The organism is Lactococcus sp. FSL K6-0773, from assembly GCF_038006485.1.
GTDB classification, from domain to species: Bacteria; Bacillota; Bacilli; order Lactobacillales; family Streptococcaceae; genus Lactococcus; species Lactococcus lactis.
Genome location: NZ_JBBOVF010000001.1, coordinates 1728871 through 1844213, shown reverse-complemented (window position 1 = coordinate 1844213; position 115343 = coordinate 1728871). Strand labels below are relative to the sequence as shown.

General features: G+C 35.3%; 122 protein-coding genes, 10 tRNA genes, 1 rRNA gene and 1 other annotated feature (2 of these 134 only partly in view). Of the genes, 86 read left to right on the top strand and 47 right to left on the bottom strand.

The window, feature by feature from the left end:
• On the top strand, positions 1-2412 hold the 3' portion of the coding sequence (addA, locus tag MHB61_RS09115; RefSeq protein WP_014570317.1) for a helicase-exonuclease AddAB subunit AddA. Its footprint begins 1200 nt before the window's first position; 2412 of the gene's 3612 nt are visible here — the last part of the coding sequence; the start codon falls outside the window, past its left edge; it ends in the stop codon at positions 2410-2412.
• A gap of 36 nt (positions 2413-2448) precedes the next feature.
• A complete protein-coding gene (locus MHB61_RS09110; RefSeq protein WP_003132155.1) occupies positions 2449-2649 on the top strand; it encodes a DUF951 domain-containing protein in 201 nt (66 codons plus the stop codon).
• A gap of 9 nt (positions 2650-2658) precedes the next feature.
• Here the strand turns inward: MHB61_RS09110 and MHB61_RS09105 are convergent, their stop codons facing one another.
• Positions 2659-3216 (bottom strand): helix-turn-helix domain-containing protein, encoded by a 558-nt coding sequence (locus MHB61_RS09105; protein WP_058221768.1) that lies wholly within the window; start codon positions 3214-3216, stop codon positions 2659-2661.
• Positions 3217-3497: 281 nt separating this feature from the next.
• On the opposite strand from MHB61_RS09105, the gene ychF reads away from it, so the two are divergent.
• The 28 genes from ychF to MHB61_RS08965 all read left to right on the top strand — a co-directional run bounded on the left by ychF (position 3498) and on the right by MHB61_RS08965 (position 27008).
• On the top strand, positions 3498-4613 hold the full coding sequence (ychF, locus tag MHB61_RS09100) for a redox-regulated ATPase YchF (RefSeq protein ID WP_003132158.1): 1116 nt from the start codon (positions 3498-3500) through the stop codon (positions 4611-4613).
• A 111-nt stretch (positions 4614-4724) separates the two neighbouring features.
• Positions 4725-5048: a helix-turn-helix domain-containing protein gene (locus MHB61_RS09095; protein ID WP_003132160.1), complete on the top strand. Its 324-nt coding sequence runs from the start codon at positions 4725-4727 to the stop codon at positions 5046-5048.
• Positions 5049-5302: 254 nt separating this feature from the next.
• Positions 5303-5647 carry a hypothetical protein gene (locus MHB61_RS09090; RefSeq protein WP_003132161.1) on the top strand — a complete coding sequence of 115 codons (345 nt, stop codon included), beginning with the start codon at positions 5303-5305 and terminating at the stop codon, positions 5645-5647.
• A gap of 12 nt (positions 5648-5659) precedes the next feature.
• Positions 5660-7651, top strand: a complete 1992-nt coding sequence (locus MHB61_RS09085; RefSeq protein WP_003132163.1) for a bacteriocin-associated integral membrane family protein — start codon at positions 5660-5662, stop codon at positions 7649-7651.
• Position 7652: 1 nt separating this feature from the next.
• Complete coding sequence (locus tag MHB61_RS09080) at positions 7653-8288, top strand: ABC transporter ATP-binding protein (RefSeq protein ID WP_003132164.1); 636 nt, start codon at positions 7653-7655, stop codon at positions 8286-8288.
• Between the two features lie 194 nt (positions 8289-8482).
• On the top strand, positions 8483-8953 hold the full coding sequence (locus MHB61_RS09075) for an AAA family ATPase (RefSeq protein ID WP_003132165.1): 471 nt from the start codon (positions 8483-8485) through the stop codon (positions 8951-8953).
• Between the two features lie 17 nt (positions 8954-8970).
• Entirely contained in the window at positions 8971-9537 is a 567-nt protein-coding gene (gene pth / locus MHB61_RS09070) for an aminoacyl-tRNA hydrolase (protein WP_003132167.1), read from the top strand.
• Positions 9538-13023, top strand: a complete 3486-nt coding sequence (gene mfd / locus MHB61_RS09065; RefSeq protein WP_003132168.1) for a transcription-repair coupling factor — start codon at positions 9538-9540, stop codon at positions 13021-13023.
• Positions 13024-13181: 158 nt separating this feature from the next.
• Positions 13182-13652, top strand: a complete 471-nt coding sequence (locus MHB61_RS09060) for a hypothetical protein (protein WP_003132169.1) — start codon at positions 13182-13184, stop codon at positions 13650-13652.
• Between the two features lie 118 nt (positions 13653-13770).
• Entirely contained in the window at positions 13771-14040 is a 270-nt protein-coding gene (locus MHB61_RS09055; RefSeq protein ID WP_003132170.1) for an RNA-binding S4 domain-containing protein, read from the top strand.
• Between the two features lie 28 nt (positions 14041-14068).
• Complete coding sequence (locus tag MHB61_RS09050) at positions 14069-14443, top strand: FtsB family cell division protein (RefSeq protein WP_003132171.1); 375 nt, start codon at positions 14069-14071, stop codon at positions 14441-14443.
• Positions 14443-14766, top strand: coding sequence for a hypothetical protein (locus MHB61_RS09045; RefSeq protein WP_003132172.1), 324 nt, complete (start codon positions 14443-14445; stop codon positions 14764-14766). The genes MHB61_RS09050 and MHB61_RS09045 overlap by 1 nt, the downstream gene beginning before the upstream one ends.
• Before the next feature lie 137 nt (positions 14767-14903).
• Positions 14904-16253 carry a serine hydrolase gene (locus tag MHB61_RS09040; protein ID WP_080585170.1) on the top strand — a complete coding sequence of 450 codons (1350 nt, stop codon included), beginning with the start codon at positions 14904-14906 and terminating at the stop codon, positions 16251-16253.
• A complete protein-coding gene (tilS, locus tag MHB61_RS09035; RefSeq protein ID WP_003132174.1) occupies positions 16250-17521 on the top strand; it encodes a tRNA lysidine(34) synthetase TilS in 1272 nt (423 codons plus the stop codon). The genes MHB61_RS09040 and tilS overlap by 4 nt, the downstream gene beginning before the upstream one ends.
• On the top strand, positions 17502-18053 hold the full coding sequence (gene hpt, locus MHB61_RS09030; protein WP_003132175.1) for a hypoxanthine phosphoribosyltransferase: 552 nt from the start codon (positions 17502-17504) through the stop codon (positions 18051-18053). The genes tilS and hpt overlap by 20 nt, the downstream gene beginning before the upstream one ends.
• A 205-nt stretch (positions 18054-18258) precedes the next feature.
• Positions 18259-20346: an ATP-dependent zinc metalloprotease FtsH gene (gene ftsH / locus MHB61_RS09025; RefSeq protein ID WP_003132177.1), complete on the top strand. Its 2088-nt coding sequence runs from the start codon at positions 18259-18261 to the stop codon at positions 20344-20346.
• A 221-nt stretch (positions 20347-20567) separates the two neighbouring features.
• Positions 20568-20639 (top strand) — tRNA-Glu (locus tag MHB61_RS09020).
• A 5-nt stretch (positions 20640-20644) separates the two neighbouring features.
• Positions 20645-20734 (top strand) — tRNA-Ser (locus MHB61_RS09015).
• Positions 20735-20744: 10 nt separating this feature from the next.
• A tRNA-Met gene (locus MHB61_RS09010) sits at positions 20745-20818 on the top strand.
• A 4-nt stretch (positions 20819-20822) separates the two neighbouring features.
• Positions 20823-20895: transfer RNA gene (locus MHB61_RS09005), tRNA-Phe, on the top strand.
• 11 nt (positions 20896-20906) lie between these two features.
• Positions 20907-20977: transfer RNA gene (locus MHB61_RS09000), tRNA-Gly, on the top strand.
• A 14-nt stretch (positions 20978-20991) separates the two neighbouring features.
• Positions 20992-21065 (top strand) — tRNA-Ile (locus tag MHB61_RS08995).
• 2 nt (positions 21066-21067) lie between these two features.
• Positions 21068-21183, top strand: a 5S ribosomal RNA gene (gene rrf / locus MHB61_RS08990).
• A 6-nt stretch (positions 21184-21189) separates the two neighbouring features.
• Positions 21190-21263 (top strand) — tRNA-Asn (locus MHB61_RS08985).
• Between the two features lie 149 nt (positions 21264-21412).
• Entirely contained in the window at positions 21413-23236 is a 1824-nt protein-coding gene (locus tag MHB61_RS08980) for a PTS transporter subunit EIIC (protein WP_014570320.1), read from the top strand.
• 59 nt (positions 23237-23295) lie between these two features.
• Positions 23296-25233, top strand: coding sequence for a BglG family transcription antiterminator (locus MHB61_RS08975; RefSeq protein WP_003132180.1), 1938 nt, complete (start codon positions 23296-23298; stop codon positions 25231-25233).
• Positions 25234-25281: 48 nt separating this feature from the next.
• Positions 25282-25713: a PTS sugar transporter subunit IIA gene (locus MHB61_RS08970; protein WP_003132182.1), complete on the top strand. Its 432-nt coding sequence runs from the start codon at positions 25282-25284 to the stop codon at positions 25711-25713.
• Positions 25714-25850: 137 nt separating this feature from the next.
• Positions 25851-27008, top strand: coding sequence for a mannitol-1-phosphate 5-dehydrogenase (locus MHB61_RS08965; RefSeq protein WP_003132184.1), 1158 nt, complete (start codon positions 25851-25853; stop codon positions 27006-27008).
• 882 nt (positions 27009-27890) lie between these two features.
• On the opposite strand, the gene MHB61_RS08955 is transcribed toward MHB61_RS08965, so the two are convergent.
• The 16 genes from MHB61_RS08955 to MHB61_RS08880 form a co-directional block, all read right to left on the bottom strand.
• Complete coding sequence (locus MHB61_RS08955; RefSeq protein ID WP_137016589.1) at positions 27891-28214, bottom strand: sigma factor-like helix-turn-helix DNA-binding protein; 324 nt, start codon at positions 28212-28214, stop codon at positions 27891-27893.
• Positions 28215-28238: 24 nt separating this feature from the next.
• Positions 28239-28649: a RinA family protein gene (locus tag MHB61_RS08950; protein ID WP_010905042.1), complete on the bottom strand. Its 411-nt coding sequence runs from the start codon at positions 28647-28649 to the stop codon at positions 28239-28241.
• Complete coding sequence (locus MHB61_RS08945) at positions 28646-29089, bottom strand: terminase small subunit (RefSeq protein ID WP_010905043.1); 444 nt, start codon at positions 29087-29089, stop codon at positions 28646-28648. The genes MHB61_RS08950 and MHB61_RS08945 overlap by 4 nt, the downstream gene beginning before the upstream one ends.
• Positions 29090-29221: 132 nt before the next feature.
• Positions 29222-29803, bottom strand: coding sequence for a hypothetical protein (locus MHB61_RS08940; protein WP_014570322.1), 582 nt, complete (start codon positions 29801-29803; stop codon positions 29222-29224).
• A gap of 235 nt (positions 29804-30038) precedes the next feature.
• Positions 30039-31667 carry a DNA primase family protein gene (locus MHB61_RS08935; RefSeq protein WP_010905045.1) on the bottom strand — a complete coding sequence of 543 codons (1629 nt, stop codon included), beginning with the start codon at positions 31665-31667 and terminating at the stop codon, positions 30039-30041.
• A gap of 10 nt (positions 31668-31677) precedes the next feature.
• The gene (locus MHB61_RS08930; RefSeq protein WP_137016280.1) at positions 31678-32472 is read right to left on the bottom strand and encodes a bifunctional DNA primase/polymerase; all 795 of its coding nucleotides are present in this window, start codon (positions 32470-32472) and stop codon (positions 31678-31680) included.
• Between the two features lie 3 nt (positions 32473-32475).
• Positions 32476-32805 carry a hypothetical protein gene (locus MHB61_RS08925; protein WP_010905047.1) on the bottom strand — a complete coding sequence of 110 codons (330 nt, stop codon included), beginning with the start codon at positions 32803-32805 and terminating at the stop codon, positions 32476-32478.
• Entirely contained in the window at positions 32792-32986 is a 195-nt protein-coding gene (locus tag MHB61_RS08920) for a hypothetical protein (protein ID WP_010905048.1), read from the bottom strand. The genes MHB61_RS08925 and MHB61_RS08920 overlap by 14 nt, the downstream gene beginning before the upstream one ends.
• A gap of 3 nt (positions 32987-32989) precedes the next feature.
• Positions 32990-33238, bottom strand: a complete 249-nt coding sequence (locus tag MHB61_RS08915) for a hypothetical protein (protein WP_249351755.1) — start codon at positions 33236-33238, stop codon at positions 32990-32992.
• Positions 33235-33474, bottom strand: coding sequence for a hypothetical protein (locus tag MHB61_RS08910; protein ID WP_137016278.1), 240 nt, complete (start codon positions 33472-33474; stop codon positions 33235-33237). Before MHB61_RS08910 ends, MHB61_RS08915 begins: the two co-directional genes overlap by 4 nt.
• A gap of 42 nt (positions 33475-33516) precedes the next feature.
• Complete coding sequence (locus MHB61_RS08905; RefSeq protein WP_010905051.1) at positions 33517-33798, bottom strand: hypothetical protein; 282 nt, start codon at positions 33796-33798, stop codon at positions 33517-33519.
• Positions 33795-34046 (bottom strand): helix-turn-helix transcriptional regulator, encoded by a 252-nt coding sequence (locus MHB61_RS08900; protein WP_010905052.1) that lies wholly within the window; start codon positions 34044-34046, stop codon positions 33795-33797. The genes MHB61_RS08905 and MHB61_RS08900 overlap by 4 nt, the downstream gene beginning before the upstream one ends.
• On the bottom strand, positions 34043-34564 hold the full coding sequence (locus MHB61_RS08895) for a hypothetical protein (protein WP_010905053.1): 522 nt from the start codon (positions 34562-34564) through the stop codon (positions 34043-34045). Before MHB61_RS08895 ends, MHB61_RS08900 begins: the two co-directional genes overlap by 4 nt.
• A 3-nt stretch (positions 34565-34567) precedes the next feature.
• Positions 34568-34762, bottom strand: coding sequence for a DUF1655 domain-containing protein (locus tag MHB61_RS08890; RefSeq protein WP_010905054.1), 195 nt, complete (start codon positions 34760-34762; stop codon positions 34568-34570).
• A gap of 75 nt (positions 34763-34837) precedes the next feature.
• Entirely contained in the window at positions 34838-35578 is a 741-nt protein-coding gene (locus MHB61_RS08885; RefSeq protein WP_014570324.1) for a Rha family transcriptional regulator, read from the bottom strand.
• Between the two features lie 28 nt (positions 35579-35606).
• A complete protein-coding gene (locus tag MHB61_RS08880; protein ID WP_015966790.1) occupies positions 35607-35804 on the bottom strand; it encodes a hypothetical protein in 198 nt (65 codons plus the stop codon).
• Positions 35805-36064: 260 nt separating this feature from the next.
• Here MHB61_RS08880 and MHB61_RS08875 point away from each other — a divergent pair, with 260 nt between their 5' ends.
• From MHB61_RS08875 to MHB61_RS08820, 12 genes are all read left to right on the top strand, one after another.
• Positions 36065-36451, top strand: coding sequence for a helix-turn-helix domain-containing protein (locus tag MHB61_RS08875; protein WP_003132198.1), 387 nt, complete (start codon positions 36065-36067; stop codon positions 36449-36451).
• 9 nt (positions 36452-36460) lie between these two features.
• Positions 36461-37015 (top strand): hypothetical protein, encoded by a 555-nt coding sequence (locus MHB61_RS08870; protein ID WP_003132200.1) that lies wholly within the window; start codon positions 36461-36463, stop codon positions 37013-37015.
• 110 nt (positions 37016-37125) lie between these two features.
• Entirely contained in the window at positions 37126-37356 is a 231-nt protein-coding gene (locus tag MHB61_RS08865) for a hypothetical protein (protein ID WP_003132204.1), read from the top strand.
• 72 nt (positions 37357-37428) lie between these two features.
• Positions 37429-37623 (top strand): hypothetical protein, encoded by a 195-nt coding sequence (locus MHB61_RS08860; RefSeq protein ID WP_003132205.1) that lies wholly within the window; start codon positions 37429-37431, stop codon positions 37621-37623.
• A gap of 151 nt (positions 37624-37774) precedes the next feature.
• The gene (locus MHB61_RS08855; protein WP_010905057.1) at positions 37775-38017 is read left to right on the top strand and encodes a hypothetical protein; all 243 of its coding nucleotides are present in this window, start codon (positions 37775-37777) and stop codon (positions 38015-38017) included.
• A 135-nt stretch (positions 38018-38152) separates the two neighbouring features.
• Positions 38153-38377: a DUF6440 family protein gene (locus tag MHB61_RS08850; protein WP_010905058.1), complete on the top strand. Its 225-nt coding sequence runs from the start codon at positions 38153-38155 to the stop codon at positions 38375-38377.
• Between the two features lie 466 nt (positions 38378-38843).
• The gene (locus MHB61_RS08845; protein WP_011834160.1) at positions 38844-39170 is read left to right on the top strand and encodes a hypothetical protein; all 327 of its coding nucleotides are present in this window, start codon (positions 38844-38846) and stop codon (positions 39168-39170) included.
• Positions 39171-40077: 907 nt separating this feature from the next.
• Positions 40078-40242: a bacteriocin gene (locus MHB61_RS08840; protein WP_010905061.1), complete on the top strand. Its 165-nt coding sequence runs from the start codon at positions 40078-40080 to the stop codon at positions 40240-40242.
• Positions 40243-40363: 121 nt separating this feature from the next.
• Entirely contained in the window at positions 40364-40669 is a 306-nt protein-coding gene (locus MHB61_RS08835) for a bacteriocin immunity protein (protein WP_010905062.1), read from the top strand.
• A gap of 249 nt (positions 40670-40918) precedes the next feature.
• Positions 40919-42103: a tyrosine-type recombinase/integrase gene (locus MHB61_RS08830; protein WP_014570326.1), complete on the top strand. Its 1185-nt coding sequence runs from the start codon at positions 40919-40921 to the stop codon at positions 42101-42103.
• A gap of 452 nt (positions 42104-42555) precedes the next feature.
• A complete protein-coding gene (locus MHB61_RS08825; protein ID WP_003132211.1) occupies positions 42556-43005 on the top strand; it encodes a GNAT family N-acetyltransferase in 450 nt (149 codons plus the stop codon).
• A gap of 76 nt (positions 43006-43081) precedes the next feature.
• The gene (locus MHB61_RS08820; RefSeq protein WP_003132213.1) at positions 43082-43324 is read left to right on the top strand and encodes a TM2 domain-containing protein; all 243 of its coding nucleotides are present in this window, start codon (positions 43082-43084) and stop codon (positions 43322-43324) included.
• 80 nt (positions 43325-43404) lie between these two features.
• On the opposite strand, the gene MHB61_RS08815 is transcribed toward MHB61_RS08820, so the two are convergent.
• On the bottom strand, positions 43405-45027 hold the full coding sequence (locus MHB61_RS08815) for a SulP family inorganic anion transporter (protein ID WP_137016276.1): 1623 nt from the start codon (positions 45025-45027) through the stop codon (positions 43405-43407).
• 209 nt (positions 45028-45236) lie between these two features.
• On the opposite strand from MHB61_RS08815, the gene MHB61_RS08810 reads away from it, so the two are divergent.
• The 7 genes from MHB61_RS08810 to MHB61_RS08780 all read left to right on the top strand — a co-directional run bounded on the left by MHB61_RS08810 (position 45237) and on the right by MHB61_RS08780 (position 51970).
• Positions 45237-45758 (top strand): GNAT family N-acetyltransferase, encoded by a 522-nt coding sequence (locus tag MHB61_RS08810; protein WP_003132215.1) that lies wholly within the window; start codon positions 45237-45239, stop codon positions 45756-45758.
• 241 nt (positions 45759-45999) lie between these two features.
• Positions 46000-46072 (top strand) — tRNA-Lys (locus MHB61_RS08805).
• A gap of 150 nt (positions 46073-46222) precedes the next feature.
• On the top strand, positions 46223-47398 hold the full coding sequence (locus MHB61_RS08800) for a pyridoxal phosphate-dependent aminotransferase (RefSeq protein WP_012896922.1): 1176 nt from the start codon (positions 46223-46225) through the stop codon (positions 47396-47398).
• Positions 47399-47496: 98 nt separating this feature from the next.
• Positions 47497-48252: a DNA repair protein RecO gene (gene recO, locus MHB61_RS08795; RefSeq protein WP_003132217.1), complete on the top strand. Its 756-nt coding sequence runs from the start codon at positions 47497-47499 to the stop codon at positions 48250-48252.
• A 113-nt stretch (positions 48253-48365) separates the two neighbouring features.
• A complete protein-coding gene (locus tag MHB61_RS08790) occupies positions 48366-49247 on the top strand; it encodes an Rgg/GadR/MutR family transcriptional regulator (protein ID WP_058221495.1) in 882 nt (293 codons plus the stop codon).
• A gap of 231 nt (positions 49248-49478) precedes the next feature.
• The gene (locus MHB61_RS08785) at positions 49479-50729 is read left to right on the top strand and encodes a radical SAM/SPASM domain-containing protein (RefSeq protein WP_003132219.1); all 1251 of its coding nucleotides are present in this window, start codon (positions 49479-49481) and stop codon (positions 50727-50729) included.
• 5 nt (positions 50730-50734) lie between these two features.
• Positions 50735-51970 (top strand): MFS transporter, encoded by a 1236-nt coding sequence (locus MHB61_RS08780; RefSeq protein WP_003132221.1) that lies wholly within the window; start codon positions 50735-50737, stop codon positions 51968-51970.
• A gap of 30 nt (positions 51971-52000) precedes the next feature.
• On the opposite strand, the gene lpdA is transcribed toward MHB61_RS08780, so the two are convergent.
• The 8 genes from lpdA to trpS all read right to left on the bottom strand — a co-directional run bounded on the left by lpdA (position 52001) and on the right by trpS (position 61319).
• Positions 52001-53419, bottom strand: a complete 1419-nt coding sequence (gene lpdA, locus MHB61_RS08775) for a dihydrolipoyl dehydrogenase (RefSeq protein ID WP_010905074.1) — start codon at positions 53417-53419, stop codon at positions 52001-52003.
• A gap of 193 nt (positions 53420-53612) precedes the next feature.
• Positions 53613-55211, bottom strand: coding sequence for a 2-oxo acid dehydrogenase subunit E2 (locus tag MHB61_RS08770; protein ID WP_137016273.1), 1599 nt, complete (start codon positions 55209-55211; stop codon positions 53613-53615).
• Complete coding sequence (locus tag MHB61_RS08765; protein WP_003132227.1) at positions 55204-56184, bottom strand: alpha-ketoacid dehydrogenase subunit beta; 981 nt, start codon at positions 56182-56184, stop codon at positions 55204-55206. The genes MHB61_RS08770 and MHB61_RS08765 overlap by 8 nt, the downstream gene beginning before the upstream one ends.
• Positions 56185-56186: 2 nt before the next feature.
• Positions 56187-57311 carry a thiamine pyrophosphate-dependent dehydrogenase E1 component subunit alpha gene (locus MHB61_RS08760; RefSeq protein ID WP_014570329.1) on the bottom strand — a complete coding sequence of 375 codons (1125 nt, stop codon included), beginning with the start codon at positions 57309-57311 and terminating at the stop codon, positions 56187-56189.
• A gap of 88 nt (positions 57312-57399) precedes the next feature.
• Positions 57400-58401 (bottom strand): lipoate--protein ligase, encoded by a 1002-nt coding sequence (locus MHB61_RS08755; protein WP_010905078.1) that lies wholly within the window; start codon positions 58399-58401, stop codon positions 57400-57402.
• Positions 58402-58600: 199 nt separating this feature from the next.
• The gene (locus MHB61_RS08750) at positions 58601-59446 is read right to left on the bottom strand and encodes a glycerophosphodiester phosphodiesterase (protein ID WP_003132231.1); all 846 of its coding nucleotides are present in this window, start codon (positions 59444-59446) and stop codon (positions 58601-58603) included.
• An 80-nt stretch (positions 59447-59526) separates the two neighbouring features.
• Complete coding sequence (locus MHB61_RS08745) at positions 59527-60177, bottom strand: HD domain-containing protein (RefSeq protein ID WP_014570331.1); 651 nt, start codon at positions 60175-60177, stop codon at positions 59527-59529.
• A gap of 116 nt (positions 60178-60293) precedes the next feature.
• Positions 60294-61319: a tryptophan--tRNA ligase gene (gene trpS / locus MHB61_RS08740; RefSeq protein ID WP_003132233.1), complete on the bottom strand. Its 1026-nt coding sequence runs from the start codon at positions 61317-61319 to the stop codon at positions 60294-60296.
• A gap of 104 nt (positions 61320-61423) precedes the next feature.
• Positions 61424-61658: a binding site (T-box leader), on the bottom strand.
• Positions 61659-61820: 162 nt separating this feature from the next.
• Here trpS and MHB61_RS08735 point away from each other — a divergent pair.
• Positions 61821-62258 carry an OsmC family protein gene (locus MHB61_RS08735; protein ID WP_003132235.1) on the top strand — a complete coding sequence of 146 codons (438 nt, stop codon included), beginning with the start codon at positions 61821-61823 and terminating at the stop codon, positions 62256-62258.
• A 161-nt stretch (positions 62259-62419) separates the two neighbouring features.
• Positions 62420-63733, top strand: a complete 1314-nt coding sequence (locus MHB61_RS08730; protein WP_058221493.1) for an APC family permease — start codon at positions 62420-62422, stop codon at positions 63731-63733.
• Positions 63734-64198: 465 nt separating this feature from the next.
• Here MHB61_RS08730 and plsX read toward each other — a convergent pair whose 3' ends face one another.
• The 6 genes from plsX to MHB61_RS08700 all read right to left on the bottom strand — a co-directional run bounded on the left by plsX (position 64199) and on the right by MHB61_RS08700 (position 71073).
• Positions 64199-65194 (bottom strand): phosphate acyltransferase PlsX, encoded by a 996-nt coding sequence (gene plsX, locus MHB61_RS08725; protein ID WP_003132240.1) that lies wholly within the window; start codon positions 65192-65194, stop codon positions 64199-64201.
• A gap of 102 nt (positions 65195-65296) precedes the next feature.
• Positions 65297-66109: a Cof-type HAD-IIB family hydrolase gene (locus MHB61_RS08720; protein ID WP_003132241.1), complete on the bottom strand. Its 813-nt coding sequence runs from the start codon at positions 66107-66109 to the stop codon at positions 65297-65299.
• Between the two features lie 125 nt (positions 66110-66234).
• Positions 66235-67872, bottom strand: coding sequence for an ABC-F family ATP-binding cassette domain-containing protein (locus MHB61_RS08715; RefSeq protein WP_014570333.1), 1638 nt, complete (start codon positions 67870-67872; stop codon positions 66235-66237).
• Between the two features lie 314 nt (positions 67873-68186).
• The gene (locus tag MHB61_RS08710; RefSeq protein ID WP_257788772.1) at positions 68187-68312 is read right to left on the bottom strand and encodes a hypothetical protein; all 126 of its coding nucleotides are present in this window, start codon (positions 68310-68312) and stop codon (positions 68187-68189) included.
• A gap of 422 nt (positions 68313-68734) precedes the next feature.
• Positions 68735-70015 carry an O-acetylhomoserine aminocarboxypropyltransferase/cysteine synthase family protein gene (locus MHB61_RS08705; RefSeq protein WP_014570334.1) on the bottom strand — a complete coding sequence of 427 codons (1281 nt, stop codon included), beginning with the start codon at positions 70013-70015 and terminating at the stop codon, positions 68735-68737.
• Between the two features lie 224 nt (positions 70016-70239).
• Positions 70240-71073 carry an SDR family NAD(P)-dependent oxidoreductase gene (locus MHB61_RS08700; RefSeq protein WP_003132248.1) on the bottom strand — a complete coding sequence of 278 codons (834 nt, stop codon included), beginning with the start codon at positions 71071-71073 and terminating at the stop codon, positions 70240-70242.
• Between the two features lie 400 nt (positions 71074-71473).
• Between MHB61_RS08700 and MHB61_RS08695 the strand changes: the two genes are divergently transcribed.
• From MHB61_RS08695 to MHB61_RS08675, 5 genes are all read left to right on the top strand, one after another.
• On the top strand, positions 71474-71941 hold the full coding sequence (locus MHB61_RS08695; RefSeq protein ID WP_003132250.1) for a universal stress protein: 468 nt from the start codon (positions 71474-71476) through the stop codon (positions 71939-71941).
• 127 nt (positions 71942-72068) lie between these two features.
• Positions 72069-72266: a DUF4649 domain-containing protein gene (locus tag MHB61_RS08690; protein ID WP_012896939.1), complete on the top strand. Its 198-nt coding sequence runs from the start codon at positions 72069-72071 to the stop codon at positions 72264-72266.
• Positions 72267-72296: 30 nt separating this feature from the next.
• Entirely contained in the window at positions 72297-72917 is a 621-nt protein-coding gene (locus MHB61_RS08685) for an alpha/beta hydrolase (protein WP_014570335.1), read from the top strand.
• Between the two features lie 50 nt (positions 72918-72967).
• Positions 72968-74137 (top strand): ring-cleaving dioxygenase, encoded by a 1170-nt coding sequence (locus MHB61_RS08680; protein ID WP_003132254.1) that lies wholly within the window; start codon positions 72968-72970, stop codon positions 74135-74137.
• Between the two features lie 10 nt (positions 74138-74147).
• The gene (locus tag MHB61_RS08675; protein ID WP_003132255.1) at positions 74148-74738 is read left to right on the top strand and encodes a flavin reductase family protein; all 591 of its coding nucleotides are present in this window, start codon (positions 74148-74150) and stop codon (positions 74736-74738) included.
• A 35-nt stretch (positions 74739-74773) separates the two neighbouring features.
• On the opposite strand, the gene MHB61_RS08670 is transcribed toward MHB61_RS08675, so the two are convergent.
• The 4 genes from MHB61_RS08670 to rpmF all read right to left on the bottom strand — a co-directional run bounded on the left by MHB61_RS08670 (position 74774) and on the right by rpmF (position 76161).
• Positions 74774-75076, bottom strand: a complete 303-nt coding sequence (locus MHB61_RS08670; protein WP_003132256.1) for a hypothetical protein — start codon at positions 75074-75076, stop codon at positions 74774-74776.
• Position 75077: 1 nt separating this feature from the next.
• Positions 75078-75245, bottom strand: a complete 168-nt coding sequence (locus tag MHB61_RS08665) for a lactococcin family bacteriocin (RefSeq protein ID WP_003132257.1) — start codon at positions 75243-75245, stop codon at positions 75078-75080.
• A 563-nt stretch (positions 75246-75808) separates the two neighbouring features.
• Positions 75809-75958 carry a 50S ribosomal protein L33 gene (gene rpmG, locus MHB61_RS08660; protein WP_003132258.1) on the bottom strand — a complete coding sequence of 50 codons (150 nt, stop codon included), beginning with the start codon at positions 75956-75958 and terminating at the stop codon, positions 75809-75811.
• Positions 75959-75987: 29 nt separating this feature from the next.
• A complete protein-coding gene (gene rpmF, locus MHB61_RS08655) occupies positions 75988-76161 on the bottom strand; it encodes a 50S ribosomal protein L32 (protein ID WP_010905107.1) in 174 nt (57 codons plus the stop codon).
• A 363-nt stretch (positions 76162-76524) separates the two neighbouring features.
• Between rpmF and MHB61_RS08650 the strand changes: the two genes are divergently transcribed.
• Complete coding sequence (locus tag MHB61_RS08650) at positions 76525-78306, top strand: heavy metal translocating P-type ATPase (RefSeq protein WP_014570336.1); 1782 nt, start codon at positions 76525-76527, stop codon at positions 78304-78306.
• A 49-nt stretch (positions 78307-78355) separates the two neighbouring features.
• Here the strand turns inward: MHB61_RS08650 and MHB61_RS08645 are convergent, their stop codons facing one another.
• From MHB61_RS08645 to MHB61_RS08635, 3 genes are read right to left on the bottom strand one after another with little or no spacing between them, the layout of a single operon-like run.
• Positions 78356-79141, bottom strand: coding sequence for a ParB/RepB/Spo0J family partition protein (locus MHB61_RS08645; protein WP_014570337.1), 786 nt, complete (start codon positions 79139-79141; stop codon positions 78356-78358).
• A 54-nt stretch (positions 79142-79195) separates the two neighbouring features.
• A complete protein-coding gene (locus MHB61_RS08640; RefSeq protein ID WP_003132263.1) occupies positions 79196-80455 on the bottom strand; it encodes a replication-associated recombination protein A in 1260 nt (419 codons plus the stop codon).
• A 43-nt stretch (positions 80456-80498) separates the two neighbouring features.
• Positions 80499-80987 (bottom strand): GNAT family N-acetyltransferase, encoded by a 489-nt coding sequence (locus tag MHB61_RS08635; protein WP_012896945.1) that lies wholly within the window; start codon positions 80985-80987, stop codon positions 80499-80501.
• Between the two features lie 151 nt (positions 80988-81138).
• Between MHB61_RS08635 and MHB61_RS08630 the strand changes: the two genes are divergently transcribed.
• From MHB61_RS08630 to MHB61_RS08595, 8 genes are all read left to right on the top strand, one after another.
• Positions 81139-81606: a DUF3013 family protein gene (locus MHB61_RS08630; protein WP_003132265.1), complete on the top strand. Its 468-nt coding sequence runs from the start codon at positions 81139-81141 to the stop codon at positions 81604-81606.
• Positions 81607-81635: 29 nt separating this feature from the next.
• Complete coding sequence (locus MHB61_RS08625; protein ID WP_003132266.1) at positions 81636-83189, top strand: ABC-F family ATP-binding cassette domain-containing protein; 1554 nt, start codon at positions 81636-81638, stop codon at positions 83187-83189.
• A 130-nt stretch (positions 83190-83319) separates the two neighbouring features.
• Positions 83320-83604, top strand: coding sequence for a hypothetical protein (locus MHB61_RS08620; RefSeq protein ID WP_010905114.1), 285 nt, complete (start codon positions 83320-83322; stop codon positions 83602-83604).
• 36 nt (positions 83605-83640) lie between these two features.
• Positions 83641-84129, top strand: coding sequence for a YdeI/OmpD-associated family protein (locus MHB61_RS08615; RefSeq protein WP_137016271.1), 489 nt, complete (start codon positions 83641-83643; stop codon positions 84127-84129).
• A gap of 17 nt (positions 84130-84146) precedes the next feature.
• Positions 84147-85100 carry a 50S ribosomal protein L11 methyltransferase gene (gene prmA / locus MHB61_RS08610; RefSeq protein ID WP_003132270.1) on the top strand — a complete coding sequence of 318 codons (954 nt, stop codon included), beginning with the start codon at positions 84147-84149 and terminating at the stop codon, positions 85098-85100.
• A gap of 99 nt (positions 85101-85199) precedes the next feature.
• Entirely contained in the window at positions 85200-85952 is a 753-nt protein-coding gene (locus MHB61_RS08605; protein WP_014570338.1) for a 16S rRNA (uracil(1498)-N(3))-methyltransferase, read from the top strand.
• 28 nt (positions 85953-85980) lie between these two features.
• Positions 85981-86937 (top strand): polysaccharide deacetylase family protein, encoded by a 957-nt coding sequence (locus MHB61_RS08600; protein WP_003132275.1) that lies wholly within the window; start codon positions 85981-85983, stop codon positions 86935-86937.
• Between the two features lie 200 nt (positions 86938-87137).
• Positions 87138-89360 (top strand): RelA/SpoT family protein, encoded by a 2223-nt coding sequence (locus MHB61_RS08595; protein WP_003132277.1) that lies wholly within the window; start codon positions 87138-87140, stop codon positions 89358-89360.
• A 14-nt stretch (positions 89361-89374) separates the two neighbouring features.
• Here MHB61_RS08595 and MHB61_RS08590 read toward each other — a convergent pair whose 3' ends face one another.
• Positions 89375-90310: a glycosyltransferase family 2 protein gene (locus MHB61_RS08590; RefSeq protein ID WP_003132278.1), complete on the bottom strand. Its 936-nt coding sequence runs from the start codon at positions 90308-90310 to the stop codon at positions 89375-89377.
• Between the two features lie 190 nt (positions 90311-90500).
• On the opposite strand from MHB61_RS08590, the gene dtd reads away from it, so the two are divergent.
• The 5 genes from dtd (at position 90501) to MHB61_RS08565 (ending at position 94909) form a co-directional block, all read left to right on the top strand.
• Positions 90501-90956 carry a D-aminoacyl-tRNA deacylase gene (dtd, locus tag MHB61_RS08585; RefSeq protein ID WP_003132279.1) on the top strand — a complete coding sequence of 152 codons (456 nt, stop codon included), beginning with the start codon at positions 90501-90503 and terminating at the stop codon, positions 90954-90956.
• The gene (locus MHB61_RS08580; RefSeq protein ID WP_003132280.1) at positions 90949-91944 is read left to right on the top strand and encodes a TMEM175 family protein; all 996 of its coding nucleotides are present in this window, start codon (positions 90949-90951) and stop codon (positions 91942-91944) included. Before dtd ends, MHB61_RS08580 begins: the two co-directional genes overlap by 8 nt.
• Before the next feature lie 2 nt (positions 91945-91946).
• Positions 91947-92570: an HAD family hydrolase gene (locus MHB61_RS08575; protein ID WP_003132281.1), complete on the top strand. Its 624-nt coding sequence runs from the start codon at positions 91947-91949 to the stop codon at positions 92568-92570.
• Positions 92571-92709: 139 nt separating this feature from the next.
• Positions 92710-94119 carry an APC family permease gene (locus tag MHB61_RS08570; protein ID WP_003132282.1) on the top strand — a complete coding sequence of 470 codons (1410 nt, stop codon included), beginning with the start codon at positions 92710-92712 and terminating at the stop codon, positions 94117-94119.
• 148 nt (positions 94120-94267) lie between these two features.
• Complete coding sequence (locus MHB61_RS08565; RefSeq protein ID WP_003132283.1) at positions 94268-94909, top strand: lysophospholipid acyltransferase family protein; 642 nt, start codon at positions 94268-94270, stop codon at positions 94907-94909.
• 39 nt (positions 94910-94948) lie between these two features.
• Here MHB61_RS08565 and MHB61_RS08560 read toward each other — a convergent pair whose 3' ends face one another.
• Together MHB61_RS08560 and MHB61_RS08555 are read right to left on the bottom strand one after the other, a co-directional pair.
• Positions 94949-95440 carry a MarR family transcriptional regulator gene (locus MHB61_RS08560; protein WP_014570339.1) on the bottom strand — a complete coding sequence of 164 codons (492 nt, stop codon included), beginning with the start codon at positions 95438-95440 and terminating at the stop codon, positions 94949-94951.
• A 34-nt stretch (positions 95441-95474) separates the two neighbouring features.
• The gene (locus MHB61_RS08555) at positions 95475-96119 is read right to left on the bottom strand and encodes an NAD(P)H-dependent oxidoreductase (protein ID WP_003132286.1); all 645 of its coding nucleotides are present in this window, start codon (positions 96117-96119) and stop codon (positions 95475-95477) included.
• 173 nt (positions 96120-96292) lie between these two features.
• On the opposite strand from MHB61_RS08555, the gene secA reads away from it, so the two are divergent.
• The 5 genes from secA to MHB61_RS08530 all read left to right on the top strand — a co-directional run bounded on the left by secA (position 96293) and on the right by MHB61_RS08530 (position 102684).
• The gene (gene secA, locus MHB61_RS08550) at positions 96293-98890 is read left to right on the top strand and encodes a preprotein translocase subunit SecA (protein ID WP_003132288.1); all 2598 of its coding nucleotides are present in this window, start codon (positions 96293-96295) and stop codon (positions 98888-98890) included.
• 128 nt (positions 98891-99018) lie between these two features.
• On the top strand, positions 99019-100056 hold the full coding sequence (locus MHB61_RS08545) for a 3-deoxy-7-phosphoheptulonate synthase (protein WP_003132289.1): 1038 nt from the start codon (positions 99019-99021) through the stop codon (positions 100054-100056).
• Positions 100057-100306: 250 nt separating this feature from the next.
• Complete coding sequence (locus MHB61_RS08540; RefSeq protein ID WP_003132292.1) at positions 100307-100573, top strand: phosphocarrier protein HPr; 267 nt, start codon at positions 100307-100309, stop codon at positions 100571-100573.
• Positions 100574-100575: 2 nt separating this feature from the next.
• A complete protein-coding gene (gene ptsP, locus MHB61_RS08535; protein ID WP_003132294.1) occupies positions 100576-102303 on the top strand; it encodes a phosphoenolpyruvate--protein phosphotransferase in 1728 nt (575 codons plus the stop codon).
• A 162-nt stretch (positions 102304-102465) separates the two neighbouring features.
• The gene (locus MHB61_RS08530) at positions 102466-102684 is read left to right on the top strand and encodes a hypothetical protein (protein WP_003132296.1); all 219 of its coding nucleotides are present in this window, start codon (positions 102466-102468) and stop codon (positions 102682-102684) included.
• Between the two features lie 131 nt (positions 102685-102815).
• Here the strand turns inward: MHB61_RS08530 and MHB61_RS08525 are convergent, their stop codons facing one another.
• The 3 genes from MHB61_RS08525 to MHB61_RS08515 form a co-directional block, all read right to left on the bottom strand.
• Positions 102816-103115: a YbaB/EbfC family nucleoid-associated protein gene (locus MHB61_RS08525; RefSeq protein WP_010905131.1), complete on the bottom strand. Its 300-nt coding sequence runs from the start codon at positions 103113-103115 to the stop codon at positions 102816-102818.
• Between the two features lie 218 nt (positions 103116-103333).
• Positions 103334-103419: transfer RNA gene (locus MHB61_RS08520), tRNA-Leu, on the bottom strand.
• 84 nt (positions 103420-103503) lie between these two features.
• Positions 103504-104439: an alpha/beta hydrolase gene (locus MHB61_RS08515; protein ID WP_003132316.1), complete on the bottom strand. Its 936-nt coding sequence runs from the start codon at positions 104437-104439 to the stop codon at positions 103504-103506.
• A gap of 241 nt (positions 104440-104680) precedes the next feature.
• Between MHB61_RS08515 and MHB61_RS08510 the strand changes: the two genes are divergently transcribed.
• Together MHB61_RS08510 and MHB61_RS08505 are read left to right on the top strand one after the other, a co-directional pair.
• Complete coding sequence (locus MHB61_RS08510; RefSeq protein ID WP_021723289.1) at positions 104681-105001, top strand: SugE family quaternary ammonium compound efflux SMR transporter; 321 nt, start codon at positions 104681-104683, stop codon at positions 104999-105001.
• A gap of 121 nt (positions 105002-105122) precedes the next feature.
• On the top strand, positions 105123-106286 hold the full coding sequence (locus MHB61_RS08505) for an MFS transporter (RefSeq protein WP_014570341.1): 1164 nt from the start codon (positions 105123-105125) through the stop codon (positions 106284-106286).
• Positions 106287-106480: 194 nt separating this feature from the next.
• On the opposite strand, the gene MHB61_RS08500 is transcribed toward MHB61_RS08505, so the two are convergent.
• A tRNA-Ser gene (locus MHB61_RS08500) sits at positions 106481-106567 on the bottom strand.
• Positions 106568-106726: 159 nt separating this feature from the next.
• Here MHB61_RS08500 and MHB61_RS08495 point away from each other — a divergent pair.
• A complete protein-coding gene (locus tag MHB61_RS08495; RefSeq protein WP_032398793.1) occupies positions 106727-107920 on the top strand; it encodes an argininosuccinate synthase in 1194 nt (397 codons plus the stop codon).
• Positions 107921-107950: 30 nt separating this feature from the next.
• Positions 107951-109330: an argininosuccinate lyase gene (argH, locus tag MHB61_RS08490; protein ID WP_003131811.1), complete on the top strand. Its 1380-nt coding sequence runs from the start codon at positions 107951-107953 to the stop codon at positions 109328-109330.
• Positions 109331-109345: 15 nt separating this feature from the next.
• On the opposite strand, the gene MHB61_RS08485 is transcribed toward argH, so the two are convergent.
• Entirely contained in the window at positions 109346-110542 is a 1197-nt protein-coding gene (locus tag MHB61_RS08485) for a multidrug efflux MFS transporter (protein ID WP_012896978.1), read from the bottom strand.
• A gap of 195 nt (positions 110543-110737) precedes the next feature.
• Between MHB61_RS08485 and MHB61_RS08480 the strand changes: the two genes are divergently transcribed.
• The 7 genes from MHB61_RS08480 to MHB61_RS08450 all read left to right on the top strand — a co-directional run.
• Positions 110738-111313, top strand: a complete 576-nt coding sequence (locus tag MHB61_RS08480) for a TetR/AcrR family transcriptional regulator (RefSeq protein WP_003131814.1) — start codon at positions 110738-110740, stop codon at positions 111311-111313.
• A gap of 151 nt (positions 111314-111464) precedes the next feature.
• The gene (gene rnpA / locus MHB61_RS08475; RefSeq protein ID WP_137016269.1) at positions 111465-111818 is read left to right on the top strand and encodes a ribonuclease P protein component; all 354 of its coding nucleotides are present in this window, start codon (positions 111465-111467) and stop codon (positions 111816-111818) included.
• Complete coding sequence (locus MHB61_RS08470) at positions 111815-112624, top strand: YidC/Oxa1 family membrane protein insertase (RefSeq protein ID WP_010905140.1); 810 nt, start codon at positions 111815-111817, stop codon at positions 112622-112624. The genes rnpA and MHB61_RS08470 overlap by 4 nt, the downstream gene beginning before the upstream one ends.
• 88 nt (positions 112625-112712) lie before the next feature.
• The gene (jag, locus tag MHB61_RS08465) at positions 112713-113627 is read left to right on the top strand and encodes an RNA-binding cell elongation regulator Jag/EloR (protein ID WP_003131817.1); all 915 of its coding nucleotides are present in this window, start codon (positions 112713-112715) and stop codon (positions 113625-113627) included.
• A gap of 131 nt (positions 113628-113758) precedes the next feature.
• Positions 113759-113893, top strand: coding sequence for a 50S ribosomal protein L34 (gene rpmH, locus MHB61_RS08460; RefSeq protein WP_003131818.1), 135 nt, complete (start codon positions 113759-113761; stop codon positions 113891-113893).
• 207 nt (positions 113894-114100) lie between these two features.
• Positions 114101-115012 (top strand): aldo/keto reductase, encoded by a 912-nt coding sequence (locus MHB61_RS08455; protein ID WP_003131819.1) that lies wholly within the window; start codon positions 114101-114103, stop codon positions 115010-115012.
• A gap of 319 nt (positions 115013-115331) precedes the next feature.
• On the top strand, positions 115332-115343 hold the 5' portion of the coding sequence (locus MHB61_RS08450) for an IreB family regulatory phosphoprotein (RefSeq protein WP_003131820.1). 255 nt of this gene lie beyond the right edge of the window; 12 of the gene's 267 nt are visible here — the first part of the coding sequence; it begins with the start codon at positions 115332-115334; the stop codon falls past the right edge of the window.

The following is a 115343-nucleotide window of genomic DNA, read 5'->3' as shown; positions in this document are numbered from 1 at the left end:
ATGATTGATGAGTATCAGGATACCAGCCACACTCAGGAGCGAATGCTGGAACTTTTATCGAATGGACATAATCTCTTCATGGTTGGTGATATTAAGCAATCAATTTACGGCTTTCGTTTAGCTGACCCTGGCCTCTTTTTAGAAAAATATAAAGACTATGCCAAGACAGAAAATCCAAATCAACTAATTCGCTTAAAAGAAAACTTTCGTTCACGTGGTGAGGTTTTAACATTTACAAATGATATCTTTAAACACCTGATGGATGAAAAATTAGGTGAGATGACTTATGGCAAAGAAGAAGCATTAGTTCAAGGAAATATTACTGATTATCCAGTTGAATCTGAGAAAGATTTTTATCCAGAACTTCTTTTATACAAAGAAAATACAAGTGATGAAGAAACAGATGAATCCGAAGTAAGAATTTCGGATGGAGAGATTAAAGGAGCAGCTCAAGAAATAAAAAAATTGATTGAAGCTGGAGTTGAACCAAAAGATATAGCAATCTTGGTTCGTTCTAAATCAAATAATAATAAAATTGAGGATATTCTGCTTAGTTACGATATTCCGGTTGTTCTTGATGAAGGTCGAGTTGATTTTTTGAAATCAATGGAAGTCTTAATTATGTTAGATGTTTTACGAGCAATTGATAATCCACTCTATGATTTATCATTGGTTGCGATGTTAAGGTCTCCGTTATTTGGATTTAATGAAGATGAATTAACTAGAATCAGTACTCAAGGAAGCCATGACCTTCGATTTTGGGATAAAATTCTTTTGTCACTTAATAAAGAAGGACAAAATCCAGAACTTATCAATCCTTCCTTAGAGAACAAGCTTAAAGCATTTTATAAGAAGTTTACAGAATGGCGTAAACTTGTAAACCAAGTTGCAATTCATGATTTACTTTGGAAAATATATACTGAAACCTACTATTTCGACTATGTTGGTGCCTTAAAAAATGGTGAAATGCGTCAAGCGAACTTACAAGCCTTAGCAGTTCGAGCAGAATCATATGAAAGTTCTGGTTATAAAGGATTATTTAAATTTGTAAGATTAATCAACAAATTTATGGAACAAAATAATGATTTAGCTTCTGTTAATATAAAACTTCCTCAAAATGCTGTTCGAGTGATGACCTTCCATAAATCAAAAGGATTAGAATTTGATTATGTCTTTTTAATGAATTTACAATCTCGTTTCAACGATCGTGATTTGAAAGAAGATGTTATCCTAAGTCGTGAAAATGGTTTAGGAATGAAGCTTATTGCCGATTTAAAGGATGAAGCAGATGTTATAACTGATTTCCCTTATGCTTTAGTGAAAATGGAAACATTCCCTTACATGGTGAATAAAGACTTAAAACAAAGAGCAGCTCTTTCAGAAGAAATGCGTGTTTTATATGTTGCATTTACACGAGCAAAGAAAAAACTTTATCTTGTCGGAAAAATAAAAGAAACAGATAAAAAATCAGGACTTGACCTTTATGATAATGCAAGTTTAGAAGGAAAGATTTTAGAAGATAAATTTCGTAATTCAAGTCGCGGTTTTCAACACTGGATATTGGCGCTTCAAAATGCCACAAAACTTCCGATGAAACTCAATGTCTACACAAAAGAAGGGTTGGAAGCAGAAAAAATTGAATTTACAAGTCAACCTGATTTCAAAAAATTGGTCGAAGAATCGGAAAAATTTGATAATATCATGGCCTATTCTGATGAAATACAAAAAGCTCAAAAAATTATGAATTATGAATATCCACATCAAGCAGCAACAGAGCTTTCAAGTATTCAAACACCAAGTCAGGTTAAAAAACGAAGCTATGAAAAACAATTACAAGTGGGTGAAATTCAACCGAAAAGTGAATTTACTCGGGTCAAAAAGCTAGATTTTTCTGATTTTGGTCCTAAGAAAGTTACTGCTGCAGAAATCGGTTCGGCAACTCATAGTTTTATGCAGTATGCAGATTTTTCTCAAGCAGATTTATTTAGTTTTCAAGTGACACTTGATGAAATGGGATTTGATGAAAAAATAAAAAATCAAATTGATATTGCTAAAATTTTGACTTTGTTTGATACAGATTTCGGTCAGTTTTTATCGGAAAATGTTGATAAAACAGTTAAAGAAGCACCATTTTCAATGTTGAGAACAGATGAATTTGCTAAAGAGCAGTATATTGTTCGGGGAATTTGTGATGGATTTGTTAAACTTACTGATAAAATCGTTCTATTTGATTATAAGACGGATAGATTTACAAGTTCTTCAGCTATTTCTGAAATAAAAGAGCGTTATAGAGATCAGATGAATCTTTATAGTGAGGCTTTGAAAAAAGCCTACGATGTCAACCAAGTTGACAAGTATCTCATTTTATTAGGAGGCCCTCAGCAAGTTTTTGTTGAAAAACTAGATGATTAGATTATAATGACAGGAATTGTATAGAAAGGATAGATAATGCTGGAATATGAATTAGGTTCGATTGTCGAGATGAAGAAACCTCATGCCTGCACTGTTAAGGCGACTGGTAAAAAAGCAAATGCTTGGGAAATCACTAGATTGGGTGCAGATATCAAGATAAGATGTACAAACTGCAATCATGAAGTGATGATGAGTCGTTTTGACTTTAATAAAAAAATAAAAAAGGTGCTCAAGTGAGCCCTTTTTTTAATTATAAACCGATTTGAGATTAAATTTGAGGTATTTAATAAGCCAAAAGTAAAGTAACTTTGTAAATCGCCAAATCAAAGGGCTAACAAGAACCATCAGCGAACAAGCGATAATCGCAACTAACCAGTACCACCAGTCAAAACCTGTTGCTCCATTCGCATTCCCAAAAGTAATATGTGGGTTATGAGTAGCAACAGCGAAAATCATAATAAATGGAGCAAGGAATAAGGCTAATATAATAGCATAGAGAGCCAAAAGAATCAAAGCAGTAGTAATTATCAACCAGAAACCAAGAACGAAGTTAAAAAAGACTAAGCCAAAACCAGCAAATAGGTTGATATGTTTCTTTCTTTTTTGTGGTTCAATTCCTTGAGCAAAAGCTGATAAATCTGATTCATATAATTCGGCTAGGGCAATCAATGTTTCAAAATTTGGTTCAGCTTTATTGGATTCCCAACGTGAAATGGCTTGTCTACTAAAATAAAGTTCTTTTGCAACTTCTTCTTGTGTGAGCTTCTGGGCAAGACGAGCTTTTTGTAAATTTTCTCCGAGCATTTTTTCTCCTTAAATTTAAATGGGTGATTTAGTGATTTATTTCTGATTTCATTATCAACTAAAGCGAAGTTAAAAGCAAGAACATAGGTGGTATTTTAGGGTAACATTTTGTGGCAAGCCTTTAAAATAAAGGCTAGTGATGACATGCTCTATTGTTTACGAGCCTTGTGTAAACTTGTAAACTTAGAGATTTTCTATGATTTTCCTTGCCTTTATTGTGTTTTTAGGCGATTTACAGTATAATTAGAACTAATTAATCTTAATTTTGGAGAATATAAAACATGGCTTTAACAGCAGGTATCGTTGGTTTACCAAACGTTGGTAAATCAACTCTTTTTAATGCAATTACAAAAGCAGGCGCAGAAGCTGCAAACTATCCTTTTGCAACAATTGACCCAAATGTTGGGATGGTAGAAGTACCGGATGAACGTTTAAACAAGTTAACAGAGTTGATTAAACCTAAGAAAACTGTTCCGACAACTTTTGAATTTACAGATATTGCTGGGATTGTTAAAGGGGCTTCACGCGGAGAAGGTCTAGGAAATAAATTTCTTGCCAATATTCGTGAAGTAGATGCCATCATTCACGTTGTTCGAGCTTTTGATGATGAAAATGTAATGCGTGAAAATAATCGTGAAGATGCTTTTATTGATCCAATGGCAGACATTGAAACAATTAATCTTGAATTAATTTTGGCCGATTTAGAATCAGTCAATAAACGTTATGCGCGTGTTGAAAAAGTTGCTCGTACGGCAAAAGATAAAGATGCGGTCGCAGAATTTAATGTTTTGAAAAAGCTCAAACCGGTACTTGAAGATGGTAAAACAGCACGAACAATTGACTTTGACGAAGATGAAACAAAGGTTCTTAAAAGCTTGTTCTTATTGACAAGTAAACCAGTTCTTTATGTAGCTAATGTTTCAGAAGATGAAGTAGGCGAACCTGATAATATCGAATACGTGAAACAAATTCGTGAGTTTGCGGCGACTGAAAATGCTGAAGTTGCTGTGATTTCTGCTCGTGTTGAAGAAGAAATCTCAGAGTTGGAAGATGATGAAAAAGCAGAATTTTTGGAAGCAATTGGCTTAAAAGAATCTGGTGTTGATATGTTGACTCGTGCAGCTTACCACCTTCTTGGACTTGCCACTTACTTTACTGCTGGTGAAAAAGAAGTCCGTGCTTGGACCTTCAAGCGTGGAATGAAAGCTCCACAAATGGCAGGAATTATCCATACAGACTTTGAAAAAGGCTTTATCCGCGCAGTAACTATGTCTTATGATGATTTGCTTAAATACGGTTCAGAAAAAGCTGTTCGTGAAGCCGGTCGCTTGCGTGAAGAAGGAAAAGAATATGTTGGTCAAGATGGCGACATTATGGAATTCCGTTTCAACGTGTAAACCTTGTAAATGAAATGAAGAAATGCACCGAATCGGTGCATTTTTGCAACCTAAAAATGCTTGAGTTGAAGAATAAAAAACGATACTCTTAAAGCATGAAAGGAAGGCAACATGGAAATCTCTCAGATAATCAAAGAAAATCGTAAAATGAAAAATCTCAGTCAGGAAGAATTGGCGAAAAAAATGCATATTTCTCGTCAATCAATTTCAAAATGGGAGACAGGAAAATCACTACCAACAACAGGCCAAATTATCTTACTTAGTGAAATTTTCGATTGTTCTTTGGACACGTTGCTCAAAGGTGACAAAAAGATGGAAGAAAAAGCAAAACATGAGATTGATGACAAACGGACTTTGAAGTTAATCTATAAGGTGGGTTGGGGATTTATTATTCCTTTACTTTTTATTTTGAAATTTGTTTTACATTTGTTTTGATGATAATGAAAGACCATTTTGGTCTTTTTTTGTTTGGTAAAAACATTCAAAAGAGTACGATGTAAATCTTAAAGTTACGTTTTATTAAATTAAGTTTTTTTAAAGTTAAAATTTTGACAAATAAATTAAAACCGAGTATAATCACTTCAAGAAAGCGTTAACAAAATAGTATTACTCTATCATATCAGAAGAAAAGTACTAGCACTCTGATAGATATTTTAGCTAGCTTATAAACAATTTGAAGGAGGAACACAATGGAACTTACAATGACACGCGCTCTGATTAGACGCAGAAATATAAAGAGAAAAGTATCGGTTTTAGTACTGGGGACTGCACTTATCTCAGGAACAGCTTTTGCTTCGGCACAGGTTTTTGTTTCTGGTGGTTGGAATACGAATTATATCGAACGATTTAATCCGACGATTACTAAAGCTACTGCGCATGATAATGCCCAAATAAATCAAAGACATTATAGCTGGGCAAAAGTCGGAAAAAGTGCAACAGCTTTTAGTAATACCGTATCAGCTAACAAGATTGCACAGGCGAAAGCTATTGGGGCATGGAATGCTGGTTATAGTGGTTGGTTTGTCAAATTATAATAGGGAGTTAATATGAATAAGGTTATTAAGTTTGTTCTTCTTGTTCTATTTATTGTTATTTCAATATCTTCTGCCAATATAGTAAAAAATAATTTTGTAGATAAGCAAATTGAAAAAAATTATGATGTTCAAGATTTTACACAAATTTATCTTCCTTCATCCATTAGTAGCGACAAGAATTTAATTTCCCTTGTAGAAGGTGTGTCAGCTAAAACTGGGGCATCTTTTATTTTTAGGAGTACGTATGGTGGAGTAAAGAACGATGGGAAAGGTCATGCGGATTTGCTTAAAATGGATAGTAAAGCGGTGTTTTACAAGACAAACTATCAAACATCTGATAAAAAAACTTTTGTATCTCACGGTTTTAGCTGTCAATTATGGAGTGAGCCTCTTAAGAATATTACGACTGTAGAACAGGAAAATAGTGATGTTTATATAAAAAATAAAAATATCCAAACTTCTCTCCAAGACTTTTTAATAGCTCTTAATCAAAAATATGGGACTCATATTACTTCTAAAAAATTAATGACTCGTCCTAGTGATTTTTATCCTAATAATTATACTAGTTTCATTGGTTTAACTAATGATAATTTATCTTTATTTATAGGAATTTCGATAGTTTTCTTTGCTATCTTTTTATTTGTTTGGTTAGTTGGAAATAATAAAAAAATTGCTACTTATCGTTTGAATGGCGTCAGCGCTCATAGGATAGGCTTGCGTTTATTTTTGAAAGAATTTTTTATAGTGACATTGCTGGCTTATATATTTTCAAGTTTTTTAGTTTTCAGAGGATTTAATCTTCAATTTAGTTTGCAAATGTTTATTATGCTGTTACTTGTTATCATAGTTTCCTATATCTCCATAGTACTTGTATCTAGCTTTTCACTTGCCAATCAGATTAACTCTAAGTCATTTTTTAAGTATAGTCACTATGTTCTCTATGCGGTCAAAGCATTTGTATTTTTGATTACAGTTTTTACAACAGCAACTCTACTCTATTTTGTAAATGCTAAGCTAGAAATAACTTCCAAAATTGGGCAAGAATATGCCGTACTTTACCCAGAATTTTCAGGCTATGACGGAGGTCAGCCCCTAAATCTATCATTCATTGATTTATTTGTTTATGCTGAGGAACATGATGGACTTTATATTTCTGATTCAAGCATTGATATTGTAGAAAATGATAGTCTGAATGACTTACAAATTAATGATAACTATCTTTCAAAATTTGCTATATACTCTCAGGACAATCAAAGAGTAGAAATAAATCCTGATACAAATTCGGGGATTATTTTGGTTTCGGAAAAATATAAATCTCAACTTTCTAAGATAAAAAAATATTATGCTTCTTCTGATTCATTGGCATTTTTTAAAGGTTCAACTATAAAATACTACTTCATAAAAGATGCTCAAAAGTTAGACTTACTAGACGAAAATAGTACCAAAATATCTCCAGATTTAGTAGAAGTTTATACGAGAAAAAATTTTACTGATAAGGGAAATATTACTTTTCAACACAATACTGTTTTGAAATTTAAAATTAGGGGAACAATAGAAAAAACATATCAACCTCTTATTCCTATTTTGAAGAAAAATAGTGCTCTTGAAACTCACCCTTCCATGATTAAGATAGACGATATAAGTAAAACGGATAATTTGAGTACGGTTGGAAATCCCTATAATTATGCTGTTACTAATGGTTTAGTGATTCTTATATTTTTATCAATGATTCTGACAACTACGGTTTTTTATTTTGAAACATACAAAAAGAAAATTGCGGTCAAAAGATTATATGGAATTTCTTTCTTTGTAACTTATAAAACTCTTTTTGCAATAGTCTTAGTGCAGGGAAGTTTATATTTTGCTTTTGCTTTAAGTCAAAGAGATGTTAACATCACACTGGAGGGACTGGGAATTTATTTTGTCTTAGAAATTTTGATTATTATTTTGATATTGCTAAAACTACAAAAAGGACTATTTTTGAATGTCTTGAAAGGAGAATAGAATGATTGAGATTGAAGAACTGACAAAAAGTTACAAAGGGCATATTATTTTTGATAAATTAAATTTAAAAATTCCGGAAGGAAAAATGACCGCAATTTATGGGACAAGTGGTGCGGGAAAGTCAACACTTTTGAATATTATCGGTTTAATTGAGGATTATGATGATGGGAAATATTATTTTAACGGTCAGTTTGCACCACCTTTTAATAGTTCCTTAGCTTTAAAGATGAGGAGAAATAAAATTTCCTATCTTTTTCAAAACTTTGCTTTATTGGAAGATGAAACAATCGAAAAAAAATTAGAGATAGCACTGATTTATTATAGAATTTCCAAAAAAGAAAAACGAAAAAAGATGAAGAATTTGTTACTCCAAGTAGGCATAAATCATCGATTAAATACAAAAGTTTATAGTCTTTCTGGTGGAGAGAAACAAAGAGTAGCAATTGCACGGGCTTTATTAAAAGAAAGTCAGCTGATTTTGGCAGATGAACCAACAGGTTCGCTTGATACAGAAAATAGAAATGAAGTGATTGCTCTTTTGCGTCAAGAAGTTGATAAGGGAAAGACGGTTGTCATTGTGACATATGATTCTTATCTGAAAGAAATTAGTGATTTGGTTATTGAGATTGGGGAATGATCTGTGATGAAAATTAAAAAGGCTCAATAAAAATATTGGGTCTTTTTTTTTCTCCTCTAGGTAAATAAACATGTTATAATAATCTCAGAAGCTGATTTTTATGAATCGGCCTTTTGGCTTTTATTGAAATATTTACTGACAGATAAAAATAGGACAGCTGAAAAGTCTGTCAGTAAATTTGGTAGGTTAAACTAATGAAAATCTATATTGTCGGAACAGTTGGTTCTGGAAAATCAACGTTGGCTAGGAAATTAAGTGAAAAAAACTCAATGCGCGTGTTTCACTTGGATAATATCGTTCATGAAGGTGAAAGAAATCGAACAGATAAAGAAGTTTTCGAGTCAATTGAGTGTATTTTTAAGAATGAGTGTTTTATCATTGAAGATACATTACGCGAACGATTTATTCCATTGTTAGACAAAGTTGACAAGATTATTTATTTAGATTTACCTAAAAACTTACTGAAATATCGGATAATTAAGCGCTATGTAAAACAAAAATTGAGACTTGAAAAATCAACTTATCGACCAAGTTTACAGATGTTAAAACAGATGTTTATCTGGCAAAAAATTGGCCGGAGTGAACTGATAAATGCTCAAAAAAATAAAATTGTTTTACACAATAAAAGAGAAATTCGGCAATTTATAAAAAATTTTCAAAAATAGAGAAGAAAGAATAGAAAATGACAAAAATGATTGTTGGCTTGGGAAACCCAGGCGATAAATATGAAAAAACAAAACATAATATGGGCTTTATGGCACTTGATTTACTGGCAAAAGAACTGAATGTTGATTTTAAAGAAGAAAAACCTTTTATGTCGCTTGTCGCGTCAACATTTGTGAATGGTGAAAAATTGTTTCTCGTGAAACCTTTGACTTTTATGAATGAATCTGGGCGTGCGGTGGCGCCACTTTTGAAATATTATAATATAGACGAGGCAGATTTAACGGTCATGCATGATGACTTGGACTCACCAGTCGGGCGCGTGCGTCTAAGACAAAAAGGGTCATCAGGTGGACAAAATGGAATAAAATCAGTCATTACACATGTGGGAAGTCAAACCTTTAACCGTGTAAAAATTGGGATTGGCCGTCCAAAACATGGGATGACAGTTGTGAATCATGTACTATCTGGTTTTGACAATGAAGATAAGGAAATTGCTCAAGATGGAATTTTCAAAGCTGTTGATGCAATGAAATTCTATCTTGAAAATGGTGATTTTCAAAAGACAATGAATAAATTTAACTAAATGAATATTATTGAATTTTTTGACCAAAATTGGCAACTACAAAAATGGCAACAAGGTTTTTCAAAGCGTGAGCGAACTTTACTGACAGGATTGTCAGGAACAGCAAAGAGCTTAGTGATGGCAAATGCTTATGAAAATGTTGCTGACAAATATATTATTGTTACTGACAGCCAGTTTCATGCGAATGAACTTTATGATGAACTGTCAACTTTGCTTGGTGAAGAAAAAGTTTTTCAATTTTTTTCTGACGATAACATCTACGCAGAGTTCGCACTTGCATCTAAAGATCGAGTTGCTTATCGACTTGAGGCACTTAATTTCCTACTTGACGAAAAGTCAACAGGATTTTTGGTCATACCTTTTTTGGCATTACGGAGCTATTTACCAAGTCCCGAAAATTTTTTAGAAAATTATCTTTTACTGACCTCTGGGGATGAGTATGATTTATCAAATTTAGTTAATTTATTATCAAAAGCTGGTTATGAAAAGACACAGCGCGTGATGACGCCAGGTGAATTTTCAATGCGAGGAGATATCGTTGATATTTATCCTTTAGATGCGGAAAATCCGGTACGTTTAGAGTTTTTTGGTGATGAAGTAGATACGATTCGCTCATTTGATGTGGAGAGTCAACGTTCACTGACAAGCCTTGAACGTTTGGAAATATATCCGGCAAGTGATTTTATTTTGACTGACAAAGAATTTGACAAGGGTGCAAAATCACTGACAGAAATGACAAATTTACTGACAGACCCGTCAGCAAAATCATATATGGAAGAAGTGATTTCAGCAGCTCAAAATCACTACTATCACAAAGATTTACGAAAATTTGCGGAGTATTTTTATGATAAAAAAACTTCACTTTTAAATTATTTTCCAAAAAATGTTCAAATATTCATTGATGATTTTCAAAAAGTAAATGAAATGAATAATAAGTTAGAAATGGAATTAGCAGATTTCATTTTATCTGAAAAAGCAATGGAAAGAGGATTTGAAGGGCAGACTTATTTGCTAGATACAATGGCAAAAGTTAGAAATTATAAGCCTGCTACCTTCTTTTCAAATTTCCAAAAAGGGCTCGGAAATCTCAGATTTGAACAACTTTATAATTTCAAACAACATTCAATGCAACAATTTTTCGGTCAATTAGAACTTTTTTACACTGAAGTTGAACGATTTATTAAGCAAGAGTTTACAGTTGTTTTAGCTGTATCATCAGAAAAACTCCGTAAATCACTCCATGAATTAGATTTAAGTTTACAAGAGGTTGACAGAGAATCTATTCAAGTGGGTAAAGTCAATCTGATTGATTTGCAATTATCCAATGGTTTTAATTTCCTCGATGAAAAATTAGTCGTCATGACTGAGCATGAAATATTTGGTAAAATGCGTAAGAAAAAGGCACGCAAACTGAATATTACAAATGCAGAAAGGCTAAAAGATTACAATGAACTCGCTGTTGGTGATTTTGTTGTCCATAAGAATCATGGGATTGGGAAATATTTAGGTTTACAAACGCTTGAAGTCGGCGGAATGCATCGTGATTATCTGACCATTCAATATCAAAATGGGGATACAATTTCTGTTCCAGTTGATCACCTAGATTTACTCAGTAAATATACAGCTGGTGAAGGAAAAAGTCCTAAAATCAATAAACTGAACGATGGGCGTTGGCGTAAAACCATGTCTTATGTCAGTAAACAAGTTGAAGATATTTCAGATGATTTGATTAAACTTTATGCTGAACGTCAGGCGAAAAAAGGATTTGCATTCTCGCCGGATGACACCAGTCAAGAAGAATTTGATTCTGGTTTTTCATATGTTGAAACTGAAGACCAGATGCGTTCAATCAATGAAATTAAGCATGATATGGAACTTGAACGGCCAATGGACCGCTTGTTAGTTGGTGATGTTGGTTTTGGTAAAACCGAAGTTGCAATGCGAGCAGCCTTCAAAGCCATAAATGACGGGAAACAAGTCGCAGTTCTTGTGCCAACGACTGTTCTTGCTGAGCAGCATTTTAATAATTTTACTGAACGTTTTATCAACTTTGGTGTAAATGTCGAAGTTCTCAGCCGTTTTCAAACGAAAACACAGCAAACTGAAATTCTAGCCAAATTGAAAAAAGGACGAGTTGATTTAATTATTGGAACTCACCGTTTACTTTCAAAAGATGTTGAATTTTTTGATTTAGGTTTGATGATTATTGATGAAGAACAACGTTTTGGGGTTAAGCATAAAGAACGTTTGAAAGAATTAAAAACCCAGGTTGATGTTTTGACATTGACAGCCACACCTATTCCTAGGACTCTACATATGTCAATGCTTGGAATTCGTGATTTGTCAGTTATTGAAACACCACCAACAAACCGTTATCCAGTTCAAACCTATGTCATGGAAACAAACTACGGTGTGGTTCGTGATGCAGTGTTGAGAGAAATCTCTCGTGGTGGACAAGTTTACTATGTTTACAACAGAGTTGACACGATTGAGCAAAAAGTTTCTCAATTAGAAGAATTAATTCCTGAAGCAAGAATTGGTTTTATACACGGCCAAATGACTGAAGTACAACTTGAAAATACTTTACTTGCCTTTATCGCAGGTGATTATGATGTGCTTGTTGCAACGACAATCATTGAAACTGGGGTTGATATTCCAAATGCGAATACGCTTTTTATTGAAAATGCGGATATGATGGGCTTGTCACAACTTTATCAATTAAGAGGGCGAGTGGGGCGTTCAAATCGGGTGGCTTACGCCTATTTAATGTATCGACCTGAAAAAATATTGTCTGAAGTTTCGGAAAAACGTTTGGAAGCTATTAAAGGCTTTACAGAATTAGGCTCAGGTTTCAAGATTGCCATGCGTGATTTGTCTATCCGTGGTGCTGGTAATTTACTGGGAAGTGAGCAATCAGGATTTATTGATTCTGTTGGTTTCGATTTGTACTCACAACTGTTGGAAGAAGCCATTCACGCTAAACTTGGGACAAGTAAGCAAAAACGGACTTCAAATGTGGAAATTTTTTTGGAATTGGATGCCTTTATTCCTGCTTATTATATTTCTGATGAACGTCAAAAAATTGAAATTTACAAACGAATTCGTCAAATTGATAGTCGGGAGATTTATGAAGAACTACAAGAAGAATTGGTTGACCGTTTTGGAGAATATCCAGATGAAGTCGCTTATCTTCTGGAAATTGGTCTCTTAAAACACTTTGCAGATAATGCCTTAGTTGAAAAAATTGAAAAATCGAGATTTGAAGCAACTGTTACTTTGGAAAAAGTGGCTAATACCACCTATGACCCACAAGATTATTTCAAAGCCTTGGCTAAAACAAGCATGAAAGCTTCTGTGGGGGAAAAATATGGTAAAATGACTTTCCGCTTTAAAATTGAAAATCGAAACTCCGTTGTTCTTTTGAGCGAAATAATGAATTTTATTGAAGAATTATCAAAAATACGAGACAGTTACGAAAACAAGTAATTATTTTGTAAAAAAAGATAAATATGATACAATGCTTTTATATAAAACTATAAAAAATAGAGTTTAATAATTTTATGGAAATAAAAAACATAAAGAGAAAAAATTCTCAAGATGTAATTTATAAAATTAAACTCATATTTTAAAGGAGATTTATAAAAGTGGATTTAAAAGCAGCAAAAGCGGAGTTGAGAGAAAAAAGCCGACCCTATCAAACTTATTCTTACTATCTTATTATTCCAATCTTTATTATTCTTGTTTTTCTATTATCTTTAGTGGGGTACAATAAAGGAACTTTTGGAACAATCGTTTTTGTTTTTGTGATTTTTGCTCATGTTTGGGCAAGTAAACTGGATTTAGTAAGAAAAAGAAAACATGTGGCACCAATTTTAATGTATGTAACTCAAGGATTAGGAGTTGTTCTTATGGTTTTATTAGTTACCGAAGTTTCAGCGGGAGGGACAGGAAATATTGCTTTAGGACTTTCAAGTCTTATTCTACTTCCAATTGAAATTATTGCGATTGTTTTCTTCTTTATTTCAGCTAATGATATAAAAAAAGCTTATCCAACAATGAAAGAAGACGCCAAAGCAGCAAGGCTAGAATATCAAGAACTTAGACGTTCAAAATAATAAAAAAATTACTGACAGGTCTGTCAGTAAATTAATAAGGTTCTGTCACTAATGATGGAGCCTTATTATTATAAATAAAGGCATTTTCAAACAAAATGAAATATGTTATAATCAAACCATGAGATTAGATAAGTTTTTAAAAGTTTCGCGCTTGATTAAACGTCGTCCAGTTGCGAAAGAAGTTGCCGACAAAGGTCGGATTAAAATTAACGGAAAATTAGCGAAATCTTCATCTGATGTAAAATTTAATGACACAATTGAAATTCGTTTCGGAAATAAAATTGTTGAAGTTCGGGTTGCTGAATTAAAAGAGTTTACACGTAAAGAAGATGCTGATAAAATGTATGAAATGATTAGCGAAACTCGTATTACAGAAGAAGTTGAGTAATTATCATCAAAATAGATTGGAGGTTGTCATGGCAAAGCAAGTGATTCAACTAAATAATAAGTACACTCAGAAGCATAAAAAAAGAAATTTAAACCCAGTACCAAAAAGAAAACATTTAGGGCTTATTTTGATCGTAGCAATTTTACTTTTTAGTTTAGCAAGTATGAGTTTGATAAAATCATATGAAACTTTGCACAGTCAAGTAGCTTTAGAACAAAGTGCAAAGAAACAATATGAGAGTCTTTCTAAAGAAGTAACGATTAAAAAAGAAGAAATATCAAAACTTCAGGATCCTAACTATCTCCAAAAATTTGCTCGGAGTGACGGTCAAGAATATTCACAAAGTGATGAAAAAGTTTTTACTACTGACAGTCCCTTGATTGGAAGTAACGGGTCAAAATAATGATTGGACAAGTTGAAAACATTACAAGATTTGGACTTTTTGTAAAAATTTCTACTGACAAACTTGACGAAAGTACAGAAAAACTTGCTGACAAAGCTGTCAGTAAAAATAGAGGACTTTTGCGTTGGTCACAAATCCCTAAAAATGTACCCAAAGTACAAATTGGAGATTTGATTGGTGTTGAAATTTCAAATATACATGAAGATGGTAAGGTTGATTTAAATTATCAAGAAAAAATTTTTAAAAATGTCTATGCCGAATTTTTAGAAACAAGTCACCAAAGACTTACAGAACTTGAGCAAAAAAATCGTGAATTGAACTAAATAATTAAAAAGAAAAAATATTATTTAGTTTTTTCTTTGACTATTCTATTGACTAAAAATAGCACCTATTTTATGAAAAATTCTAGGAATTAAAAAGATAAAGATTACAACAGAAATTATTCTATGGAATGGATAAGATGTTGGGCAAGGTTTTAATCATGCAAAAACAGAGAACAAAAATTAATAGTGGAGTAGCCTTGGTGATGCTTTTAATGATTATCACAGGCTTTTTTGCTTTTTCACAAACAAGATATTTTGCTGACAAAAATGTCAGTAAATCAAAAAATATTGTTGCAGCTGACAAAGTTACAGACAAAGAAAAAGAAACTGAAACTTGGACTTCAATCCCCCAAAGAGCAGTGGCTTATCAAGAATTAACAACTTATGAGGACTCAAACCTTACTAAATCAGTTGGTAAAATTCCAGCTAAGACACAATTAGATATTGCCGAAATCGTTGGGAAATCCTTTAAGTTAAAGACAGGAAAGTATATTTCTACTGACAAAAAAGCTGTGATATCAGATCTTACAATTTCTAGAGAGTCAACAAATACAACAATATATACTGATAAAAGTGACAATGTATTTTACAACCCCGTAACCACTTATGATAATCAAATAATGACAAATTTAAGTGGTACACATCAACTTTCTGCTGATAAAATGGCTAAGACTAACTGGGGAACTTACTACGAAGTATCTTTGGATAATGGCCAAACGGGTTGGGTTTCAGAAAATGATATTTCTTTGGAAAATCCCAAAATCAAACAAGTTCAGACATTATTGAATCAGAAATACAATGACAAAAAGTATTCGATCTATGTCAAAGAACTTGACGATAAGTTTACAGCTGGTGTAAACCAAGAACAGAAAATGTATTCAGCGAGTCTTTCTAAAATTCCAATTCTTTATTGGACTCAAAAACGACTTAATGAAGGTTTGGCTTCACTTGATGACAAACTATTGTACACCCCAGCCATTAATACTTTTTATGGAAGTTATAAACCAGAAGGAACTGGAAATTTACCAAAAACAGCAGATAATAAATATTACAGTCTTCAGGATGTTATCAATAGAACAGCCAAACTCTCAGACAATGTCGGAAGTAATATGCTCGCCTATTATGAAACCCAGGAGTTTAATCCAAACTATCAAAAAGAAATAAATAGGATTGCTGGACAAGAGTGGAATCCAAAAGAGCGAAATGCCTCAGCTCAAATGGTAGGTAGAATGCTAGAAGCTCTTTACAATGAAGGAGGGGCTTCCTTTAACGCTTTATTTGATACCTCTTTTGATGATGTTAAAATTAGAGCAGGCGTTCCTAAAAATATATCGGTTGCTCACAAAATTGGTGGTGCAGATACAGATAATCATGATGCAGCCATTGTATTTGCAAGTAAACCATATCTTTTGGTAATTGAAACTGATGGGGCAACAGATGATGAAATAAAAGCAATTTCTCAAGATGTTTATGGAGTTATGAAATGACACCAGCTCAACGTAAATTTTTAAAAATAGTCAAAGATGAACACTATTTTGATAAAGATTCAAAAATATTATTGGCTTTATCAGGTGGTAAAGACTCAATGACTCTTTTTAACTGGCTCTATGATTTAAAAGAAGTTCTCGGTATTGAACTGGGACTGGCTCACATTAATCATGGCTTACGAGAAGAGTCAAAGTTTGAAGAAATTGCTCTTCGAGAAATGGCAACAAAACTTAAAGTACCAATTTATGTTGACAAGTTTACAGGAGAGTTTACAGAAAAAAATGCACGTGATTTCCGTTATCAGTTTTTTGAAAAGCTAATGATAGGAGAAAATTACAATATTTTGCTGACAGCTCATCATCAAGGAGACCTTGTTGAAACGGTATTAATGCGTCAAATTACAGGACGTCCTTTGAGAAGTCTTCAGGGCATTGCTGACCGTCAACCTTTTGCAAGTGGGCAATTAATCAGACCATTATTGAAATTTACAAAAGAAGAACTTGATGCACAAATCTATTATGAAGATTCAACAAATCAAGGACTAGATTATTTTAGAAATAGAATACGTAATCAACTAATTCCAGAATTAACAAAAGAAAATCCTCAATTTTCACAATCAATCAGTGATTTGAGCTCGGAAATTAAAAAGGCGTTGGCAGTAATTAATCAAAAAATTTCGGAACTTGAAATTGTTGATGAAAAAATATCATCTAAAAAATTCATCTCCCAAACAAAAGAATTACAACATTTTATCTTACAAGCATTTTTTGCTCAATATCCAGAAATAGAAGTAAGTAAGAAAAAATTTGCGGAAGTACTTCATATTATCAATCGCCCTCAACAATATTTCGCAAAATTGAATAAGGAATTTTATTTTGTGAAGACTAAAGATTTCTTTTATCTTGAAAAAATTCAACTTGAAAGGGAGAATTCAGTAGAGATTGTAAGTGAAAATCCGCAAGATGAATCATTTATGGAAGTTTATTTGCCTCTTGAAGGGGAAATTGAAATTCGTAAACGCCAGCCTGGGGATCAAATTCTAATCAATGGTCATCATAAAAAATTACGCAAGTTTTTTATTGATAACAAAGTTCCATTAAAGGCCCGAGAGAATCCACTTATCTTCGTTGATAAAAAACTCTATGCCATTGTCGGTCTTGCGTGTTCTGATTTGAGTAAAATGCTCAAAAATGATAAAATTAGAAGAATATTATGGGTCAAACCCAGTATAGGAGAGGAAATCAACGATGCTCGAAAAAAATCTTGATAAGGCCATTGAAAAAGTATTAGTTTCAGAAGAAGAAATTATAGAAAAATCCAAAGAACTTGGAGAAATATTAACAAAAGAATACGAAGGAAAAAATCCATTAGTCTTAGGAATTCTTCGCGGTTCAGTTCCTTTCTTAGCTGAATTAATCAAACATATTGATTGTCACTTAGAAACTGACTTTATGACTGTATCAAGTTATCACGGCGGAACAAAATCTTCTGGTGAAGTAAAATTAATCCTAGATGTTGATACAGCAGTCAAAGGTCGTGATATTTTAATTGTTGAAGATATTATCGATACTGGTCGTACTTTAAAATATCTAAAAGAACTTTTGGAACATCGTGGAGCAAACGTAAAAATTGTAACACTTCTTGACAAAACAGAAGGACGAATTGTTGAAATTAAACCAGATTATTCAGGTTTTACAATTCCTAATGAATTTGTTGTTGGATTTGGTTTGGACTACGAAGAAAACTATCGTAATCTTCCATATGTCGGAGTTTTAAAACCAGAAGTTTATAACAAATAATTCGTTGATTTTAGTCATCTAAAGTTTTTCTCAGACTAAAGTATGAAAAAATCTCTGACCAATACTTACTATTAGCATTCCAAAAGGAAATATGCTATAACTAGGTATAGCTGTTATTGACTAGCCTGTATCCTTTATTACCAGTGATACTAAGAAGTAAATTCTTGGCTTTTCTAATAATAAATAAACAAAAGATAAGGAAAATATGAATAACAACAAACAACCAAAACAAGGAAATTTTGTAAAAAATATCTTGATGTGGGTAATCTTGGCTATTGTTGTTGTTGTCGGTTTCAATTTCTTCTTCAGTAGTAATCAATCAAGCGTGGATAAAATTAGCTATTCACAATTGATGACGAAACTTGACGGTAACAAGATTGAAAACGTCACAATGCAACCTTCTGATAGCTTAATTACTGTAACAGGTGAATATAAAGAACCTGTAAAAGTAAAAGGAACAAATAATTTCCCACTTTTAGGCAATTCTAGTAGTGAAGTTAAAAACTTCCAAGCTTATATTATTCCAACTGACAGTGTTGTCAAGGATATCCAAAATGCAGCTAAAAGTAATGATGTAAAACTTAGTGTTGTTCAAGCTTCATCAAGTGGTATGTGGGTTCAAATTCTCTCATACATCATTCCAATGCTTCTATTTGTTGGTATCTTCTGGCTCATGATGGGCGGAATGGGCGCTCGTGGCGGAGGCGGCGGTGGAAATCCGATGTCCTTCGGTAAATCTCGTGCTAAACAACAAGATGGTAAAACATCTAAAGTTCGTTTTGCTGACGTTGCCGGTTCTGAAGAGGAAAAACAAGAGCTTGTAGAAGTTGTTGATTTCCTTAAAAATCCGAAAAAATATCATGATTTAGGAGCTCGTATCCCAGCAGGTGTTCTTCTTGAAGGCCCTCCAGGTACAGGTAAAACATTGCTTGCTAAGGCTGTTGCCGGTGAAGCAGGAGTTCCTTTCTATAGTATCTCAGGTTCTGATTTCGTTGAAATGTTTGTCGGTGTTGGTGCCTCACGTGTCCGTGACTTATTTGAAAATGCTAAGAAAACTGCACCATCAATTATCTTTATTGATGAAATTGATGCTGTTGGTCGTCAACGTGGTGCAGGTCTTGGTGGTGGTAACGATGAACGTGAACAAACCCTTAACCAATTGCTCGTTGAAATGGATGGTTTCCAAGATGATGGCAACTCAGTAATCGTTATTGCTGCAACTAACCGTTCAGATGTGCTTGACCCAGCGCTTTTACGTCCAGGTCGTTTTGACCGTAAAGTCTTGGTCGGAGCTCCAGATGTTAAAGGTCGTGAAGCCGTTCTTAAAGTTCATGCTAAAAACAAACCTTTAGCAAGTGATGTTGATTTGCACAATGTTGCTACACAAACTCCAGGCTATGTCGGAGCTGATTTGGAAAATGTTTTGAATGAAGCTGCACTTGTTGCTGCACGTCAAAATAAAAAAGAAATCAATGCTGCTGACATTGATGAAGGAATGGACCGTGCAATGGCTGGTCCAGCTAAGAAAGATCGTATTCAATCAATGCGCGAACGTGAGATCGTGGCTTACCACGAAGCAGGTCACGCTATTGTTGGACTCGTTCTTGAAAATGGATCTACTGTTCGTAAAGTTACCGTTGTTCCACGTGGACGCATCGGTGGTTACATGCTTGCTCTTCCAGATGAAGAAATCATGCAACCAACTAATTTCCATCTTCAAGACCAACTTGCCAGCCTTATGGGTGGACGACTTGGTGAAGAAATTGTCTTTGGTGTAGCTACTCCAGGGGCATCAAATGATATCGAAAAAGCAACACACATTGCTCGTTCAATGGTAACTGAATATGGGATGTCTAAGAAACTTGGTATGGTATCTTATGAAGGAGACCATCAAGTATTTATTGGTCGCGACTATGGTCAAACTAAGACTTACTCAGAAGCAACTGCTGTTATGATTGATGATGAAGTGCGTCGTATTCTCGGTGAAGCTTATGACCGTGCTAAAGAAGCAATTGAAACACACCGTGAGCAACATAAAGCAATTGCGGAAGCTCTGCTTAAATATGAAACACTTGATGCGAAACAAATCATGTCACTCTTCAAAACAGGAAAAATGCCTGATGAAGCAGCGGCAGCAGAAGTACCAGAACCAAAAACATTTGAAGAATCTCTCAAAGATGCAAATGCGAATGTTGATGATTTTTCAAACATTAATATCTATAATGGTGATGAAAAAACAGATTCTAAACCAGAAGAAAATAAGGAAAAATCAGAAGATGAAACAGCCGAATAAGGCTGTTTTTCTTTTTTTTTATGTTTTAGAATAAGTGGTCTAGTTTATTCTTGACAAAAAATAATATTTTGATATAATTAAATAGTTGTCGTTTGAGACGACTGACTTTCTTATTATTCATCTAAAATATTATTTTGAAAAGATAACACAGTTTATTCTTGACAAAAAAATATAAAAGTGTATAATAGAAAAGTACTGTTTGAGACAGCACAACAATATATGGTCCGTTGGTCAAGGGGTTAAGACACCGCCTTTTCACGGCGGTAACACGGGTTCGAATCCCGTACGGACTATATCTGGAGGATTACCCAAGTCCGGCTGAAGGGAACGGTCTTGAAAACCGTCAGGCGTGTAAAAGCGTGCGTGGGTTCGAATCCCACATCCTCCTTTTTAATTATCGCGGGATGGAGCAGCTAGGTAGCTCGTCGGGCTCATAACCCGAAGGTCATAGGTTCAAATCCTATTCCCGCAATTTTGGCTCGGTAGCTCAGTTGGTAGAGCAATGGATTGAAGCTCCATGTGTCGGCGGTTCGATTCCGTCTCGCGCCATTCCTTATTTAGCGGATGTAGTTTAATGGTAGAACCCCAGCCTTCCAAGCTGGCTACGCGAGTTCGATTCTCGTCATCCGCTTAACTTAATATTTTGGGAGTTTAGCTCAGTTGGTTAGAGCACTGTGTTGATAACGCAGGGGTCCCAGGTTCGAATCCTGGAATTCCCATATTTGGTATTTATTGCATAGGAGATATACCTGTTCCCATGTCGAACACAGAAGTCAAGTCCTTTTGCGCTGGAAGTACTTGGGGGTTGCCCCCTGGGAGATAAAGACGATGCCAAGTTTACATTGCGGATTAGCTCAGTTGGTAGTAGCGCATGACTGTTAATCATGATGTCGTCAGTTCGAGTCTGACATCCGCAGTAACTAAGTCACCTAAGGGTGACTTTTTTTATTTTATAAATATTATCAATAAATCTTGGCACGCCTTTTTGTGTCAAGATTTTTATTTACAGCTTTATTGGTAGCGGTTACAATATAATTATACTAGTTACTATGTAAAGGAGTCTGAAATGACTGATACTGTAAACTTAAAAGTACGAGTGCAAAAACTTGGTACCGCATTATCAAATATGGTAATGCCAAATATTCCTATTTTGATTGCCTGGGGGGTGTTGACGATGTTCTTCATTCCTGATGGTTTTACCCCTAATAAAACATTTGCAGCAATGGTTAGTCCGATGCTTGCTTTTCTTATTCCCCTAATGATTGGTTACACTGGTGGAAAAAATATTTATGAACATCGTGGAGGAGTGGTTGGTGCAATTGCGACTTTCGGTTCAATTATTGCCACAGCTAGTCTTTCTCTAGGAGGTCTAAACACTAAAGGAAACGTTCCTATGATTTTAGGTGCAATGATTTTGGGTCCTTTTGGTGCTTGGGTAATAAAAAAATTTGATGACTATGTTCAACCGCATATTAAAGCAGGTCTAGAAATGTTGATTAATAATTTCTCAGCTGGTTTAGTTGGATTTGGACTCGCACTTTTTGCTGTAAAAGTGGTTGGTCCACTTGTAGCTTGGTTAACCGACGTGATGGGACATGGGGTCGACTTTTTAATTGCTAATCATTTGATTCCCCTTGCTAATCTTTTTATTGAGCCAGCAAAAATATTATTTTTAAATAATGCAATCAATCAAGGGATTTTATCGCCATTGGGAATTCAGCAAGTTTCTGAAAATGGAAAATCACTTCTATTTTTACTAGAAGCAAATCCTGGACCAGGACTTGGAATTCTGATTGCTTTTATGCTTTTTGGTAAGGGTTCAGCTAAAGCGACGGCACCTGGTGCGATTTTGATTCAATTTGTCGGTGGTATACACGAAATCTATTTTCCTTATGTCATGATGAAACCTGCGCTCTTTTTTGCTGTGATGGCAGGTGGGGTATCAGGAACCTTGACAAATAATTTACTAGGCTCGGGTCTTGCGGCTCCTGCTTCTCCTGGTTCAATTATTGCAATCACAGGAATGGCATCAGCTAAATCAGCGGGTGGTTTTGTAAATGTCTTATGTGTCTGGTCAGGAATAGCTGTGGCAGCAATTGTTTCATTTCTAGTTGCATCTTTTATTTTAAAGCGAGATAAATCAATGATTGATGATTCTGCTTTTGAGAATGCAAAAGTAGGTGTAGCTGCAGATAAAGCTGTCAGTAAAGGACAAGTTTCTGTCAGCAATAATATTACTGACCAAGTCGATTTCTCTACGATTAATCATATTATCTTTGCTTGTGATGCAGGAATGGGTTCATCAGCAATGGGAGGCTCTATTTTGAGGAATAAAGCTAAGAAAGCAGGTTTGCTACAAGATGTTACTAATGTCGCTATAGCTAACTTAAAAGCAGGTTCTGACACAATTGTTGTGACACAAGATGAACTTGCTCCACGAGCTGCGATAATGGCTCCTGAAGCAATCAGATACTCAGTGGCTAATTTCCTCAATTCACCTCGCTATGATGAAATTATCAGTAGTTTATTGACTACTGATAATGATACAAATCAAACAATAATTACTGACAGACCTGTCAGTAAAAATGAGATAGACTTGAACCAAATTGATGAAGTTGTCTTTGCTCATGATGATTTACATATTGGTTCAAATACAATGGGCAAAGAAACATTAAAAGCAATATTCCAGATGCATGGTGTTAAAATTCCTATTTCTGATGTTGAATTTATTGGTTTAGGAGCATTTAATGCCAAAAATATCATGATTGTTTCAACAAAAGAATTTACGACAAGTGTAAAAAACGAAGCTCCAAATGCTCAACATCTTTTTGTTGAGTCATTAATTACTACTCCTGAATACATCAATATGGTGAAACGGATGAACAAATAAAAATACTAGCTGTTAATTGGCAGTCTAGTTATGAGTAGAATTTTAAAAAAGGAATTTTTATGTTTTTAACAAGTCGTGAGCAAAAATTAATCCAGACATTTTTGAAACGTGGAAAGCTTACGATAGCAGAAATGATGGAAATTACAGATACAAGTCGCAGAACGCTTTATCGCGATTTGAACAATTTACAAAAGTCTTTACCAGAAAATATCAGTTTGGAAAATACTGATGAAGGCTATTTTTTGAAAGGGGATATCAATCAACTTACTCAAGCTCATGAATTAATAGACTATTCAATAAGTGAACGTTTGTATGGTGAGTTGCTTTTATTAATTGAAAATAAAGCATCTATCGCTTCTCTAACAGATTATTTTGGAATTAGTCAACCGACAGTAACTAGTGATTTGAAGCAAATTGAGCAAGCTCTGTTTAAAAATGAACTAGTACTAATCCGAGATCGTGGCTTAAAACTTAAAGGGGCAGAAGAAAATATTCGTCCAGTATTTGTGGCAGTGATTTATAATTCAGCAAGCATTCAGGAACTACTTCTTAATCAACTTTCTAACAATAAAATTTTAAGAATAATAGATTTAAATAAATTTAAGCAAGTTAATGAGGCTTTTAAACGTATAGATTTACCTGAAAAAATGACTGACAAAGTCAAAGTTTTAATGCAACTTTTTTGCTTAGTTGTTTTGCTGCATTTGGATGAGGGGTATTCTGTCAGTAGTGAAACTCTGGGCAGACCAAGTAAGCAAGCCTTAAACTTTGTCAATAAGTTACTGACAGAGTTGCCAGTAACAAAATTTGTTGTTTCTGAGATCACTTATCTTGCATCAGTTTATGATATTTTATATTTTGGCTTTGGAAGAGAGCTGCTATTTATGGAAAAATTTGATACCGATTTTTCTTATAAAATTCGCCAACTCATTGATAAAGTTTCAACAATTCTTGAGATAGAATTTGGGAAAGATGACCGTTTATATGGTTTACTATATGCTCATCTCAAAGAATCAGAGATGTTACCAGTCCTCTTTCCTAAAAAAGAAAATGATTTTATCAAAAAGATAAATAAAGATAATCCTGAAATTTATAAAACAGTCAAAGAATCATTAAGGGAGGTCTTTGATAAGAATTTTTCAGAAATGGAAATTGCTTTTATAAGTCTTCACTTTGTGGCGACTCTTGAACGCAGTGACCTAGTTTTACCTTTAAGTGCCGCACTTGTCAGCAGTCGTGGAAGAATTTCTTGCGAATTTATCATGAGTAATTTAAGAAAGAATTTTCCCTTCTTAAAAAAGATAGAACTTATTCAAAGTTCAATCCATATCACTCAGGAAAAATATGACGTCATTTTTACAACAGAGAAAGAGTTAGATTACCTCTACATCAATCCAATGCTAGATCAAAAGAATTTGGAAAATATTCGTCACCAGCTGAGGTTGATTCAACAAAAATCACGAGCACTTACCTCTGATTCAGAAAAAGAAAAGAATTTTTTAAATCTCAATGACTTATTTTCAATAGGCAATGAAATATTAAAATCTTTTGAAATCCTATCTCTTGAAAATAAGGCAGAATTACATGATACTGTAAAACAAATTATTCAGCGAGTAAACCCAGAGGATAGTGGAGAACTCGTTCATTTGGTGGAAGAAAGATTTAAAGAAACACATCTAGCAATTCCAGAAACAAAAATTGCTCTCTTTCACGCAGTTCATTCATCAATCTCAAGCCCAATTTTTAAAATCTTTGACTTAAGTCAGCCAATTGAAGGAATAGCAATGGATCATCAGGCTATTCAAATTGGACGAGTTCTATTGTTATTAGCGCCTCCAGAAGTTCCAGAGTATGTTTCCTTTTTATTAGGTAAAATCTCAAGTTCAATTATTGAAAACAAGCTTTATACTAGGATATACGATTCCGGAAATTATGAAATTGTAAGTGAGTTACTAAGAGAGATAATTATCGAAGCTGTTAAACATTATGATGACTAGGTTTACATAAGTTGTAAACCTAGTAAACCAAGAAAGGTAATTTTTAAAATGGAAATTCAAAAAAGTCTGATTAAAATTAATCAAAACTTTTCAAATAAAGAAGAGGCCATAAAATATTGTGGAAGTTTGTTGGTTGATGGAGGTTATGTCAAACCTAACTATATCTCAGCAATGATTGAACGAGATAGAGAATTGTCAGTCTATATGGGAAACTTTATTGCAATTCCTCATGGAACTGATGAATCAAAAAAAGAAGTTTTAAAAACAGGAGTAGCCATTGTTCAAGTTCCTCGTGGTGTAAACTTTGGAACAGTAGAAAATCCTAAGATAGCCACAATGCTATTTGGAATTGCGGGGATTAAAGAGGAGCATCTTGAGCTGATTCAAAAGATTTCAATTTTTTGCGCGGACGTTGACAATGTTGTAAAACTTGCTGATGCTCAAACAATCGAAGAAATTGCAAAATACTTTGAAAATTAATTAAAAAATGGCACAGCTTTTAGTGCAATTTTTTATATTTACCAGCATAATGTAAAAGCTTACAATTGCTTATATAGAGGGATTTTAGAGGATTCTATTTGAACTTTTACTTTCTAAATAAAGGAGCAGTAAGTAAGATGAAAAAAGCAGTACATTTTGGTGCAGGAAATATTGGACGTGGTTTCATAGGTGAAATTTTGAGTAAAAATGGATTTGATATTCACTTTGTTGACACAAATAAATCTATAATTGACGAACTTAATAATCGGCATTCCTATGAAATTGGGATTGCAAGTAGTGAACATGAAAAAATTTCTGTAAAAGCTGTCTCTGGTATTAACAATAGTGAGAATCCTGAGGCAGTCATTGAAGCAATTGCAAAAGCTGATATTCTAACAACAGCGATTGGTCCTAATGTCTTGCCTTATATTGCTGAGCTTATTGCAAAAGGACTTCAGAAACGTAAGGAAGAAAAGGTTCAGAGCCCGTTAGATATTATTGCCTGTGAGAATATGATAGGGGGCTCTGAATTTTTGGAAGAAAAAGTGTCCGATTATCTGTCGGAATCTGATAAACTTTATCTTTCTAAATTTATTGGTTTTCCTAATGCTGCAGTTGACCGTATTGTTCCTGCTCAAAAACATAAAGATGTTCTCTATGTTGAGGTAGAGCCTTTTAGTGAGTGGGTAATAGATGCAAGTCATTTAAAAAATAAAGAAATCAAACTTGAAGGAGTTCATTATACAACTGACCTCGAACCATTTATTGAGCGTAAACTTTTTTCTGTAAACTCAGGACATGCTGCAGTTGCCTATTCTAGCGCATATAAAGGTTATAAAACAATATTAGAAGGTTTACAGGATGAAGAAATTTTGAATATCCTAAAAGCAGTTCAAAAAGAAACACGCGCTTTACTTTTAGCAAAATGGGCTCAATATTTTAAGCAAGATGAGTTAATTAAATATCATGAACTAATCATCTCTCGCTTTTCTAATCCAGAAATTATTGATGAAGTGTCACGCGTGGCAAGAACACCTATCCGGAAATTAGGATATGATGAACGTTTTATTCGTCCAATAAGAGAATTAAACGATCGTAAGCTTTCTTATCAAAATCATCTAGATATTGTTGGAAAAATTTTTGCTTACCATGATGAAAATGATGCTCAAGCCATTCAACTCCAAGAAAAACTAAAAATAACAGAACTCCCAATGCTCATTGAAGAAGTGACTGGTCTAAGCAATCAAAAGTTGATTTTGGAAATCGAAAAGGTTATTAATCACTATAAAAAATAAAATTTGGGAGAGATGATGATTTTTTATTAATACAATTTATGATTCAAAATTTAACCGCTTTCTATTGAAAAAAAAGATAAAAAGTGTTATTATAGAATCATAGAAAAAGCACTGGAATGTGCGAGCTCTTTCATTTTTTTGACCGACTATATTTGTATTGCATAGGGGTTCATGAGACATTCGGTAGCGTAATACCTCGAACGAAAGTAGGGGAAGCTGATGCGAAGCGAGAACACCCACCTGGCGTTTTAGCGGGTTCAATACACGGAAGAGCATACGGCATTCAATCAGTGTTTTTTTGCTATCCAGCAGACCTTAATAGAGGGTAAGAAGTGCGGTTTTAAGCGATTCTTTAAAAATTGATACCCACCAGAACCCATTAGAACCAAACGAACTCGTAATAAATCTCGTAATAAAAAAATAGTAAATTTTTGTCAGGCAAGGGGCTGTATATCTCGGATATACGGCTTTTTTATTTTGTCTCTTTTTTAGGAACTCGTAATAAAATGATTTTTCTATTCCCACGGTTGAGCGATTCATATTTTTGGAAATATGTCTAATATATTTTTTTATATATATCAGTCTAAAAAAAGGCAAGAAAGGGAAGCAATTCCCCCCTTTTTTTGCCTATAAACTTGATTATATCAATGTTTTAGATTTTTGACCCCCCTATATAAAAATTTTCAAAAATGGACTTTCACGCAAGATGATACCTATGTGTGTGGTTTCCCTGTGAAAAGATACGGGCGGGGGTGTTTAAAAAATAATCTAATCATTCGAGCTTATCGCAAAAATATTATAGATTAATAATGTAAATCAATCACAGAAGCTCACGGTTTAATCGCTGTGAGTTTTTTTATTGTCTAATAATAATTTTTATATTCAATCAACCTCACGCGCGTGCTGTGCTTGTTCTGTGGCTTTCTTTATAATCTCTTTCACTTGTTTAATAGCTGGGTTCGTGTGGTTTCTAACAGTACGTTCGTTTAACAGATAACGACTTGCAACTTCTGAGAGTGTTAAGCGTTCCGTGTATCGCAAACGTATCAACTCTATGTCATCATCACTCAATGATTCAAACAGCTCTGTCATTGCGTTTAGTATAAAGCGTTGTGGCGTTTCTTCCCCTGTGCTGTCTATCCTGTTAGTCCATGACTCCATAACTCCCGAAAGATATAACCTGATATTAAACTCTGTTTTATTCATAGTATCACCCTCCAAACAAAAACACTACAAAACACGCGATACATCTTCTTTGAAAGCAAAGTATATTTTTTTCGCTCTCTTGATAGGTATGTCTATGCCTGCGCTCTCTAACTCCATAGCGACACGATACCACGTATAACCGTTATACCCTTTATACCTTAACTCTATGATTCTTTTTTCTGATACTGTTAAAGTATTGTATAAAGCTCCTAAAAGTTCAAGTGTTCGCCTTAATCCTATCAGCTCTTTATCCTCTTCCATGCGTTCCTTGTCTAATGTGTTCCCCTCTGGCTCCGCTGTGCCTTTGTAAGCTGTTCTAATCCCTAGGTTGTCCTGTTTTACCCTGTATATATAACGGCTCTCAATTGCTTTTATTTTGGCTTGTGTGCGTCCGTTAATATAATCGCTTATGATTCTATCTGTTTTATCTTTCACGCTTCCCCCTCTCTGCTTGCTAAGGTTCTAAGTTCTTCCTCTGTTAGATTCTCAAAAGGGTTACTAACTTTTAAATTCCCTTTGATATTAATGTCTTGGGTAAGCGGGTAACGTTTTAAGATTTCAGCACTCGCCCTAATGACTTGATTAGTGTCAGGGTGTTTGTCTATGACATCACCCTCTGCTGTTATCACTTGCTCTGTATGCTCTCCGCGTACTATCTGTGTTAATATGGTTAAAGTCTCCTCTGCGGTTGCTATGGCATTGTTTGAAATGTCTTTTAACTTGCTATCAATGTATTTTTTTAAGTCAGGTTTAGTCAGGTTTTCGGCTCCTATCGACTTCGCTGTTTTTTGGCTATACCCTGCATTAATAGCCGACTGCGTGGCGTTTCCTGTTTTTATATATTCGTCGCAAAATTTACGCTGTTTAGGTGTCATTGTTTCCCCTCGTTTCTGTTTATATGTCCTTTTGATTATAACAAAGTAAAAAGACAAGTTTTATAAGTTTTATAAGTTTTTTATTTCCACATAACGTTAAAAAAGCCCAGTCATTGACTAGGCTCTTTTTGTTTATTCTTCTAACTCAAAGCCGATTAATTCAGCGATATTATCCAGCGCGTTGATATTCATATCTGCTAAATCTTTCGCTGTGATGATTGTACCGTCTGTGAACCGTGGCACTTCGTGGATATCTTCTTTAAACATGGAATGATTGAGCGCGTGCAAGTCTTGTAACTGTGTTTTGAGTGCCAATTCATGCGGTTTGTTTTTACTCTCTGCTGAAAGGCTCATTTCATTCAATCCTAACGCCTTAATCAAACGCTCAATACTATCCGTCAGTAAGTCCGCAAAGACTTGCGTGTCATTGCCTGATATTTCATGAGGCGCAAAGGTCAGCTCTTGCATTTCCTTAATGATTGATTTTACTGTTTCTTGTGGCTCGTCTTCCTGTGTTTCTGTCAGTTCGTCCACAGATAAGCCCAAAACTTCTGTAAGGTTGACTAGGTTCTCGCGCAATCCTTCCAATAAGTCTTTTTGAGTCGCTGGCGTTTCGTTTGCTCCCTCAATATTAATCAATTTTGAAGTGGGTTCTGAAAGTTCACTTGTAAGTGTAAAAAGGTTAGATAAGATTGTTTTTGTATTTTGGCTCATTTTATTTTCTCCGATTTTTCTATGTAGTAATTTGTAGTATTTTTTATGACAACATTTGTCAACACTTCAATTTGTCGGACAGCGTGCTTTTTTCATGTTTTTATTTCCTCTGATAAATTCCTAGCGAGTAGGTGTTTTTGCGGTAACAGAGTAACAGATACCTATAAATGGCTTAACCATAGGGTTAAAGCTGTTACTTCTAATAGTAACGTGTTACCGATTTTCAGTAACACTTTTATTTTTTCTTGCGGGAATAACCTTTAGTGACTTTTTTATGTTTCTCATCGTCCCAATAAAACAACCGTCTAAACAATTCCATTTCATTGGCTCGATGTAAATCGACAGCTCTATTAAAGCCTGCGCTATTTGGTCTTTGCACGGTCTTTTTCCATTGGTCTTTGACATAATCAGGTAGTTTATTCTCAAACTCTCGCTTAGTAAAGGGCTTCACTCCCTCATCTTCACACCATGCACGATATAAGGCGCTTATAAAGGCGGTCGGTAGAAAATCACTGACGAACTCCTCAAACATATCATTTACAAAAGCCAATACATTGTCATTGCTGATTTTAAAGTCATCTAACAGCCCTTGTGTGGCTTTCGGTTCGTCAAACTTCTCAAAGTTAAGCGATAAAGCGATTTTAAGGACATACTCTAAAACGTCTTTGCGTTTAATATAATCATCCTTTATTTTCCAATCGTCATTATCTGCGGTAAAAGACTTTTCAAAAGGCACGATAAGCAAACGTCTGTATGTTCCATTTGACTTATTTCTAAACTTTGGCAAGAAGTTAGTGGATTGTATAACCAGCTTATTAAATACTGCTAAGGTGGGTTGCTTTCCTTTCGCTTCAATCGGTACTGGGTCGCCAGTCACTACTGAAAAGTAATTTCCTGCGTTGTCTAAGTAACTGACTTGGCTGTCATCTCCAATAATACAAGTTTTGCCAACGACTTGGGAAAGGGCGAACCGTTCCGCAAATTGTTCAGCTTTGACACTTGCCACGTTCTCACGTCCGATTAAGTTCATGATGAGGCTCTGAAATGTACCTTTGCCGTCATTTCCTTTACCGACGAGCCAAACGCCTTTACGATAGGAGTAATTGCCGTTGGTACTTGCGGAAATAATCTGCCATAAAAGGCTAACAAGCTCCTTATCTCCACTCATGAGGTCTAACAGCCAGCCGTCTACGTTCCAACCGTTGATATTGGGTACTTTTGCTTTGTCGTTGTACTTGGTCGCAATGGTTGAGGTAAAGACATACTTGGGACTAAACGGCTCTAATTGCTGGGTTTTCTTATTGAAAATACCGTTCGCAACTGGGATAAGATGAGCTTCTGTGGTTTGTTGCTTAACCTCTGCTAAAGTTTCAAGTTTAAAGAGGACCTCTTTAGACCGTGCCTGACTGTATGACGGTTCTAGCCAATAAATGAGCCGATGAAAGAAGTTTTCGTTTGTTTCATATATGCCTAGTTCAGGGTTGTAAACGCCTAACAGTCCGCTTTGGTGGTCTAATTTGATGACTTTTAGCGTTTTATAGATGATTCTAGCCGTATCTAAGGGACTTAGTGACTTGGGTGCGTTGCCGTCTTCCTTAGGTGTGCTTAAAAATAAGTTACGGTGTTCAAAGAATAGTTTTTTAACCGCTCTAAGCGTTTGAGTATGTGCTTTGACATAGTCAGGGCTATTGATGATTTCTTTTTCTTGTTCCAGCCAGTCTTTTAAGCATTCCTGATAACCTGCGACATTAACGACTTTTTTGCCGTCTTCGCCATAATCTGTGAAGTCCTCTATTTTAGGTTTTGGACTTCTTACGTTTTCCTGTGGTGTTTCTGCCACAAGTTTTTCTAATTGGTCTGTCATGACTTCCTTTCTATTTCATCTTGAATACACTTTTCCAAATAGTTGCCAGCTCGTCATCAGGTAAGGGCGGACTGGTTCGATTGTTAAAGGTTCGCAATAAGTCCATACAGCTATTATTATCAATACCAATCTTTCTCCAATAGTGGAGAATACGATTTGTATCGTTGTTTCGGTTGCCTTTTCTTGCGCCTTGGTTGAATAGCTCCCACATTTCAGCGCCATAAGTTCGGCTACTTGTGCCAGTTGTTGCGCGTGCCTGTGGTCGTTGTATCATTTCAAGTAACCAATCAGGACAATCGCAAAGACTATCGAAAGTTAAAGGCTCGTTAGTTTCTGTATCATTCAAAGGGATATAATCGCCGTCTGTACGTTTGCTTGGGTAGATTGGGGTAAAGTGTGTCTTTATCTCCACGCCGTCCGCTAGTTCGCTGACAATTGGCTGACTGAATAGCTCTTTGGGAACTTTGAAGAAAACATGCAAGCCGTTGCCTGTGGGAGTTTTCTCAACATAGGTACTTAATATTTCGCCCTCGCTGTGTTCATTCCACAATCGACTGAAAACACTCCGACCATTCTGTCCGTTTTGGTGCTGGTCTAAGTCAATACAAATCAAACCGCTATTTCTAAGATTAATCATGATGTTACGGTTCGGTATTTCATCGAACCACGCGCTTACTGTGATTTCATCAAGGCTTCCTGAGGAACTCCCCTTTATAATTGCCCTTTCGCTTTTTCCTACAGGATAACCAGCGATAACAGAAAAGCCACGACTAATACAGTTTAGGGCTTGTTCTTTGGGTGTCAATAGTCATTCCTCCTTAAAAAGTTGGTCAATCCAATCAAGTTCTGCAAGGGTATAGCCATTGACCGCATTATTAATCGCTATGCCTGTGCGTTGTTTCTTGATAATTCCGGCTCTGCGCTCGTCTTCGTTAGTTGGAATAAAATAGCCGTTATCAATCGAACCAATGGCGCAACCCTGCTTATGGAGGTACTCAATTCTGCTCTGAAGCGTTCTAAAATCAATATCAAGGGCTTGTGCTAAAATCTTGCCTTTGACAGCTCGGTCAATTCCTCTGTGTTCGGCAAGAAATTTAATAATATTTTGGTCTAACGTCTGTAAGTCAGTTATCTTCATTGAGATACCCCCAAATTCTAGTAATCGTTTCTAAAAATTGCTCATAGCTTGCTCTCTGTCTAGCTTCGCCAATCAAGGTAAACATTAAAACAGTCATAGCTTCGTTGCTTGTATCGCTGATAAGATACTCTAAATTGTCCTTATTGCTTTCATTTTCAAGGACATCAATAGTAATTTTCATGGTTTAGTTTCCTTTATCTGTAATTTCATGATAGCCAGTTGCTTGCCCAAAACTGGGCTTACTTGAGTGCATAAGTTGCCTTTTCACTCCACTAGGTAAGTTTATGCTTGTGCTAGCTTCAAACTGCTGTATTAAGTCATATTTAACCGCTCTTGCATTGTGAATCATCTTATAGGGGTGTTTTCCTATCGTCCTGAAACTATTCCGCCCTAGCCGTTTCCTTGCCGTGTAGCCTTGGTGGTGTTCTATCATTTCGCTACCTCATCAAATAAGCTGATTTCTCCGCCCTCTTTCTCACCCTTAAATCGGACACCGTGCTTATATTTACGAACTTTAAAGCTATAATCAACTGTGCCTGTATTTGCGTTCAATGGGTCTATTTTTTCAATCTGCTTGTCTGTCAGCTCTGTGTGATAGCCTTTTAAACTTCTCATACCTACGCTATCAATACCAGCCACATAAGGGCAAGCTCTAGTAATATTTGTCATTTTCTCAATCCTCTAATAAAATTTGCCTTGCCTGACAAGTTGCTAAGTATCTATGACGATGAACTTGCATATATCATCAATCAAATAGTAAATAAGTGAAGTTTTGTATCTTGGTTTATAGCGATTCAATCCGTGCTTTTCCCAATTATCAAGAGTGCCGTCTGATATATCTAAGTCTTCCATAACACGCTTTTTAGAGATATAAGGTAATACCCGCTTTTCATTTCTGATTTTGAGCTGTGTACCAAGATACTTATTAAATAAATGAATGACTTCATCAACTAAGCCACGCGCCACAAGGTTCGTTAAGGTGTCGTCATTCACGGAGTACCTCCTAAATATTCGTTTAGTTTTCTATCAAAATCAACTTGTTCCCCTATAAAAATATATTTTATTGAAAGACCATAAAATTTTGAAAATCGAAACATCTCATCAATTGTGATAAAACTACTATCTTGTTCTAGTTCAGCTATACGTTCCCTGTTCAGTTTTACTTTTCTAGCAACTTGTTTTAATGTTAAGTGGTTGAGTTCTCGTAGATCTTTTAAAGTATATCTCGAAGTAAACTTCATGCCATGCCTCCATTCTTGCGTTTAGAGATAACTTCCATAACTGCGTACGTTAGTTTATCTTCACTAATTCCTAGCTCATTAGAAAGCTCTGAAACATCTTCGGAACTGATAATATCAAATGCCGTCAATGCTTTGTGCTGGGTTTTTCTACGTTGTCTTTCCTGACGAACACCTCGGTTAAAAGCTACATCATAAAGATATTCGTAAGCAAAAACGCGTTTCCATCCCTCCCAATCGTCCTTATCTTGTTTATTTAACAATTGAGATACATCTTTTTCAATGGCTTCAATTAATGGATACAACCCGTTAGGGCTGTCTGTTTTCTTTCGCGTTTGCTTAATTTCTTGTTTAATACGGTACTTTTCAGCAATTTCGTGCGTGATTTTCATCTTAAAAGGGTTGCCTTTTTTAATATAAAGGATTCTGCTTGTTGGTATCCGTCCACCTTTGAGAACAAATGAAAGTATAGTTTCGTCTTTGCGATGGTAAGCTCTTAAATTAAATGTTTTAAATTTCATACCCTACCCCTTAACCATTTCTACTTGTATGTTATTTTCCAACGTTGTGAAAGTCACTACTGATTGACCATCAAACAAGCGGTAGACATACTCATTAAGCTGGATAAAATGGCGTGCCTTGGCTTTTAATAAGTCCATGAGTTCAAAAGCGATTGAATCATCAAGGATATAAGTTTCTTTGTTTATTGGTGTGTTCATGTTGAAAATTCCTCTCATTATGGTAAAATAAGAGCATGAAATCACGTTAGCGCGTGAATCATGCTAAGTTTTGAATTAGCCCTTTTTCGTTGGTAGCGGTTGGGCTTTTTCTTTTGTCAAAAATGCTTTGATTTCTCGAAAACTGTAGTCAATTTCTAGCCATGCAATAATACTATTTTCTAATTTCTGCAATCTTTTTAAATCTTCCTCTGAATCAAGCAACGATTTCAGGGGAATTTTGCTAAATTGTTTACCATAATAGCCTTTATCTTCTCTCAATTTTTTAACAGTTTTATATTTGTTGTGTGTAATCAGTTGGCAAAGGAAATCAGAAAATCTTGAGTAATAAAATGGCTTGAAATGTGGGCTTTCTTTAATAGCTTGATTCAAGTTTTTACGATTTTCTGTTTCTTTAGCTTGTTCTAGGGTGATATGCTCTAACTCATCAAACCGTTCAATGAAAGCCAGTTTAATTGGTAAGATACGTTTACCGTTGAATGAGTTAGCCAATAACATAAAGCCGTTACGGTTCATTTCAAAGAATTTAACTAAACGTCCATTCTCCGCGATATATTCACTTTCCTTAAAATAGTCAGTAAAAATCACTTGTTTATTGCCCTGACTTTTCAGGGGGATTATATTTCTATTCAATCCATTTTTGGACTGAATTAAACTATCCCAATCTCGTTTAATATCTTCGATACTTCTTAAAATATGACTATGTTGTCTGTCAAATGCTTTAGCGACACTTAGACTACTGACAATCACATTTTTATTTTTGATGATGACATCAAGGCTTACTGTAATTTCGTTCATTTGTCCTCTTTCTAGTACTCACACGCAGTTAGTAGTTTTCAGCAATGACAGATACTACCGCATTGAAAACCTTGTTTTTCACTTCTTGCGGTTCGTTATCTCGTGTTAGACTTTGAGCAGTCTTTTCGGTTACTCCTAAGACTTTCGCAAGGTCTTTCTTTGTCATGAGCTTGTCAGCCTGAACTCGTCGCAAGGCTTTTTTCATTTCTGGGGTTAGTAGTGGCACTTTTTACCTTCTTTCTTTTTTTTGTTTTACTTCTTTAGATATTTTCCTTTGACATTTATTATCTAAAAAGGTAAAATATAAGCATAATTAAAAGAGCAATCAACGAACTTATAAACCTGCTGGGGAGCTAGTTAAAAGAAGTCTTTGCTTTTTTGTTGAATAACTTAACTGAAAACTATTTTACTCTACAAGATAATAAAAGTCAAGTGTTTTTATCTAGAAAAGTAAAATAATTTTCGTGTTATGCTTGAAAGGCTGACATGACTATATTTGAAAGAGTACAAGAACTATCTAGAAAACAGGGGAAAACATTACAAAAAGTAGCTAATGACCTAGGGTTTGGCGACAACTATTTGTATACGTTAAAAAAACAAAAACCGAAAGCTGACAACCTTGAAAAACTAGCCGACTACTTCCATGTATCGGTTGACTATTTACTAGGACGTGCTGAAGCTAAACCAGTCAACGAACCGATAGACTTGGCGGAAGTCGCAAACTCTGATGATGACGCTATTTTTGACAGTATTCTAAGTGCTGGTGGTCGCCCTTTGACCGAAAAAGACAAAGCTATGATTAAATTAGTTTTTGCTGACCGTTGGGAAGAATTGCAACAAAAAGCTAAAGACTTGAAAGATAGTGAAAAATGAGGGCGTTAAATGAATCAAGAAGAATTGACCGCTCTTATAGTAATCAAGATTGAAAACTTAGGCATAGATTACAGAACATTTGAATATGATAATCAAAGAGCTTGGATAGATACAAGGCTTTGTATTGGCGGTTATAACCCAAATTTAGCTACGCCTTTTGACCATGCTCACGAGTATATGCACGCTTACTACAAAGATGATAGACGGCTAGGCGAATGTGATACGTTAAGCCCTACGGAAAAAAGAGCCAACAAAGAAGCTATTTTAATGCTTTGGGATTGGTTCATACAAAATGGCGGTAACTTTGATGATATAACACAGTTTTGTGAGATAACTGGTTGCCACTATGACGCCACTAAAAGACTGATAACATCAATGTGTTGCGATACAACTACAAAGAACTTTCGTGAGTGCGCCATTGATTACGTTAGCCATTTTGACATTATCACGCGCGACACGTTAAATATATACAACTTCTTAGACTTTTACGGCTATCATCACAACGCTTATGACGAGGCGCGTGCGTTGCTGTATGAGCTGTGCTGGTTTGAGTTGGTGGGGTAAAGTAATGAGAAGAAAAAAGAAAAAACCAGTTAAAAAGTTTGTTGTATTACAAGCTATAGGAGATATTCTTTTAAGTCTAATAGGTTTTTGAAAAACCAAGGAGATAAAATATGAAAAATATTGTGGATGAATTAAAAAAAGAACAAAAAATAAATCTACTTCTATTTGTTGTTCTTAATCTATTGTTTATTTTTATAGTGAAAACAAATTTTGTATATATGATAGCTTTAAATATTGCTTTAATCACTAATATTTTTATAAAACATATTAATAAATTTGCGAAAATAGCACTATATACCATAAGTTTTATATTATTCGTTTTGAGTATTGTTGCCTTTTGATTGATAATGAACATTAACTTGTTGATGAAAGACGCACACACAAGCTATTACTAATATTGTAAAGGAGGAAACATGAAACTATCGGACTACTTAAAGAGTATTGATAACTTAGATGAAAAAATGGAAAAGGCTGTAATTATAGCTGGGTATGAGAAAATGTTTGGAGAACACTACAGACTACCACAAGAACAGTTTGCTGACCTGATGGAATTACCTTTGCCAAAATTAAGAAGAGTTATTCATGAAATGAAAAAAGCAATAGATTAGAACTTTAATAGTGCTAAAGTCTATATAGCTGTGAACCTTAACATTTTTTAACATGCTAACAAATGCTAAGGTTCAAATCTATAAAACAAATCCTAAATTTTAGGAATGCAAAATAAAAAGCGCTTGTGCGCACGCGAAAGAGGAAAATAAAGTGGATAATATTACGAACGAATCAGATAACCTTATTCAAATTTTTAGTCATAACCCATTAGCACTTATCTCATGTATTATATTGGGTATTGGCCTTCTATTTACTTTTGCTAGTAGACAGTTTATTTTAGTTAGAGTGCTTTTAGGAAATGTAAGTTTTATTAAACAACGAATTCTTGGAGTTATTTTTGGAATAGTTGGTGCCTTATTACTTCTTTTTGCAACAGGTAACTTGAATCTTTAATAAAACAAATCACTTGCTCAGCTAATTTTATATAAATATATATCGGCAAAGAGACTTTGATTTGAGAAAAAGAGGTGTGAATATAGTACAACACTTTTTCATCTCGTGTTGTGTCTTGGAACGAAGCGGAAAGGAATGATTATAACAATGATAACAAAAAAAGAGATAAAAGATCGCTTTGAAAGAACTTCTGGAGGTATTTTAAGCGGTGTAGAAATAATTACTGATAAAAATACTGGCGTACAATATATGGTGGTTAATAAAGATTCTGACGGTTGTGGAATAACACCGTTGATAGACAAGAATGGCAAACCACTGTTAGCTAAACCAGATTCTGAATCGCATTTTGATTTATATTAGTATATAAACTCTAGATAAATTTTGGGATTATAACCTGATAAGTCAATTTCGTGCCAACATTTGCCAACAATTAGCAAGTGTACTTTCAGGTACGGTTGTTCAGTATGATACTGACAGTATGTAAATTTTGTATGTTGCTAGAATTTGCTGTGTATTTGTAACTACGGAGCTATAACATTTTTGTTTTGAATGGGTACACCTCAAAGTTACCCCTGACCGACGTGATGTCGGTATAGACTTTGTCTAGTGTTGATAACCTCCACAATTTTGAGGGCGTTAAAATCTTTACACCCTTAACAGTATTTTAGTGGTATAGCTTTCTGCCACAAGTGGCAAAAACGAAAATTTCGTTGTTGTTATTAAGGGGTCGTGATTCGCGACTTGCTAGGTAGGAACGAATCGGTCCCCCCTTTTTTAGGGTCTCCAAAATCTCACTATATTATACAGAAAGAAGTTATATTATTTTATGGAAGTAAAATATAAAAACAAATCAGTCGAAGTATGGGAAATTAGTAAAACAAATGAACAACCTGATTGGGTTAAGCAAGCGTTTAAAGAGAATTATCTTTCTTGGTATGATGATAGATTAAAAATCCTTTTAACTGGTATAAATCCAACAGCTAAAAGAAATATTAAATTGGGAATAATGAACGGTATTTTGAGCGTTGGACAAGGCTTTGGTGGAACTTATGCAATGGGAAATATAGGCGATTTTTTAGATATAACAAACGGTAGGGTAATTTCTAAAAAATATTTTATTAAACACTACTACATTAAAATAGATGATGAGTAAAGTTTATTGGTTTCACTTTTTTCGGAAACCAATAATAGGATATGAACATTTTTGTACAAATCTCTATAGGTTCACTCTAAACGCATAACAGCCAATTTTGCCGACGTTAGCAATAATGAACAAGTAAATATTTCTTACTAGTTGGATCTAATTCGGAAAATAAAATAAGCATATTTTCACGCGAAAAAAATGGCTTAATAAAGCTGTTTATCAGATATTTTCTATCAAATCACTCGTATTTTCTAGCGTAAATGGTTTAATTTGGAAAATAAAAAAAGCGCCCTAGTTTGAAATAGGACGCTCAGTGCAAAACTTTAGAAAAAGTTTATGTTTGGAATAAATAGATTATACAACATATTCTATAATTTGTACATTAAAAAGCCACTCCAAAGAGTAACTTTATACTTGAAAGTAATGACATCTCAAAATCATTATACTTTCATCTTACACTTTTTCGTATTCGGTTTCAAATTAAGAAATAGAGACATGGTTGTTACAAGTTTTATATGCAACTACCTGAGATCGCATTTTACGACTTTAGCCAATCGGTCGAAAATTCCGCCGATTAAATTGTTATGGGTTTGAGCCATAACAAAATGATAAAATCTAAGGTCGGTTTGACCGACTTTACTACAGACTATGGACTTACTCAAAAACGGGTGGCTCTGACCCACTTGTTTTTAATATCAATGGTTTCAGAGGACAGCGCACTTTTGCGCTCTCCTAAATCTGAGGAGTCCACACTTTTGTGTTCTCGACTTTCGGAAAAAAGAGAAAGTTCATATCTGTGAAAATGAAAGGTATGAATATATTTTTTAATTCATATCATCCGTGAAGGAGTATTTCAAACTCCCCAATATAATCAAAGTGGTTTATATCCACTATAAACTTAGAAAGAATTTACACCATGAAAAAAGATGACGTTATCAAACTATCAGACGGACAAATAGCCACAATTGTTACTGGCGACGAATCTACAACTTTGCAAAATTGTTATATTGTTCGGCTCGAAAATGAAGATATAAGAGTGGTTGATAGAAAAACTCTAACGCTTGCGGAATCATTGAAATAATAGTCGTTTATAACAAATTCCCCCTTTTTCCACCAATTCCATAAGTAAATTATTGAATCTTTTTTACTTAACCCCAATACGTGCAAACCTGAACCACGTTAAAAGCTGATAGGAGGTATTTATGGCAGACAATGATAAAACATCTCAAATAAAATTAGATTTTTTAAATACACTTTATAATCTTATCCTTAGTGAGGATATAAAAGAAGAAGAACGTAGAGTGCTGACTAAAGCAAAGAATCTAGTAGAAAAAGGAGAGTATATTCCCAATGTCATCAGACGTATGCAGACAAATTTTACGTTGGATGCCATAAATAGTAACTTATCTCCAAGTGTGAGTGAGTTTTATAGTACATTGCCTAAAATACTTGCAGAGATTCTACCAGCATTTCCAGGTACTGGCTCTAGTTTAGGGATTCCTCTCTAATTATCTTGTTACCCTTGATACCTTACTGTTACTCTTCTTTTAGAGAAAGGTAACAGTATAAACCCTTGATATAACTACCTTTATAATACTTTGTTACTCTTGTTACCGTAAATAATACTATATCAGTTGAGAATTTAATAACTCTATAAACTAATAAACCAGTTAACTAAATATCTCTAATAAAAATATTTCTCAATCCTCGTACATGCCTTGCCTGACATTAGTACAAAATGGAAAGGAAGAAATAATATGAATATTAAAGAATATACAAAAAAAGACGGTACAAAGGTGTACCGCGCTAATGTTTATCTGGGGGTTGATTCTCTAACTGGTAAGCAAGTGAGAAAAGTTATAACGGCTAAATCTGAAAAGATGTGTAATACAAAAATAAGTAGAGCTATTAATGAGTTTGAAAAGAACGGCCAAACAGTCAGAAAAGTAAGTGTAGATGATTTTAAAGATATTGCCATGCTGTGGTTTGATAGTTATAAGCTAGGGGTAAAACCTCGAACAGTTCAAATCATGCAGACACGCTTAAATAATTATGTTTTGCCAGCTCTTGGAGAGTATAGAATAGATAAAGTAAATTCTATTATTCTTCAGCAAATTGTTAATCAATGGATGATTAATGCTAGTCAACCATTAAATGGGGCTTACCACAGACCAAAAGGAAAAGGCAAAGACTTCAAAATATACTTTAATATCGTTGAGCGTATTTTTAAGCATGCCTTATCTCTTGGGCTAGTTAAAGATAACCCTTGTGTTAATGTTATTGTACCAAAAGTAAGACTTGAAAGCACCGAAAAGAAAGTAAAACATCTTACAGCGGAGCAACTGAAAATATTTTTTGAGTATATTGGAGCACTACCCAAAGAGAAATATACTAATGAGCTGATGACTGGACTTTGTCGTTTGCTTGTTGCCTCCGGTTTGCGTATTGGGGAAGCTGTGGCCTTGTCATGGTCTGATATTGACTTTAAGACAGGTTCTGTGTCTGTCAGTAAAACAACGCTTAGAGCGGTCATACAATCAACCCCAAAGACTGACAAAAGTAATAGGATTGTTTTAATAGACAGCAAAGCAGTAGAAGTTTTAAAGCATTGGGAACTATTTCAAGCGAAATACTTCATGAGTATTGGAAAGGGAAAGCAAGAACTGGTATTTCCCAACCGAACAGGAGGGGTGTTGGACTATCAGACAATGAGGCCATTCTTAATAAAATGGTTGAGAGCCTGCCAGCTACCACAAGTTGGCTTTCATGGTTTTAGACATTCTCATGCTAGCCTTCTACTTAATGCTGATGTTCCCTATAAAGAGATACAAGAACGCTTAGGACACGCAAGCATAAAAATGACTATGGACACATACAGCCACCTTGAATCTGACAATAAAATAAAAGCAGTTGAACGCTTTGAATCAATTGCAAATTTCTAGTAAAAAAATGCTACTCGTAATAAATCTCGTAATAAATTTAGCTTTTTAAAAAAACAAAATCTCTACAACGTAGATATACCAGTATTTAACGAGGTTTTTCTTATTACACATACGGCATTCAATCAGTGTTTTTTTGTGTATCAAAAATTAGACAAATCAATAATAAATCTGGGGCTACGGGACTATATATTTAAATAGAACGGCTTTAGAGCTTTAGATTTGTTTTTGCATTCATTTGTTAACAATTTTTGTTAATTTATTTGTTGGATAATTTTTGTAGAATAAAGATACCTCAAATGTGTAGACCTTACACGAATAATAAAAGGTCAGTCTAACTTTGTTTGTACCTAGATATGTACTTCAAACTATCTTTCGATTTTGAAAGCCCATAGTTTAACTTCTATGAGTTTTTTGTTTGTAAAAGGATATGAATCTAAAAGGAGTAAAGATTTATGCTGATTAGAAATTATGAATCAAAAGATTTAGATGAAGTTATTAATCTGTTTAAAAACACTATTTTTGAAATAAATATTTCTGATTATACTTTGGAACAGGTTAAAGCTTGGGTTGACGTTGACACAGAGTTATTTGATGATAATCTTGGCAAAACCTACGCCAGAGTCATTTCTAATCATGAGCAGTTAGTAGGATTTGGTAACATTGATGATAAAGGATATATTGATTTATTTTATGTTAGTGTAGACTATCAAAGGCAGGGAGTAGGGCAAAAACTTCTAAATGATTTAGAAAAAAGTTCGAATTATACTAGCTTTATGGTTAATTCATCTATTACTGCTAAGCCCTTCTTTGAAAAAATGGGCTATAAAGAAATAAAAAAGAACTGTGTACACTTGCGAGGGCAAAATTTTGTTAACTTTACTTTAAAAAAAGTTGTTGAATAAAGTTGATTTTATTTAACAACTTAAAATAACGTGCAGGCACTGAGCCACGTAAAAAGCTGATAGGAGTATTGTTATTATGACAACGAAAACAGTTAACAAACATTTGTTTGTATGGTTAGGAAGTTTTCTATTTGGGGGATTTGGGGTTGACCGTTTTATGCGAGGACAAATTGGAATGGGAATTTGTAAATTGTTATTCAACTGGGCTACTTTTGGAATTTGGTCTTTTGTTGATTGGATTGTAGCCTTGGTCAAGGCTTATAGTACTTACAACGATACTGAAGATATTACATTTATTAATGGTGGATATTCTAGATAAAAGCTCATCTATTTGAGTTCTTTCTCAAATTTCTTTTAGGAGTTTATAAATAAAAAATAGACCAATTATTGGCCTATTTTTTATTTATTTTTATCAACTAAATCTAAAAGGAATTCATTGACACTTGGGTAAATGGCTTCTTCACCAACCATGCTAATAAGTCCAGTTCTCTTAAATGATTCTTTTAATTTAGGATTCATTGAGGCAAAGACGATTTGGCGTTCTTCCTTATGAAAAATACTGTAAATATCAATCAATAGTTTTATAGAAGTGACGTCAATCATTGGTACACCTCTTAGAGAAAGAACAACATTAGTATTTGCTGGAAGTTCATCAATTGCTTGTTTTAACTTGCTACTATTTAAAAAGAAGAGCGGGCCAGAAATATAAATAACTGTCCAATCAGTAAATACTTCATGATGACTTTGACTGATTCGTTCGGGTTCAATTTGTGAACTATTAATCTCAATTTGGGAAATTTTTACGATAAAGAGTAAGAAACCAACAATGATTCCTGCTAATATTGCAGTACTTAAATCGAAAATAACAGTGATAATCATCGTTAAAAAAAATTCGATGATTCCACTTTTTAATTTATTTTTGAATAAGAAACGAATGGCTTCCCACTCGTTCATTCTTACGGCGGTCATGATAAGAACACCAGCAAGGACACTTAGTGGAATATGAGTCATAAATGGTGCAAATAGAAACATTGATAGAAGAAGAATAAGGGCGTGAATAATACCAGTTAAGCGAGTTTGAGCACCTGATTTTATAGCTACACTTGTTCGAGCAATTGCGGCTGTTGCTGGAATTCCTCCGAAAAAGGGAATGAAAATATTTCCGATTCCTTGAGCAACAAGTTCTTGGTTATTGTCCATTGGGTGATTGGTTGCACGGCCTGCTGAGGCACCACAAAGGAGACTTTCGGTCATTCCAAGTACGGTAATGCTTATGGCTGGGATAAGTAGAGTTTTCATATCTTGAAGATTCAATTCAGTCAAACGTAGATGAGCTTGGGGAATAAGGGTGGTTGGAATTTTTCCTACTAAAGGAATATCTAGTTTTAGGGCAAGGACTGCTAAAGTTGACAGAAGGATAGCCAACAATGAAGCTGGGAATTTTTTACCCCATGATTTAGGATAGAAAATCATTAATAAGATTGTTAAAAGTCCAATAATTGTTGAAGGATAATCAATGTGTAAGCCAGAGATAAATTTCATTAAATCAAAAAAAGAACCTGTAAAATGTTCTATTCCGAAAAAGTTTTTAATTTGTCCGCTGGCAATGATGATGGCAATACCAGAAGTAAAACCTGTTATTACTGGTGAGGGAATAAGTGAAATTAAATTTCCTAAACGGAAAATACCAGCGAGTAATAGAAAGATTCCTGCCATAAAAGTAGCAATAAATATTCCATTCATTCCGTATTTACCAATGAGTGAAATTAAAATAGCCGCCATTGCTCCTGTTGGACCAGAAATTTGATAGAAAGCTCCAGAAAGTGAGCTAATAATTATACCTGCAACAATGGCTGTTATAAGTCCGGCTGCGGCTGTTGTACCACTTGATACACCGAAGGCAAGGGCTAGAGGGAGGGCAACGGCGGCTACAGTAATTCCTGCCATCAAATCTTGTAAGAATTTTCGTCGGTTGTAGTCTTTGAATTCTGAGTTAATAATACCTAAAAATTGTTTAATCATAATAATTCCTTTAATTTTTTATCACAATATTCTATGATAACAGAGATGAGTAATCATATCAAATAATTATCGGAATCGAAATGAAATCAAGATTAGGTAAATTTCTTGTAATTAAAAAACCAGAAAATAAATTTTTTACTAATATCTAATGAAAAATAGAAGAATAACTGCTAAAATGATGATAGAGATTTTATTAGGAGAGGAAGATAATGATAATTAAAACAATAAATTTGGAAAACTATAAAGAAGTTACTGAACTTATTCGTGAATCTTTTAGTCAGTCAGAACATGGTTATGGTAATGAGGCTGAACTTGTTGATAAAATTCGTAATGAAGAAGGTTATATCAAAGATTTGGAAATTGTTGCTTTTGAAGATGGTAAAATCGTTGGTCACGGTCTTTTGAGTGAGGTAGAGATAGTAAGTGACTCACAAAAATTCAAAGGTTTGGTCTTAGCTCCTCTTGATGTTTTAACTACTTACCAAGGTAAAGGAATTGGGGCAGCAGTATTATTGGAACTTGAAAAAAGAGCAAAAATTTTGGATTATCCGTTTATTAGTATTTTAGGTCATGAAACTTATTATCCTAAGTTTGGTTATGTACCAGCAAGTCAATATCAAATCAAAGCACCTTTTGAAGTTCCTGATGAGAACTTCATGATTAAAGAATTAACTGACGGTGGCTTAGAAGGAAAATCAGGAGTAATTCACTACTCAGAAGCCTTTAACTAAGTAACAATTTTGTTTAAAACTCTTTGTTAGTAACTCTATATTTAAGACTTAAATAATAAAAATTCTTGCATTTTGGTCTATAAATCGGTATAATAAGCTAGTAAGTTGACCCGGTAGCTCAGTTGGCTTGAAGCACTGCTTCAAGGTTGGTGATAGAAAAATTGCGAAGCAATTTATCATTACTACCACAGAATTTTAGAATTCTAGAAGTGGTCACAAAATATTCAACTTTTTATAAGTTGGCCCGGTAGCTCAGTTGGTAGAGCAGTAGACTCTTAATCTATGGGTCCAGGGTTCGAGCCCCTGCCGAGCCATAAATAGTAAAAGCACTCTAAATTTTTAAAAGTTTAGAGTGCTTTTTTTACTGACAGAAATCTGTCAGTAAAGTAAATAGTCTGAAAATAGTGTATAATATTGTCAAAAGATTTCTGTCAGTAGAACAGGATGTAAGTAGAGGATGTTTTATGGATTTATTAAAAAAATTTAACCCTAATTTAGATAAAATTGAAATTTCATTGATTCGTCAGTTTGACCAACAGGTTTCATCTATTCCTGATATTATTAAGTTGACTTTGGGAGAACCTGATTTTTATACGCCTGAGCATGTTAAACAAGCAGGGATTGCGGCGATTGAAAATAATCAAAGTCATTATACTGGAATGGCTGGTTTACTAGAACTACGTCAGGCAGCTAGTGAATTTATGAATAAAAAATATGGTTTATCTTATGCAGCAGAAGATGAAATTTTAGTTACTGTTGGAGTAACGGAAGCCATTTCTAGTGTTTTGTTATCAATTTTGGTTGCTGGTGATGAAGTTTTGATTCCCGCGCCTGCATATCCTGGTTATGAGCCATTAATTACGCTTGCTGGCGGTTCTTTGGTTGAAATTGATACAAGAGCTAATGATTTTGTTCTTACGCCTGAGATGCTTGAACAAGCGATTGTCGAGCGTGAGGGAAAAGTTAAGGCCGTTATTTTGAATTATCCAGCAAATCCTACAGGGGTAACTTATAATCGGGGGCAAATTAAGGCTTTAGCTGAAGTTTTGAAAAAGCATGAAGTATTTGTGATTGCTGATGAAGTTTATTCTGAACTAAATTATACTGACCAACCGCATGTGTCAATTGCTGAATATGCACCTGAGCAAACAATCGTACTTAATGGTTTATCAAAATCGCATGCGATGACTGGTTGGCGGATTGGATTAATCTTTGCAGCGCGTGAATTAGTGGCACAGATTATTAAGACTCACCAATATTTGGTGACTTCGGCTTCAACTCAGTCACAGTTTGCAGCGATTGAAGCTTTGAAAAATGGCGCTGATGATGCTCTTCCGATGAAAAAAGAATATCTTAAACGTCGTGATTATATTATTGAAAAGATGTCAGACCTTGGTTTCAAAATTATTGAACCAGATGGAGCTTTCTACATTTTTGCAAAAATTCCAGCTGATTTAGAACAAGATTCATTCAAATTTGCTGTGGATTTTGCAAAAGAAAATGCAGTTGCCATTATTCCTGGTATCGCTTTTGGTCAGTACGGTGAGGGATTTGTCCGCTTATCTTATGCGGCTTCAATGGATATGATTGAGCAAGCAATGGCAAGATTGACGGATTATGTGACTAAAAAACGTGGCTGAGCAATCGGTCAGTAAAATTAAAAATCATTGATAACAGTTAGAAGAGTTGTCAGTGATTTTTTTGATATAATTAAATAAAATATCGAAAGGAGAAAATCATGCGTGATGCCGAAACTCAAGGTCTAGTGCTTTACAGTCGTAATTACAAAGAAAAAGATAAATTGGTCAAGATTTTTACAGAGTCTTTTGGTAAACGGATGTTTTTTGTCAAAAATTTTGGAAAATCCCCTTATGCTAGTTCCTTACAAGCTTTTACTGATGGAAAATTGACGGCAACGATTAATGACGGGGGATTTTCTTTTATCGAGGATGTCAGTGAAGTGGTCGTATATAAAAATATTAGTTCAGATATTTTCATCAATGCTCATGCTTCTTATATCATAAGTTTGGCTGATGCGGCCATTTCTGATAATCAATACGACCCAGGGCTTTATGGATTTCTAAAGCGAAGTTTAGAGCTTTTAGATCAAGGATTTGATATGGAAGTCGTGACTAACATTTTTGAATTACAAGTTCTTCATCGTTTTGGGATTTCTTTGAACTTCTCAGAATGTGCATTTTGTCATAAAACCGTTGGACCCTTTGATTTTTCTTATAAATTTAGTGGCTGCCTTTGTCCCCAACATTTTGATGAAGATTTACGACGGAGTCATCTTGACCCAAATGTGATTTATTTGGTCAATCTTTTTCAAGAAATATCTTTAGATGAACTCAAAAAAATCTCGATAAAAGCAGATATGAAACTAAAAATTCGTCAATTTATTGATGGGCTTTATGATGAATATGTCGGAATTCATCTCAAATCCAAAAAATTCTTGGACGGAATGTCTGGTTGGGCAGATATTATGAAATAAATCTGTGGATAAGTCGCTAGAAGTTCTGTCAGTAAATTTATCCACAGTGGAAAACTTAAAATTACTGACAGAAACCTCTAAATATTTCTGTCAGTAAAAAATGAGGATAATTTATGGACTCAAAATCATGGGGAAGAGTTTTTCGTGAAATTCGCGAAATGAAAAATTTGTCATTAGCCAAAGTTGCAGGAGATTATGAGAATTCACCAAATTTTATTACTTCAAAGCAACAAGTTTCACGTTTTGAACTTAGTAAATCTGATATCACACTTACAAAAATTTATGAGTTAGTTGAAAATATGGGACTTTCTTTTGAAGAATATCTTTATCATGTCAGAAATTATGAGCTTCCGAGTGGACGAGCACTTTTTGAAGAACTTGGACGATTACAAGAGCTTGGTAATTTCTCTGAAATTGAAAATGTTTATCAGAAATTACAGATGAGATTTATAGAGAGTCAAAATAGAATAGATTATTGGAATGCTTTAGAATACAAGTCATTTTTGGCACAAAAAAACTATAAATCTTATCAGATAAGTGAAGAGGAAATTCAAGAAATTAGTGATGAGCTATTTTCCATATTGGAATGGGGCGAGGCTGAACTCTTTTTATTTAGCGAATTTATTTATTTTTTACCTGAAACTCTTGTTTTTGAGTTTTCAAAGGAGCTGATTAAACGGACAAAGTTTTATCGAAAAATACCAGAAAATAAAGCTCAAGTCATCCTCGTTATTCGAGATTGTACCAATTATTTCATTGAAAAATCTCAGGTGGAGCAAGCTGAAGTACTTCTAGATAGTTATGAAAAATTGATTGAAAGTCCGATTGTTGACGTTTATTCTCGTAAAAAGTATCTATTTGTTGAAGGAAATTATCAATTTTTGATTGGTAACATAGAAAAAGGAAATCAGATTTTTGAAAATTTAGCCATTATGTATGAAAAATTAGGTTATGACAAAGCGGCAAGTTATATGAAAGAAAAACGTCACAAATAAGTGACGTTTTTTGATTTTGAAAATGGAGTGGTAGAATGGATTTGTGATTAGAAATAGAATTTTAATTTCAACTCATAATAGAATATTTGGAGGATTTTCATCATGAAAATTACAATCAAAAGGAACAAAAAAGTCAAAGAAACTCGTCAACATGTTATCAATATTTGCAGTTGATATGCTTAGAAGCTACTGTAAAGTAGCTTCTATTTTTATTTGAGAAAGGTTTATTTTATGACACTATTTAATAATTATATCGAACAAATAGAAAGCTCAGATAACACAATTTTATATAATTTTTATAATGGTGTGTCTATTAAATACCCACATAGTCTATTTAAAAATATTAAAGAATTTTCAAATAATAGAGAGATTTATGACCTTTTATCCTCTGAACAATTTTTATCTGATAATTTTTGCCTTGAAATTGTTGATAGAACCCTTCAACTTATCCTCCTTGTCCATGAAGATTGTAATTTTCGCTGTACTTATTGTTATGAAAAATTTGAAAAGGGTGCAATGAGTAAAGAAATTGCAGAAAGTATTATTAGATTTATTGAAAAAGACGTGACTGAAAATCGAGAAAAATACGATAAAATCCAACTTTTCTGGTTTGGTGGAGAACCATTATTAAATTTGAAGATAATTGAGTTTTTGAGTAATAAAATTTTGCAAATTGCAGAAGAAAATGACTTAGAATATAGTTCTGATATTACAACAAACGGTTATTTGCTTAATTCAAGAGTATTTCAGAGGCTTGTATCCTTAAAGATAAACAGTTTTCAGATTACTATTGATGGAACGCAAGAATATCATGATAAGCAACGTGTCTTAAAAAATGGACAAGGAACATATACAAGAATAATTAAAAATTTGATAGATATAAAAAAAGATATACCTGAGGATACATTTGTCATTCTTAGAACAAACGTAGGAAAAGATAATTATGAGATGATGGATGAAAATATTTTAAATCTTATTTCTTTGTTTGGAGATACTGAGAATATTTTGCTTTCTTTTCACAATATTGGAAATTGGGGAGAAAAAGAAGTAGAAACTATTGAAAGAGATGTTCGCCTTGAACTGACAGAAAAAGTAGTTGAGCTTGGAGGTCACGCAGTACCTTTTGTTTGGAGCATGATACCAGACAATATATGTTACGCAGCAAAAGAGAATCATTATGTTATTGGCTCGACAGGTTTGGTCTATAAATGTACGGTAGCTCTTTATGACCAGAGAAATATTTTAGGAAGACTTGGCAGAAATGGTCAATTATTAATAGATAGACAAAAAGAAAGATTGTGGACAAAGATTGCACTCGATGAAGAATGTCATTCTTGTTCATTATTACCTAGTTGTATGAACAATAGATGCCCTTTAAAAAGAATGGATTCTAAGCAAAGTCATTATTGTCTTCCAACAAAAAATCAAGTCAGAGACATGATTTTAATGTTGGAAAAGCAATATGAGATTGGTTTGGAGTGAACGTTATGCAACTTATTACCAAAAATTCAGCCTTTCGCTCGCTTTTTCTGTGCAGTATATTTAATACGACAGGGAGTAATTTATTTGCTCTCGCTTTTCTTATTTATGCTTCTACTTATCCTAATAGTAAGTTTTATATTTCTCTTGTGGCATTATTTATGGTAATTCCCTCGTTTTTTAATGCTTATATGGGTTATTTGGCAGACCGCACTAAGGATAAAAAGCGTGCGCTATTTATGACGTCTTGGATTCAGACAATTTTGTTTATCGGCGTCGCTTTTACCATTGAACAGCATTCATTTTTTGTTTTTTTGTTCTGTATTCTGGTCAATTTGGTAGATGAGCTCCTTGCTATGTATAAAGACGGCTTGGAATTACCGATTATGCAAATACGGGTATCATCTGATGATATTCAACCTGCTTATGGATTAATACAGGGCGCAAGTTCTTTGATTGGAATTGTCGGAAAACCAATTGGTCTAGCACTTTTGGCTGTTTTAGTAAATTCTTTTTCCATGTTGGCTCTGGTAAATGCTGGTTTATACTTTATATCAGGAATAGTCTTATTCGAGAGTAGAAAATATCTGGACATAGAAGTTACAAAGAAACTTGACGAAGGAAAATTTCATTTTTCACTCAAGGAAACACTCTTGCAAATTATAAAAGTTTTTAAAGTTGAGGGAGCAATGTCAGCAACTTCTCTCATTATTATTATACTGATTATTAATTTCTCAATTAATGGAATTTTACCTTTAATTGATCTAGCAATGGTGCGGCACAATCCATTTGGTCATAGCTTTGGTTTGGCTGTTACTGTATTCAGTGTTTCATTTTCTCTAGGTGTCTTCATCTCATCGTTTTTTATGCACGATTTTTTTCAAAAAAAGGACTTAAGCTTTATATTAAAATTAATCTTGGGAATGCTTATCTTATTTTCTTTGTTGGTTATTCCTTTGGGGCTCATTTCTATTGTAGTCTTTTTCGGTATCGGATATTGTTTTGCTAAGGTTAATCCGAAGCTTACAAGCATCATCTTTCAGATTATTCCAAAAGAAGATTTAGCTACAATTCGGGGAGGAATTTCAACATTTTTTGCAACAGCAAGTTCATTGGGAGTTTTAGTATTTGTGGCCTTGGCTAATCTTATTGGTCTTAGTTTAACTTTTTATATTATTGCCTTCATCTGTTTTATTGCTTTAATTGGTCCTACTTTTATAAATTTATTCAAAAAAAAATACTGACAGATTATTTCGTCAGTATTTTTTCTTATTTTAAACGTGAATTGGTAAGCCATCAGCCAATTCAGCTGTATCCATAATCGCTTCACCAAGTGTTGGGTGAGGTTGGATAGTCAATGAAATGTCTTTAGAAGTCAATCCATTTTCAATCGCTAGTGACAAACCAGAAATCAAGTCAGATGCACCAGGGCCAACGATTTGAGCACCGATTAAGGCCCCTTCTTTAGTTTCAGTAATCAAACGTAAGAAACCAGTGGTATCATTCATTGAAATGGCACGGCCATTTGCAGCAAATGGGAACTTAGAAATTTTAACATCTTTACGGTCTTTAACTGATTCAGGCGTTTCTCCAACTGTTGCCAATTCAGTTGTTGTATAAGCTACAGCAGGCAAAGCAACGTGTAAGTCCACGTCGTCCTCAGCTCCAGCAATCGCAGCAGCAGCAACTTTAGCTTGGAAAGAAGCTTTGTGAGCGAGCATTGGACCAGGAACCACATCACCGATTGCATAAATGTGAGGAACATTAGTTGCATAAGAATCGTCAACTTCAATCAAACCACGGTCAGTCAATTTAACATCAGTGTTGTTCAAGCCGATTAAATCAGTATTTGGACGACGTCCAACAGAAACGAGTAAGTAATCACCAGTCACCGTTTGTTCTTTTCCGTCAACCTCAAAAGTCAAAGTTACATCTTTATCAGTTTGAGTAGCTGATTTAGCCATTGCTGAAGTAAAGATTTCAGAACCAGCAGATTTAACGCGATTAGCAATGATATCAGACATTTCTTTATCAAACCCGTTTAAAATGTGGTCCAAACCTTCAACAATTGTAATCTTAGAACCGAGCATACGGTAAGCTCCACCAAGCTCAGAACCAATAACTCCTCCCCCAACAATAATCAAATGTTTAGGAACTTCTGGAAGTGACAAAGCACCAGTAGAGTCAATAATGCGACCACCAAATGGGAAAGAAGGAATTTCGATAGGACGTGAACCAGTTGAGATAATCACATCATTAAATTGCAAAAGTTGGAACCCATCTTCTTGTTCAACATTTATTGTATTGTTATCAATAAATTCTGCAGTTCCTTGAATCACGTCAACTTTGTGTTTTTTAAGTAGCATTTTAACGCCACCTGTCAACTGGTTGACAACTTTATCTTGTTTCCATTTTTGGGCAGATTCCCAGTTTAATTTAACATTTCCGACAGAAAGACCAAAAGGATTTTCTCCTTTTTCTTCCTCCAAAGATTCTTGGTAATGATGACCAATATTAATCAATGCTTTTGATGGGATACAACCAATGTTTAAACAAACCCCACCAACATTATCTTTTTCAATAATTGTAACTTTTTTACCAAGTTCAGCCGCACGGATGGCTGCAACATAACCACCAGGGCCTGAACCAATAACAACCAAATCAACTTCTGTTGCTTGTGCACCAACAACCATAATATATCCTCTTTCTTGTAAACATTAGTGTCAACTTGAATTTACAATACTGTAAACTAGTTTTTTAAATCTATGACAGAAAGAAACGAAAATGATATTTTTTCGTTCCTTTACTAATAAGACAATTAGCGAGTATCCTCTAGGGGACTCGCCTGTAATAAATAGATGCTTTAGCACCATTTATTACAGTCTATTAGATTTCCATAAGCATGAACTCAGGGTCAGCCAATAGAGATTTCAAGTAGTTAAGTGATGTTTGACCCAACATTCCATCAATCAAACGGTGATCATAAGTCATAGACAATTTCATGTTTTGTCCGACAACAATTTCGCCTTCACCATTAACAATTGGTTCTTTAACGATTGAACCCAGTCCTAAAATTACGACATCAGAACCATTAATGATTGGTGTAAACCAAGAACCACGAGCAGATCCAATATTTGAAATTGTAATTGTTGAACCTTGCATTTGTTGAGGTTTAAGTGTTCCTTCTCGTGTAGCAGTAGCTAATTCAGCGATTTCTTTAGCAATCTCAAGAATTGATTTAGTTTCAGCTTCATGAATCACTGGAACGTACAAACCAGTTGGAGCATTTACAGCGATTCCAAGGTTGACATGTTCGTGATAAACAATTTCTTGTTTTTCATAGTCAACAGAAGCATTGATATCTGGGAATTTATGAGCAGTAGTAGCCAAAGCTTTAGCAACATAAGCAAGATAAGTTAATTTAATATCTTGTTTTGCAGCAATTTCTTTAAAGACAGCACGATGTTTCACGAGTTTAGAAACTTCAACTTGGTCAAAGTTTGTTACTGGTGGAATGTGTGTATGTTGAGCAGTCATAACTTTAGAAACAACTTTACGAGTTGGATTCATTGCTTCACGTCGATCACCAGCCCCTGCTTTAACGCTTGGCGCTTTTTCAGCAACAGGAGCAGCTGGTTTATCAGCCTTAGGTGCTGGAGCGGCTTCTGGTGCTGTTTGAGCGTTAGGAGCGACACTGCCAGATTCAAAAGCTTTAACATCGGCCAACGTTGTGTGACCGTGACGACCAGTTGCAGGAACTTGACTTAAATCAATACCAGCCTTGCGTGCATAATGACGAACAGAAGGCATCGCAAGAATGTGACCAGTAGAAGTTGTTTTAGTCAATGGAGCATTTGCAGGACTTGCAGGACTAGCTGCTTTAGGTGCTTCTGCGACTGGAGCAGGACTAGCAGCTGCTGGAGCAGCCCCATTTCCATTGTATTCAATTAAAGGAGCCCCAACTTCTACAGTCGTTCCAGCTTCAACGAAAAGTTTAGTGACTTTTCCAGAATATGGAGAAAGAATTTCTTGCATGAGTTTATCATTTTGAACCTCTGCAACAGGATCATCTTCTTTAATTTCATCTCCAACTTTAACTAACCAGTTGGCGATATCTCCTTCATGCATTCCTTCACCAATATCAGGCATCGTGAAGATTTGAGCTTCTCCAGAAGGTGCATCAGTTGTAGCAGTATCAGAACCAGCTGTTTCTTGAGGAGCAGGAGCAGCTGCAGAAGAGCCTGAACCGTCACCATCAAACTCAACCAAAGGAGAATCAACTTCTACGGTTGTTCCAGCTTCAACGAAAAGTTTTGTTACGGTACCAGAATAAGGAGAGAGAATTTCTTGCATAAGTTTATCATTTTGTACTTCAGCAATTGGGTCATCTTCTTTAACAACATCTCCAACTTTAACTAACCAGTTGGCAATGTCTCCTTCGTGCATTCCTTCGCCAATATCAGGCATTTTAAAAATCTCAGTCATAGTCAACCACCTCTTTAACTTTATTCACAATATCTTCAGCTTTAACTGCCCAGTCATTTTCTGCTTGTGCAAATGGGAAAATTGAGTCAGGACCACTAACACGTCCAATTGGCGCTTTAAGGTTCAAAACAAAACGTTCTGAAATTTCGGCCATGACATTCGCTGCGATACCGGCTGTACGTTGAGCTTCTTGAACAACGACCACACGCCCAGTTTTTTCAACTGTTTTACCAATTGACGCAATATCAAGAGGAGCAACTGTTCTGAGGTCAAGGACTTCAGCTTTAATTCCATCTTTTTCGAGTTGTTCAGCAGCTTTAAGAGCAAGTGGAACTGTTCCACCATAAGCAATGATTGAAACATCAGATCCTTCTTTAGCGACTGCAGCAGTATCAAGTGGTGTAGTATAGTAACCTTCAGGAACTTCACCTTTAAGTGAGCGATAAAGGTGAAGGTTTTCAAGGAAAATAACAGGGTCGTTATTTTCAATTGAAGCCAGCAATAATCCTTTAGCATCAGCTGGATTTGAAGGCATTACAACACGAATTCCGGGGATTTGTGAAAATAGCCCTTCAATTGAATCCGCGTGCATTTCAGGCGTTTTAGTTCCGATTCCATAAGGTGTACGCACGACAATATTATTTGAACGTGTGTTATTAAAACGGTAACGTGTCCGGCTCATTTGTCCAGCAATTGAGTCGAAAACTTCAAAGATAAAGGTTCCGAATTGGATTTCCATAATTGGGTGGAAACCTTGTGTTGCAAGACCAATTGCCATTCCACCAATTCCTGATTCAGCAAGTGGAGTATTGAAAACACGTTCTTCTCCATATTTTGCTTGCAGACCATCAGTAGCACGGAAAACCCCACCATTTTGTCCAACGTCTTCACCAAAAATGAGTGCATCTTTATCTTTTTCGAGCGCCAAATCAAGCGCTTCTGTAATTGCTGCAATATAAGTTTTTACTGCCATTCTTATTTGCCCTCGCTTTCAAATTTTGCAATTTGTTCTGCCATTGCTTGGCTTGGCACTTCAAGTGTATTTTTAATGAAGCTAGAAATTTTTTGTTTTTCAACATTATTGGCTTTCTTAATGTCGGCATCAATACCTGCATCAAGTTCAGCAATATAAGCTTCCTCTTTATCTGTATCCCAAAGTCCTTTTTCAGTCAGGAAATTACGCATACGAACGAGAGGTTCTTTTTTCCACCAAGCTTCAATGTCTTCTTTAGTACGATAGCGAAGTGGGTCATCACCAGCTGTTGAGTGTGGTTCTAAACGGTTTGTAATTGCTTCAATAACAACTGGACCATTTCCAGCTACTGCCCAAGCACGAGCTTCTTTAGAAGCAAGATACATAGCAATGGCGTCCATTCCATCAACTACGATAGAAGGAGCACCTGCGGCCCAACCTTTAGCAGCTAAATGAGGAGCGGCACTTTGGAGACTACGAGGCGTCGAAATTGCATAGCCGTTATTTTGGATAAAGGCAACAAGTGGGGCTTTATAAGCTCCAGCAAAGTTAATTCCTTCATAAGTATCACCTTGTGAAGAACCACCATCACCAGTGTAAACGAAAGCTACAGCATCTTTTTTACGTTTTTTGAGTCCGAGTGCGACACCAGCGGCTTCAACGTATTGAGCACCAATGATAATTTGTGGGAACCATGAGTTTACAGGTTTACCATCATCGGTAGTGTACTCATTACCAAGTTGATGTCCACGAGACCAAAGAAGACCTTTCCAAATTGGCCAACCTTTTGCGTAAATTTGTGGCAAGTCACGGTAACCTGGGAAGAGCCAGTCTTCGTCAGTGAAAGCGAATGATGAGGCCATTTGAGAAGCTTCTTGACCAGCGTGAGGTCCAAAGAATCCCATACGTCCTTGTTTAGCTAATTTCATTGAACGAATGTCAACTTGACGTGCAAAAAGCATACTTTTAAAGAGTTCAACGAGTTTTTCATCAGAAAGTCCTGCACGTTTAAGACCATCTTCGTCAACAATTTTTCCTTCTTCGTTAAGAATTTGAAGCATTGGAAATGTAGTGTCTTGCAGTTCTAGCTGCGCTTTGAAATCTAAGATTTGTTCTGAATTTGACATAATAGATTCCCTTTCTATTTTATGTGTCTATAATTAGAAATTTATCATTTTTTGGAGAAATTTCCTAAGGTTATGCTTGTGAAATAACTTAATCTGTTCGGTAGTCAGCTTTGAACATTTCAGAAAGTTCAGTATTTTGAATTGTTCCAAAATATTGTCCTTCTTTATTTGTTTCAAGGACTTCAAGAATTGCTGAAGGTTCAAATTCAAGACCAATAAATTGCTCTTTGATATCTCGCCAATCTCGAACGCCTAAGAAATCTCCTTGGAAATTAATTTCAGTGATTTTACCATTTTCAACATTGACTTGAATATCAATGGCTCCGCCAGTAAATTTAGCGTGATTTTGGAAGGAGAATTTTGGTGATTCGCCATAATTCCAATCCCAAGTTGCAAATTGCTCATCTCGTATTTTTTTGATTGAGCTAAGTTGGTCATCAGTTAAAACTAATTCACCATCTTTTCCTTCGTCTGTGAGATAGTATTTTAATGCGTCAATAAAACTATCTAAGGTTAAGTCCTCAGGGGCAAAATCTTTGATATTTCCCACACGAGCGCGAACTGATTTAGCCGCTTTACTGACAAATTTTTCATCAGAAACATTGAGAGAACGAATCATTGCTTCAACATCAGTGTCCCAAAGGAGGGTTCCGTGATGCATCAAATAACCTCCAGCATAGCGTTGGGCATTTCCCGAAATCTTTTTACCCTCAACTTCAAGGTCATTGCGTCCAGTGATTTCAGCTTTGATTCCAACAGCATGGAGTGCTTCATACATCGGTTGAACAAATTTTTTAAAGTTGACAGAGCCAGAATTTTCGACAGGAACAAAAAATGTGAAACAGATGTTTCCTTCATCATGATAAACTGCACCACCGCCAGATACTCGACGAACAACTTGAACATCATGACTGTCAATGTAGTCTTGATTCACTTCAGCAAAAGTGTTTTGGTTGCGCCCCACAATAACTGCACGTTTATTTTGCCATAAAGCAAAAACAGGCTCAGTTGGTTTTAGGTGATAAAGTAGCCAGCTGTCCATCGCGATATTTGTGTAAGCGTCTTGACCTAGATAGTTAATAAATTGCATGTTTATGCATCCCTTCCAAATCCTTGTGCTTATTTTGTCAAACAAGTTTGACAAAATAACACGCACGATTTAATTATACCCTTTGTGAAACAAAATGTAAAGAGAAATGCTTTACGCTTACAATTACTGTACTATGTGATTTTCACCTCAAAATATTGTGAAATAGATATCATTTGTGATAGATGAAAAAAAGACCAGTCTATTTTGACTGGTCTTGGATTTCTCGACGAATTTCGAGGGCACGTTCCGGAAAATCGGTGATGATTCCACCTACATGTTGTTTAAAAGCTTGTCGTATTTCTGTTTCTTGATTAACTGTCCAAAGACGAAGGGGTCTTTTTGAACTTTTGAGAAGAAGTGGGTGCTTGAAGGCGTAGGTTCTTCGGGGATGAATTCCTGAAATAAAATCTGTTGAGCTGCCTTTATAATGACTTTTTAGGGTCAAAAGATTTTTTGTCAGATAATTAACTTCAGCCTTTGAATCAAAAGTGTGTATTTTTTTTAATGAATCAAAATTAAACGAACTATAAATATAGCTAAAGGGCCATTTAGTTTCTGTCATTAAGTCTGAGAGTTTTTTTTCAATTCCGGGATAGTCAAATTTATCAGTTTTAATTTCGATATTTAAATAACCAGTAAATGATAGGTCTGTAAGTAATTTTAAAACCTCTGACAAAGTTGGAATTTTTTCGTCAGTAAATTTTGGATTGAACCAAGAACCAGCATCAAATTTCCTTAAATCTATAGCATTCATATTTTTGACAGGACCTTTACCATTTGTTGTCCGGTCAATTTTCTCATCGTGAATAACAATTAATTCATTATCGAGTGATAAGTGGACATCAAGCTCAATTCCGTCAGCATGGACACGAACAGCTTCATGAAAAGCGGCCAATGTATTTTCTGGACAGTTGGATTTAGAACCACGATGAGCAAAAACCAATGTTTTAGAAGTGAGGCTTGGCTTGAATTTCAAATTGTTTTTGATTTTATTTCTGTCAAGAAAATTATGAAGTTTAAAAACTATTTTTGTGAAGCCAGACATTAGTCACTTCCTTTCGATTTGGGAATGATTTTTACTGACAAGGCCATAAAATAAGCACTGATAGGGTCTGTCAGTAAAAATTAAAGATGAGTTTCCTTGTATTCTTCTTCGATTTGGCTGACAAAAAGGTGCATTATTTTATCACGCTTTTCGCCTAGTCTTTTTCCTTCGGTTGTATTTAATAAATCTTTTAACAAAAATAATTTTTCATAAAAATGATTGAGTGTGGAGTTATTTTTTTGACTATGATAGTCTTCTTTAGAATTGTAATCTAAAGGTGGCAGATTTGGGTCATAAAAGACTCGATTTTTTGCCCAACCATATTCAAGTGTCCTTACAATTCCCCAAGCTCCCATTGCATCAAGGCGGTCAGCATCTTGCACAATTTGTCCATTCAAAGAGAGTGTTTTTCTCTCAATTAAATTACTTGAAAAACTCATGTTGTCAATAATCATAAAAAGTTCATCAATGAGCTTTTTATCAATTTTAAGCTCATTTAAAAATTGCGCAACTTTAGCTTTTTGTTTAGGAACATCATCTGTTAATTTTTCATCATAAGTATCATGTAAATAACAAGTTGCTAGAACAAGTTCTTGATTTGCTGACGGCTCTGTCAGTAAAATTTTTTGAGCAAGAGCAACGACCCGTTCAATATGGTCAAAGCCATGTCCATCATTATTTTTATCATGAATTTCTTGAGCAAATCTTTTAATTTTCTTTAAATCAATCAAGTTAAATCTCCAAAATAAATGACTTGAGTTTACACCAGTGTCAACTAAAAGCAAATAGTGTAAACTGGTAAATCCTCAAGATTAGTAAGGCTAAGGAAGTAAAATTTGAAAATGAATTATTTGAAATAGTTGATTCCCATTGCAGACTTAACTTCATCAAGAGTTTGACTGGCTACAGTTTGGGCCTTAAGTGAGCCTGCTTTAAGCATATCGTAAACGTAGTCCATATTTTGTGCAAACTCAATACGGCGTTCACGGATTGGTGAAAGTTCGCGGTCAAGAACATCAAGAAGGAAACGTTTTGTTTTCACATCACCAAGACCACCCGCTTGATATTGGGCTTTCATTTCAGCAATTTGCTCTGCATCTTCAGCTTTACCAAAAACGTCAAGATAATGGAAAACCATGTTTCCTTCAATTTTACCAGGATCTTCAACTTTGATATGGTCAGGGTCAGTATACATTGACATCACTTTTTTCTTGAGTGTGTCCATGTCATCAGCAAGGAAAATTCCGTTTCCAAGAGATTTAGACATTTTGGCATTTCCGTCAAGTCCAGGTAAACGACCAGCAGCTTCATTTTCAGGGTAAATTCCTTCTGGTTCAACTAAAACATCTGTGTGATAAGCATTATTAAATGAGCGAACAATTTCTCGTGTTTGTTCAATCATTGGTTTTTGATCATTTCCGACTGGAACATGAGTGGCTTTAAAAGCAGTAATATCAGCAGCTTGAGAAACTGGATACACTAAAAAGCCGGCAGGGATTGATTCACCAAAAGCTTTTTGTGCAATCTCTGTTTTTACAGTAGGATTGCGTTCAAGGCGGGCAAGTGAAACTAAATTCATATAATACATTGAAAGTTCAGCCAGTTCAGGAATTTGACTTTGAATGAAAATGGTTGATTTTTCAGGGTCAAGTCCTGCTGCTAAGTAGTCAAGGGCAACATCACCGACAGATTGACGAATGAGTTCAGGTTCTTTTGCATGGTCAGTTAAAGCTTGTTGGTCAGCTAAAAAGACAAACATATTGTATTTATCTTCATTTTGCATTTTGACACGATTTTGCAAAGAGCCTACATAGTGGCCGATGTGAAGTTTTCCTGTTGGACGGTCTCCAGTTAAAATAGTTGGTTTTGTCATTTTGTTCTCCTTATGTGTGTTTGGATTAGATTGATTATTGAAGAGTGTAAACTGGTTTACACTAAATAAAAAATAAAAAAAGCACCCATAGAACTATAAAAAGTCCTACGGGCGCTATGAGCGCGGTGCCACCGTAAATTTAAAATCAAATGATTTTCTTAGAACTTGTCAAAAAACAAGTTGCTCTGTAACGGAAGCGGCCGTGATTCTTTATTTTTTTAAATCAAATTTATTAGTTAATCACAAGCCCATTCACTTTGCTGAAAACGTTGGTTTGCACAACCACCAACTTCCTAAAGATTTCAAAATCAAAGTTACTTTCTTGTTGTTTTAAATTTTACACTTTTTGTAATGAACTGTCAAACTTTAAAAAGTAGAAAATCAATTTGCTTGAATTCACAATTGCAAAAAGATATACTCAAATTACAAGAGAGAATTACAAATACAACTTAAGTATTCAATTCATAAAGCAATTGCACAGTTCTATTAAGGAGGAAAAAAATGAAAAATATCTCTACTGCATCAGCACATTGGGAGGACACTTTAGAAAATGGTTTTGGCACAATTTCTGCTGAAAGTTCTCAAATTTTTACAGAAACTCCCTATAATTTCAAAGCACGTTCAGAAAGTCAAGCTCATATTACCACACCAGAAGAACTTTTGGGAGCTGCTCATGCAGCCTGTTTTAGTATGGCATTCTCAATGGTTTTAGGACAAAAAGGCTTAGTAGCAACTTCTATTGACACAACGGCAGATGTTACTTTTGAGGCAACAGCAGATGGTCCAGCGATTACAAAAATTAAATTGACTAATCGTTCAGTGGTACCAGAACTTTCTGAAGCTGATTTTCAAGAAATTGCCAAAGTAGTAAAGGAAAGCTGCCCAGTATCTAAGGCTCTGTCAGGAGTCGATATTGAACTTGAAGCAACTTTAGGCTAGTCTATTTTATAGAATAAATGAAAAACTAAGTTATCAATGAATAGCTTAGTTTTTTTGCATAAACTGGTGAAATAATGACGAAAAATGAGGCCTTTCTGATATAATTTAACTAACAATAAATTTAACAAAGTCTTAACTTAATTAAAATAAGTGGGGTCTCAATGAAAGAAAATAAATTATTATCACCGGCAGCCATTTTTCTGTTGGGTGTGAATTCCATTATTGGTTCAGGAATTTTCTTACTTTCTGGCAAAATTTATGAAGATGCAGGAATTTGGAGTTTACTGGCTATTTTATGTGCTGGTTTATCGATTTTTGTGATTGCTTTTGCTTATGCCAACATGAGTAAGATTTATTCAAAAAATGGTGGAGCTTTTGTTTATGCTAAAGAAACTTTTGGGCGTTTTCCAGGCTTTATTGTGGGAATGGTGACATGGTTGCTAGGTACAGTGACACTAGCTACAGAGGTTTCGGCTTTACTGACAGCAATGAAAATGATTCTTCCAAATCTTAATAGTCGGTTAATTGGTATCATTATTATTTTAGCCCTAGGAATCATCTCCTATTTTGGGAGTTCAATTATTGCTGGTTTAGACAATCTGACTTCTGTTGTGAAAATTGTCTTAGTTCTTGTTTTTATTTTTACTTGTCTATGGTTGGTACGTGGTCTTAATTTTTCAAGTCCAAATTTACTGACAGCTTCGTCAGCAAATTTAGGTGGCTTTAAAGGATTTCTGTCAGCTTACGGTACTGTGTTCTTTTTCTTCACCGGCTTTTCATTTCTACCGGTGAATGCTGAAAAAATGAAAAATCCAGCAAAAAATTTACCAAAAATGATGTCCCTTGTCATGTTAACCTGTTTGGCTGTTTATATGATTATTCAAACCATTACCATTGGGGCATTGGGGCCAGAACTGACTAAAACACTTGTGCCTGCGGCAACAGCTTTTAGTAAAATCGTGGGTAGCATTGGAATTCCGCTCTTTGTTGTCGGAATATGTTTTTCAATTTTTGGTGTTATTGTTGCGACCACTTTTAATACACCAACAATTTTAGCCAGTTTGGCTCAGGCTCATGAAGATGTGCCTATGTTTGTTTCTAAAAATAATCGCTTTGGAACCCCCACTTGGGCAATTATTTTGACGACAGTTTGTGGAATAGCTCTCTTTTTGAGTGGAAATTATGTTTTTCTGAGTGGCCTGACTGTCTTTATGAGTTTTGTTCAATATTTATCAACTGGACTTGCTAACATTAAGAAAAAATTCCTTTTGATTGGAATTGGTTCGGTTCTCTTTTCATTGGTTTTACTGACAAGCTTTACTTTATCCGTCCTAATTTTAGGTTTAGGAATCTTGATATTACTTGTTTTGATTTATTTTGTCGTTAAATTAGATGATGATGAACGTGAAAAATGGCTCAAAGAACACCAAGAAAAGTCAAAAGGAGCAGATGTCAATACTGTTAAACGTTTGTAAGTAATTTTTAGATATTTTATTTTACTGAAGAAAGCTGTCAGTAAAATAAGGAGAAAAATATGAAAAAAAGAATATACATTTTGGTTGTTGAGCAGTATTTTTTTAATAATTGGTCTAATTTTGCAATTCATCCCCAGTCATTCAATACAAAATGCTAGTTTTACTGCTTTAATAATTGGACTAGTTTTAGTTTTTTTCATTAAGGACAAAAATGAATCGAGAAAACCATTACCCGAAAAGTTTTATCAGAAAAAAGTTTTTTGGGCTTGGATTTTTATTCCACTCTTTGTAATTTTGTTTATTTATTCTATTTTTTTGAAAAAAGAGTCTCCTTATAATTTTATGATACTAATTTTAGTTGTTGATATGATTATCTTTAACTATTTCGGTACGAAGTATAAATGGTAGATAAAAAAATACTGACAGCTCAATTCTGTCAGTAAAAAACTCGGTTTCCCGAGTTTTTTATTTGTCCATTTTTTCAAAATGTTCGACTAATTTACCAGAAACATCTGATTCCAACATTTTATGAATTTGTTTCAAGGCAGAGGCAATCGCCAATTCACTTGAATTTCCGTGAGCTTTAACAACAGGTGCTTTAAGACCAACAAAAGCAGCTCCACCAGCTCCATCTGTACTCATCAAATCTTTAAGTCCAGACAAAGGTTTTTTAATTAGAGCCCCACCAATTTTAGTGGTGACACTACCAGCCATGATGGCTGATTTTATTTCTTTCATGAGAACAGTTGCTGTTCCTTCAATCGCTTTTAAAATGGCGTTTCCCGTGAAACCATCGGTTACTACAACATCAGCCCCACCTGAAAGTAAATCACGAGATTCAATATTTCCGATGAAGTTGATTTCAGACATAGCTGACAAAATTTCATGCGCTCCTTTGACAGTTGGCGAACCTTTAGATTCTTCGGCACCATTAGAAATCAAAGCAACACGTGGTTTATTGATGCCGCGAACATTTTCAGCGTAATATGAACCCAAAATGGCAAAATCAACTAAGTGGTGGGCCGTATTTTCAGTATTTGCTCCCAAATCAAGCATATCAAAACCGCGACCATCAGCTGTCGGTAAGGTTGACATCAAGGCTGGACGTGACACTTGCTTAATTCTCTTAACCAAAAGTAAGCCGGCGGTTAAAAGTGCACCAGTTGAGCCGGCAGACAAGACTGCATCAGCCTCTCCTTTTTTCACAGCAGTCACAGCTCGGACAAGTGAGCTGTCTTTTTTTGATTTAATGGCAGCAACTGGATCATCATGAAAATCAATGATTTCAGTTGTTTCAACAATCTCAATATTTGTTTCACCGTCTAAAAATTGACGAATTTTTGCCCCATCTCCGTAGAGTTGGAAGGTAACATCAGAAAGTTCTTTCTTTGCCAAGTTTACACCTTTGACAATATTTTCGGGAGCAAAATCTCCTCCCATTGCATCAATTGCAATTTTCATATTTTTATTTTCTCCAAATCAAATAATCTCTCATTAAAATTATAACAAAAAAAGTGACCAGATAGTCACTTTTTTTCACAATAGGAAATCTATTGAATAAAGTTATTCTTCATTTAAAATATTTTCAATCTCAACCAGTACAGCATCTTCGTCATTAGAAAGAATGACTTTATCAGCTAGTTCAAGAATTTCAGGCGCTGCGTTACTGACAGCAAAAGAAGAACCAGCGTATTCAAACATTTCCAAATCATTCATTTGGTCACCAAAAACAGCTAAATTTTCAGGGAGCCAGTTAAAATGTGCTAACAAATGTGCCAAACCAGAAGCTTTAGAAATACCATTTGGCACGATGTCAATACTAGTAAAACCAGTTGTTGTTGCCCTTACGAAAGAGAGTCTGTCTGTAATCCATTGCTCACAGTCACGGACGTGGTCTTCGGGGAAGTTGGTTGTAACCTTGAGCAATTTGTCATCAATTTCATCTAAGCGATGGTAAAGTTGACAGTTAGGGTAATAAAGTTTTGCATGAGTAAGGTATTCTTTAGAAATACCTTCAGGATAATAAGCACCTTTAAGGCCAGAAATTAAATAGTCATTTTTGGGACTAAACGGCATCTCTTGCAAGTCATCAATTAATTCTTGAGTTTGAGCAACAGTCAAATCTTTTGCAAAGAGAATTTCTCCTTTATAAGCAACAACTCCACCATTCTCAGCAACAAAAGCCATTTGATCTTTATATTCTGAAAAAACCTCAATCAAACCAAGTAAAGAACGTCCAGAAGAAGCAGCAAAAAGAAGATTTCTATCTTGAATTTTTTTAATTACTTCAGCGAGTTTTTTGTGATTATACGAATGGTCATTGCGCAGAAAAGTTCCGTCCATATCTGTCGCAAAAAGTTTTAAATTTTGATTCATGACTTCTCCCCCAGTCCACTGTTAGCGCTAACAGTGGATGAAAATGAATTCTGTCAGTAAATTTTACTGACAGAACTGTAAACTTGGTTTACACAACAGTGTAAACGAACTAAATAATAATAAATTTAATCGGCCCAGAGTGCTTTTACTTTTTCTTGTACTTCTGCATTATCTAAGAAATCATCATAAGTTTCACCAATACGGTCAATGACACCAGATTTACCAAGAACAACAATGTGATTGGCAATAGTATTAATGAATTCATGGTCATGTGAAGCAAAGAGGATTGAGCCTTTAAATGATTTCAAACCATCATTAAGTGCAGAAATAGATTCCAAATCCAAGTGATTAGTTGGGTCATCAAGAACAAGCACATTAGCTCGTTGAAGCATCATTTTAGAAAGCATGACACGAACTTTTTCTCCCCCTGAGAGGACATTGACAGCTTTTAAAGATTCTTCACCTTTGAAAAGCATACGTCCAAGGAAACCGCGAAGGTAAGTATTATCGTCTTCCTCTTTTGTCAATACAAATTGACGCAACCAGTCAAGAATAGAGTCACTTGTATCAAAATCTTTGGTATTATCTTTTGGAAGATATGAACGAGAAGATGTAACTCCCCATTTAATATCGCCAGTTACGGTCCAATTATCTTCTACATCATCCATTAAAGCACGAAGTAACGTTGTTTGTTGAATATCGTTTTGACCAATGAATACGGTCTTATCACCAGGATTTAAGATGAATGAAATATTTTCGATAATCATTTCTCCTTCAATCGCAACTGAAAGATTTTCTACACGAAGTAAATCATTACCGATTTCGCGTTCTTGTTCAAAACCAACGAATGGATATTTGCGTGATGAAGGAACGAATTCTTCAACTTCAATTTTATCAAGCATTTTCTTACGTGATGTTGCTTGTTTTGATTTAGACGCATTAGCAGAGAAACGAGCGATAAACTCTTTCAACTCGGCAATTTTCTCTTCAGCTTTACGGTTTTGGTCACCTTGCAAGCGAAGAGCAAGTTCAGAAGACTCTTTCCAGAAATCATAGTTCCCTGGGTAAAGTTTGATTTTACCATAGTCAAGGTCTGCCATGTAAGTACAAACATTGTTCAAGAAGTGACGGTCATGGGAAACAACGATAACGGTATTTTCAAAATTAATCAAAAATTCTTCAAGCCAAGCTATTGCTTGAATATCAAGTCCATTGGTCGGTTCGTCAAGAAGAAGAACATCAGGTTTACCAAAAAGTGCTTTAGCAAGAAGGACTTTAACGTGTTCGCCAGAAGTCAAATTGGCCATCAAATCTGTATGTTGTTCAGCTTTAATTCCGAGGTTTTGCAAAAGACGAGCAGCGTCAGCTTCGGCTTCATAACCACCCATTTCGCCAAATTCTGCCTCAAGTTCGGCAGCTTTCATGAAGTCATCATCTGTCGCATCAGGATTCATGTAAATGGCATTTTTTTCTTGATTAATGGCGAAAAGTTTTTCATTCCCCATCATCACGACATCAAGTGGTGTTTGGTCTTCGTAATCGTAATGATTTTGACGAAGAACAGACATGCGTTCGTTTGGCCCCATTGAGATGTGACCCGTTGTTGGTTGAATTTCACCGTCCAAGATTTTCAAGAAAGTTGATTTACCAGCACCATTGGCACCGATTAAACCGTAACAGTTTCCCGGTGTAAACTTGATGTTTACTTCGTCAAAAAGCTTGCGGTCAGAGAATTGTAATGAAATATCAGATACTGTAAGCATGTATTTTCCTTTTTTATTGATGAGAAAAATTCTCAAATATTTTTCGATAAAGTAGTTTGACTACTTTTGTGCTAAAAAATAAGCATTCTGCCCTTATTTTATCATAAATCTTGGACTTTATAAAGCCCACTTTTTTATAAATCTTGACAAGTTTTTCATTCATGTTTCTTACAAAAAGACGAAGTTTAGTTTCAATTTAGCGTAATTTTAGCATTACTTAAGTCAGGGTGACTATAATATATTTATTCCAATAAAATTTTTCATAAAGTTTACTCCTAAACAAAAGAATGAGCGGCTGGTTACCGCTCATTTTTTTATTTATCGCTATTTTTAATGAATAAAATAATTGAAATAGCTAAAGCCACAAAACCAATTCCATTAAATTCTTCAAATGTTATGAAAACATTTGAAGAATATCCCAAATGATTAAAGATAAGCACGGCAGGAATTCCTATCCCCAAATAAATAATGTTAGGACTAAAAAATTAAGGCTCCTATGAATAGTTTTTATTCATATTTTATCCTTCTCCTAACTTTCTTTGGCATCTACAGAAATATTTACAACATAAATAAACAGTAGAATTGAAAATAGACTACCTAATAGACTTGTTAATAAATCCCAATCCTAACGTTCGCCAAACTTCCATATATGTTAGTAGGATTGTACAGTTTTAAATCAATGCTAGAAGTCACAAAGATAAATTTTTTGTATGTTTAGCATACAAGTATAAATCAAGTTTCATTTTAGCCTAGTTTTAGTAAAACTTAAGTCAAGGTGACTATAATATACTTATTCCAATAAAATTTTTCATAAAGTTTACTCCTAAACAAAAGAATGAGCGGCTGGTTACCGCTCATTTTTTTATATTTTTTCTAATGCCTGCTCTAAATCAGCAATCAAGTCAGTTACATCTTCAATACCAACCGATAATCGAATGGTTCCTTTGGAAATCCCTGCACTAGCAAGTTCTTCGACATTCAGCTGCTGGTGAGTGGTCGAAGCAGGATGAATGGCCAATGATTTGGTATCTCCAACGTTGGCTAGAAGTGAGAAAATTTCAAGATGATCAATCAAATCACGCGCTTTTTTCTCATCTTTGTCTTTGAGTTCAAAGGTAAAGATAGATCCAGCATCTTTTGGATAATATTTCTGATAGAGCGCATGATAGGAATTACTTTCAAGCAGAGGATGGTTAACAAGTTCCACCTTAGGATGATTGTCTAAAAATTCTACAATCTTTTTAGTATTGGAGATGTGACGTTCTACCCGGAGTGAGAGTGTTTCTAGCCCCTGTAAGAAAAGCCAAGAATGAAAAGGTGATAAAGCCGCACCCGTATCACGTAATAAAATAGCTCTAATCCGAGTCACAAAAGCAATTTCACCCAATTCGGCAAATTTAATCCCATTGTAGCTTTCATCAGCTTGTGTAAAATCAGGAAATTTACCATTTGCCCAATCAAAGTTTCCGCCATCAACGATGACTCCACCAATAGAAGTACCGTGACCGCCAATGAATTTCGTTGCTGAATGAACAATTACATTAGCACCATGTTCAAATGGTTTAAAGGTCACAGGGGTAGTAAACGTTGCATCAACAATAACGGGAATTCCATGTTTTTTAGCAATTTGACCAATGGCATCATAATCAATCACATTATTTCCCGGATTGCCCAAAGTTTCATAATAAATAGCTTTGGTTTTTTCATCAATCGCCTCTTCAAAATTCTTCGGGTCATTTGGATTGACGAATTTAGTTGTAATTCCATATTTTGGTAAAGTCCCAGAAAAAAGGTGGTAGGTTCCACCATAAAGGGTACTTGCGGAAACAATATTATCACCGACTGTAGCGATATTCAAGATGGCATAGGTAATAGCGGCTGAGCCAGAACCAACACCAAGGGCTGCACTTCCACCTTCAAGAGCTGCGATGCGTGCTTCAAAAACATCGTTGGTTGGATTTCCTAAACGTGAATAAATAGCTCCAGGATCTTGTAAAGCAAAACGAGCTTCGGCATGGTCTGAATTGTTAAAAACGAAAGAGGTTGTTTGATAGAGCGGAACGGCGCGTGAACCCGTGACAGGATCAGGGACTTGTCCTGCATGGACTTGCAAAGTGTCGAATTTATAATTGTGATTAGTCATAGTTTTTTTCTCCTATTTTTGAAAATTTTAGTTAGTATAAAAAAAGTCGTTAATCACATTCGTTGATTATTCGTCAGCAATTCTTGAACCATAGCTTTCTCCTTTAGCTATAAAACTTATTATAATTATAAGAAATTCAGAAAATTCTAGCGATATGATTTTTTAATGGAGCTGATAGAACTTTTAAAAGTAGAAATAAAAAAATACAACTCAAGGTTGTATTTTTATTGATTGTGCTTTTCAAAGTAACGCATTGTAATAAGAAGAGCTTTACGAAAGATTTTTGGATGTTTACGAGCAACATTTACCATGAATTTATCACCGAAAGAGTGGAGGTAGCGAAGGCTCGGTTTAATCTCTGTCGCAGCTTTATAAAAAACTTCAGCTAAATCAGAAGCTTTAGCACTATTTTTCATAAAACGGTCAAGTCCTGAAGCAACAGAATTTACCAAAGGTTGGTAAGCAGAGTTTGAACTCATATTCTTTTTAGAATTTTCTAGGGCAATATTTCCCCAGCTTGACTGAGTTCCACCAGGTTGAACACAAACTGAACGGATACCAAATTGGGCAACTTCGAGGTCCAAAACGTCAGACCATTGTTGAAGGGCGGCTTTTGTAGCATGATAATAAGCCCCAAGTGGCATATAGACATCTCCACCAATTGATGAAATATTAACAATTCGTCCATAATTTTGAGCTCTCATTGTTGGTAAGACAAGTTGAGTTAATTCAACCGCACCAAAGAAGTTGGTTTCAAACTGATTGCGAATTTTATCCATTGGGATTTCTTCGGCTGGTCCGTATTCGCCATAACCTGCATTATTGATGAGGACGTCAATATGACCTGCCTCATCTAAAATTTTTTTCACAAAGGCTTGGTTTGATTCAGAGCTAGTAACATCCAGTTTTAGTGCTTTGATGTTGTTCTCGTATTGTGGAATTTTTTCAACGCGGCGTGCCCCAGCGTATACTTTCCAACCCCGTTTGGCAAAAAGTTCTGCTGCCTCAAATCCCATTCCATTTGAAGCACCTGTGATTGCAATAATTTTTTGTGTCATCTCTTTAGAGTCCTTTCAATTTGTCTGTATCTTGTTTTCATGATTTTAAAAGTAATTATACCACTTTAGTAAATCAAAGGCTAAAAAAACTTCCGCGGAGTAAACGGAAGTTTTAGGAGTATTTATGAAAAAAGTTTATTTAGGAGTATGGAAACTATTATACGTTATAATGCTGAAATGAAACTTAAATGAAAAAGAAAATGTTTTTGTATTTTTAGAATCCCTTTTCTATAAATCAATTCTAACTATAAAGACCTGATGATTGAGTGATAATACTAGTTTGAAGCATTCTTAGTAAGAAAGTGATTTTTTATAAATGGTTTATAGAATAAATTGTACAGCGTTTAATTGGACTTGCTCTCTGAAATAACGTAAAATTGTAGTGAGGAGGACGGTTACAATGAGTAAAAATTATAAAAAAATCCTAGTCGCAATTGATGGATCTGAGCAGGCAGAAGGAGCGTTAAAAGAAGCTATTGTCCTTGCTAAAAGAGACAACTCACAATTATTCATTTTACATGCGACGGATAAAAACAGTATTTATGCAGCTGGTAACCCAGTTCCTGTGGTTCCTGCACCAGCTATTCCAGTAGTTCCAGCAGTTCCCGTACTTGAAGAAAGTGCAGATAATGAAGCTAAAGAAGTTTTAGACAAAGCTTTGGCAATTATCAATAATGAAGTGAAGTTTGAAGAAATTCGAGTTGATGGTTCGGCAAAAAATGAAATTGTCGATTTCGCTAAAGAACATGAAATTGATATGATTGTGATGGGCTCTTCAGGAAAAGGCGCTCTTGACCGAATGTTGCTTGGCTCTACAGCAGTTTACGTGGTTAAACATGCACCTTGTAGTGTAACAATCATCAAATAAATTAGATAGATTTCAAGAATCGGCAAGCATTTGCCGATTTTTTTGTATTTTAAAAATAAATTCCTTGACAATGAAATTCTTTTCGTTTACAATTGTAAACATAGAAATGAGAAAGTTGGATTGAACAATGAAAGTTACTTTTAAAACCCTTGATGGACGTACAATGACTAAAGAATTTGCTAGTGTAGATGAATTCGTAACACTACAAAATCGTGAAATTCCGGCAATTGATGATTCAGCGAAAGTTCTTGAAGTTGTAATTTCTGGACAAGTTGAAGAATTTAGTGGAAATGTTGCTGATTTGTATTTCAAACTTAGTAAATAAGAATCTGAAATCGTGAATGGAGGAGGAAAGATGACAGATTATGTTTTTAAGGCAGGTCGTAAAGATTTGGCACCTCTTTTGTTATTACATAGCACGGGTGGAGATGAGCATCAATTAGTAGAAATTGCTGAAATGATTGCCCCTTCACATCCTATTTTGTCAATTCGTGGACGTATTAATGAGCAAGGAGTCAATCGTTATTTTAAACTCCGAGGCTTAGGTGGTTTTACTAAAGAAAATTTTGATCTTGAATCTTTAGATGAAGAAACAGACTGGTTGACGGATGAGGTCAGTTTGTTGGCTGAAAAACATGACCTTGATGTCCATAAAATGATAGCTATCGGTTATTCAAATGGTGCAAATGTAGCTTTGAATATGTTTCTTAGAGGAAAAATAAATTTTGATAAAATTATTGCCTTTCATGGGATGCAATTGGAAGACTTTGAACAGACCGTTCAATTTGATGATAAGCATGTCTTTCTAAGCTATGCGCCAAATGATATGATTGTTCCTCAGAAAAACTTTGGTGATTTAAAAGGTGATTTGGAAGATTCAGGCTGTCAGCTTGAAATATATGAAAGTTCACTTGGTCATCAATTGACGCAAGAGGAAGTTTTAGCCGCTAAAAAATGGCTTACAGAAACAAAATAATTTTGTATTGAAAAAATTTCAGTGCAAAGTAACTAAATAGGAGAAAACAAATGGCTGAATTAACAAAAATTGAAACAAAAATACCTGAAAATCTTACTCTTGGTGGTGTTCACCACGTAACAGCAATCACCTCAAGTGCTCAAAAAATCTATGATTTTTTCACAAATATCTTGGATCTGCGTTTAGCAAAATTAACAGTCAATCAAGATGACTATGAAACTTATCACCTCTTTTTCACAGAAGAAGATGGGCATGGAGCTGATATGACTTTCTTTGATTTCAAAGATATTCCTAAAGGAAATCATGGAGTTAATAATATTGAACGTGCTTCATTTCGTGTACCGACAAATGCGTCCTTAGATTATTGGACTCGTCGTTTTGACAATGCCCATGTTAAACATGGCGAAATTTCTAGTAAATTTGGTCAAAAAACCTTAGAGTTTGAAGATTTTGATGGTCAATTGTATCAATTGATTTCTGACCAAAATAATAGTGGGGATGATTCAAAAGGACGTTCTTGGCAACTTTCCAATGTTCCGCAAGAACATGGAATTACTGGACTTGGTTCTGTTTTTGTAAAAGTTGAAAATGCCGAAAATCTTCGGACCATTTTGGAAACAGTTTTTGGCTTCCGTTACGCTGGGCAAGAAGCTGATTTACATCTTTTTGAAGTGGCGAATGGTGGAAATGGAGCAGCTTTGATTCTTCAAGAAGCTGGTGAAAAAGAAGCTTACGCTTATCAAGGTTATGGTACGATTCATCATTTAGCTCTGGGAACAGCAAATCCTGAAACTTTAAACTATTGGATTGAACGCATTAAGGCTTTCCGTTTGCCACATTCTGGTTTGGTTGACCGTTTCTATTTCTCAAGTGAATATGTCAGAGTAGCACCAGGAGTTCTCTTTGAAATTGCGACTTACACACCAGGGATTGGGGCATTGGACATGGCAAAATCAGGTCTAGGAGCTGTTGATTCTTATGAAGAAGCTTTAATTACTTCTGGTTTCTGGATTGACCAAACTAAGGAAGAATCAGGTTTATCTTTGAGCTTACCTCCTCATTTATTCCCCGGAGATGAAGCTACTAAAGCGAGAACAGCCGCAAGTTTACGTCCATTGGACACTTCAGATGCTCATCGTGACCGCACAAAAGATGAACTATGGACTGTTGAAAAAGTATTGGAACACAAAGCTGGAACTCCGGCTGAAACAGTGCAATAAAGGAGAACTGATGAAATCATATCAAGCAAATGAGCTCGACGAAAAAACAGTCTATAAACTTCTGTCAGGCAGTATTGTTCCACGCCCAATTGCTTGGGTGACCAGTCAAAATCTCGAAGGTCTAGTTAATGTGGCACCCTTTAGTTTTTTCAATGTTGCTTCGTCAAATCCACCACTTTTATCCATTTCGTTTACGGGAAATAAAGATAGTTTGAATAATTTATTGACGACGAAAGAAGCAGTGGTTCACCTTGTGAATGAGGATAATGTGGAGCTAATGAATCAAACGGCAGCACCATTAGCGGAGCATATTAGTGAAGCGGAAGAATTTTCACTTGAACTTGTCCCTTCTCAGAAAGTTCAGGTTCCAAGTTTAAAGGAGTCAAATGTTCGTTTAGAAACTAAATTGTATCATCATTTACCTTTAGGAGAGAGTGGGCATTTAGTTCTTCTTGAAGTTGTCAATTTCTCTTTTGCAGAGGAACTATTGGATGAGGAAAACTTTCATGTCAATCTAAATAAACTCAAACCAGTTGGGCGTTTAGCGGGTGATGATTACAGTACCTTAGGAAATCGATTCAGCCTTTTACGACCTAGATAAATAAAAAAACTTACTGATGTTTGGTCAGTAAGTTTTTATTTGCTTTCAAAGTTTGACCATCCATACAGAGAACCACCAGTACCTGGATTTACCAACATTCTTTTCTGTGCCTCTGAAAAAAAATACTGCACATCAGATGAATGAGCAAGATACTGCAAACTAGAAATCAATTCACTAATTTGAGGATCAAAATTTCGACCACTTTCAATATTTTTTTTAGCTATCAAAAAACATTTTCTTTCTTCAATGGAAAGTTTATCTCTAGATAAAATTTGATTAATAATGTTGAATAAATCTCTCTGGTTATCTTTTAAATTTGGAAAAATATATTTTGTCATTTTAACCTAAACCACCCATCCATTTAGGTAATTGTTTGGGATTTCCATCATTATGACCATTGAGCCAATGAAGAACATCATTCATGCTTTGGTTATTAGGGTATCCTCCTCCAACAATTTTGGCAAGTTCGTCATCAGAAATAGCCTCAAAATTTAATCGATTTTCCATAATAATCTCCTTTTCTTAATATCACTATTTTAATACTATTCGTTCCATCTTTCATTAGCATACGTTACACATCAATGTTGTCTTAATATTATTCTATTTTTATAATTAATCGAGCCAACCTATCTATACTATAAGGTAAGAGTAAATCACTATTTTGATATATATTCTGATAAGGGTTCATTCTTGAAGGGGATGCTTGTTGTAACTAATTTTTTATTCTCATGTCTAAAATTTTTCACAACACTATTTTCTTCATTAAAAAAGGCACAATAGTGGAAAAATAGGAGAAATGGAGCGAGTGGTTAAAATCAGCTCATAACGTAACAGTTATGGCTATTTTATATCTAGTTTTGAATTTTTTGAAAAAAGTTAAGAGAAGGTAAAATGAAGAAAAAATCCACTTCCTTATGTGGAGGTGGATTTGATTACCCAAATATAAATTTCTCAAAGGTAGAGAAAAAGGTAGAGATTCAATTGATTTTTATTGAAATGTAATGAAAGTCAAGTTTTTTCAAACACCTCTAAATCAATGTTTTACAAGTCTATTGACTCGTAACGAACCCTTATTTAACTTCTTTAAAGATTACGTGTTTACGCAATTTTTTAGAGTATTTTTTAAGTTCCAATTTGTCTGGAGTGTTGCGTTTGTTCTTTTGAGTAAGGTACAGACGTTCACCAGATTCTTTGTGTTCAAGTGTAATATTTACGCGCATGATAGTCCCTTTCTATAACTTTTGTCGAATTATTTAGTGTCGCGAACTTTGCGGCCTTTGTAGTAGCCTTTAAGTGAAACGCGATGTGAGTGACGGTAGTCACCAGTAGTTTCGTCAAAAGTAACAGTTGGAGCTGTCAATTTGTAATGTGTACGACGACGGTTTTTCTTTGCTGATGAAGTGTGACGTGCAGGTACTGCCATTGTTTTTTTCCTCCGTAGAATTTTATCTCGTTCTTGCAGAGTGCAAAAACGTACTTTATTAGTATAGCATAAATTTTCAGAAATGCAAGTTTTGTAAAGTAAAATTACTTGACAAATTTTTGCAAACCTTTCTGTCAGTAAAATTTGAGTAAGCAAAAGTACTGACAAATATCTTTGACAACTAAAATGATAGGGCCTTTAGCGCAAATTTGATAAAATAGAAGTAACTTAACGGATAACTTAAAAATTTAAGCTCAGCTTCGAAAGAATCAAAGCGGCGTAAGGAGAAGACAATCAGGTCGTAAAAACTCCTCACAAAGCAGGGCAATGTTCTAGGACAATTAAATTTTTAAGGAGAAATGAATGAAGAACTGGAAAAAACTGATTCTTGTTTTTGTCATTGCAGGCGTGGCATTGATTGCTTACTTTGGCTTTAATCAGCCTTTTTTGGCACGCTTAATTGTTACAATTGCTGGGGGAGTCTTGGCTTTCTCAATGCTGATTGAAATGATTAAAACTTTACGGTCTGGCTCTTATGGTGTTGACTTATTGGCCATCACGGCCATTATTGTTACTTTACTAGTGGGCGAATATTGGGCCTCTTTGATTATTATTCTCATGCTTGTTGGAGGTGAGAGTTTAGAAGACTATGCAAATGGTCGAGCTCACCGAGCTTTAGCTGCTTTATTAGATAAGTCGCCTGATATTGCTCATGTGCAAAAAGGAGATAAGGTGGTCGATTTACCGATAGACCATGTGGAAGTCGGGAGTCATTTATTGGTTAGACCGATGGAAATTATTCCAATTGACGGGAAACTTATTTCTGAGGCAGTGGTACTTGATACGGCGTCATTGACGGGTGAAACCAAGCCGAATGAATTAGTAAAAGGTGATCCTGTTCTTTCGGGTGCTATCAATGGGAATTCCAGTATCCAGATTGAAACTACGGTGATAGCGGCAGAATCACAGTTTCAAAAGATTGTAGAACTGGTTAAAGAAACGGAGAAAACTCCAGCTCAATTTGTACGTCTGGCTGATCGTTATGCTGTTCCTTTTACAATTATTGCCTATCTTATTGCAGCAGTTGCTTACTTTATTTCTGGTGACCCAGTACGAATTGCGGAAGTCCTAGTGGTTGCAAGCCCTTGTCCATTGATTCTGGCAGCTCCTATCGCGTTTGTTTCGGGAATGAGTCGCTCTAGTCAAAATGGAGCTTTAATCAAAAATGGAACAGTCATCGAAAAATTAGCAAAAGCTCGGGAAATATTTTTAGATAAAACAGGTACAATTACTGAGGGGACAATTAAGGTTGACAGCCTAAAACCAATAGAAACGGTAGATGAAGTAGAACTTTTACAGTTGGTTTACACGGTTGAAAAATCAAGTGGTCATATTTTGGCAAAAGCTGTTGTTGAATATGCTGAAAATAAAAAGGTTCAACCATTAAAATTGACCTCTTTAACTGAGGTTGCTGGACTTGGTGTGATTGGAGAAATCGAAGGTCAAGAAATTAAAATTGGCCGAAGGTCTTTTGCTTTTGCACCTGAAAATCTCAACTATGAAACAGCATTTTATGTGAGTAAAGCAGGTAAATATGTTGGGGCGGTCACATTCTCTGATACTTTAAGACCAGAAGCTAAAGAAACAATTGCTCAGATGAGAAAAATTGGTCTTGAAAAGATTACAATGTTGACGGGTGACAATCAACTTGTTGCTGATAAAATTGCGAGCACTGTTGGAATTGACAATGTTTATGCAGGTTTGATGCCAGATGAAAAATTAAAATTTATTAAAAATGCGACGAATAGACCAGTAATTATGATTGGAGATGGAGTTAATGATGCTCCAGCTCTAGCCACAGCAGATGTTGGAATTTCGATTGGTGTGGGCTCAGGTACAGTTGCAAGTGAAGCGGCTGACATTGTTCTATTGCAAAATGACCTTAGGAAAGTGACGACATCTATTGAAATCAGTCGTGATACGTTAAAAATTGCTAAACAAGCGGTTATGATTGGGATTATCATTTGTATTATTTTGATGTTTATTGCAGCTCTGGGAGTGATTCCAGCTGTGATTGGAGCTTTGTTCCAAGAGATCATTGATGTTGTTTCAATTCTCTATGCGCTTCGGGCTTTAAGAGGATAAAAAAAATTTACTGACGGAATGCTTAAAAGTCCTCTGTCAGTAAATTTTTTTATTTTTTTAGTAATTTTATTAGATGTTCCAGTTCATCAAGATTATCAAAATGAATGGATAAATTCCCTTGATATTTTTTATTTGCTTGAATCTTAACCCTATTTCCCAATTTTTTCATCAGTTCTTTTTCAGTTTCGTCAGTAAAAAGATTGATATTTAATTTACTGACAGATTTGTCAGTAACTTTTTCTTCACCATAAATAATAGCTTCAAGTGCTCTGACATTGAGCTGCTCTTTAATTATTTTATCAACGAGCTCTAATTGCTTTTTAGGATTTTTTTCAGCTAAAAGTGTTCTAGCGTGAGCAGGTGAAATATCTCGATTTTCAACATGCTTCAAAGTTGTGTCAGGCAAACCAAGTAAACGAATAAGATTAGAGACATAAGACCTTGATTTTCCAAGGGCCTTAGCGATTTGATCGTGGGTCATTCCCAATTTGTCAGCCAGTTGTGCCAAGCTTTTGGACTCTTCTAGTGGATTGAGATTTTCTCTCTGCAAATTTTCTAAAATTGAGAGAGTCATCATTTCTTCATCAGAATAGCTTCTAATAATTGCTGGTATAGTTTCTAAACCAGCTAATTTTGAAGCTTGAAACCGACGTTCACCTGCTAAAAGCTCATAGCCAACAAGTTTTGATTTACGAACGATTATGGGTTGTAAAACGCCATTTTCTTGGATAGAATTAGCCAATTCTTTTAATTTATCCTCATCAAAAACAAGACGAGGCTGGTAAGGGTTTTTTACAATTGTTGACAACTTAAGTTGAGTGATTTGTTCTACCATATTTTTCACTTTCTGTCAGTAAATTTTATTGTGCTCTATTTACTGACAGATTTGTCAGCTCCTCTTTTTTTGTTCATCAATCCATTCTTTACGACTGTGGAGTGCTTTTTCATATCTTCCCATATCATCAGGACGGAAATAATCAGCATTTTTAATTTTATCAGGTAAGTACTGTTGGTTTACCCAGTGATTAGGAAAATTATGAGCATATTGGTATTCTACAGACCTTCCTAAATCCTTTGCCCCAGCGTAATGGCCATCCTGTAAGTGTGGTGGTACAGCAAGATTTCCATATTTTCCTAAATCAGCAATGGCTTCATCCATCGCTAAATAAGCCGCATTTGATTTAGGGGATAAAGCCAAGTCAATAATGATATTGGCAAGGGGAATCCGTGCCTCAGGAAAACCGAGTTTTTCGGCTGCTGATAATGCTGAAACCGTATGAAGTGCGGCATCAGGATTTGCTAAACCAATATCTTCATAAGCCATAACGGTTAAGCGCCGGGCTAGACTCTGCAAATCTCCGCCCTCAATTAAACGAGCCGCATAGTGTAAACTTGCGTTGACATCAGAACCACGAATTGACTTTTGTAAAGCAGAAAGCAAGTCATAATGAGCATCGCCATCTTTATCAAAAGTTGCAGCTTTTCTTTGTAAAGAATTTTCCATATCATCTAAAGTGACATGATGTTCTTCTGAGGAAAGGACGGCTAATTCTAAGGCATTAAAAGTAGAACGTAAATCCCCATTAGTCGAATGAATTAAAAAGTAAAGTGCATCATCGTCAATGGTCACATCAAAATCAAATCCACATTCTTTATCTTGTAAACTTAGGTTTACAGCAAATTCTAAATCTTCTGGCTCTAAAGGTTTTAATTCAAAAATCTGTACGCGAGAACGAATCGCTGGAACAACTGAAAAATAAGGGTTTTCGGTTGTTGCTCCAATTAAAATAACTTGTCCATTTTCTAAAAGTGGTAAAAGAAAATCTTGTTTAGGTTTGTCTAGGCGATGAATTTCATCAAGTAATAAAACAAGTTGGCCAGAAAATTCGGCTTCTGAGGCAATTTCTTGAAGTCTTTTTTTAGTATCTGTCGTTGCATTAAATGTCCGAAAAGCGACATTCATTGTTCCAGCAATCGCTGAAGCAATTGAAGTTTTACCAATGCCAGGAGGTCCGTAGAGAATCATACTTGAAAGAAGTTGAGTTTCGACCATTCGGCGAATGATTTTTCCTTTACCAACTAAATGTTTTTGTCCAACAATTTCATCAATATTTCTTGGTCTCATTCGTCTTGCAAGATTTTGTGCCATATTATTCTCCAATCCATAGGTTTACAACAAATGTAAATCTGGTTTACATAAGGCTTTTGTCTAGATAGAAGGCGAGAATGCAATCATCAATATATTCACCATCAATGAAAAATTCTTTTTTCAAACGTCCTTCTTCAACAAAGCCTAATTTATTATAAAGTTTCAAGGCTGCTGGATTTGAACCCATCACTTGAATTGTAATTTTTTTGAATCCTTCTTTTTTTGCAAAATCAATAAAGAAGTTTATTAGTGTAGTAGCTACGCCCTTACCTCTGGCTTCTTGTGCTGTCATAATGCCAAAGGTGACAGTATGTCTTCCAAATTCAGATTTGTGGCGGGGGCCGTAATCAAGTATTCCAAGAATTTCATCATTTTCTACTGCCAGAAAATAAGTGGTTCCAGTCATAATTTTACCGATAATTTTTTCTGCTGAGGAATCCATGACATGTGGAGTTGAAGCTAGGGTCCAGTTTTCATTTTCCAATTGAGCAACTTTGACAAAGTCACGTGGTTCTATTTTTCTAATTTCCATTAAATCTTTCTCCAAATTCTAAAAAAATATCTATTTACACATTATAAACGTAAAAAAGCTATTAAATGAACTGATTTATTAAGTCTTGCGACTTTTCTAGAGCAAATTTTTGTTATAATTATTTTAACATAATATAAAGAGGGTGTGAACAATGGCTAAATTTGGATTTTTAGATGTTTTGGAAGAAGTTTTAGAAAAAGGATTTACTTATGATTTTGAAATGAATTGGGATAAGCGTAATTTTGCGGTAGAAGTCAGCTTTTTACTAGAGGCAGAAAATAGTTCTGGAGCGCTTTTGACTGATGCAGAAGGAGTAGAATCAGCAGAAAATATCGTCTATGAGGATGCAGTTTTATTTTATAATCCAGCTAAATCACGTTTTGATGAAAATGATTATTTGGCAACAATTCCTTATGATGAAAAAGGCTTATCTCGTGAATTTTTGGCTTATTTTGCTCAATTTTTACAAGAAAGTGCCGATCAAGGCTTGGATGATTTAATGGACTTTCTAGCTGATGAAGCTGCCGAAGAATTTTCAGTCAATTGGGATAAAGAAGCTTTTGAAAATGGCATTGCTGATTTGTCTGAAACAGACTTTTATAAGTATCCAAGATATTAAGAAATTTAGAAAGATTTAAGAAATAAAAAATGAGTATTTTAAATGTAAAAAATCTATCCCACGGTTTTGGTGACCGCGCAATTTTTGAAGATGTAAGTTTCCGTTTGCTAAAAGGTGAGCACATCGGCTTTGTTGGGGCAAATGGTGAGGGTAAATCAACTTTCATGAATATTATCACAGGAACTCTGGTTCCTGATGAGGGAAAAGTAATCTGGTCTAAAAAACACCGGGTTGGCTATATGGATCAACACGCTGCGCTTGGAAAAGGTAAAACGACGCGTGAAGCATTGGCTGAGGCTTTTCAATATCTTTTTGATATAGAAGCGAAAATTAATGATACTTACATGAAAATGGCAGAAATGTCAGAAGATGAGATGAATGCTGCGCTTGAGAATGTCGGAGAACTTCAAGAAGAATTGGATAATAGTGACTTTTATCTCATTGATGCCAAAGTTGAAGAAACAGCACGAGGTCTTGGTTTAACTCCTCTTTTGGATAAAGATGTAGCCGAGCTTTCTGGAGGGCAAAGAACAAAAATTTTACTTGGTAAACTTTTGCTTGAAAAACCAGATATCTTGCTTTTGGATGAACCAACAAACTATTTGGATGAAGAACATATTTTATGGTTGAAAAATTACCTTAAAAACTATGAAAATGCCTTTATTTTGATTTCGCATGATGTGCCATTTATGGATGAAGTGGTCAATATCATTTATCATGTGCATGGTCTAGGGATTACCCGCTATTCAATGGGGTATGCGGAATTTGAACGTGTCTTTGAAGAGAAAAAGGCACAGCTTGAATCTTTGCATAATGCGCAGGTCGCTGAGCAAGCTAAACTTAAAGATTTCATTGCCCGTAAAAAAGCGAATGTGGCAACATCTGGTCAAGCAAAAGCGCGTGAGAAAAAATTGGCGAAAATGGAAATTGTTGAGACTATTTCTGAAAAGCCAAAACCTCATTTTGATTTTAAATTTAGTAGAAAACCAAGTCGTCTCGTTTTTGAGGCGAAAGATTTAGTCATTGGTTACAATGAACCTTTGTCGTCAGAAATTAATTTAAAAGTAGAAGCTGGACAAAAAATTGCCTTTATTGGTTCCAACGGGATTGGGAAATCGACTTTGCTTAAGAGTTTAATGGGCTTGATTCCAAGTCTTGATGGAGAAGTTGAAAAAGGGAATTTCCAAGATATTGCTTACTATGAGCAAGAAATCAAAAATCCTTCGCAAAAAACGGTACTTGATGATTTATGGGATGAGTATCCAAGTTGGAATCAAGCAGAACTCCGCGGGGCACTTGCTCGGGTGGGCTTGACGGCTAAACAAATTGAATCACGTGTTTATGTTCTTTCAGGTGGAGAACAAGCAAAATTACGTTTTGCTAAATTAATGAATACCGAATCTAACATTCTCATCTTGGATGAACCAACCAATCATTTGGACGTGGACGCTAAAGAAGAACTCAAGCGTGCACTTATTGAATATCCGGGAACTGTTTTGATGGTTTCACATGAACCAGAATTTTATGAAGGTCTAGTTTCTGATGTCATTAACTGTGAAGAATGGACAACTCGTATTTTGTAATTACTGATTAATTCTTATGCTAGTTCATCTCTAATTTTTCTTAAAAATTGGTAGTTGAACTGCAGTTATACAGGCTTGCACAAACACAAGAAATGGTTTGCATGAAAAATTAAACAGTATTGGGAGAAAAATGACTCAGAAACTTCATCCTTGGGAAAATCCCGAACAAGATTATGCACGAACTTTGGCAAAACGCCGCTCAGAGCGGCGTTATCGGAGCTTACAGTTAGTAAAGACGCTTAAAATTTTACTGACAGAATTTAAAAAGTACGATGTGAACAATTTTAACTCAGAGATATTGAGTTGGATTGATTTGCTTGAAGATGCTGTTGAATATGTTGATGATGAAGATTTTAAGTCAGCAAAAAAATTTGTTTCGCGAATGCAAAGAGAACTAAAAAAACTTGAAAAGTAAATTTTTACTGACAGGAAAGAGGACTTTAAGGTCACTATGAAAAGTTATAGTTTTCAAGCTGAACTGGAAATTATCGGTATCAATCCCTTTGTGGCTGTACCACCAGATATTTTGCAGAAAATATTTCAGGATTCAGGACGAGAAAAATCGCCCATTCCTATTTGTGGTCAGATTAATGAAAAAACTTATCAGCAAAATCTCATGTTTTTCAAAGGGGATTGGCGCTTATATGTCAATACGACGATGCTGAAAAATTCGCCTAAAAGAATCGGGGAAATCTTTGATTTTACAATTTCCTATGATTCAGAGCCACGAATTGTCAAACAAGCACAAGTTTTAAGTGAAGCATTAGCCAAAAATCCGGAAGCAAAAAAAGTATTTGACCAATTAATTCCCTCTAAACAAGTTGAAATTAATCGTTATATTGCAAGGTTGAAAACAGAAGAAGCTATCGAGCGAAATGTTAGGCGAGCGATTGGTTTCTTACTGGGAAAGAACTCTTTTGTAGGCCGAGATAAATCATAGAAAGAAAGATGAAATAAATGAATAATTGGAATTCAATCACAATAAAAATCAGTCGGGAAGCCGAAGAGGCCATTTCAGCTTTGCTGATAGAGGCGGGGTCAGCCGGCGTTGAAATTAATGACAGTGCTGATTATCTTAATCACGAAGACCAATTTGGCGAAGTTCTTCCTGAAATTGAACAATCTGATTTTGTTGAAATTACTGCTTATTATCCAGAAAATATGCCAATTGTGGAACTCAAAGCCGAAATTGAACATAAAATCGCAAATTTGAGTGATTATTTTTCACTGACAGGTCTGTCAGTAACAACGAATAACCTGTCAGAAACAAATTGGGCAGAAGCTTGGAAAAAGTATTTTGAACCAGCACGAATTACGCATGATTTAACCATTGTGCCGAGTTGGACAGAGGATTACGTGGCGACAGGCTCTGAAAAATTGATTCGACTTGACCCTGGTATGGCTTTTGGGACGGGGACACATCCAACGACCAAAATGTCACTCTATGCCTTAGAACAAGTTCTTCGTGGTGGAGAAACGTTACTTGACGTTGGAACAGGTTCGGGCGTGCTGTCAGTTGCAGCTTCATATCTTGGCGCATCAGAAATATTTGCTTATGATATTGATGAAGTGGCTGTGCGCGTGGCTTTAGAAAATATTCAACTCAATCCTGGTCATGAAAAAATTCATGTTTCAGCAAACAATCTGCTTGAAGGAATTGACAAAAAAGCGGATGTCATTGTGGCTAATATTTTGGCTGATATCCTTGTTTTAATGACAGAAGACGCATTCCGCTTGGTCAAAGAAGAAGGCTATCTCATTATGTCAGGAATTATTGCTGACAAAGCGGACATAGTCATTGCATCAGCAGAAAAAGCTGGATTTTTCCTTGAAACACGAATGATTCAAGGCGAATGGAACTGCCTGATTTTCAAGAAAACAGAAAATCGTGAAGGCGTCATTGGTGGATAAAAGGCTTAAATAAAGTCGTTTATCTTTCAGTCAATGGAGAAGCACAATAAAGAAAAGATTAGATTCAAAACTTTATTCTAAGAAATGATTGGAAAAAATATGGCCAACCAATATTTTGTATTTAAAAAATTACCGGAACTGGGCGAAGAATTTATCATTGAAAATCAAGCAGCAGCTCATCATATTTTCACTGTGATGCGGGCTAAAAGTGGTGACCAAATCCGTCTTGTTTTTACTGATGGTGAAATTGGGCTGTCAGAAGTCATTTCGCCAAGTGACCAATCAGTGAAGCTGATAAAATTACTGACAGAGTCCTCAGAATTGCCTGTTCAAATTACAGTAGCTGTAGGATTTCCTAAAGGAGACAAGCTCGATTTTATTGTTGAAAAATCAACAGAATTAGGAGCTACAGCCATTTGGTCAGCACCTTTTAAAGCTTCTGTCAGTAAATGGGACAAGAAAAAACTGACAAAAAAACAAGAAAAATTGGAAAAAGTTGCTCTAGGAGCAGCCGAACAATCACGCAGACAAATGATTCCAGAACTTCAACTTTTTGAGCAATTTACTGATTTACTTGATAAGTTTACTGATTTTGACCAAGTTCTTATCGCTTATGAAGAATCAGCAAAAATGGGTGAGAAAACAATGTTCAAACAAGCACTGACAGAAATGTCACTCAACCAAAAAGTACTTATCATTTTTGGACCAGAAGGCGGAATTAGTCCAGACGAAATCACAAAATTTTCCGATTTAGGTGCAAAAATGATTGGCTTAGGGCCGCGAATTTTAAGAGCAGAAACGGCTCCATTATATGCCCTCTCAAGTATTTCAGCTTATTTTGAATTATTATAAATAAAGAAAAATTTTTAGGAAATCGATTATGAAAAAACGTGCACAACATAACAAAAAACGAATTCGCTGGGCTTCAATCCTCACAGTTTTCGTTCTTTTAATTGGAATAATTGCAATTGCTTTTGCTGGGGTTCATTTGTTAAGTCCTAAAACAAATACAAGCCCAAAAAGCAGTCAAACTTCAAGTCAAGAAAAAGCTAAAAGCACTGCCTCATCTAGTGCTTCTCAACCAAAAGAAACAAAATGGCTGGCTGGAACAAATGAAAATCAACTGCCCATTTTGATGTTTCATTATGTCACTTCAAGGGCCGATCAGCTCCCACAAGATAGTAATAACATCAATATTGTAACCTTTGAAAATGAATTAAAAGCGCTGAAAGAAAAAGGCTACACAACGGTTAGTGGCTCAGATGCCGAAAAAATTCTAACGACCAAAGAAAAACCAAGTGATAAAATGGTTTGGCTTACTTTTGATGATGGTTCAGTCACAATGTATACTGAAATTTTCCCTTTATTGAAAAAATACAATATGCACGCCACGAATTTTATTATTACAGGTTATGTGAATAAAGGTCAAGGCGGAATTTTGACCTGGGAGCAAATCAAGGAAATGAAAGCAAGTGGACTTGTTGATTTTGGCAGTCATACGGTCAGCCATCCTGATTTAGGAAAGCTCACTTTGGAAGCTCAACGAACAGAACTTGAACAATCAAAAGCAGATTTAGATAAAAACCTCGAGCAAAAAACTGATATCATCTGTTATCCAGCAGGGGGTTATAACCAGAATACCTTGAATTTAGCTAACGAGTTAGGTTATAAGTTTGGTTTGCTTGACCCGGGCCGTAATGGTGCTATTGCAATAGCAGCCAAAGAAAGTGATGGTCTATTAACGCTACCACGCTTTAGAATGATGAGTTCTACCACAACTGAGCAAATGCTACAAATGATTCAACCCTCAACCGATTATAATGAAAAAAATAAATAAACTCCGAATAATCGGAGTTTTATCTTTAGTTTTGCAATAGTCATCCTTTTGCTTAACCTACAAATGTGATAGAATAGATTAAATTAAGTGAAATAAACCTTAACTTACAAAATTTGATGAGATGATATATTAATCTAAATAAGGAGGAAAACTGGTCACCATTTTAGAGTCATTTTTAAAATGGTCTAGTATCTAAAGTTATGCCTAAAGAACCAGATTTAACCGGAGCAGAGGTTGTCAATATCTGTTCTGACTACATGAATGAAACAGACCTTTTACTCGTAGAAAAAGCACTTGCTTGTGCTTCACTTGCCCATGCAGACCAATATCGTGCATCAGGAGAAGCTTACTTTGTCCACCCTACCCAAGTTGCAGGAATTTTAGCCAAATTAAAACTGGATGCCGTTACCGTTTCCTGTGGTTTTTTGCATGATGTTGTTGAAGATACCAATTTTACCCAAGGTGATTTGCAAGAATTATTTGGCGACGAAATTGCTGAAATTGTTGATGGAGTTACTAAGTTAGGTAAAGTTGAGTATAAGTCACACGAAGAACAATTGGCTGAAAACCACCGTAAGATGCTTATGGCTATGTCCAAAGACATTCGTGTTATTTTGGTCAAATTGGCTGACCGCTTGCACAATATGCGCACGCTTAAACATCTCAGACCAGATAAACAAAAGCGGATTTCACGTGAAACCATGGAAATTTATGCCCCTCTTGCTCATCGCTTGGGGATTGCCAGTATCAAGTGGGAATTAGAAGATTTATCATTCCGTTATCTTGAAGAAGCAGAATTTTATCGCATTCGTGGTCTCATGAATGAAAAAAGAACAGCTCGTGAAGCGCTTGTTGCTGAAGTAATTGGTAAATTACAAGAACGAGTTGAAAAAGCTGGAGTTGATGCAGAAATTTACGGTCGTCCAAAACATATTTATTCTATTTATCGTAAAATGCACGATAAGAAGAAACGTTTTGATGAGATTTATGACCTTATTGCCATTCGTTGTATCACAGAAACAACAAGTGACGTTTACACAACTTTAGGTTATATTCATGACCTTTGGAAACCAATGCCAGGTCGTTTTAAAGACTATATTGCCAATCCAAAAGCCAATGGTTATCAATCTGTCCATACAACCGTTTATGGTCCCAAAGGGCCAATGGAATTCCAAATTAGAACACGAGAAATGCACCAAATCGCTGAGTTTGGGGTTGCCGCTCACTGGGCTTACAAACAAGGAATTAAAGCAAAAGTTGATGTTCATGAAATTTCTGAAACCTTGAATTGGATTCATGAACTTGTGGAATTGCGTGAAGAAGCTGGTGATTCAGCAGAAGATTTTGTCAAAGCCGTTCAAGAAGATATTTTATCAGATAAGATTTATGTCTTCACTCCAAATGGTGAAGTCCAAGAATTACCAAGAGGTTCAGGTCCTATTGACTTTGCTTATGCTATCCATACAAAAGTTGGTGACCATGCGACTGGAGCGAAAGTAAATGGACGAATGAAACCATTATCTGTTCAACTAAAAACAGGTGATCGGGTTGAAATTATTACCAGCTCAAGCTCTTTTGGACCAAGCCGTGACTGGATTAATCTAGTTAAAACTAATAAAGCCAGAAACAAAATCAAACAATTCTTTAAGAACCAAGATAAAGAATTGTCGGTCAATAAAGGCCGTGAAATGTTACAAGAAGCTTTGGAAGAAGGTGGATTTGTACCAAATCAGTATTTAGATAAGAAACATCTAGATGAAGTCTTCAATAAGATTAGCTACCGTAATGCGGAAGCTTTGTATGCAGCAATTGGATTTGGTGAGCTTTCAGCAACAACAATTGCCAATCGTTTAACTGAAAATGAACGTCGTGAAGTTGAGAGAGCCAAACAAAAAGCCGAAGCTGAAGAGCTGATGAAGGGTGAAGTTAAACGCGAATCAAGTAAAAACATCATGAAGATTCGTCACGATGGTGGAGTCAGTGTTTCTGGTATTGATAGCCTACTTGTTCGTATCGCCAAATGTTGTAATCCTGTTCCAGGGGACCCAATTGTGGGGTATATTACAAAAGGGCGTGGTGTTTCAGTTCATAGAGCTGATTGTCAAAATGTGCGAAGTATGGAAGACTTTGAACAAAGACTTGTTGAAGTTGAATGGGATGATTCAGAAAACTTAGTGAAAGAATATGTCGCTAATATTGATGTCTATGGCTTTAATCGTCCTGGATTACTCAACGATGTGATGCAAGTTTTATCAAATTCTACTAAAAATTTGATTTCAATTAATGCTCAACCCACTAAAGATAAAAAAATGGCGAATATTCACATCGCTTTAGGCATTAAAAATCTATCAGATTTGACTTTGATTGTTGATAAAATCAAAATGACCCCAGATGTTTATTCTGTAAAACGGACAAATGCTTAAAAAAAGAGCTTGACTTAGTCAAGCTCTTTTAGATTACTTTCTTTAATAATATAATTGGGACGTTTTTTTGTTTCCAGGAATATTTTAGCGATATATTTACCAATAATTCCAAGAGAGAGAAGTTGTAAGCCGCCTAAAAGTAAAATCAAAACAATCAAAGTTGGGAAACCTTGAACAGGGTCACCGTAAATCAGTGTTTTAAGAAGATAAAAAATACTGAGTAAAAGTGAGGCTAAAAAACTAAAAAAGCCAACAAATGTCGCAATATTGAGCGGCATTTCCGAAAAATTTATAATCCCATCAATAGAATAACGGAGAAGTTGACTAAAAGACCAAGAAGTTTGACCAGCACTTCGTTCGTGATTTTCGTATTCTAAATAAGTTACATCATAACCGACCCAAGAAAAAAGCCCTTTTGAAAAACGATTATTTTCTCTGAGTGTCAAAATACTATCCACAACTTGACGAGTCATAAGCCGAAAATCTCTGGCTCCGTCTACAATAGGTGTAGTCGATACTTTATTAATAATCTTATAAAAAAGTCGAGAGAAAAATGAAATCAGTGGAGATTCACCAGAACGTGAAATTCTGCGAGCACCAACACTATCATAACCTTCTTGAAGTTTCTGATACATAGAAACAAGTAGTTCAGGTGGATCTTGTAAATCAACATCCATTACTGTAACAAGAGGTTCTGTAGTAGCTTCTAAACCAGCAAGTAAAGCTGCTTCTTTACCAAAATTTCTTGAGAAACTAATGTAGTTAATATTATCAACTTGACTCGCTAATTTTTTTATAAGAGGAAGCGTTTGGTCACTAGAACCGTCGTTTACAAAGTAAAAAACCTTTTTTAGCTCGAGTTTTTCTGTTTTGTCATTTACCTCTTTAATAAAGAGCTCAAGCGTTTCTTCTTCGTTATAAACGGGGACAACAATCGCTAATTCTTCCATTTTTTTCCTTTATTGTTTTTTTATCTTATCTTAGTACCTATTTATGATAATACCTAAAGAGTCCTGTGATGTCAAGCTTTCTTTTGAGGTTATTAAAATGAATAAATGCCCAAAGAGAGCTGATTAAAATTGGACTTTTTGTGCTATACTGTCAGTAAAGAGATTATCATAGGAGTGAAATATAAAGATTATGAAAATAGTAATTCAACGTGTAAAGACAGCTTCTGTCAGTATTGATGGAGTCATTAAGGAAAAAATTAATCAAGGTTTTTTGTTGTTGGTTGGGGTTGAAGATGCTGACAGTAATTTTGATTTGGATTATGCAGTACGTAAAATCGCGCAAATGCGTATTTTTTCAGATGAAGCTGATAAAATGAATCTCTCTGTTCAAGATATTCAAGGAGAGATTTTGTCAATTTCTCAGTTTACTTTGTATGCGGAGACTAAAAAAGGGAATCGTCCGAGCTTTTCTGCAGCAGGAAAACCTGATTTTGCTAAAGCAATGTATGAAAAATTTAATGATAGCTTAGCTCAGATTGTGCCGGTTAAAGCAGGAGTTTTTGGGGCTGATATGCAAGTTGAGTTGATAAATGATGGCCCTGTCACTATTATTTTAGATACGAAAGAAGCTAGAAAAAATGCCTAAAAGACTGCAAAAAAGTAGCGTAAAAAAACGGGTTCCTGTTCGCTCTGTCAGTAAAATAAAAACTTATCAGCCCTCAGAAAAACCTGACCAAGTTGGTGAAATTTGGCAAAATAATATTATTGGCTCACTTGATAACGGTTATTCAAAAGAGCAGGCTAGAAAACAACAAAGTCAAAACCTGACTGAACGTCAGAAACGAAAAATTGAGGAAATGCAAAGCAATCCGGAGATGATTCAAGCGCGTGAAGAACTTAAAGAAGAGTTTCTCAATACGCATCCACAATATGCCAAGATGACGAGTGAAGAATTGCAAGAATCAATGACTCATCATGCTTTAGAAGATGAAAAGCTTAGAAAACAAAAGCTCCGTCATCACATTGAAGCATTTGCTGACGGAATTATTGCGGTCATCATTACTATTATGCTCCTTGAAATTCCTGTCCCTTCTGGTAATCAAGGTTATTGGGAGTTCATCAGTTCAGTTGGAATCTTCTTAGTTAGTTTTGTTGTTACAGCTAATTTTTGGTTCAATCGTCACAAGATTTTTGCTCTGACAGAGGAAATTACGGAAAAAATTATTGTTCAAGATTTTATCTTTATTGGTTTGCTTTCACTAATTCCGCTGTTGACCAAATGGATTATGGTTGCTCCAACATCATTTAGTGCCCTGAATTTTGGTCTGGTTTTGATTGTGATTTTACTTCAGCAGGAGCTTTTAAGTTATTCAATTACTAAAGATCATTTTCATAAAATGCCTAAATCTTTTAAATTCTGGCGTCGTGTTTGGTTAATCAGGCTATTTTCAACTATTCTAATGAATGTTGTTATCATGATTATTGCCATTATTTTTCCATTTTATGGACATTGGCTCTTTGTTATTGTTCCTATTTTTAACTTTTTGTTCCGCATGGTTAATGACCGCAATCAGGAGGAAGAAGTTTATGCTGCTACACGTTCTATCGGTGTTCCTTATTTGAAAGAAGGTTAATAATGACTGTAAAAAATATTATTTTTGATTTAGGTGGTGTAATTTTAGACTTAGGTTTTGAACGAATGGTCAATTCCTTTGAGAACTTAGGAATAAAAGATTTTTCTGCTTATTTTAATCCGCAAAAGCAAGTCGATTTTTTTGAGAAATTAGAATTAGGTCTTATTTCTCCCGAAATTTTTTATGACAAGTTTAGAGAAGCAACAAATAGCCAACTGACAGATGAAATAATTGAAGAAAATTGGAATTTAATTCTAAAAGATTTCCAAAAAGAACGAATGGATTTACTGACAGAGCTGTCAGCAGATTTTTCACTCTATCTTTTTTCAAATACGAATGCTATTCACGCTAAGTGTTTTGAGCAACGTTGTATCGAAGAAATGGGTCAGCCTCTATCAACTTATTTTAGAAAAACTTATTATTCACATGACTTGCATTTAAGAAAGCCAACAGTTGAAAGTTTTCAAGAGGTTCTTCGTCACTCAAATTTAAAGGCTGATGAAACTTTATTTATTGATGACAATGCGGATAATATCTTGGGCGCACAAGCAGCAGGTTTGAAAACTTATCATCTAAAGGCGCCAAAAGTACTGACAGAACTCAATTTCCAAGAAATAATTTACTGACAAGTCTGTCAGTAATTTTTTTTTGGAAAAAATATTTTTATACTGCATAAAGTTAGTTCTTGACAATTATCAGACAATTCGGTAAAATACAGTTTATTGAAATTATTTAGTTACAAATTCAGAAAAATGAGGATTTATTATGGGATTTATGAGAAAAGCTGATTTTGAGCTTTATCGAGATGCAGATAAACACTATAATCAGGTGTTAACCACACGTGATTTTCTTGCACTAGGTGTTGGAACAATTATTTCGACTTCTATTTTTACTTTACCAGGTCAGGTCGCTGCTCAATTTGCAGGCCCAGGTGTTGTCTTTTCTTACCTGCTTGCTGCATTGGTCGCTGGTTTTGTTGCCTTGGCTTATGCTGAAATGTCAACAGTGATGCCATTTGCGGGTTCAGCCTATTCTTGGATTTCAGTCTTATTTGGCGAAGGTTTTGGTTGGATTGCTGGTTGGGCTTTGCTTGCGGAATATTTTATTGCCGTTGCCTTTGTTGGTTCAGGCTTCTCAGCAAATCTGCAACAATTGCTAGCGCCACTCGGTTTCCATCTCCCAAAAGTATTGGCCAATCCATTTGGTACAGACGGTGGAGTTGTCGATATTATTTCACTTTTAGTCATTTTACTCTCGGCAATTATTGTCTTTCGTGGGGCATCTGATGCTGGACGAATCAGTCAAATTCTTGTTGTGCTTAAAGTAGCGGCTGTCATTGCTTTCATCATTGTTGGGATTACGGTCATTAAGCCAGCAAATTATCATCCATTTATTCCACCACACAATCCCAAAACAGGTTTTGGTGGCTTCTCGGGAATCTGGTCTGGGGTATCAATGATTTTCTTGGCCTATATCGGTTTTGATTCAATTGCAGCCAATTCAGCGGAAGCTAAAAACCCCAAAAAAACAATGCCACGTGGAATTATTGGGTCGCTTCTAATTGCTGTTGTTCTATTTGCAGCAGTAACCTTGGTACTTGTAGGGATGCATCCTTACTCAGCCTATGCAGGAAATGCAGCGCCAGTTGGTTGGGCTCTTCAACAATCAGGTTATTCTGTTTTATCAGAAGTTGTAACAGCTATTGCACTTGCCGGAATGTTTATCGCCCTTTTGGGAATGGTTCTTGCAGGTTCACGTTTGCTTTATGCTTTTGGACGCGATGGACTTTTATCTAAAGGTTTGGGTAAAATGAATGCTCGAAATCTTCCAGCAAATGGTGTGTGGACCTTAGCCATTGTTGCTATTGTCATCGGGGCATTCTTCCCCTTTGCTTTCCTTGCTCAACTTATTTCAGCAGGAACTTTGATTGCTTTCATGTTTGTTACACTTGGAATCTATTCACTTCGTCGTCGTCAAGGAAAAGATTTGCCAGAAGCAACTTACAAAATGCCTTTCTATCCAGTTTTACCAGCTCTTGGTTTTATTGGTTCATTATTTGTATTTTGGGGATTGGATGTGCAAGCAAAACTTTATTCAGGAATTTGGTTCCTTATTGGAATTTTGATTTATTTTGCTTATGGAAATCGTCGAAGCAGAAAATCAGAAGAAAAATAAAAAGATATTATAAAAAATGGTTTCAAAATCTTTTGGAACCATTTTTTTGTCATCATTTTGGAGCGGACAAAAATTGCTAAAATTACTAAAATAAGTTAAAATAGGGAAGTTATCAGCAACTATGATATGAGGAGTAAATTACCCAAAAATGAAAGAATATGAAAAACAACATCGAATCTTTTATGTCTTTTTACGCAATCTTGTCGCTTTTTTACTTTTGATTTTGAATGGAAAAAGTAAATACTACAATGTTGACCGAATTCCTAAAGATGAAAATTATATATTAGTCGCCCCTCACCGAATGGCTTGGGAGCCAGTTTGGTTTGCTTTTGCAACTCGTCCTAAACAATTTATTTTCATGGCGAAAAAAGAATTGTTTAAAGGTTTTGGGGGTTGGTGGATTAAAATGTGTGGTGCCTTTCCAGTTGACCGCGAAAATCCAGGAACTAAGCCTTTAAAACATGCGGTTAAAATGCTTAAAGAATCAGATAAATCAATGATTATGTTTCCATCAGGAAGTCGTCATAGTGCAGAGATGAAAGGTGGGGTTGCGGTCATTGCTAAAATGGCAAAAGTCCGAATTGTACCTGCCGTCTATCAAGGGCCTTTGACGATGAAAGGTGTTTTCAAGCGTCAAAAAGTGTCAATAAATATTGGACATCCAATTGATATTTCAGATATTAAAAAGATGGATGAAGCAGGCATTGCCGAAGTTAACCGTCGAATGGAAGTTGCTTTTGCAGAACTTGATAAAGAATTGAACCCAGATTTTCATTATGAAGCAAAATAAAAAACTCTAGCAAATTGATTTGCTAGGTTTTTTTTTGACTTATTCTGAATCAAAAAGTCCTGCTTCTGTCAGATTGAAATCAGACAGAAAGCTCAAAATAATTGATTTTTCTTGTTCATTATATTTATCGAAAATTTGTCCAAGTCTAATATCCATGATTTTATGCATTTTATCGTGAATGGTCGCTACTTTTCGACCTTTGACTGTCAGGTGATAGAAAATTTTCTTTTTATCACTTTCAGATTGATAAGTAGTTAAAAACTGATATTTGATTAAATTTTGGACAGCACGAGTCACTCCGCCACGAGTGACGGATAATTTTGTGGCTAATTTAATACCGGTTAAATCTTCTTTGGTCAAAGCTGACAAAATGTGAAGGGCAACAACTGACAAAGTCAAAACTTCTTTTTCCAATTTATCATTATCTAATTGAGCTAAAATCCAGCTTCTTTCCTGAGAACGATTGTCAGTTGCATGTCGTAACTCATGCAATTCTTTTGAGATTTGTTGGTTTAGGTCTGCTGAGGTCATCTTATCCATGCTTACATTATACAATAAAAGGGAATTAGAAGGCTTTCCCAAAATTTTCTGCACTGGTAAATGCTTTTTCTTTTAATTCATCCGCACGTTCTGGGTAGCGAGCATATCCTTCTACGAAAAGTTGTTGACGGTTCTCGTCAGTAATTCCTACCATTTTCATTGTTTGGTCAATATAAGCAGCACCTAAATCGTTAGCCATATGTGTTGGGTCTTGTTCATTATGATAAAATCCTCCGGCTGATTGAATATGAAGCGATTTTTTTCCTTCAAGTAAGCCAATCGGACCATTTTCAGTATAACGGAAAAGTTTTCTAGGCACAGCAATAACATCAATATATTGTTTCAATTCAGCAGTGACAAAGCCGTTGTACATAGGGTTGACGAAAACATATTTGTCAGCTGATAGAAATTCTTCTAAATATTCTTCGTGTCGATGTAGTAAATTTTTATCATCAGCACTCAGTGTATCAGGAGCATATTTATTACGTTTCCAAGCAGCAAAAGTTTCATTATCAAGAGCTGGGACCTTTTCTGAAAATAAATCACGGATGATTATTTTATCTAAAGGATGAGACTCTTGATAAGATTTTTTGAATTCTTCTACTGTAGCAAGAGACCAGCTAAAGTCGTCAGTATGTGGGTGAGCTAAAATTATAAGTAAAGTTGTCATTTTTTTATTCTTCTTCCTTTTTGTTGATAAGCAACATTATAAACTTAATTTTGTTGCTTGTCAACATGAAAACGAATTAAATTCGAATTATTTGTGGTATTTCAGTTTGTAAAAGCTATGTAAAAGTGTTACAATTAATGGTAATATCCACTTATTTTTGTGAAAGAGAAATTATGCCGAATATTATTAGAAAACTTGTCGAAAACGACAAAAAAGAGCTCAAAAAACTCAATAGAATGGCGCTTCAAGTTGAAAGTTTCGCTGATGAAATGGAACATTTGACTGATGAGCAATTGAAAGCCAAAACTCCCGAATTAAAAGAACGTATTGCAAAAGGAGAAAGTCTTGATGATCTTCTCTATGAAGCATTTGCTGTCTGTCGTGAAGCAGCCCGCCGTGTGCTTGGCTTATACCCTTTCCACGTTCAAATTATGGGTGGGATTGTCTTACATAATGGTGACGTTCCCGAAATGCGTACTGGTGAAGGTAAAACTTTAACTGCGACAATGCCAGTTTATCTTAACGCTTTGTCAGGTAAAGGCGTTCACGTTGTTACTGTCAATGAATATTTGGCAACACGTGATATGACTGAAATGGGTGAACTTTACAGCTGGCTTGGATTGACTGTTGGCTTGAACTTGAATTCAAAATCACCAGAAGAAAAACGTGAAGCTTACAACTGTGACATCACTTATTCAACATCAGCTGAGCTTGGCTTTGATTATCTTCGTGATAACATGGTGACACGTGCCGAAGATATGGTTCAAAAGCCATTGAACTATGCTCTTGTCGATGAAGTTGACTCAATCTTGGTCGATGAAGCCAGAACACCTTTGATTATTTCTGGACAAGCTGAAAGTTCATCAGCACTTTACTATCGTGCTGACCAATTTACTAAGACATTAAAAGGTCAAAACTTGAATGTTGCTACTTCTGAATATGAAGAAGGCGACGATTACAAGATTGATTTACAATCAAAAACAATTTCCTTAACTGAAGAAGGAATTGATAAGGCCGAAAAATTCTTCCAAATCGAAAATCTTTATGATATGGAAAATGTTGCCTTAACTCACTTTGTAGATAATGCTTTACGTGCCAACTTTATCATGCTTCACGACATCGACTATATGGTTGATGAAAACCAAGAAGTTTTGATTATTGACCAATTTACTGGACGTACGATGCCTGGACGTCGCTATTCTGATGGTCTTCACCAAGCAATTGAAGCTAAAGAAGCTGTGCCAATTCAAGATGAATCAAAAACAATGGCTTCAATTACGATTCAAAACTACTTCCGGATGTATAAAAAACTGTCAGGGATGACAGGGACTGCTAAAACCGAAGAAGAAGAATTCCGTGAGATTTATAACATTCAAATCACACCAATTCCAACCAACCGTCCTGTTCAACGTTTAGACCATCCAGATTTACTTTACCCAACTTTGGAAGCTAAATTTAAAGCAGTTATTGATGATATTAAACGTCGTCATGCTGAAGGTCAACCAATATTGATTGGTACTGTTGCTGTCGAAACTTCCGAATTGATTTCTAAGAAATTGGTTGAAGCAAAAATTCCTCACGAAGTTTTGAATGCGAAAAATCACTTCCGTGAAGCACAAATCATCATGAATGCGGGTCAACAAGGAGCGGTAACGATTGCGACCAACATGGCCGGTCGTGGGACTGATATCAAGCTTGGGCCTGGTGTAATTGATCATGCAGACCCTGAATTCCGAGGTCTTGCTGTTATTGGTACTGAGCGTCATGAATCTCGTCGTATTGATAATCAATTACGTGGTCGTTCTGGACGTCAAGGTGACCCAGGGGTTTCACAATTCTATCTTTCTCTTGAAGATGAATTAATGAAACGTTTTGGTTCGGAACGTGTTTCAGCTTTCTTAGATAGAATGCGTATTTCTGGTGAAGATGCTGTCATCAAATCTGGGTTGATTACTCGTCAGATTGAAAGTTCACAAAAACGTGTCGAAGGAAATAACTACGATTCTCGTAAACAAGTCTTGCAATATGATGATGTCATCCGTGAGCAACGTGAAGTTATTTATGCGCAACGTCAGGAAGTTATCTTGGCTACAGAAGATATGACTCCTGTTTTGATGGGCATGTTCAAGCGAACAATTGATCGTCAAGTGGATGGTCATGAACTTGCAGGAAGTCTTAAAGATGAAGAAAATGTCAAAAATCTCTTGCAAACATTACACAATACAATGTTGCCAGAAGATGGCATTGAATTGTCTGAACTGACAGGCTTGTCAGTACAAGCAATGAAAGATTTGATTTTTGATAAAGTCAAAGCTCGTTATGCTTCACAAATGGAAAAATTATCTGACCCAGAACGTCAGTTGGAATTCCAACGTGCAGTTATCTTACGAGTTGTTGATAATAACTGGTCAGAACACATTGATGCGCTTGACCAAATGCGTCAATCAGTAGGACTTCGTGGTTATGCCCAAAATAACCCTATTGTTGAATATCAAGAAGAATCATATAAAATGTACAATAATATGATTGGTGCGATTGAATTTGAAGTGACTCGTTTGATGATGAAAGCTCAAATTCAACCACAAACGGCAATCCGTCAGGAAGCGCCAAGAATGACAACCACAGCTTCACAAGAAAATATTACAAATGTTGATACTGAACATTCTGTCAGTGAAGAAGTTTCATTTGAAAATGTTGGTCGTAACGACCTTTGTCCTTGTGGTTCTGGTAAGAAGTTTAAAAATTGTCACGGACGTACACATATTGCCTAAAAGGCCAATTAATTTACTGACAGTTCTGTCAGTAAATTTTTTTATATTAATGGACGCAAATAAGTATAGAATTAAATAAATTTTTGATACAATAGATAAAATAACAAAGCGAAATACGAGGAATTGGAATGAGTTTTAAAGAAATAAGTCCTAAGATAAATATTGATGCAATTAAGATGTTGGGACATCTCAACAGTGAGCAACAAGAAAAAAAATTGCAACGAGATAAAGAACTTGAAGCAATTATAAAAGGTGAAGATGACCGTTTACTCTTGATTATTGGGCCATGTTCGTCAGACAATGAAGAAGCAGTTTTAGAATATGCTCGCCGTTTAGCTAAACTTCAAGAAGCAGTTAAAGATAAAATTTTTATGGTCATGCGTGTCTATACTGCAAAACCTCGTACAAATGGCGATGGCTATAAAGGATTGATTCACGAACCAGATGCTGACGGTCATACTGATTTAATCAATGGAATCAAAATGGTTCGTGATTTACATTACAAGGTCATCACTGAAACTGGTTTGACAACTGCTGATGAAATGCTTTACCCAGAAAATCTTCCAATGGTAGATGATTTGGTCAGCTACCATGCGATTGGTGCACGTTCTGTTGAAAATCAACAACACCGTTTTGTTGCTTCTGGGATTGATGTGCCAACTGGTTTGAAAAATCCAACATCAGGAAATTTGAAAGTGATGTTTAATGGAATTTACGCCGCTCAACAATCACAAGATTTCCTCTTTGGCCGTGCAGAAGTTCAAACATCAGGAAATCCTTTAGCACATGCGATTTTGCGTGGTGGACAAGATGAAAATGGAAAATACCATCCAAACTACTACACTGATAACTTGCTTGATACAATTGAAATTTATGAAAAAATGGGCTTGAAAAATCCTTTTATTGTCATTGATACAAACCATGATAACTCTGGTAAAAAATTTATGGAACAAATCCGTATTGTTCGTCAAACCTTAGTTAATCGTGACTGGGATGATAAAATTCGTCAAAATGTTCGTGGCTTCATGATTGAATCTTACCTAGAAGATGGTCGCCAAGATAAACCAGAAGTATTTGGTAAATCAATTACTGACCCATGTTTAGGTTGGGATAAAACAGAAGCACTTGTTCAAGAAATTTACGAAGCTGAAAACAAAAATAACTAAAAATGAAAGCTGTCAGAACTGACAGCTTTTTTTCAGCTCATTTTCTTCAGGAAAATAATATAAAAAATACTTATTTGATGATAAAAGAAATCAAAGTCTAGCAACCATTCAAAAGCAGCCATGAAAAAAATAATGAAAAATTAACAGCAGATATTGCAAACCCTTTCGTTTTGTGGTACAATTTCAAGAGTGATAGATATTTTAGATATCGTCAATAAAAATGAAAAAACATCTAAGGAGAACCATAAAAATGGCATCTAAAGAATTCCACATCGTTGCAGAAACTGGTATCCATGCACGTCCAGCTACATTGCTTGTGCAAACAGCTTCAAAATTCACATCAGAAATCACTTTGGAATACAAAGGTAAATCAGTAAACCTTAAATCAATCATGGGTGTTATGTCACTCGGTGTTGGTCAAGGCGCTGACGTTACTATTTCAGCTGAAGGTGCAGATGCTGACGATGCAATCTCAACAATCGCTGAAACAATGACTAAAGAAGGACTCGCAGAATAATCATGACAACTATGCTTAAAGGTATCGCCGCATCATCAGGTGTAGCAGTAGCTAAGGCATACTTGCTTGTCCAACCAGATTTGTCTTTTGAAACAAAGACAATTGCTGATACAGCTAATGAAGAAGCTCGCCTTGATGCAGCACTTGCTACATCTCAAAGCGAGCTTCAACTTATTAAGGACAAAGCAGTAACAACCCTTGGTGAAGAAGCAGCATCTGTATTTGACGCTCATATGATGGTCCTCGCTGACCCAGATATGACTGCTCAAATTAAAGCAGTAATCAACGACAAAAAAGTTAACGCTGAATCAGCCCTCAAAGAAGTAACTGATATGTTTATCGGTATCTTTGAAGGAATGACTGATAATGCTTATATGCAAGAACGTGCAACTGATATTAAAGACGTTACAAAACGTGTTTTGGCTCACCTTCTTGGTGTTAAATTGCCAAGTCCAGCGCTTATCGATGAAGAAGTAATCATCGTAGCAGAAGACTTGACACCATCTGATACAGCTCAATTGGACAAGAAATTCGTTAAAGCCTTTGTTACTAACATTGGTGGACGTACTTCTCACTCTGCAATTATGGCTCGTACTTTGGAAATTCCTGCTGTTCTTGGAACAAATAATATTACTGAACTTGTTTCTGAAGGTCAACTTTTGGCTGTTTCAGGATTGACTGGTGAAGTAATTCTTGATCCATCTACTGAACAACAAAGCGAATTCCACAAAGCTGGTGAAGCTTATGCTGCTCAAAAAGCAGAATGGGCTGCTCTTAAAGACGCTGAAACTGTTACAGCTGATGGACGTCATTATGAGCTTGCTGCTAATATCGGAACACCTAAAGACGTTGAAGGTGTTAACGATAACGGTGCTGAAGCAATTGGTCTTTATCGTACAGAATTCTTGTACATGGATGCACAAGATTTCCCTACAGAAGATGACCAATACGAAGCATATAAAGCTGTACTTGAAGGAATGAACGGTAAACCAGTTGTTGTCCGTACAATGGACATCGGTGGTGACAAAACATTGCCTTACTTTGACCTTCCTAAAGAAATGAACCCATTCCTCGGATGGCGTGCACTTCGTATCAGCCTTTCAACAGCTGGTGACGGAATGTTCCGTACACAATTGCGTGCACTCTTGCGTGCTTCTGTACACGGACAACTTCGTATCATGTTCCCAATGGTTGCTCTCGTAACTGAGTTCCGTGCAGCTAAGAAGATTTATGACGAAGAAAAAGCAAAATTGATTGCTGAAGGTGTTCCAGTTGCAGATGGTATCGAAGTAGGTATCATGATTGAAATTCCAGCAGCAGCAATGCTTGCAGACCAGTTTGCTAAGGAAGTTGATTTCTTCTCAATTGGTACAAACGACCTCATCCAATATACAATGGCTGCAGACCGTATGAATGAACAAGTTTCTTACCTTTACCAACCTTACAATCCATCAATCCTTCGTTTGATTAACAATGTAATCAAAGCAGCTCACGCTGAAGGTAAATGGGCTGGTATGTGTGGTGAAATGGCCGGCGACCAAACTGCTGTACCATTGCTTATGGGTATGGGGCTTGACGAATTCTCTATGTCAGCAACATCAGTACTCCAAACTCGTTCACTTATGAAACGTTTGGATTCTAAGAAAATGGAAGAATTGTCTAGCAAAGCTTTGAGCGAATGTGCAACAATGGAAGAAGTTATTGCCCTCGTTGAAGAATACACTAAATAATCTTTTCAATTGATTTGAATAAATGAATCCTGTCAGTTCTGACAGGATTTTTTGTAATCTATTTATCAACAACAAATTTACTGACAGAAAAACTTATCCACGTGGATAAGTTTTTTGTATTATTTTAATGTTAAAACGTACAATAATGATAAGTGGAGAGAAATGGCAAAATTAAATTTTTTTGATTACTGGTTAGTTGGAGAGGAAGGTTACAGTCTCATTTTGATATTGATTTTACCTAGCCAAATTAATATTAATTTCTGGCTTGTTTTGACGAGTAAGCAAACTAGCGGTTCAGTTTTTAATATTATTGTCCTACCAATTTTGATGGCCTTGCCTAATCTAATTCAACGGGTGATGACCTCAAATTCTATTTATTAGACTAAACAAAAATATATTATTCTGATATTGAATTATATTTTACTTTTAGTGACAACTTTTTGGTTGCTAACATTGCCTTTTGGTCAGTAAAAAAGTTACTGACAAAAAATCTGTCAGTAACTCATACATGCTTAAAATGGTAATCCTTTAGTGAATTTTCCAAGTTTTTGTTCAGTAACTTTTTCGATTTGGCTTAGCGCATCATTAACAGCATCAGTAACCATATCTTGTAAAGTTTCAGGATCTTCAGGGTCAATCACATCAGGTTTGATGTCGAGAGATTTCAAAGTGCGGTCACCTGAAAATTCAACAGTTACAAGGTCTTGAGCAGATTTACCAACAAAAGTTGTATTGGCAATTTCTTCTTGTGAAACTTGCATTTGCTTTTGAAGTTTTTGTGCTTGTTTCATCATTGATTGCATATTCATCATGGAAATATTACCTCTTTTAGAAATTTTGTTGAAAGCCTTTCAACACCTCTCTATTTTACCATAAAAAAAGATAATAAAAAAATAGGAAAATAAAGGAGAGGCAAATGAAACGTATGTAAAGTCACTTTTTATTTACTGGCAGAAGTAGAAAGGTTTGAGGAGCGTTCTGTCAGTAAAAAATGAGACAAAAAAACTCAGCCTTAGCTGAGTTTTATTAGTGCGGTGGGCGGGACTTGAACCCGCACCAAGAAAATTCCCGACAGGATCCTTAATCCTGCGCGTCTGCCAATTCCGCCACCACCGCGAAAACAGTACCTAAATATAATACCATTTTCATTGTTCTCTGTCAAGAATTAACTCGTAATTTACTGACAAGATTCATAGTAAATTATGGATTATAAGCTTTCATAAATTTTGAAATTGTTTGGCGGTAAAGTTCAGGATTTGTTTCAAATGATTTGGCGTGAGCAGCCCCTTTGATAACCAATAATTCTTTTGGCGTTCCTTTTTTGACAGCTTTATAATTTTCGTAAACCATCGAAGTAGGGACATAAGTATCATTACTTCCATGAATCAATAGAATAGGAAGTTTATCTTTTGTCAGTGCTTTTGTAGCACTAGCCTCTTGGAAAAACCAACCTTGTCGCAATTTACTTTCAAGAGAAACACTATAAACGAGTGGGAAAGGTGGAATATTATAACTTTCTTTTGCTTGATAAGTAATTTCATCCCAAGCGTTGGTATATCCACAATCTTCAATAATATTTTTTACTGACGAAGGCAAAGATTTTTCGCTGGAAGCCATCATTACTGTAGAAGCTCCCATGGACAGTCCATAAAGACTTATTTGACTCTCAGGATTCTTGTCAGTTAAATAGTTAGCCCAAGCAATGACATCAAATTTGTCATGATAACCAAAAGTGATGAATTTGCCTTCTGACTGACCGGCCCCACGATTATCTGGCATGAGCACATTATAACCTAATTCATGAAAAAGTTGACCATACTGGCGCATAGCCGACTTATCTTGGCGAAAACCATGTATCACGATTACTGTATTATTAGTTTTGTGCTCAGCTGGAACATACCATGCATCAAGTTTTAGACCATCATTTTTAATTGACTCAGTACTTTTGGATAATTTATCGAATTTTTGTACCAAAGAATAATTAGGACTGCTACTTTTGACCTGACCAATCTGTTGATTATTTCGAACACAGGCAATTTGATAAAAATATAAAGTTGCTCCTAAATTAATAACTAAAAGAAGAGCAAAAAGGCCAATTATCACACGCCAGATTTGTTTTTTTCTAAATTTTTTCATGAATTTTATTATACATGAAATTCAATATAAAACCAAAATTAAAAGATTCTCTGTTTTAATAATAGATTTAATCATTCAACTCTAAAAAATAAATTTAGCTTTTTTAATAAAAGTGTGATAGAATGAAGAAAATAGAATAAATACTCCACCGGGAGTTAAATCGTATGAACGATTGTTTGCATTTCAGTAGGTCTGAGAAGAAATGTAGATGGTCGTTCTTTTTTTAGCTGAGGAGGCAAAAATGACTTGGATTTATTTACTTATAGCGGGAACATTTGAAGTGGCTTGGGCAACAACAATGAAGTTGAGCCACGGTTTTTCAAATTTGAAGTTTACACTACTGACGATCATCGGAATGATTGCTAGCTTTGGTTTTCTTGCGCTAGCTCTAAAAAAATTACCTTTAGGGATTGCTTACCCAATTTGGACGGGGATCGGAGCCGTTGGCTCAATCTTAATCGGACTTATTCTATTCAAAGATAAAGTCCCACCATTAACTTGGCTTTTCATTGCCTGTTTAGTCGTGGGTATTATTGGAATAAAAGTAACAAGCGGTCACTAAAGATGATACAGTCTTTTAATTTTTTAGTATATAGATTTCATGATATAATAAGAGAATTGGTAAAAAATAAAAGAAATAGCAATAGAATAATCTATTTGCTATTTTTAATGAGGAGGAAAAAATGAAAAACAAAAAAAGCATGATGAATTTAGCAATTTCTAATCTGTTTTTAGTATTTTTGGGTGCAGGTTTAGTCATTCCTGTTTTGCCAACCCTTAAAGAACAAATGCACTTTTCAGGAACAACAATGGGAATGATGATTTCTATTTTTGCAATTGCTCAATTGGTTGCTTCACCAGTCGCTGGTGCTTTATCTGATAAAATTGGGCGCAAAAAACTCATTGCCATTGGAATGATTATTTTTTCTTTTTCTGAACTTTTATTTGGTTTAGCACAAGCGAAAACAGGTTTTTATATTTCGCGAGCGCTAGGGGGTGTCGCAGCTGCGATGCTCATGCCTTCAGTTACTGCTTATGTGGCTGATATGACCACAATTGCTGAACGTCCTAAAGCGATGGGGCTTGTTTCAGCAGCAATCAGTGGTGGCTTTATTATTGGTCCTGGAGTGGGTGGTTTTATTGCCCATTTTGGAATACGTGTTCCTTTTTATGTTGCAGCAATTTTAGCTTTCCTTGGTTTTATTTTAACTATCACAATTTTAAGAGAACCAGAGCGCACAATTGAAAGTCATCAAGAAATCGAAAAAGTTTCATTTCTTGATATTCTCAAAAATCCATTATTTGGTTCACTCTTTATTATAATTTTGATTTCATCATTTGGTTTACAGGCCTTTGAGTCAATTTATAGTATCATGGCAAGTATTAACTTTGGTTTTAGTATGAGTGAAATTGCTTTGGTAATTACAGTGAGTGGAATTTTAGCCCTCTTTTTCCAACTTTTCTTATTTGATGCAATCGTCAATAAAATTGGTGAACTTGGCTTGATTCAATTAACTTTCTTTGCCAGTGCAATCTTCATTGCTGTTATTGCCTTTACAAAATCAAATTTAGTCGTTGCTCTTTCTACATTTGTTGTTTTTCTGGCCTTTGATTTATTTAGACCGGCTGTAACAACCTATCTTTCAAAGCATGCGGGCAATCGGCAAGGGGCAATCAATGGCTTGAACTCAGCCTTTACGAGTTTTGGGAATATTTTAGGGCCAATGGCCGCGGGTTATATGTTTGACCTTAACCATTTATTTCCATATTATATCTCTGCGATTATTCTACTGGGAACCGGATTTTTATCACTATTCTTAAACAGAAAAAATTTCAGTAAAATCTAAATAAAACTTTCAATTTTATTATATTTATAACTACTACCTTGCAAAAAGTGGTAGTTTTTTCATAAACAAAAATTTTTTTGAATAAAAAAACCTCCTGATGTAATCTTATACAGTCAGGAGGAAAAGGAGTAAGCGTATTGGTCACTGGATTTTCTATAATTTTTTCAAATAGGGGAGAAAAATCCATTTATAAAAGGAGTCAAGGGGATTTGAACCCCTGCGCCGCTTTACACGGTTCGACGGATTTCGAGTCCGCTGCATTACCACTCTGCCATGGCTCCACTCCTTTATCTAAATTAATTATATCACAGTTGATTCTCTTCTTGAAATAATATGAAATTGCTAGAATGAAAATAAAACGCATATTTATACAAAAATGTTGACAAATGAATAAATATGCTGTACAATTGCATTTATATTAATTTGAAAGAAGAAAAATGATGGGAAACAAAAAAATTGTCTTGGCATATTCGGGTGGATTGGATACAAGTGTTGCTGTAAAATGGTTGACTGATAAAGGATTTGACGTCATTGCTGCCTGCATGGACGTTGGTGAAGGAAAAGACTTGAATTTTATTCATGATAAGGCACTTCAAGTAGGGGCAGTGGAATCTGTTGTTTTGGATTGCAAGGAAGAATTCGCTAAAATATTTGTTGGAGCTACACTCAAAGGAAATTTAATGTATGAAAATAAATATCCTTTAGTATCCGCTTTGAGTCGCCCTTTGATTGCTCAAAAATTAGTAGAAGTAGCCAAAGAAAAAGGGGCAACGGCTATTGCTCATGGTTGTACAGGAAAAGGAAATGACCAAGTGCGTTTTGAAGTAGCCATCCATTCTCTTGCGCCTGAGCTTGAAGTCATTGCTCCAGTTCGTGAGTGGCATTGGGCTCGTGAAGAAGAAATCGAATATGCCAATCAAAATGGTGTTCCTATTCCTGCTGATTTAGACAATCCCTACTCAATTGACATGAATTTATGGGGACGTGCGATTGAAGCTGGTGTTCTTGAAAATCCTTGGAATACTTGTCCAGAGGATGCTTTCTTTATGACTAATTCTGTGGAGGACGCTCCAAACGAAGCTGAATATATCGAGGTTGAGTTTAAAGAAGGATTACCAATCGCCTTAAATGGAAAAAGCTTAGAATTGCATGAAATCATTAAAGAAGTGAATATTATTGCAGGAAAACATGGAATTGGTCGGATTGACCATATTGAAAATCGCCTGGTTGGGATTAAATCCCGTGAATTTTATGAATGTCCTGCTGCCATTACTTTATTAAAAGCACATAAAGATTTGGAAGATTTAACTTTCGTTCGAGAACTTGCACATTTTAAACCAGTTCTTGAAAATGAATTAGCAAACTTGATTTACAATGGTTTGTGGTTCAATCCTGCTACTAAGGCTTTGATCGCTTATCTTGATGAAACTCAAAAAGTAGTTAACGGGATTGTAAAAATTAAATTATATAAAGGTTTAGCAACACCAGTGGGACGTAAATCAACTAATTCGCTTTACAGCGAAAAATTAGCAACATATACTGCTGCAGATGAGTTTGACCAAGCAGCGGCAGTTGGATTTATTAAATTGTGGGGTCTACCTACTCAAGTCAATGCTCAAGTAAATCTCAAATAATAGCTATAGGAAAATTTGGAAAGTAAGAGAATGGTAGAAAAACTTTGGGGAGGACGTTTTGAGGCGTCACTAGATAAACAAACGGAAGAATTTGGAGCATCAATTAAATTTGAGCAACGACTTGCTCCTTTTGATTTAAAAGGCTCATTAGCTCATGTAAAGATGTTGGGTGAAACAGGAATTATTACTACCGAGGAATCCCAAAAAATTGCCGAAGGTCTGAAAAAAGTAGAAGAAAAGCTTCTTAATGGCCAAATTGAATTCAAGATGGAAAATGAAGATATCCATATGAATATGGAATCTTATCTTCATCAAGAAATTGGTCCACTAGCTGGTAAATTGCATACGGCTCGCTCTAGAAATGATCAAGTGGCAACAGATATGCATCTATACCTAAAAAGTATCTTAGAGGCCGTTTTAGAAGCTTTAAAAGGGTTAAGAGAAACAATTGTAAAGCTCGCTGTAAACCAAATTGATACTATTATGCCTGGTTATACTCATTTACAACATGCACAACCGATTTCCTTTGGTCAACATCTAATGGCTTATTATCAAATGCTGACACGTGATTTTGAACGTTTTGAATTTAATGTTAAGCATACAGATATGAATCCTTTAGGAGCGGCAGCTCTAGCTGGGACAACGTTTCCGATTGATAGAATGTTGACGACAAAATTACTTGGTTTTGAGAAGGCTTATGATAATTCAATGGATGCGGTCAGTGACCGTGACTTTATTTTAGAATTTCTCTCAAATGCAAGTTTGTTAATGATGCACTTATCAAGATTTTGTGAGGAGCTTTTACTATGGTCTAGTCATGAATTCAAATTTGTCAGTCTGTCTGATGCATATTCTACGGGTTCTTCTATTATGCCACAGAAGAAGAATCCAGATATGGCAGAATTAATCAGAGGAAAAACAGGCCGCGTTTATGGAAATCTTACAGCTTTATTGACTGTGATGAAAGGTTTACCTTTAGCTTATAACAAAGATTTGCAAGAAGATAAAGAAGGAATGTTTGATAGTGCTGATACTATAATAACTTCTTTAACAGTTATGAATGGGATGTTGTCAACTTTAACTGTAAACCGTGTAAACATGGAAAAATCAACTGAACAAGATTTTTCTAATGCGACAGAGTTGGCCGATTACCTTGCAGCAAAGGGCCTTCCTTTTAGAAAAGCTCATGAATTAGTTGGTCTCTTAGTATTAGATTGTATAAAAAAAGGAATTTACCTCCAAGATGTAAATTTACAAGATTATCAAATGCTATCTCCATTAATCAATGAAGATGTTTATGAAGTTTTAAAATCAAGAACGGCAGTTTCAAGAAGAAATTCTCTAGGTGGTACAGGATTTGAATCAGTTAAAAAACAAATAGAAGAAGCAAAAAAAGAACTTCAAATTTGAAGTTCTTTTTTATAATTAGTTTTTTACAGCAAGTGATTTAGTATGTGTAAAGTAGTTTATTAAATTAAAGACAACCAGAATTGCTGAACCCACAAAGACATAACGATAGTCAATAAATCCAGCAATAGCTGAACCAAGTAAGGGACCTGCAAAAGCACCAATTGATTGAGCAGATTGATTATAAGAGAAAATTCGACCAGTAATAGCTTGAGGAGATTCTTTTGCTAAGATGGCTTGAACTGAAGGGAGAATTGCCGCATCAGAGACTCCGACAAGTAGTCTCATAACAATTAAAAACCAAACATTAGTTGTCATTGCTGTGATTGAGAAGACGATTAGTGAAAAGAAAAGTCCAAAACCAAGGATTTTTCTTTGACCAACTTTATCACCTAGACGACCTAAGAATGGAGCAGCCACTAATGTAACGATTCCTGGGGCAGCAGCGACAATTCCGGCCATGAAAGTAATGTTTCCTTGACCATGCATAAGTTCTTGGACATAGAGTGAAAGAACTGGATTAATCGATTGATTGGTCATTTGAGTAATGAGGGTTGCAAAAAACATGCCCCAAATAATGGCTGGGTGGGTAACAACTTCCCAAACTTGTTTATAGGAAAGCATGTTTTTCTTCTCAACGGGCTTAAATGTTTCTTTGACAAAAAATAAAGCAAGGAAAAAGACGAGAAACATAATGATTCCTGTGACGCTAAAAACGCGACGATAACCAGTTATATTAACAAGTATTCCGCCAATGATTGGACCGATAAGAGTTCCAGCAACAGATCCTGTTGTAAGGAGCGATAAGACGGCCCCTGATTTTTCCTTTGGTGCAGAACTGGCCATTAAGGCCATTGAATTAGAGACAAAACCAGAAAAGGCCCCAAGTAGCATGCGTAAAATAAGCAATTGCCAAGCAGCTGTAACAAAAGCCATTAATGAAATTGAAATTGCCATCCCAAGAGAAGCGCGTAAGAGCATCAATTTCCGACCTTTCTGGTCAGCTAATCTTCCCCAAAGGGGAGAAACGATTGCTAAAACAATAAAGGTGGATGAGAAGACCAAGCCTGACCAGATGTTTAATTCCGTTTTTGAGTAATGGCCAAGTGTACTGATGTAAAGTGATATAAAAGGGGCGATAAGACTTGAACCTATCCCCGTCATAAATGTCCCAAACCAAAGGACAATTAAATTTCGTTGCCATGATTCTTTCATGAATGAATGCCCTTCTTTCTTGATGTATTCATAATAATATTATAAAACTATTGTTCATAGTTTGTCAATGACGAATCATTGCTTGAAAAAGATTGAGAATAGTTTTATACTGATAGTAAGATAGTTTGAATCGACTATAAAAGTTCAAACTTCGAGTAAACTTTCGGCATCGAAAGTATTGAAAGGAATCCAATTATGGCAAGGATTGCATTGACTCGTGATAAAATCGTTCAAGCTACTATTGAACTAGCTGGTAAAATTGGTCTCTCTAATGTTAGTTTTCCGCGCTTAGCTGAGTATTTTGGAATTAAAGCTCCGTCACTTTATAATCATTTTAAAAATATGGAAGAAGTACGTGTGGCAACGGCAGTCTACCTCCAAAAAGAATTAAACTATGAACTAACTCATGCAATGGTGGGACTAACTCCTTTGGCAGCACTTAGGGCTTATGCTGAGAGTTATAAAAGATTCGCTGAAAAATATGAAGCAGTTTATGAACTGATTAATGTAATACACCAAACAAATAATGGGGAACTTGAATATTTGGCAAAAGAAAATATTCGTTTGGTTCGTCGAAGCTTGGAAAATTTTCATTTGTCAGAAGAAGAAAATTTTCATATCAGTCGGATGTTTCGCTCAACGCTTCATGGATTTATCACTTTAACACAATTAGGATATTTCCGTCAGTCTGGATCAATTTCTAAAGAAGAATCCTTTACTTACATGGTCGATCATCTGCTTAGTCGTCTAGATAATCCAGAAAATATTTAAAAATACCTTGTTAAATACATGGTATTTTTAAATGCTAAATGTAACTGATAATTCCTTCGTTCTATATAGAACGTTTTCAAGTGATATAGTGACTTTTTAGCAAGTTTATGATAAAATTAATACGATAATTTCTAAAATGGGAGAGAGTGGCTTGGCTATAAAAAAAATATATCGCGTTAAACGCTCAAAGGATTTTGACCAAATTTTTTCAGCGAAACATAGCTTTGCCAATAAAAAATTTGTGGTCTATAAATTAAACACAAATCAACCTCATTTTCGTGTAGGTCTATCAGTAAGCAAAAAGCTTGGTCATGCGGTTTTGCGTAATCGAATTAAACGTCTTTTACGCCATGCCATTGCTGAATTTAAGCCTTATTTGACAGATGAAGATTTTGTAATTATTGCACGTTCGGGTGTTGAAACACTCAGTTTTGAGGAAGTAAAGAAAAATCTAAAACACGTTTTGAAGTTGTCAAAAATCTATGTGGATGGAGAAAACGATTGAAAAAGAAATTTAGTTTGATCGCAATGGCAGGGGCGGCTCTTTTGTTGCTTACAGCTTGTGGAACAACAGCTGTGACAAGTAGTTCAACCAACCTTTGGGACCAAATTGTATATGGCTTTGCACAGGTTATTCGTTTCTTGTCATTTGGTGGTTTGACCGGAGTTGGTATTATTTTATTCACGATTGTTATTCGGGCAGCATTGCTTCCCTTGATGAATATCCAAATCAAATCTAGCCAACGTATGCAAGAAATTCAGCCAGAAATCAAAAAAATTCAGGCTAAATACCCAAGCAAAGATATGGAATCTCGTCGTTTGATGAACGAGGAAATTCAAAAACTTTATGCAGAAAATAAAGTCAACCCTTACATGGGTTGTTTACCACTAGTTGTTCAAATGCCAGTGCTATGGGCACTTTATCAAGCCTTGTCTCGTGTGGACTTTTTGAAACACGGAACTTTCCTATGGTTTGAAATTGGTGCTAAAGACCCTACTTTTATTTTGCCTATATTGGCTGCGGTCTTTACTTTCTTGAGTTCATACTTGATGATGAAATCTGCTCCAGAAAGAAATGCAATGACAACTTCAATGACTTATATCATGCCTATTTTCATCTTGATTATGGGGGTTAACTTTGCTGCTGGGATTGCACTCTACTGGGTAATCTCTAATGCTTTCCAAGTATTCCAAACAATGTTGTTGGCAAATCCATACAAAATTATTGCGGCGCGTGAAGCTAAGGTACAGGTCGAAAAAGACAAAATTAAAGCTCGCGAAAAAGCATTGAAGAAAGCAAGAAAAAAATAAAAAATACCATTGGCAGTTTTTATTTTAATTTGGAAGTTGTGCTAGAAATTGTCAATAGGCTTTATCATATGACAGGAGTAGTTTTATTATGGCTATTTTTACTGGTGAAACGGTCGAAGATGCAATCGAACGTGGCTTAAATCGCTTAAATGTTAAGCGTGAAAATGTTCATATTCATATTGAACAAAAAGAAAAAAAGGGTTTCTTAGGATTTGGAAAGAAACGGGCTCGGGTTAATATTGAGCCAATCCATGAAGAAACAGTGCGTAAAGCTGACCATTTAGCAGAACGTGGTGTGGATGATACAATTAATCTTGGTGTGCCTAAGTCACAATCTGCTATGGAAGCAACACTTGAATTAAGCCAAGTGGTTAAAGCTGTCCGTGCGGCTGAGAGAGAACAAAATGGTGAAATCACTGAAGAAGAGCGTAATGCGATTATTGAAGTGGCTAAAAAGACGGTTGTTCAAAATCGTCAAGGAACAGCAGACCTCTCTGATGTGGTTTCTGCTGTTAAAGAAGAAGTTGAAGCGAAGAAAGAAGTTTCAAACGAAGATGAAAAAATTGCTTCAAAAATTTCAAGCTATTTAACAACTATCACACAAGAAATGGGAATTGCAACGCGTGTTTCAGTTTCTCGTGACGGAAATTTAACAGTTTTCAATTTGACTTCTAATCATGATGCTTTGCTTATTGGCAAACATGGTAAAATTTTACAAAGTTTGCAAATTTTAGCAAAAGCTTACGCTAATAGTATTTTGAATACAAGAATGAATATTGCTGTTAATGTGGGTGATTATCATGAAAAACGCAAAGCTTATATCGTAAGTCTTGCTCATCGTGCAGCTGAACGTGCGCGTGGCGGTGAAACTGTTTATATTAATGATTTACAGTCTAATGAACGTAAAATTGTTCACACTATTATTGGTCAGGAAAATGGTGTATCAAGTCATTCAGAAGGACAGGAATATAATCGCTATATTGTTGTGGCTAAAGAGATTTAGCCTTGACAAAAGACCTTTCATAGTGTAGAATTGTAAGGTATGCTTTTAATAGCAGTAAAAAGATGAAAGGAACACCGAAAAGGTGGAGCTACTTTCAACCAAAAGTGAAGTAGCCCAGGGACTTATATAAAATGAAACGTACTTACCAACCACACAAAAAATCTCGTAAGACTACTCACGGATTCCGTAGCCGTATGGCAACTAAAAACGGACGTCGTGTCCTTGCAGCTCGTCGTCGTAAAGGACGTGCTTCACTTACAGTTTAATTTGTAAATGAAATTGAAATCAGCTTATGGCTGATTTTTTTTATTTGATTATTCCTAAATAAGGCAGGAGTCGGTTGATGATTAAATATATTTTGTTAAACGGTTTCATTAATTGTGTTATAATGGTTTTATTAAATAATTAGTGAAATTTTTTCCTTTGTTGATTGAAGATAAGGTGAAATCTCACACTTAAAGGAGAGTTTTGTCGTGAAAAAATTCAAAATTGGTGAACTTGAAGCTTCTCAAATTATTTTAGGTTGTATGAGAATTAATGAAGAGGGAAAAGATCCGGTTGCTGTCATTGAAAAATCGGTAGAGCAAGGGATAAATTTCTTTGACCATGCTGATATCTATGGGGGTGGAGCTTGTGAATCGATTTTTGCAGATGCTCTAGAAAAATCGTCAGTAAAACGAGAAGATATTATTTTACAGTCAAAATGTGGAATTGTTCCTGGGAAAATGTTTGATTTTTCAAAAAAACATATTATTGAATCGGTTGAGGGGAGTTTATCTCGTTTAAAAACTGATTATTTGGATACTTTGCTCTTGCATCGTCCAGATACTTTAGTCGAACCTGAAGAAGTAGCTGAGGCTTTTTATGAATTGGAAAAAGCAGGGAAAGTACGTTATTTTGGGGTTTCTAATCAAAATCCTGGTCAAGTTGAACTGTTGAAAACAGCGGTGAAAGAGCCATTGTTATTTAATCAATTACAGTTTGGCTTGAAACATACGGGAATGATTGATGCTGGGATTCATGTAAATATGAGTGATGAAGGTTCTTTTGTTCATGATAATGGAATTTTAGAGTATTCTCGTATTAATAAGATGACTATTCAGGCTTGGTCACCTTTCCAATATGGTTTCTTTGAAGGCGTCTTTGTTGGAAATGAAAAATTCCCCGATTTGAATAAAAAATTGGAATTTTATGCAGAAAAATACAATTCTACTCCAACTGGAATTGCTGTCGCTTGGATTAATCGGCATCCTGCCAATATCCAAACAATTATTGGAACGATGACATTGAGCCGAATTGAAGAAATTGCTGCTGCTTCAGATATTGTCTTAGAACGTGCGGAATGGTACGACTTGTACATGGCAGCTGGAAATATTTTACCTTAAAATCATTGTAGTAAAGACTAGTTTTTAAAACTAGTCTTTTATTGAACTTATTTTTATAATTTATATCTTTGGAAATTTTTAACTTAAATTTAAAAGCCTTGATAGAAGGCTTTTATTTACTTTAATGGAGAAAACGGTTGAATTCAAGCAAAAAATAACGTATAATTAACATGTATCTAAGAAATTTTTAATGGGATATTTCTGTCAGTAAATAAAATGATTGTCTTCTAAAAATGTGGACATCAGTTGGCTGACGGGATGGAAATTATTGATTTTTAGTTTAATCTGGCTTTACAGATAAATTTAAAGGAGGTGTCTTATGAGTTTTACA

What these genes read in the sequence shown, in the direction of transcription:
- MHB61_RS09110 (WP_003132155.1), top strand. Translation starts at nt 2,449, where the DNA reads ATGCTGGAATATGAATTAGGTTCGATTGTCGAGATGAAGAAACCTCAT.
- MHB61_RS09105 (WP_058221768.1), bottom strand. Translation starts at nt 3,216, where the DNA reads ATGCTCGGAGAAAATTTACAAAAAGCTCGTCTTGCCCAGAAGCTCACA.
- ychF (WP_003132158.1), top strand. Translation starts at nt 3,498, where the DNA reads ATGGCTTTAACAGCAGGTATCGTTGGTTTACCAAACGTTGGTAAATCA.
- MHB61_RS09095 (WP_003132160.1), top strand. Translation starts at nt 4,725, where the DNA reads ATGGAAATCTCTCAGATAATCAAAGAAAATCGTAAAATGAAAAATCTC.
- MHB61_RS09090 (WP_003132161.1), top strand. Translation starts at nt 5,303, where the DNA reads ATGGAACTTACAATGACACGCGCTCTGATTAGACGCAGAAATATAAAG.
- MHB61_RS09085 (WP_003132163.1), top strand. Translation starts at nt 5,660, where the DNA reads ATGAATAAGGTTATTAAGTTTGTTCTTCTTGTTCTATTTATTGTTATT.
- MHB61_RS09080 (WP_003132164.1), top strand. Translation starts at nt 7,653, where the DNA reads ATGATTGAGATTGAAGAACTGACAAAAAGTTACAAAGGGCATATTATT.
- MHB61_RS09075 (WP_003132165.1), top strand. Translation starts at nt 8,483, where the DNA reads ATGAAAATCTATATTGTCGGAACAGTTGGTTCTGGAAAATCAACGTTG.
- pth (WP_003132167.1), top strand. Translation starts at nt 8,971, where the DNA reads ATGACAAAAATGATTGTTGGCTTGGGAAACCCAGGCGATAAATATGAA.
- mfd (WP_003132168.1), top strand. Translation starts at nt 9,538, where the DNA reads ATGAATATTATTGAATTTTTTGACCAAAATTGGCAACTACAAAAATGG.
- MHB61_RS09055 (WP_003132170.1), top strand. Translation starts at nt 13,771, where the DNA reads ATGAGATTAGATAAGTTTTTAAAAGTTTCGCGCTTGATTAAACGTCGT.
- MHB61_RS09050 (WP_003132171.1), top strand. Translation starts at nt 14,069, where the DNA reads ATGGCAAAGCAAGTGATTCAACTAAATAATAAGTACACTCAGAAGCAT.
- MHB61_RS09045 (WP_003132172.1), top strand. Translation starts at nt 14,443, where the DNA reads ATGATTGGACAAGTTGAAAACATTACAAGATTTGGACTTTTTGTAAAA.
- MHB61_RS09040 (WP_080585170.1), top strand. Translation starts at nt 14,904, where the DNA reads ATGTTGGGCAAGGTTTTAATCATGCAAAAACAGAGAACAAAAATTAAT.
- tilS (WP_003132174.1), top strand. Translation starts at nt 16,250, where the DNA reads ATGACACCAGCTCAACGTAAATTTTTAAAAATAGTCAAAGATGAACAC.
- hpt (WP_003132175.1), top strand. Translation starts at nt 17,502, where the DNA reads ATGCTCGAAAAAAATCTTGATAAGGCCATTGAAAAAGTATTAGTTTCA.
- ftsH (WP_003132177.1), top strand. Translation starts at nt 18,259, where the DNA reads ATGAATAACAACAAACAACCAAAACAAGGAAATTTTGTAAAAAATATC.
- MHB61_RS08980 (WP_014570320.1), top strand. Translation starts at nt 21,413, where the DNA reads ATGACTGATACTGTAAACTTAAAAGTACGAGTGCAAAAACTTGGTACC.
- MHB61_RS08975 (WP_003132180.1), top strand. Translation starts at nt 23,296, where the DNA reads ATGTTTTTAACAAGTCGTGAGCAAAAATTAATCCAGACATTTTTGAAA.
- MHB61_RS08970 (WP_003132182.1), top strand. Translation starts at nt 25,282, where the DNA reads ATGGAAATTCAAAAAAGTCTGATTAAAATTAATCAAAACTTTTCAAAT.
- MHB61_RS08965 (WP_003132184.1), top strand. Translation starts at nt 25,851, where the DNA reads ATGAAAAAAGCAGTACATTTTGGTGCAGGAAATATTGGACGTGGTTTC.
- MHB61_RS08955 (WP_137016589.1), bottom strand. Translation starts at nt 28,214, where the DNA reads ATGAATAAAACAGAGTTTAATATCAGGTTATATCTTTCGGGAGTTATG.
- MHB61_RS08945 (WP_010905043.1), bottom strand. Translation starts at nt 29,089, where the DNA reads ATGACACCTAAACAGCGTAAATTTTGCGACGAATATATAAAAACAGGA.
- MHB61_RS08940 (WP_014570322.1), bottom strand. Translation starts at nt 29,803, where the DNA reads ATGAGCCAAAATACAAAAACAATCTTATCTAACCTTTTTACACTTACA.
- MHB61_RS08935 (WP_010905045.1), bottom strand. Translation starts at nt 31,667, where the DNA reads ATGACAGACCAATTAGAAAAACTTGTGGCAGAAACACCACAGGAAAAC.
- MHB61_RS08925 (WP_010905047.1), bottom strand. Translation starts at nt 32,805, where the DNA reads ATGAAGATAACTGACTTACAGACGTTAGACCAAAATATTATTAAATTT.
- MHB61_RS08920 (WP_010905048.1), bottom strand. Translation starts at nt 32,986, where the DNA reads ATGAAAATTACTATTGATGTCCTTGAAAATGAAAGCAATAAGGACAAT.
- MHB61_RS08915 (WP_249351755.1), bottom strand. Translation starts at nt 33,238, where the DNA reads ATGATAGAACACCACCAAGGCTACACGGCAAGGAAACGGCTAGGGCGG.
- MHB61_RS08910 (WP_137016278.1), bottom strand. Translation starts at nt 33,474, where the DNA reads ATGACAAATATTACTAGAGCTTGCCCTTATGTGGCTGGTATTGATAGC.
- MHB61_RS08900 (WP_010905052.1), bottom strand. Translation starts at nt 34,046, where the DNA reads ATGAAGTTTACTTCGAGATATACTTTAAAAGATCTACGAGAACTCAAC.
- MHB61_RS08895 (WP_010905053.1), bottom strand. Translation starts at nt 34,564, where the DNA reads ATGAAATTTAAAACATTTAATTTAAGAGCTTACCATCGCAAAGACGAA.
- MHB61_RS08890 (WP_010905054.1), bottom strand. Translation starts at nt 34,762, where the DNA reads ATGAACACACCAATAAACAAAGAAACTTATATCCTTGATGATTCAATC.
- MHB61_RS08885 (WP_014570324.1), bottom strand. Translation starts at nt 35,578, where the DNA reads ATGAACGAAATTACAGTAAGCCTTGATGTCATCATCAAAAATAAAAAT.
- MHB61_RS08875 (WP_003132198.1), top strand. Translation starts at nt 36,065, where the DNA reads ATGACTATATTTGAAAGAGTACAAGAACTATCTAGAAAACAGGGGAAA.
- MHB61_RS08870 (WP_003132200.1), top strand. Translation starts at nt 36,461, where the DNA reads ATGAATCAAGAAGAATTGACCGCTCTTATAGTAATCAAGATTGAAAAC.
- MHB61_RS08865 (WP_003132204.1), top strand. Translation starts at nt 37,126, where the DNA reads ATGAAAAATATTGTGGATGAATTAAAAAAAGAACAAAAAATAAATCTA.
- MHB61_RS08860 (WP_003132205.1), top strand. Translation starts at nt 37,429, where the DNA reads ATGAAACTATCGGACTACTTAAAGAGTATTGATAACTTAGATGAAAAA.
- MHB61_RS08850 (WP_010905058.1), top strand. Translation starts at nt 38,153, where the DNA reads ATGATTATAACAATGATAACAAAAAAAGAGATAAAAGATCGCTTTGAA.
- MHB61_RS08845 (WP_011834160.1), top strand. Translation starts at nt 38,844, where the DNA reads ATGGAAGTAAAATATAAAAACAAATCAGTCGAAGTATGGGAAATTAGT.
- MHB61_RS08840 (WP_010905061.1), top strand. Translation starts at nt 40,078, where the DNA reads ATGAAAAAAGATGACGTTATCAAACTATCAGACGGACAAATAGCCACA.
- MHB61_RS08835 (WP_010905062.1), top strand. Translation starts at nt 40,364, where the DNA reads ATGGCAGACAATGATAAAACATCTCAAATAAAATTAGATTTTTTAAAT.
- MHB61_RS08830 (WP_014570326.1), top strand. Translation starts at nt 40,919, where the DNA reads ATGAATATTAAAGAATATACAAAAAAAGACGGTACAAAGGTGTACCGC.
- MHB61_RS08825 (WP_003132211.1), top strand. Translation starts at nt 42,556, where the DNA reads ATGCTGATTAGAAATTATGAATCAAAAGATTTAGATGAAGTTATTAAT.
- MHB61_RS08820 (WP_003132213.1), top strand. Translation starts at nt 43,082, where the DNA reads ATGACAACGAAAACAGTTAACAAACATTTGTTTGTATGGTTAGGAAGT.
- MHB61_RS08815 (WP_137016276.1), bottom strand. Translation starts at nt 45,027, where the DNA reads ATGATTAAACAATTTTTAGGTATTATTAACTCAGAATTCAAAGACTAC.
- MHB61_RS08810 (WP_003132215.1), top strand. Translation starts at nt 45,237, where the DNA reads ATGATAATTAAAACAATAAATTTGGAAAACTATAAAGAAGTTACTGAA.
- MHB61_RS08800 (WP_012896922.1), top strand. Translation starts at nt 46,223, where the DNA reads ATGGATTTATTAAAAAAATTTAACCCTAATTTAGATAAAATTGAAATT.
- recO (WP_003132217.1), top strand. Translation starts at nt 47,497, where the DNA reads ATGCGTGATGCCGAAACTCAAGGTCTAGTGCTTTACAGTCGTAATTAC.
- MHB61_RS08790 (WP_058221495.1), top strand. Translation starts at nt 48,366, where the DNA reads ATGGACTCAAAATCATGGGGAAGAGTTTTTCGTGAAATTCGCGAAATG.
- MHB61_RS08785 (WP_003132219.1), top strand. Translation starts at nt 49,479, where the DNA reads ATGACACTATTTAATAATTATATCGAACAAATAGAAAGCTCAGATAAC.
- MHB61_RS08780 (WP_003132221.1), top strand. Translation starts at nt 50,735, where the DNA reads ATGCAACTTATTACCAAAAATTCAGCCTTTCGCTCGCTTTTTCTGTGC.
- lpdA (WP_010905074.1), bottom strand. Translation starts at nt 53,419, where the DNA reads ATGGTTGTTGGTGCACAAGCAACAGAAGTTGATTTGGTTGTTATTGGT.
- MHB61_RS08770 (WP_137016273.1), bottom strand. Translation starts at nt 55,211, where the DNA reads ATGACTGAGATTTTTAAAATGCCTGATATTGGCGAAGGAATGCACGAA.
- MHB61_RS08765 (WP_003132227.1), bottom strand. Translation starts at nt 56,184, where the DNA reads ATGGCAGTAAAAACTTATATTGCAGCAATTACAGAAGCGCTTGATTTG.
- MHB61_RS08760 (WP_014570329.1), bottom strand. Translation starts at nt 57,311, where the DNA reads ATGTCAAATTCAGAACAAATCTTAGATTTCAAAGCGCAGCTAGAACTG.
- MHB61_RS08755 (WP_010905078.1), bottom strand. Translation starts at nt 58,401, where the DNA reads ATGCAATTTATTAACTATCTAGGTCAAGACGCTTACACAAATATCGCG.
- MHB61_RS08750 (WP_003132231.1), bottom strand. Translation starts at nt 59,446, where the DNA reads ATGTCTGGCTTCACAAAAATAGTTTTTAAACTTCATAATTTTCTTGAC.
- trpS (WP_003132233.1), bottom strand. Translation starts at nt 61,319, where the DNA reads ATGACAAAACCAACTATTTTAACTGGAGACCGTCCAACAGGAAAACTT.
- MHB61_RS08735 (WP_003132235.1), top strand. Translation starts at nt 61,821, where the DNA reads ATGAAAAATATCTCTACTGCATCAGCACATTGGGAGGACACTTTAGAA.
- MHB61_RS08730 (WP_058221493.1), top strand. Translation starts at nt 62,420, where the DNA reads ATGAAAGAAAATAAATTATTATCACCGGCAGCCATTTTTCTGTTGGGT.
- plsX (WP_003132240.1), bottom strand. Translation starts at nt 65,194, where the DNA reads ATGAAAATTGCAATTGATGCAATGGGAGGAGATTTTGCTCCCGAAAAT.
- MHB61_RS08720 (WP_003132241.1), bottom strand. Translation starts at nt 66,109, where the DNA reads ATGAATCAAAATTTAAAACTTTTTGCGACAGATATGGACGGAACTTTT.
- MHB61_RS08715 (WP_014570333.1), bottom strand. Translation starts at nt 67,872, where the DNA reads ATGCTTACAGTATCTGATATTTCATTACAATTCTCTGACCGCAAGCTT.
- MHB61_RS08705 (WP_014570334.1), bottom strand. Translation starts at nt 70,015, where the DNA reads ATGACTAATCACAATTATAAATTCGACACTTTGCAAGTCCATGCAGGA.
- MHB61_RS08700 (WP_003132248.1), bottom strand. Translation starts at nt 71,073, where the DNA reads ATGACACAAAAAATTATTGCAATCACAGGTGCTTCAAATGGAATGGGA.
- MHB61_RS08695 (WP_003132250.1), top strand. Translation starts at nt 71,474, where the DNA reads ATGAGTAAAAATTATAAAAAAATCCTAGTCGCAATTGATGGATCTGAG.
- MHB61_RS08690 (WP_012896939.1), top strand. Translation starts at nt 72,069, where the DNA reads ATGAAAGTTACTTTTAAAACCCTTGATGGACGTACAATGACTAAAGAA.
- MHB61_RS08685 (WP_014570335.1), top strand. Translation starts at nt 72,297, where the DNA reads ATGACAGATTATGTTTTTAAGGCAGGTCGTAAAGATTTGGCACCTCTT.
- MHB61_RS08680 (WP_003132254.1), top strand. Translation starts at nt 72,968, where the DNA reads ATGGCTGAATTAACAAAAATTGAAACAAAAATACCTGAAAATCTTACT.
- MHB61_RS08675 (WP_003132255.1), top strand. Translation starts at nt 74,148, where the DNA reads ATGAAATCATATCAAGCAAATGAGCTCGACGAAAAAACAGTCTATAAA.
- MHB61_RS08670 (WP_003132256.1), bottom strand. Translation starts at nt 75,076, where the DNA reads ATGACAAAATATATTTTTCCAAATTTAAAAGATAACCAGAGAGATTTA.
- MHB61_RS08665 (WP_003132257.1), bottom strand. Translation starts at nt 75,245, where the DNA reads ATGGAAAATCGATTAAATTTTGAGGCTATTTCTGATGACGAACTTGCC.
- rpmG (WP_003132258.1), bottom strand. Translation starts at nt 75,958, where the DNA reads ATGCGCGTAAATATTACACTTGAACACAAAGAATCTGGTGAACGTCTG.
- rpmF (WP_010905107.1), bottom strand. Translation starts at nt 76,161, where the DNA reads ATGGCAGTACCTGCACGTCACACTTCATCAGCAAAGAAAAACCGTCGT.
- MHB61_RS08650 (WP_014570336.1), top strand. Translation starts at nt 76,525, where the DNA reads ATGAAGAACTGGAAAAAACTGATTCTTGTTTTTGTCATTGCAGGCGTG.
- MHB61_RS08645 (WP_014570337.1), bottom strand. Translation starts at nt 79,141, where the DNA reads ATGGTAGAACAAATCACTCAACTTAAGTTGTCAACAATTGTAAAAAAC.
- MHB61_RS08640 (WP_003132263.1), bottom strand. Translation starts at nt 80,455, where the DNA reads ATGGCACAAAATCTTGCAAGACGAATGAGACCAAGAAATATTGATGAA.
- MHB61_RS08635 (WP_012896945.1), bottom strand. Translation starts at nt 80,987, where the DNA reads ATGGAAATTAGAAAAATAGAACCACGTGACTTTGTCAAAGTTGCTCAA.
- MHB61_RS08630 (WP_003132265.1), top strand. Translation starts at nt 81,139, where the DNA reads ATGGCTAAATTTGGATTTTTAGATGTTTTGGAAGAAGTTTTAGAAAAA.
- MHB61_RS08625 (WP_003132266.1), top strand. Translation starts at nt 81,636, where the DNA reads ATGAGTATTTTAAATGTAAAAAATCTATCCCACGGTTTTGGTGACCGC.
- MHB61_RS08620 (WP_010905114.1), top strand. Translation starts at nt 83,320, where the DNA reads ATGACTCAGAAACTTCATCCTTGGGAAAATCCCGAACAAGATTATGCA.
- MHB61_RS08615 (WP_137016271.1), top strand. Translation starts at nt 83,641, where the DNA reads ATGAAAAGTTATAGTTTTCAAGCTGAACTGGAAATTATCGGTATCAAT.
- prmA (WP_003132270.1), top strand. Translation starts at nt 84,147, where the DNA reads ATGAATAATTGGAATTCAATCACAATAAAAATCAGTCGGGAAGCCGAA.
- MHB61_RS08605 (WP_014570338.1), top strand. Translation starts at nt 85,200, where the DNA reads ATGGCCAACCAATATTTTGTATTTAAAAAATTACCGGAACTGGGCGAA.
- MHB61_RS08600 (WP_003132275.1), top strand. Translation starts at nt 85,981, where the DNA reads ATGAAAAAACGTGCACAACATAACAAAAAACGAATTCGCTGGGCTTCA.
- MHB61_RS08595 (WP_003132277.1), top strand. Translation starts at nt 87,138, where the DNA reads ATGCCTAAAGAACCAGATTTAACCGGAGCAGAGGTTGTCAATATCTGT.
- MHB61_RS08590 (WP_003132278.1), bottom strand. Translation starts at nt 90,310, where the DNA reads ATGGAAGAATTAGCGATTGTTGTCCCCGTTTATAACGAAGAAGAAACG.
- dtd (WP_003132279.1), top strand. Translation starts at nt 90,501, where the DNA reads ATGAAAATAGTAATTCAACGTGTAAAGACAGCTTCTGTCAGTATTGAT.
- MHB61_RS08580 (WP_003132280.1), top strand. Translation starts at nt 90,949, where the DNA reads ATGCCTAAAAGACTGCAAAAAAGTAGCGTAAAAAAACGGGTTCCTGTT.
- MHB61_RS08575 (WP_003132281.1), top strand. Translation starts at nt 91,947, where the DNA reads ATGACTGTAAAAAATATTATTTTTGATTTAGGTGGTGTAATTTTAGAC.
- MHB61_RS08570 (WP_003132282.1), top strand. Translation starts at nt 92,710, where the DNA reads ATGGGATTTATGAGAAAAGCTGATTTTGAGCTTTATCGAGATGCAGAT.
- MHB61_RS08565 (WP_003132283.1), top strand. Translation starts at nt 94,268, where the DNA reads ATGAAAGAATATGAAAAACAACATCGAATCTTTTATGTCTTTTTACGC.
- MHB61_RS08560 (WP_014570339.1), bottom strand. Translation starts at nt 95,440, where the DNA reads ATGACCTCAGCAGACCTAAACCAACAAATCTCAAAAGAATTGCATGAG.
- MHB61_RS08555 (WP_003132286.1), bottom strand. Translation starts at nt 96,119, where the DNA reads ATGACAACTTTACTTATAATTTTAGCTCACCCACATACTGACGACTTT.
- secA (WP_003132288.1), top strand. Translation starts at nt 96,293, where the DNA reads ATGCCGAATATTATTAGAAAACTTGTCGAAAACGACAAAAAAGAGCTC.
- MHB61_RS08545 (WP_003132289.1), top strand. Translation starts at nt 99,019, where the DNA reads ATGAGTTTTAAAGAAATAAGTCCTAAGATAAATATTGATGCAATTAAG.
- MHB61_RS08540 (WP_003132292.1), top strand. Translation starts at nt 100,307, where the DNA reads ATGGCATCTAAAGAATTCCACATCGTTGCAGAAACTGGTATCCATGCA.
- ptsP (WP_003132294.1), top strand. Translation starts at nt 100,576, where the DNA reads ATGACAACTATGCTTAAAGGTATCGCCGCATCATCAGGTGTAGCAGTA.
- MHB61_RS08530 (WP_003132296.1), top strand. Translation starts at nt 102,466, where the DNA reads ATGGCAAAATTAAATTTTTTTGATTACTGGTTAGTTGGAGAGGAAGGT.
- MHB61_RS08525 (WP_010905131.1), bottom strand. Translation starts at nt 103,115, where the DNA reads ATGATGAATATGCAATCAATGATGAAACAAGCACAAAAACTTCAAAAG.
- MHB61_RS08515 (WP_003132316.1), bottom strand. Translation starts at nt 104,439, where the DNA reads ATGAAAAAATTTAGAAAAAAACAAATCTGGCGTGTGATAATTGGCCTT.
- MHB61_RS08510 (WP_021723289.1), top strand. Translation starts at nt 104,681, where the DNA reads ATGACTTGGATTTATTTACTTATAGCGGGAACATTTGAAGTGGCTTGG.
- MHB61_RS08505 (WP_014570341.1), top strand. Translation starts at nt 105,123, where the DNA reads ATGAAAAACAAAAAAAGCATGATGAATTTAGCAATTTCTAATCTGTTT.
- MHB61_RS08495 (WP_032398793.1), top strand. Translation starts at nt 106,727, where the DNA reads ATGGGAAACAAAAAAATTGTCTTGGCATATTCGGGTGGATTGGATACA.
- argH (WP_003131811.1), top strand. Translation starts at nt 107,951, where the DNA reads ATGGTAGAAAAACTTTGGGGAGGACGTTTTGAGGCGTCACTAGATAAA.
- MHB61_RS08485 (WP_012896978.1), bottom strand. Translation starts at nt 110,542, where the DNA reads ATGAAAGAATCATGGCAACGAAATTTAATTGTCCTTTGGTTTGGGACA.
- MHB61_RS08480 (WP_003131814.1), top strand. Translation starts at nt 110,738, where the DNA reads ATGGCAAGGATTGCATTGACTCGTGATAAAATCGTTCAAGCTACTATT.
- jag (WP_003131817.1), top strand. Translation starts at nt 112,713, where the DNA reads ATGGCTATTTTTACTGGTGAAACGGTCGAAGATGCAATCGAACGTGGC.
- rpmH (WP_003131818.1), top strand. Translation starts at nt 113,759, where the DNA reads ATGAAACGTACTTACCAACCACACAAAAAATCTCGTAAGACTACTCAC.